The organism is Arenimonas composti TR7-09 = DSM 18010, from assembly GCF_000426365.1.
Classification (GTDB): Bacteria; Pseudomonadota; Gammaproteobacteria; order Xanthomonadales; family Xanthomonadaceae; genus Arenimonas; species Arenimonas composti.
In genome coordinates this window covers 225718-338507 of record NZ_AUFF01000002.1, presented here as the reverse complement: position 1 = coordinate 338507, position 112790 = coordinate 225718, and the positions used below count along the sequence as shown (strand labels likewise).

The 112790-nt window shown below is 71.2% G+C and carries 105 protein-coding genes and 2 other RNA genes (2 of these 107 only partly in view); 33 read left to right on the top strand and 74 right to left on the bottom strand.

Features of this window, described 5'->3' with window-relative positions:
• From K311_RS0105860 to sucC, 3 genes are all read right to left on the bottom strand, one after another.
• Positions 1–296, bottom strand: partial view of an NAD+ synthase gene (locus K311_RS0105860; protein ID WP_026816541.1) — the 5' end (the start) only. The gene continues 1360 nt to the left of window position 1, outside the view; 296 of the gene's 1656 nt are visible here — the first part of the coding sequence; it begins with the start codon at positions 294–296; its stop codon lies beyond the left edge, outside the window.
• Positions 297–387: 91 nt separating this feature from the next.
• Complete coding sequence (gene sucD, locus K311_RS0105855) at positions 388–1269, bottom strand: succinate--CoA ligase subunit alpha (protein WP_026816540.1); 882 nt, start codon at positions 1267–1269, stop codon at positions 388–390.
• Between the two features lie 80 nt (positions 1270–1349).
• Positions 1350–2516, bottom strand: a complete 1167-nt coding sequence (gene sucC / locus K311_RS0105850; RefSeq protein ID WP_026816539.1) for an ADP-forming succinate--CoA ligase subunit beta — start codon at positions 2514–2516, stop codon at positions 1350–1352.
• Between the two features lie 113 nt (positions 2517–2629).
• Between sucC and K311_RS15605 the strand changes: the two genes are divergently transcribed.
• Both K311_RS15605 and K311_RS0105840 read left to right on the top strand, forming a co-directional pair.
• On the top strand, positions 2630–4258 hold the full coding sequence (locus K311_RS15605) for a sensor histidine kinase (RefSeq protein WP_051239585.1): 1629 nt from the start codon (positions 2630–2632) through the stop codon (positions 4256–4258).
• A gap of 55 nt (positions 4259–4313) precedes the next feature.
• Positions 4314–5684 (top strand): sigma-54-dependent transcriptional regulator, encoded by a 1371-nt coding sequence (locus K311_RS0105840; RefSeq protein ID WP_026816538.1) that lies wholly within the window; start codon positions 4314–4316, stop codon positions 5682–5684.
• A 54-nt stretch (positions 5685–5738) separates the two neighbouring features.
• Here K311_RS0105840 and K311_RS15600 read toward each other — a convergent pair whose 3' ends face one another.
• Positions 5739–8753, bottom strand: a complete 3015-nt coding sequence (locus K311_RS15600; RefSeq protein ID WP_051239583.1) for a spermine/spermidine synthase domain-containing protein — start codon at positions 8751–8753, stop codon at positions 5739–5741.
• Between the two features lie 315 nt (positions 8754–9068).
• On the opposite strand from K311_RS15600, the gene K311_RS0105830 reads away from it, so the two are divergent.
• The 7 genes from K311_RS0105830 (at position 9069) to K311_RS0105800 (ending at position 15848) form a co-directional block, all read left to right on the top strand.
• Complete coding sequence (locus K311_RS0105830) at positions 9069–9479, top strand: pilin (protein WP_026816537.1); 411 nt, start codon at positions 9069–9071, stop codon at positions 9477–9479.
• Positions 9480–9561: 82 nt separating this feature from the next.
• Complete coding sequence (locus K311_RS0105825; protein ID WP_043796979.1) at positions 9562–9966, top strand: pilin; 405 nt, start codon at positions 9562–9564, stop codon at positions 9964–9966.
• A 71-nt stretch (positions 9967–10037) separates the two neighbouring features.
• Positions 10038–11867 (top strand): hypothetical protein, encoded by a 1830-nt coding sequence (locus tag K311_RS15595; protein ID WP_052049129.1) that lies wholly within the window; start codon positions 10038–10040, stop codon positions 11865–11867.
• Position 11868: 1 nt separating this feature from the next.
• Positions 11869–13032, top strand: coding sequence for a DegT/DnrJ/EryC1/StrS family aminotransferase (locus K311_RS0105815; protein WP_026816535.1), 1164 nt, complete (start codon positions 11869–11871; stop codon positions 13030–13032).
• Positions 13033–13084: 52 nt separating this feature from the next.
• Positions 13085–14002 (top strand): hypothetical protein, encoded by a 918-nt coding sequence (locus K311_RS0105810; protein ID WP_026816534.1) that lies wholly within the window; start codon positions 13085–13087, stop codon positions 14000–14002.
• Positions 13999–14733: a class I SAM-dependent methyltransferase gene (locus K311_RS17545; protein WP_081683299.1), complete on the top strand. Its 735-nt coding sequence runs from the start codon at positions 13999–14001 to the stop codon at positions 14731–14733. Before K311_RS0105810 ends, K311_RS17545 begins: the two co-directional genes overlap by 4 nt.
• The gene (locus tag K311_RS0105800) at positions 14733–15848 is read left to right on the top strand and encodes an NAD(P)-binding domain-containing protein (protein ID WP_161627301.1); all 1116 of its coding nucleotides are present in this window, start codon (positions 14733–14735) and stop codon (positions 15846–15848) included. Before K311_RS17545 ends, K311_RS0105800 begins: the two co-directional genes overlap by 1 nt.
• Here K311_RS0105800 and K311_RS0105795 read toward each other — a convergent pair.
• From K311_RS0105795 to K311_RS0105770, 6 genes are read right to left on the bottom strand one after another with little or no spacing between them, the layout of a single operon-like run.
• Positions 15830–16963 (bottom strand): DegT/DnrJ/EryC1/StrS family aminotransferase, encoded by a 1134-nt coding sequence (locus K311_RS0105795; RefSeq protein ID WP_026816532.1) that lies wholly within the window; start codon positions 16961–16963, stop codon positions 15830–15832. The genes K311_RS0105800 and K311_RS0105795 overlap by 19 nt on opposite strands.
• Positions 16960–17937 (bottom strand): GNAT family N-acetyltransferase, encoded by a 978-nt coding sequence (locus K311_RS0105790; RefSeq protein ID WP_026816531.1) that lies wholly within the window; start codon positions 17935–17937, stop codon positions 16960–16962. The genes K311_RS0105795 and K311_RS0105790 overlap by 4 nt, the downstream gene beginning before the upstream one ends.
• Positions 17934–18692, bottom strand: coding sequence for a class I SAM-dependent methyltransferase (locus K311_RS18030; RefSeq protein WP_161627300.1), 759 nt, complete (start codon positions 18690–18692; stop codon positions 17934–17936). Before K311_RS18030 ends, K311_RS0105790 begins: the two co-directional genes overlap by 4 nt.
• On the bottom strand, positions 18685–19803 hold the full coding sequence (locus K311_RS0105780; protein ID WP_161627299.1) for a glycosyltransferase: 1119 nt from the start codon (positions 19801–19803) through the stop codon (positions 18685–18687). Before K311_RS0105780 ends, K311_RS18030 begins: the two co-directional genes overlap by 8 nt.
• 20 nt (positions 19804–19823) lie before the next feature.
• Positions 19824–20528 (bottom strand): class I SAM-dependent methyltransferase, encoded by a 705-nt coding sequence (locus K311_RS17535; RefSeq protein WP_081683297.1) that lies wholly within the window; start codon positions 20526–20528, stop codon positions 19824–19826.
• A complete protein-coding gene (locus K311_RS0105770; protein WP_245570630.1) occupies positions 20525–21373 on the bottom strand; it encodes a glycosyltransferase family 2 protein in 849 nt (282 codons plus the stop codon). Before K311_RS0105770 ends, K311_RS17535 begins: the two co-directional genes overlap by 4 nt.
• A gap of 149 nt (positions 21374–21522) precedes the next feature.
• Between K311_RS0105770 and pilB the strand changes: the two genes are divergently transcribed.
• From pilB to coaE, 4 genes are all read left to right on the top strand, one after another.
• The gene (gene pilB, locus K311_RS0105765; RefSeq protein WP_026816528.1) at positions 21523–23250 is read left to right on the top strand and encodes a type IV-A pilus assembly ATPase PilB; all 1728 of its coding nucleotides are present in this window, start codon (positions 21523–21525) and stop codon (positions 23248–23250) included.
• A gap of 102 nt (positions 23251–23352) precedes the next feature.
• A complete protein-coding gene (locus tag K311_RS0105760; protein ID WP_245570634.1) occupies positions 23353–24510 on the top strand; it encodes a type II secretion system F family protein in 1158 nt (385 codons plus the stop codon).
• Between the two features lie 13 nt (positions 24511–24523).
• Positions 24524–25390, top strand: a complete 867-nt coding sequence (locus K311_RS0105755) for a prepilin peptidase (RefSeq protein ID WP_425476571.1) — start codon at positions 24524–24526, stop codon at positions 25388–25390.
• A gap of 8 nt (positions 25391–25398) precedes the next feature.
• Positions 25399–26022 carry a dephospho-CoA kinase gene (coaE, locus tag K311_RS0105750; protein WP_026816525.1) on the top strand — a complete coding sequence of 208 codons (624 nt, stop codon included), beginning with the start codon at positions 25399–25401 and terminating at the stop codon, positions 26020–26022.
• A gap of 36 nt (positions 26023–26058) precedes the next feature.
• Here the strand turns inward: coaE and K311_RS0105745 are convergent, their stop codons facing one another.
• The 3 genes from K311_RS0105745 to K311_RS15575 all read right to left on the bottom strand — a co-directional run bounded on the left by K311_RS0105745 (position 26059) and on the right by K311_RS15575 (position 30767).
• Positions 26059–27006 (bottom strand): Nudix family hydrolase, encoded by a 948-nt coding sequence (locus K311_RS0105745; RefSeq protein WP_026816524.1) that lies wholly within the window; start codon positions 27004–27006, stop codon positions 26059–26061.
• Positions 27007–27038: 32 nt separating this feature from the next.
• Positions 27039–29783 carry a preprotein translocase subunit SecA gene (gene secA / locus K311_RS0105740; RefSeq protein ID WP_026816523.1) on the bottom strand — a complete coding sequence of 915 codons (2745 nt, stop codon included), beginning with the start codon at positions 29781–29783 and terminating at the stop codon, positions 27039–27041.
• A gap of 138 nt (positions 29784–29921) precedes the next feature.
• The gene (locus tag K311_RS15575) at positions 29922–30767 is read right to left on the bottom strand and encodes a M23 family metallopeptidase (RefSeq protein WP_043797021.1); all 846 of its coding nucleotides are present in this window, start codon (positions 30765–30767) and stop codon (positions 29922–29924) included.
• Positions 30768–30819: 52 nt separating this feature from the next.
• Here K311_RS15575 and K311_RS15570 point away from each other — a divergent pair, with 52 nt between their 5' ends.
• Positions 30820–31323 carry a DciA family protein gene (locus K311_RS15570; RefSeq protein ID WP_081683295.1) on the top strand — a complete coding sequence of 168 codons (504 nt, stop codon included), beginning with the start codon at positions 30820–30822 and terminating at the stop codon, positions 31321–31323.
• Positions 31324–31520: 197 nt separating this feature from the next.
• Here K311_RS15570 and lpxC read toward each other — a convergent pair whose 3' ends face one another.
• The 17 genes from lpxC to rsmI form a co-directional block, all read right to left on the bottom strand.
• Positions 31521–32432: a UDP-3-O-acyl-N-acetylglucosamine deacetylase gene (gene lpxC / locus K311_RS0105725; protein WP_026816522.1), complete on the bottom strand. Its 912-nt coding sequence runs from the start codon at positions 32430–32432 to the stop codon at positions 31521–31523.
• 244 nt (positions 32433–32676) lie between these two features.
• Positions 32677–33915, bottom strand: coding sequence for a cell division protein FtsZ (ftsZ, locus tag K311_RS0105720; RefSeq protein ID WP_026816521.1), 1239 nt, complete (start codon positions 33913–33915; stop codon positions 32677–32679).
• 88 nt (positions 33916–34003) lie between these two features.
• The gene (gene ftsA, locus K311_RS0105715; protein ID WP_026816520.1) at positions 34004–35239 is read right to left on the bottom strand and encodes a cell division protein FtsA; all 1236 of its coding nucleotides are present in this window, start codon (positions 35237–35239) and stop codon (positions 34004–34006) included.
• Positions 35236–35961, bottom strand: coding sequence for a cell division protein FtsQ/DivIB (locus tag K311_RS15565; RefSeq protein ID WP_051239569.1), 726 nt, complete (start codon positions 35959–35961; stop codon positions 35236–35238). Before K311_RS15565 ends, ftsA begins: the two co-directional genes overlap by 4 nt.
• On the bottom strand, positions 35958–36920 hold the full coding sequence (locus K311_RS0105705) for a D-alanine--D-alanine ligase (RefSeq protein WP_026816519.1): 963 nt from the start codon (positions 36918–36920) through the stop codon (positions 35958–35960). The genes K311_RS15565 and K311_RS0105705 overlap by 4 nt, the downstream gene beginning before the upstream one ends.
• Positions 36917–38356 carry a UDP-N-acetylmuramate--L-alanine ligase gene (gene murC, locus K311_RS0105700; RefSeq protein ID WP_026816518.1) on the bottom strand — a complete coding sequence of 480 codons (1440 nt, stop codon included), beginning with the start codon at positions 38354–38356 and terminating at the stop codon, positions 36917–36919. Before murC ends, K311_RS0105705 begins: the two co-directional genes overlap by 4 nt.
• On the bottom strand, positions 38353–39429 hold the full coding sequence (gene murG / locus K311_RS0105695; protein ID WP_026816517.1) for an undecaprenyldiphospho-muramoylpentapeptide beta-N-acetylglucosaminyltransferase: 1077 nt from the start codon (positions 39427–39429) through the stop codon (positions 38353–38355). The genes murC and murG overlap by 4 nt, the downstream gene beginning before the upstream one ends.
• The gene (ftsW, locus tag K311_RS15560; RefSeq protein WP_051239567.1) at positions 39426–40736 is read right to left on the bottom strand and encodes a putative lipid II flippase FtsW; all 1311 of its coding nucleotides are present in this window, start codon (positions 40734–40736) and stop codon (positions 39426–39428) included. Before ftsW ends, murG begins: the two co-directional genes overlap by 4 nt.
• Complete coding sequence (mraY, locus tag K311_RS0105685) at positions 40736–41818, bottom strand: phospho-N-acetylmuramoyl-pentapeptide-transferase (RefSeq protein ID WP_026816516.1); 1083 nt, start codon at positions 41816–41818, stop codon at positions 40736–40738. Before mraY ends, ftsW begins: the two co-directional genes overlap by 1 nt.
• On the bottom strand, positions 41808–43190 hold the full coding sequence (locus K311_RS0105680) for a UDP-N-acetylmuramoyl-tripeptide--D-alanyl-D-alanine ligase (protein ID WP_026816515.1): 1383 nt from the start codon (positions 43188–43190) through the stop codon (positions 41808–41810). Before K311_RS0105680 ends, mraY begins: the two co-directional genes overlap by 11 nt.
• Complete coding sequence (locus K311_RS0105675) at positions 43187–44677, bottom strand: UDP-N-acetylmuramoyl-L-alanyl-D-glutamate--2,6-diaminopimelate ligase (RefSeq protein ID WP_026816514.1); 1491 nt, start codon at positions 44675–44677, stop codon at positions 43187–43189. The genes K311_RS0105680 and K311_RS0105675 overlap by 4 nt, the downstream gene beginning before the upstream one ends.
• Entirely contained in the window at positions 44674–46458 is a 1785-nt protein-coding gene (locus K311_RS15555; protein WP_081683294.1) for a peptidoglycan D,D-transpeptidase FtsI family protein, read from the bottom strand. The genes K311_RS0105675 and K311_RS15555 overlap by 4 nt, the downstream gene beginning before the upstream one ends.
• Positions 46455–46718 (bottom strand): cell division protein FtsL, encoded by a 264-nt coding sequence (gene ftsL, locus K311_RS0105665; RefSeq protein WP_425476570.1) that lies wholly within the window; start codon positions 46716–46718, stop codon positions 46455–46457. The genes K311_RS15555 and ftsL overlap by 4 nt, the downstream gene beginning before the upstream one ends.
• A 2-nt stretch (positions 46719–46720) precedes the next feature.
• On the bottom strand, positions 46721–47659 hold the full coding sequence (gene rsmH, locus K311_RS0105660; protein WP_026816512.1) for a 16S rRNA (cytosine(1402)-N(4))-methyltransferase RsmH: 939 nt from the start codon (positions 47657–47659) through the stop codon (positions 46721–46723).
• Between the two features lie 14 nt (positions 47660–47673).
• Entirely contained in the window at positions 47674–48120 is a 447-nt protein-coding gene (gene mraZ / locus K311_RS0105655) for a division/cell wall cluster transcriptional repressor MraZ (RefSeq protein WP_026816511.1), read from the bottom strand.
• A 422-nt stretch (positions 48121–48542) separates the two neighbouring features.
• Positions 48543–48895, bottom strand: an RNA gene (rnpB, locus tag K311_RS17590) — RNase P RNA component class A.
• Between the two features lie 144 nt (positions 48896–49039).
• A complete protein-coding gene (gene rsmI, locus K311_RS0105650) occupies positions 49040–49873 on the bottom strand; it encodes a 16S rRNA (cytidine(1402)-2'-O)-methyltransferase (RefSeq protein ID WP_026816510.1) in 834 nt (277 codons plus the stop codon).
• Between the two features lie 63 nt (positions 49874–49936).
• Between rsmI and K311_RS15550 the strand changes: the two genes are divergently transcribed.
• The 4 genes from K311_RS15550 to K311_RS0105630 all read left to right on the top strand — a co-directional run bounded on the left by K311_RS15550 (position 49937) and on the right by K311_RS0105630 (position 54364).
• A complete protein-coding gene (locus tag K311_RS15550; protein WP_051239565.1) occupies positions 49937–51685 on the top strand; it encodes a penicillin-binding protein activator in 1749 nt (582 codons plus the stop codon).
• 202 nt (positions 51686–51887) lie between these two features.
• Positions 51888–52280 (top strand): YraN family protein, encoded by a 393-nt coding sequence (locus K311_RS0105640; protein ID WP_043796983.1) that lies wholly within the window; start codon positions 51888–51890, stop codon positions 52278–52280.
• Positions 52281–52349: 69 nt separating this feature from the next.
• Positions 52350–53753 carry an FAD-binding oxidoreductase gene (locus K311_RS0105635; RefSeq protein ID WP_051239562.1) on the top strand — a complete coding sequence of 468 codons (1404 nt, stop codon included), beginning with the start codon at positions 52350–52352 and terminating at the stop codon, positions 53751–53753.
• The gene (locus K311_RS0105630) at positions 53750–54364 is read left to right on the top strand and encodes a uracil-DNA glycosylase family protein (protein ID WP_026816507.1); all 615 of its coding nucleotides are present in this window, start codon (positions 53750–53752) and stop codon (positions 54362–54364) included. The genes K311_RS0105635 and K311_RS0105630 overlap by 4 nt, the downstream gene beginning before the upstream one ends.
• On the opposite strand, the gene K311_RS0105625 is transcribed toward K311_RS0105630, so the two are convergent.
• The 11 genes from K311_RS0105625 to K311_RS0105580 form a co-directional block, all read right to left on the bottom strand.
• A complete protein-coding gene (locus K311_RS0105625; protein ID WP_026816506.1) occupies positions 54352–54870 on the bottom strand; it encodes a hypothetical protein in 519 nt (172 codons plus the stop codon). The genes K311_RS0105630 and K311_RS0105625 overlap by 13 nt on opposite strands.
• Before the next feature lie 54 nt (positions 54871–54924).
• Positions 54925–55146, bottom strand: a complete 222-nt coding sequence (locus tag K311_RS0105620; RefSeq protein WP_026816505.1) for a class IIb bacteriocin, lactobin A/cerein 7B family — start codon at positions 55144–55146, stop codon at positions 54925–54927.
• A 302-nt stretch (positions 55147–55448) separates the two neighbouring features.
• Positions 55449–55913: a phosphatidylglycerophosphatase A family protein gene (locus tag K311_RS0105615; protein ID WP_245570629.1), complete on the bottom strand. Its 465-nt coding sequence runs from the start codon at positions 55911–55913 to the stop codon at positions 55449–55451.
• 113 nt (positions 55914–56026) lie between these two features.
• Positions 56027–57001 carry a thiamine-phosphate kinase gene (gene thiL, locus K311_RS0105610; RefSeq protein ID WP_043796984.1) on the bottom strand — a complete coding sequence of 325 codons (975 nt, stop codon included), beginning with the start codon at positions 56999–57001 and terminating at the stop codon, positions 56027–56029.
• Positions 57001–57462: a transcription antitermination factor NusB gene (nusB, locus tag K311_RS0105605; protein WP_026816502.1), complete on the bottom strand. Its 462-nt coding sequence runs from the start codon at positions 57460–57462 to the stop codon at positions 57001–57003. Before nusB ends, thiL begins: the two co-directional genes overlap by 1 nt.
• Positions 57459–57926 carry a 6,7-dimethyl-8-ribityllumazine synthase gene (gene ribH / locus K311_RS0105600; RefSeq protein WP_026816501.1) on the bottom strand — a complete coding sequence of 156 codons (468 nt, stop codon included), beginning with the start codon at positions 57924–57926 and terminating at the stop codon, positions 57459–57461. Before ribH ends, nusB begins: the two co-directional genes overlap by 4 nt.
• 31 nt (positions 57927–57957) lie before the next feature.
• Positions 57958–60087, bottom strand: a complete 2130-nt coding sequence (locus K311_RS15545; protein WP_051239558.1) for a peptidase domain-containing ABC transporter — start codon at positions 60085–60087, stop codon at positions 57958–57960.
• Between the two features lies 1 nt (position 60088).
• On the bottom strand, positions 60089–61339 hold the full coding sequence (locus K311_RS0105590; RefSeq protein WP_026816500.1) for an HlyD family secretion protein: 1251 nt from the start codon (positions 61337–61339) through the stop codon (positions 60089–60091).
• Positions 61340–61542: 203 nt separating this feature from the next.
• Positions 61543–62643 carry a 3,4-dihydroxy-2-butanone-4-phosphate synthase gene (gene ribB, locus K311_RS15540; RefSeq protein ID WP_043796985.1) on the bottom strand — a complete coding sequence of 367 codons (1101 nt, stop codon included), beginning with the start codon at positions 62641–62643 and terminating at the stop codon, positions 61543–61545.
• A 185-nt stretch (positions 62644–62828) separates the two neighbouring features.
• Positions 62829–63155 carry a hypothetical protein gene (locus K311_RS18615; protein WP_161627298.1) on the bottom strand — a complete coding sequence of 109 codons (327 nt, stop codon included), beginning with the start codon at positions 63153–63155 and terminating at the stop codon, positions 62829–62831.
• 279 nt (positions 63156–63434) lie between these two features.
• A complete protein-coding gene (locus tag K311_RS0105580; RefSeq protein ID WP_026816499.1) occupies positions 63435–64034 on the bottom strand; it encodes a riboflavin synthase in 600 nt (199 codons plus the stop codon).
• Positions 64035–64097: 63 nt separating this feature from the next.
• On the opposite strand from K311_RS0105580, the gene K311_RS0105575 reads away from it, so the two are divergent.
• Together K311_RS0105575 and K311_RS0105570 are read left to right on the top strand one after the other, a co-directional pair.
• Complete coding sequence (locus K311_RS0105575; protein WP_026816498.1) at positions 64098–65978, top strand: glycosyltransferase family 39 protein; 1881 nt, start codon at positions 64098–64100, stop codon at positions 65976–65978.
• Positions 65975–67840 carry a glycosyltransferase family 39 protein gene (locus K311_RS0105570; RefSeq protein ID WP_026816497.1) on the top strand — a complete coding sequence of 622 codons (1866 nt, stop codon included), beginning with the start codon at positions 65975–65977 and terminating at the stop codon, positions 67838–67840. The genes K311_RS0105575 and K311_RS0105570 overlap by 4 nt, the downstream gene beginning before the upstream one ends.
• Before the next feature lie 28 nt (positions 67841–67868).
• On the opposite strand, the gene ribD is transcribed toward K311_RS0105570, so the two are convergent.
• From ribD to creD, 5 genes are all read right to left on the bottom strand, one after another.
• On the bottom strand, positions 67869–69002 hold the full coding sequence (ribD, locus tag K311_RS0105565) for a bifunctional diaminohydroxyphosphoribosylaminopyrimidine deaminase/5-amino-6-(5-phosphoribosylamino)uracil reductase RibD (protein WP_051239557.1): 1134 nt from the start codon (positions 69000–69002) through the stop codon (positions 67869–67871).
• 50 nt (positions 69003–69052) lie between these two features.
• A complete protein-coding gene (locus K311_RS0105560; RefSeq protein WP_026816495.1) occupies positions 69053–69532 on the bottom strand; it encodes a GNAT family N-acetyltransferase in 480 nt (159 codons plus the stop codon).
• A gap of 6 nt (positions 69533–69538) precedes the next feature.
• On the bottom strand, positions 69539–70057 hold the full coding sequence (nrdR, locus tag K311_RS0105555) for a transcriptional regulator NrdR (protein ID WP_026816494.1): 519 nt from the start codon (positions 70055–70057) through the stop codon (positions 69539–69541).
• 169 nt (positions 70058–70226) lie between these two features.
• Entirely contained in the window at positions 70227–71477 is a 1251-nt protein-coding gene (glyA, locus tag K311_RS0105550; RefSeq protein ID WP_026816493.1) for a serine hydroxymethyltransferase, read from the bottom strand.
• Positions 71478–71664: 187 nt separating this feature from the next.
• Positions 71665–73068, bottom strand: coding sequence for a cell envelope integrity protein CreD (gene creD, locus K311_RS15535; RefSeq protein ID WP_051239555.1), 1404 nt, complete (start codon positions 73066–73068; stop codon positions 71665–71667).
• A gap of 214 nt (positions 73069–73282) precedes the next feature.
• Between creD and ettA the strand changes: the two genes are divergently transcribed.
• Positions 73283–74947, top strand: a complete 1665-nt coding sequence (ettA, locus tag K311_RS0105540) for an energy-dependent translational throttle protein EttA (protein WP_026816492.1) — start codon at positions 73283–73285, stop codon at positions 74945–74947.
• Between the two features lie 87 nt (positions 74948–75034).
• Positions 75035–75550 carry a cytochrome c oxidase assembly factor Coa1 family protein gene (locus K311_RS15530; RefSeq protein WP_051239553.1) on the top strand — a complete coding sequence of 172 codons (516 nt, stop codon included), beginning with the start codon at positions 75035–75037 and terminating at the stop codon, positions 75548–75550.
• A 212-nt stretch (positions 75551–75762) separates the two neighbouring features.
• On the opposite strand, the gene K311_RS0105530 is transcribed toward K311_RS15530, so the two are convergent.
• The 19 genes from K311_RS0105530 to K311_RS0105440 form a co-directional block, all read right to left on the bottom strand.
• A complete protein-coding gene (locus K311_RS0105530) occupies positions 75763–76713 on the bottom strand; it encodes a radical SAM/SPASM domain-containing protein (protein WP_026816491.1) in 951 nt (316 codons plus the stop codon).
• Entirely contained in the window at positions 76710–77585 is an 876-nt protein-coding gene (locus K311_RS0105525) for a glycosyltransferase family 2 protein (protein ID WP_026816490.1), read from the bottom strand. Before K311_RS0105525 ends, K311_RS0105530 begins: the two co-directional genes overlap by 4 nt.
• Positions 77586–77629: 44 nt before the next feature.
• Complete coding sequence (locus K311_RS17530) at positions 77630–78553, bottom strand: class I SAM-dependent methyltransferase (protein ID WP_051239551.1); 924 nt, start codon at positions 78551–78553, stop codon at positions 77630–77632.
• 9 nt (positions 78554–78562) lie between these two features.
• Positions 78563–79417, bottom strand: a complete 855-nt coding sequence (locus K311_RS0105515; RefSeq protein ID WP_026816489.1) for a glycosyltransferase family 2 protein — start codon at positions 79415–79417, stop codon at positions 78563–78565.
• The gene (locus K311_RS0105510) at positions 79414–80595 is read right to left on the bottom strand and encodes an ABC transporter ATP-binding protein (RefSeq protein ID WP_026816488.1); all 1182 of its coding nucleotides are present in this window, start codon (positions 80593–80595) and stop codon (positions 79414–79416) included. Before K311_RS0105510 ends, K311_RS0105515 begins: the two co-directional genes overlap by 4 nt.
• A complete protein-coding gene (locus tag K311_RS0105505; protein ID WP_026816487.1) occupies positions 80592–81365 on the bottom strand; it encodes an ABC transporter permease in 774 nt (257 codons plus the stop codon). The genes K311_RS0105510 and K311_RS0105505 overlap by 4 nt, the downstream gene beginning before the upstream one ends.
• Before the next feature lies 1 nt (position 81366).
• Complete coding sequence (gene gspD / locus K311_RS0105500; protein WP_051239549.1) at positions 81367–83556, bottom strand: type II secretion system secretin GspD; 2190 nt, start codon at positions 83554–83556, stop codon at positions 81367–81369.
• Positions 83557–83565: 9 nt separating this feature from the next.
• Complete coding sequence (locus K311_RS0105495) at positions 83566–84330, bottom strand: hypothetical protein (RefSeq protein ID WP_026816485.1); 765 nt, start codon at positions 84328–84330, stop codon at positions 83566–83568.
• Complete coding sequence (gspM, locus tag K311_RS15520; protein ID WP_043796986.1) at positions 84327–84926, bottom strand: type II secretion system protein GspM; 600 nt, start codon at positions 84924–84926, stop codon at positions 84327–84329. The genes K311_RS0105495 and gspM overlap by 4 nt, the downstream gene beginning before the upstream one ends.
• Complete coding sequence (locus K311_RS15515; RefSeq protein WP_051239547.1) at positions 84923–86050, bottom strand: PilN domain-containing protein; 1128 nt, start codon at positions 86048–86050, stop codon at positions 84923–84925. Before K311_RS15515 ends, gspM begins: the two co-directional genes overlap by 4 nt.
• Positions 86050–86943, bottom strand: coding sequence for a type II secretion system minor pseudopilin (locus K311_RS15510; protein WP_245570628.1), 894 nt, complete (start codon positions 86941–86943; stop codon positions 86050–86052). The genes K311_RS15515 and K311_RS15510 overlap by 1 nt, the downstream gene beginning before the upstream one ends.
• A complete protein-coding gene (locus K311_RS15505) occupies positions 86940–87605 on the bottom strand; it encodes a prepilin-type N-terminal cleavage/methylation domain-containing protein (RefSeq protein ID WP_051239543.1) in 666 nt (221 codons plus the stop codon). The genes K311_RS15510 and K311_RS15505 overlap by 4 nt, the downstream gene beginning before the upstream one ends.
• Entirely contained in the window at positions 87602–88060 is a 459-nt protein-coding gene (locus K311_RS15500) for a prepilin-type N-terminal cleavage/methylation domain-containing protein (RefSeq protein WP_043796987.1), read from the bottom strand. The genes K311_RS15505 and K311_RS15500 overlap by 4 nt, the downstream gene beginning before the upstream one ends.
• Positions 88057–88509, bottom strand: a complete 453-nt coding sequence (xpsH, locus tag K311_RS0105465) for a type II secretion system protein XpsH (protein WP_043796988.1) — start codon at positions 88507–88509, stop codon at positions 88057–88059. Before xpsH ends, K311_RS15500 begins: the two co-directional genes overlap by 4 nt.
• A 22-nt stretch (positions 88510–88531) precedes the next feature.
• On the bottom strand, positions 88532–88936 hold the full coding sequence (gene gspG, locus K311_RS0105460) for a type II secretion system major pseudopilin GspG (protein ID WP_425476569.1): 405 nt from the start codon (positions 88934–88936) through the stop codon (positions 88532–88534).
• A 65-nt stretch (positions 88937–89001) separates the two neighbouring features.
• Complete coding sequence (locus K311_RS0105455) at positions 89002–90213, bottom strand: type II secretion system F family protein (protein ID WP_026816482.1); 1212 nt, start codon at positions 90211–90213, stop codon at positions 89002–89004.
• 4 nt (positions 90214–90217) lie between these two features.
• Positions 90218–91936, bottom strand: a complete 1719-nt coding sequence (gene gspE / locus K311_RS0105450; protein WP_051239541.1) for a type II secretion system ATPase GspE — start codon at positions 91934–91936, stop codon at positions 90218–90220.
• A gap of 281 nt (positions 91937–92217) precedes the next feature.
• Positions 92218–92580, bottom strand: a complete 363-nt coding sequence (locus K311_RS0105445) for a hypothetical protein (protein WP_026816480.1) — start codon at positions 92578–92580, stop codon at positions 92218–92220.
• Between the two features lie 61 nt (positions 92581–92641).
• A complete protein-coding gene (locus K311_RS0105440; protein WP_161627297.1) occupies positions 92642–93175 on the bottom strand; it encodes a tetratricopeptide repeat protein in 534 nt (177 codons plus the stop codon).
• Between the two features lie 237 nt (positions 93176–93412).
• Between K311_RS0105440 and ahr the strand changes: the two genes are divergently transcribed.
• Entirely contained in the window at positions 93413–94429 is a 1017-nt protein-coding gene (gene ahr, locus K311_RS0105435) for an NADPH-dependent aldehyde reductase Ahr (protein ID WP_026816478.1), read from the top strand.
• Positions 94430–94478: 49 nt separating this feature from the next.
• Here ahr and K311_RS18610 read toward each other — a convergent pair whose 3' ends face one another.
• The 5 genes from K311_RS18610 to xerD all read right to left on the bottom strand — a co-directional run bounded on the left by K311_RS18610 (position 94479) and on the right by xerD (position 101357).
• A complete protein-coding gene (locus K311_RS18610; protein WP_026816477.1) occupies positions 94479–94712 on the bottom strand; it encodes a hypothetical protein in 234 nt (77 codons plus the stop codon).
• On the bottom strand, positions 94709–95209 hold the full coding sequence (locus K311_RS0105425) for a HEAT repeat domain-containing protein (protein ID WP_026816476.1): 501 nt from the start codon (positions 95207–95209) through the stop codon (positions 94709–94711). The genes K311_RS18610 and K311_RS0105425 overlap by 4 nt, the downstream gene beginning before the upstream one ends.
• A gap of 152 nt (positions 95210–95361) precedes the next feature.
• Positions 95362–99225, bottom strand: coding sequence for a phosphoribosylformylglycinamidine synthase (gene purL / locus K311_RS0105420; protein ID WP_026816475.1), 3864 nt, complete (start codon positions 99223–99225; stop codon positions 95362–95364).
• Between the two features lie 121 nt (positions 99226–99346).
• Positions 99347–100135 carry a thioredoxin fold domain-containing protein gene (locus tag K311_RS0105415; protein ID WP_026816474.1) on the bottom strand — a complete coding sequence of 263 codons (789 nt, stop codon included), beginning with the start codon at positions 100133–100135 and terminating at the stop codon, positions 99347–99349.
• Positions 100136–100358: 223 nt separating this feature from the next.
• Positions 100359–101357: a site-specific tyrosine recombinase XerD gene (gene xerD, locus K311_RS15495; protein WP_051239539.1), complete on the bottom strand. Its 999-nt coding sequence runs from the start codon at positions 101355–101357 to the stop codon at positions 100359–100361.
• A 37-nt stretch (positions 101358–101394) separates the two neighbouring features.
• On the opposite strand from xerD, the gene K311_RS0105405 reads away from it, so the two are divergent.
• Positions 101395–101859 (top strand): RDD family protein, encoded by a 465-nt coding sequence (locus tag K311_RS0105405; protein WP_026816473.1) that lies wholly within the window; start codon positions 101395–101397, stop codon positions 101857–101859.
• Positions 101860–102002: 143 nt separating this feature from the next.
• On the opposite strand, the gene lptG is transcribed toward K311_RS0105405, so the two are convergent.
• A complete protein-coding gene (gene lptG / locus K311_RS0105400) occupies positions 102003–103097 on the bottom strand; it encodes an LPS export ABC transporter permease LptG (protein ID WP_026816472.1) in 1095 nt (364 codons plus the stop codon).
• Positions 103094–104191 carry an LPS export ABC transporter permease LptF gene (lptF, locus tag K311_RS0105395; RefSeq protein ID WP_026816471.1) on the bottom strand — a complete coding sequence of 366 codons (1098 nt, stop codon included), beginning with the start codon at positions 104189–104191 and terminating at the stop codon, positions 103094–103096. Before lptF ends, lptG begins: the two co-directional genes overlap by 4 nt.
• 118 nt (positions 104192–104309) lie before the next feature.
• Between lptF and K311_RS0105390 the strand changes: the two genes are divergently transcribed.
• The gene (locus K311_RS0105390; RefSeq protein WP_026816470.1) at positions 104310–105800 is read left to right on the top strand and encodes a leucyl aminopeptidase; all 1491 of its coding nucleotides are present in this window, start codon (positions 104310–104312) and stop codon (positions 105798–105800) included.
• Positions 105797–106225 carry a DNA polymerase III subunit chi gene (locus K311_RS0105385; RefSeq protein WP_026816469.1) on the top strand — a complete coding sequence of 143 codons (429 nt, stop codon included), beginning with the start codon at positions 105797–105799 and terminating at the stop codon, positions 106223–106225. Before K311_RS0105390 ends, K311_RS0105385 begins: the two co-directional genes overlap by 4 nt.
• Before the next feature lie 205 nt (positions 106226–106430).
• Here K311_RS0105385 and K311_RS0105380 read toward each other — a convergent pair whose 3' ends face one another.
• Together K311_RS0105380 and K311_RS0105375 are read right to left on the bottom strand one after the other, a co-directional pair.
• Positions 106431–107750, bottom strand: a complete 1320-nt coding sequence (locus K311_RS0105380; RefSeq protein WP_026816468.1) for an aminopeptidase P N-terminal domain-containing protein — start codon at positions 107748–107750, stop codon at positions 106431–106433.
• Positions 107750–108301 (bottom strand): UPF0149 family protein, encoded by a 552-nt coding sequence (locus K311_RS0105375; protein WP_026816467.1) that lies wholly within the window; start codon positions 108299–108301, stop codon positions 107750–107752. The genes K311_RS0105380 and K311_RS0105375 overlap by 1 nt, the downstream gene beginning before the upstream one ends.
• 125 nt (positions 108302–108426) lie before the next feature.
• On the opposite strand from K311_RS0105375, the gene K311_RS0105370 reads away from it, so the two are divergent.
• From K311_RS0105370 to rpiA, 7 genes are all read left to right on the top strand, one after another.
• On the top strand, positions 108427–110721 hold the full coding sequence (locus K311_RS0105370) for a putative bifunctional diguanylate cyclase/phosphodiesterase (protein ID WP_081683292.1): 2295 nt from the start codon (positions 108427–108429) through the stop codon (positions 110719–110721).
• 56 nt (positions 110722–110777) lie between these two features.
• Positions 110778–110999, top strand: coding sequence for a TIGR02449 family protein (locus K311_RS0105365; RefSeq protein WP_026816465.1), 222 nt, complete (start codon positions 110778–110780; stop codon positions 110997–110999).
• On the top strand, positions 110996–111289 hold the full coding sequence (locus K311_RS0105360) for a cell division protein ZapA (protein WP_026816464.1): 294 nt from the start codon (positions 110996–110998) through the stop codon (positions 111287–111289). Before K311_RS0105365 ends, K311_RS0105360 begins: the two co-directional genes overlap by 4 nt.
• A gap of 46 nt (positions 111290–111335) precedes the next feature.
• A non-coding RNA gene (gene ssrS, locus K311_RS18025) (6S RNA) lies at positions 111336–111520 on the top strand.
• 3 nt (positions 111521–111523) lie between these two features.
• The gene (locus K311_RS0105355; RefSeq protein WP_026816463.1) at positions 111524–112099 is read left to right on the top strand and encodes a 5-formyltetrahydrofolate cyclo-ligase; all 576 of its coding nucleotides are present in this window, start codon (positions 111524–111526) and stop codon (positions 112097–112099) included.
• An 8-nt stretch (positions 112100–112107) separates the two neighbouring features.
• The gene (locus tag K311_RS0105350; protein WP_043796995.1) at positions 112108–112563 is read left to right on the top strand and encodes an EVE domain-containing protein; all 456 of its coding nucleotides are present in this window, start codon (positions 112108–112110) and stop codon (positions 112561–112563) included.
• Between the two features lie 46 nt (positions 112564–112609).
• Positions 112610–112790, top strand: partial view of a ribose-5-phosphate isomerase RpiA gene (rpiA, locus tag K311_RS0105345; RefSeq protein ID WP_026816461.1) — the start only. The gene runs 485 nt beyond the window's last position; the window shows 181 of its 666 coding nt (coding positions 1–181); its start codon is at positions 112610–112612; its stop codon lies beyond the right edge, outside the window.

The following is a 112790-nucleotide window of genomic DNA, read 5'->3' as shown; positions in this document are numbered from 1 at the left end:
GCGTTGTAGACCACCGGCCCGGCGGCCTGCGGCCAGCCCACCACCGCGACGATGCCGCCGGTGCAGGCCGCGGCGACCTCGTGCAGCGCACGCTCGCAGGCGGCGAGGAAGGCCGGACGCTGCAGCAGGTCCTCCGGCGGGTAGCCGCTGAGCGCCAGTTCCGGGAACAGCACCAGGTCGGCGCCGTGCTCGTCGCGGGCTTCGGCGATCAGCGCGGCGATGCGGCGCGCGTTCGCCTCCACGGCGCCGACCGGGAAGTCGAACTGGGCCATCGCGATGCGCAGGCGTGCTTGCATGACCGATCCTTCTCTCACGGAACTCATCTTCGCGAAATGAAAAGGGCCGCGCGAGGCGGCCCTTACCGTGCTGCGTGACGGCGGGCGTCGCTCAGCGCGCGGCAGCCAGCCGCTCGGCGATCGCGCGACCGAGGTCGCCCGGCGACTTCACCGTGGTGACGCCGGCCTTCTCCAGCGCCTCGAACTTGCCGGCGGCGGTGCCCTTCCCGCCGGAAGCGATCGCACCGGCGTGACCCATGCGCTTGCCGGCCGGCGCGGAGGCACCGGCGATGAAACCGACGACCGGCTTGGTGACGTAGTGGGCGATGAACTCGGCCGCTTCTTCCTCGGCGGTACCGCCGATCTCGCCGACCATGATGATGCCCTCGGTCTGCGGATCGTCCTGGAACAGCTTCAGCGCGTCGATGAAGTTGGTGCCGTTGATCGGGTCGCCGCCGATGCCGATGCAGGTCGACTGGCCGAGGCCGGCGTCGGTGGTCTGCTTCACGGCCTCGTAGGTCAGCGTGCCGGAGCGCGACACGATGCCGATCTTGCCCGGCATGTGGATGTGGCCCGGCATGATGCCGATCTTGCACTCGCCAGGGGTGATCACGCCGGGGCAGTTCGGGCCGACCAGCACGACGTCGTCGTAGCCGGCCAGCACGTTCTTGACCCTCAGCATGTCGAGCACCGGGATGCCTTCGGTGATGCAGACGATGACGCGGATGCCGGCGTCGGCGGCCTCGAGGATCGCGTCGGCCGCGAACGGCGGCGGCACGTAGATCACCGAGGCGTCGGCGCCGGTGGCCTCGACCGCGTCGCGCATCGTGTTGAAGACCGGCAGGCCGAGGTGGGTCGTGCCGCCCTTGCCCGGGGTGACGCCGCCGACGACCTGGGTGCCGTACTCGAGCATCTGCTCGGCGTGGAAGGTGCCCTGCTGGCCGGTGAAGCCCTGGACCAGCACCTTGGTGTTCTTGTCGATCAGAACGGACATGTATTCGCTTCCTTATTCGTAGGAGCGCCTTCAGGCGCGATTGCTGTCGCGCCTGAAGGCGCTCCTACAGCGGGTCTGGGTCAGGCGGCCTTGGCGGCGGCGACGGCCTTCTTCGCGCCGTCGTTGATGTCGTCGGCGGGGGTGATCGCGAGGCCGGAGTTCTTCAGCAGTTCCTTGCCCTTCTCGACGTTCGTGCCCTCGAGGCGGACGATCACCGGCACCTTGACGTCGACTTCCTTGACCGCCGCGATGATGCCCTCGGCGATCATGTCGCAGCGGACGATGCCGCCGAAGATGTTGACGAAGATCGCCTTCACGTCGGGCGAGCGCAGGATCAGCTTGAAGGCCTCGGTGACGCGCTCCTTGGTGGCGCCGCCGCCGACGTCGAGGAAGTTCGCCGGCTCGCCGCCCTCGAGCTTGATCACGTCCATGGTCGCCATCGCCAGGCCGGCACCGTTGACCATGCAGCCGATGTTGCCGTCCATCGTGACGTAGTTGAGGTCGTGCTGGCTGGCCAGCACCTCGGTCTCGTCTTCCTGGCGGATGTCGCGCATCGCCGTCAGTTCCGCGTGGCGGAACGCGGCGTTGTCGTCGGAATTGATCTTGCCGTCGAGCACGGCCAGGCTGCCGTCGGTGAGGACCGCCAGCGGGTTGAGCTCGACCAGCGCCAGGTCCTTCTCGTTGAACAGCTTGTACAGGCCCAGCATGATCTTCGACAGCTGGTTGACCTGCTTCGCGTTCAGGCCCAGCGCGAAGCCGAGGTCGCGGCACTGGTAGGGCTGCAGGCCCTGGACGAAGTTCACGTGCAGGGTCTTGATCGCGTCGGGATTCTCGACGGCGGTCTTCTCGATCTCGACGCCGCCGTCGCTGGAGGCGATGAAGGTGACCGTGCGGGTACCGCGGTCGACCAGCACCGACAGGTACAGCTCCTTGGCGATGTCGGTGGCCTGGGTGACCAGCACCGAATCGACCGGCAGCGCGACGCCGGCGGTCTGGTAGGTCTCCATCTTCGTGCCGAGCATGCCCTTGGCGTAGGCGCGGACGTCGTCGAGGGTCTTGGCCAGCTTGACGCCGCCGGCCTTGCCGCGGCCGCCGGCATGGATCTGCGCCTTCACGACCCAGAAATCGCCGCCGATGGCCTTCGCGGCGTCGACCGCCTCTTCGGGCGTACGGGCGACCCGGCCCGCCGGAACGGCGATGCCGTACTCGCCGAAAAGCTGCTTGGCCTGGTACTCGTGGAAGTTCATCCGGCTGCCTTTGGTCGCGAAACGGGGGCGGTATTGTCGCCGGTTCGCCGGGGCAAGGCAAAACGCCGGCTTCCCCCGGGCCGGACCCGCGGCCGCCGGTGCATACTTCCGGCATGCCGGCTGCCCCCAGAAAAAAGACCATCAGTCCGCAGCGCCGGGAGCTGTACTTCTTCTCCCTGTACCGCCTGCTCGAGGCCTGTCTGCTGGCCCTGGTGGCCTTCAGCCCGGTCGGCGAGATGCTGGTCAGGCTGCGCGAACCGACCCTGCTGCAGGGGATGGTCGTGCTCTACATGATCGCCGCGGTGGCCCTGCTGGTCGCCGGCTACCGCAGCCGGCTGCCGCCGCCGACCCAGGCGGCGATCGGCCTGGCGATCGACATCCTGGTCGCCGCCGGCACCCTCGGCACGACCACCGGCAGCCAGGGCGGCATCGCCCTGCTGCTGCTGTTCAACGTCGGTGCCGGTGCGCTGATCCTGCCGCAGCGGGCCGGCATCGGCTTCGCCCTGACCGCGGCGCTGGTGATGCTCGGCGACAGCCTGCTGCTGCGCACCTTCGACCTCGAGAACGCCCGTCCGCTGGCCGAGTCGGTGATGTTCGCGGTGACCTACCTGGCCACGGCGGTGCTGTGCGAGCTGCTCAGCCGGCAGGTGCTGGAATCGCAGGCGCTGGCGGAACAGCGCGGCGAGGAACTGGCCAGCCAGGCCGAGATCAACGAACTCGTCATCCGGCGCATGAAGACGGGGATCCTGGTCGTCGACGGCGAACACCGGATCAAGGTCTGCAACGAGGCCGCCTGGGCCCTGCTCGGCAAGCCTTCGCCGGACCGGCGCGAACTCGCCGACGTCGCCAACGGCCTGCACCGCAGCCTGATGGCCTGGCGGCGTGGCCGCGGCGAGATCCCCAAGGCCATGACCCTGGCCGACGGCGCCCCCGAGGTGCTGCCGCGCTTCGTCTCGCTGAGCCTGACCGACAACCTGTTCCTGATCTTCCTCGACGACAGCCGGATGTATTCCGACCGCGCCGAGGAGCTGACGCTGGCGACCCTCGGCCGGCTGTCGGCGAGCATCGCCCACGAGATCCGCAACCCGCTGGCGGCGATCAACTACTCGGTGCAACTGCTCGAGGAGGCCAACGAGCTGCAGGATGCCGACCGCCGCCTGCTGGAGATCATCCACACCCAGTGCCAGCGCATGGACGGCATCGTGCGCGACATCCTCGGCCTGGCCCGGCGCGAGCGGTCGCAGCCGGAGACGATCGACGTCGGCCAGTTCGCCCGCCGCTTCGTCGACGAATACCGCGCCAGCCATCCGCTGGAAACCGACATCCTGCAGGCCGTCGCCGAGCGCAGCACGCTGGCGATGGCCGACCCCCGCCACCTGCACCAGGTGCTGACGATCCTGGTGCAGAACGCCCTCACCTACGGCCGCATGCCCGGCGAGCCGGCGCGGGTGACGGTGGCGGTACGCACCGCGCCGCCGGGCTCGCCGCCGGAACTCGACGTCATCGACCGCGGGCCCGGCATCCCGGCGGCGGTGGCCAGCCAGATCTTCACGCCGTTCTTCACCACCAGCGAACACGGCACCGGCCTGGGCCTCTACATCGCCCAGCAGCTGTGCGAGGCGAACCAGTGCACGCTGAGCTATCAACCGGTCCCCGGAGGCGGCAGCTGCTTCCGGATCGTGCTCCCGCAGGGCATGACGCTGGTGCAGGACGCGCCGTCGGGACACATGAATATGGCCTGATCCGGATGCCTCGGCTAAGGTATGGGGCGCCTTCCAAGGTATTCCGCGAACACGCATGGCCACCCCCCGCAGCGCCCTCGTCGTCGACGACGAGCGCGACATCCGCGAACTGCTGGTACTGACCCTGGGACGGATGGGCCTGCGCGTCGATACCGCCGCCGACCTGGCGTCGGCGCGTGCGCAGCTCGCCAACGGCAGCTACGACCTCTGCCTCACCGACATGCGCCTGCCGGACGGCAGCGGCCAGCAGTTGATCGAGCACATCGCGCAGCGCTACCCGGACACGCCGGTGGCGATGATCACCGCGTACGGCAATGTCGAGGCGGCGGTGAGCGCGCTGAAGTCCGGTGCCTTCGACTTCGTGACCAAGCCGGTCGACCTGGCGGTGCTGCGGCGGCTGGTGCAGCACGCGCTCGACCTCAACGAACAGCGGCGCGCCACGCCGTCGGCCGGCAGCCGCCTGCTCGGCGAGTCGCCTAAGATGCAGGCGCTGCGGCAAACGATCGCCCGCGTCGCCCGCAGCCAGGCGCCGGTGTACATCAGCGGCGAATCGGGCGTCGGCAAGGAACTGGTCGCGCGGCTGATCCACGAGCAGGGCTCGCGCACGACCGGGCCGTTCGTGCCGGTGAACTGCGGCGCGATTCCGTCGGAACTGATGGAGAGCGAGCTGTTCGGCCACCGCAAGGGCAGCTTCACCGGCGCCCACGCCGACAAGGACGGCCTGTTCCAGGCCGCCCAGGGCGGCACCCTGTTCCTCGACGAAGTCGCCGAGCTGCCGCTGCACATGCAGGTCAAGCTGCTGCGCGTGATCCAGGAGAAGACCGTGCGGCCGATCGGCGCGCCGGCCGAACTCCCGGTCGACGTGCGCATCCTGTCGGCGACGCACAAGAACCTGGCGCGGCTGATCGAGGACGGGCGCTTCCGCCACGACCTCTACTACCGCATCAACGTCATCGAGCTGCAGGTGCCGCCGCTGCGCCAGCGGCGCGAGGACATCCCGCTGATCGCCGCCGCGATCCTGCAGCGCCTGGCCGGCGGCGACCCGGTGCCGGCGCTGTCGGAAGAGGCGGAAGCGGCGCTGGTCGCCTACCCCTTCCCCGGCAACGTGCGCGAACTCGAGAACGTGCTCGAACGCGCGGTCGCGCTCAGCGACGGCCAGCGCATCGAGGTCGCCGACCTCTACCTGCCGCAGGTCGACAGCCTGATCGGCCAGGAAGCGGACGTGCCGCTGCGCGCCGTCACCAGCGCGCCGATGCCGACGTCGGCGGAAGGCACCGCCCTGCCCGATGCGATCGAGCAGATGGAACGCGAGACGATCCAGAAGGCCCTCGAGGCCAACCGCTACAACAAGACCAAGACCGCGGTGCAGCTCGGCATCACCTTCCGGGCGCTGCGCTACAAGCTGAAGAAGCTCGGTATCGAGTAGCGCCGGCCGGCGGCCATTGGCCGCCCCCGGGTATCGCCGGGGGCGGCTGGGCCATCAGCGCCGCGGGCGGTCGGCCCAGGCCAGCAACCACGAACGGATGAAGCCGTAGTTGCTGTCGCGGCCGACGGGAATGCCGCGGCCTTCCTCGCGGTCGAGGCGCAGCGCCTCCGCCGGCTGGTCCGAAGCCAGGGCGCCGAGCATCGCGATCACCAGCAGGTGCTCGCGCAGCAACGGCGGCGCGTCGGGACCGACCACCGGCAGGGCGGCGCGGCCGGCGGCGAGCATCGCCGGGGCGTCGCGGCGCGCGGTCGCGTCGTAGGCCGCCATCACTGCGCGAACGTCCTCGGGCTGCCCGTCGAGGTCGATCCACGTCGGCTCGATCCACACGCCCACCTGGTCCTCGCGCGCGATGTGGGCGATGGTGAATTCGGCGACGACGGCGGCGGCCTGCAACCAGTCCCCGATATCCGCGGACTCGACCGGTGCCGCCGACAGTGCGCGCAGCCGCTCGAGTTCCCGCGCGAGTTCCTCGAGTTCCATCGCGACCCCGGGCATCGTGCCCTGGCGCATCGCGATACCGGTGTCGTAGGCGACGCGCGGCAACTGCATCATCTCGTCGGGCATGCCGCGGCCCTGCATCACGTCCTCGTTCGGGCGCAGGGGCACGCGGCCATCGGTCATTTCCAGCACCGGCATGCCCGTCGAGATCAGATTGGTGATCCAGAACGACCCCACCCTGCGGAAGCGCGCGCTCGGCGCCTGCAGCGAGACGGTCGGGTAGAAGTCGTCGTGGATGTCGACGCCGGCGATGCGCACGAAGTTCTCGATCATCGCCTGGGTGCCGACGCGACGCATCGCGAGGTCGCTCACCGAGCCCAGTCCGACCCGGCGCAGCTCCGCATGCAGCGGCGACCCCGGCTCAGCGGCCTCGTGCAGCGGCGGCAGCGGCTTCCGGCTGGCGACCACGGCGACGTCACCGTCGTTCGGCCGGTACAGGTCGATGTAGGGGAACTCGGAGGCCAGCGCCGCCAGCATCGTCGCCAGCAGCGGATCGTCGATTTCGTAGGCCTGCACCCATTGCACCAGGATCCCGTCGTCCTCCAGATGGCGGCCGAGGAAGCCGTAGAACTGGCGGGTGAACAGGCTGGCGACGCCACTGACCCACGGATTCGACGGCTCCGAGACGATCACGTCGTACCGGCGGTTGCCGGTGGAGAAGAAGGTGCGCGCGTCATCGATGTGCACCCGCGAGCGTGGATCGGTGTACGCGCGGGTGACGCGTCGTCCGAAGTGCATCGCGCCGTCGTACATCGCCCGCTCGATCTCGATCGAGTCGACGACCTCGGGCTTGTCGCTGCCGAGCAGCGTGTGGGTGGTCATTCCCGAGCCCCAGCCGATCACCGCGATCCGGCGGGGGTCGGGATGCAGTGCCAGTGGCAGCACGCCGACGCTGATCATCGTGCTTTCGTCGCCCGACGGCGGCATGTTCACGTCGAGGACCAGTCCGGCGTCGGGCTTGCCGTTCGTGGCGATCACCGCGGTGCCTTCGCGACCGAACACCGCGACGGTCGCGGTCTTGCCGTCGCGCAGGAACACGAACTCGGTGTCGTCGGTGAGTGCGGCGACGCCGGTGCGGAACACACCCGATGCCAGCGCTTCGGGCGGCGTGCGACCCAGCAGCAGGCTCATCGGAAGCACCACGAGACAGAGGATCGCGCTGGCGAAGTAGGCACGCTGGGTCACGTTCTCGGCGTAGCGCTTGAGCAGCAGGAAGCCCAAGGCGATGTCGACCAGCGCCGCGAGCGTGACCGCCAGGTGCAGGCCGAGCGCCGGAATCAGCACGTGCACCGCGAGCACGACACCGGCGATCGCGCCGAGGGTGTTCGCGGCATAGATGCGGCCGATGCTGGCCTCGCCGGCACCACGCCGCAGCAGGGCCATCGTGAACAGCGGCAGGGTCAGGCCGGCGAAGAAGGCTGCCGGGAACATCACCGCGAGGGCGATGCCGGCGCTACCGAGGCTGAAGAGCGCATAGCCGGCTTCGGTCCGTGGCAGCACGCCGAGCATCGCGCCGACCCAGCGGAAGCTCTGGGCGAACACCGGCAGCGACAGCAGCGCGGCGACGCCCATGAGCACTTGCGCGTAGCCGGCTACCGCGACCGCATCGCCGATGCGGGCGGCGCGGCGACGCACCCACAGGCCACCGAAGGCGAGGCCGAGGATGAAGGCGGCCAGCATCAGTTCGAACGAGTGCACGGTGGTGCCGAGCGCCTGGTTGAGCATCCGCACCCAGCCGATCTCGTACACGAACGAGGTCGCGCCGGTGATCGCCGCGGCGACGACCATCATCCGGAAATACGGGACGTCGTCGGCGGCTGCCGGTTTCACCGGAGCGGCAGCGGTCGCTACCGGTGCCCCGTCGGTCCAGCCACCGTCGTCCACCCGACGGGCCACGACCCAGGCCAGGGCACCCACCGCCAGGTTGACGACGCCGGCCGTGGCGACGGTTCCCGGCATGCCGATCCAGGGCAGCAGCACGAAGGTCGCGAACAGCGCGCCGAAGGCGGCACCGAGGCTGTTGCTGAAGTACAGGCCGCCGAGGATCTCGCCGTCGGCCGCCGGCGCCACGCGCAGGTAGCCGCCGCTCATCAGCGGGAAGGTCATGCCGAGCAGCACGCACTGCGGCAGGATCATCAGCGCGGCACTTCCCCACTGCCAAGCACGCACCGCCGCGATCGAGTCCAGCGCCGGATAGACGGTGTCCTGCGACAGGTCGGTATAGCCCAGGAAGAGCGGGTGGAACGCCAGGCCGGCCACGCCGATCACGATCTCGACGACGGCGTAGGTCAGGATCAGCCGCTTCCAGCGCACCCCGTAGCGGCTGACGATCCAGGCGCCCAGCGCCATGCCGCCCATGAAGATCGCCAGCACGAGGGTCTGCGCATACGCGGCATGACCGAGCGACAACCCCAGGTAATGCGACCAGATCGCCTGATAGATCAGTCCGGCGAAGCCGGACGCCACGAACAGCCCGAGCAGCGCCCGCTCGAGCGCGATTGGTTTCGACATTACTTCCCCCGACAGGGCAAATCCCCGGCGGGAGCATATCCCAGGGCCGCCACTTGTCGACCTCAACCGGGCTGTCGTCACAAAGTGACGCAGGCGGTCACTTTGTGACGTCCTTGTGGCCGCCTGTGACCTGACACACCGGCCGCGGTCAGCTAGCGTTTTGGTCCCTGAACGCCTATCTTCCAGCCGTGCCAGCGCTGGAACGCTCTGGCACGGAAGTTGCTCGGGATCACAGTCTGCCGAAATCCAGGTCGACCACGGAACGGAAGACGGACCGAAGCAGGCAAAACCAACATCCACCTAGGGGATTCACCCATGAAGAAGATCCAGAAAGGCTTCACCCTGATCGAGCTGATGATCGTGGTTGCGATCATCGCGATCCTGGCCGCCATCGCGCTGCCGGCGTATCAGGACTACATCGCCCGTTCGCAGGTCGCGGCCGGTCTGGCCGACATCCGTGGCGGCGTGACCGCGTTCGAAGAGAAGATCAACCGCGGTTCGACCACGTTCAACACCCAGGCCAGCATCGGCCTGGCCACGGCGACCACCCGCTGCTCGGCCATCGCCGTCGCGGGCAGCGCCACCGGCACGATCAAGTGCACCCTGGCGGGCAACCCGCGCGTCGTGGGCAAGGTCATCCAGCTGCAGCGCAACTCGGCCACCGGCAACTACGACTGCACGATCACCGGCCTGGACGCCAAGTACCTGCCGACCGGTTGCACCTGATACATGCTTCATCCGGCCGGAGGGGAGCGATCCCCTCCGGCTTTCCTCTCGTTCGCGTGGGGCCATTCACAGGGGGATGGTCATGAACCGGCAACGTGGCTTCACCCTCATCGAGCTGATGATCGTCGTCGCGATCATCGCCATCCTCGCAGCCATCGCGCTGCCCGCCTACCAGGACTACAACATCCGCGCCCAGGCCGCCGCCGGCCTCGCGGAGATCTCGTCCGGACGTAGCGCCTTCGAATCCAAGATGGTCGCCGAAGGGGTTTCCACCTTCGACGCCACCGACATCGGCCTCTCCGCCTCCACCGCGCGCTGCAGCGTCACCGTGACCGGCGGCGAGGAAGGCACGATCAGCTGCCAGCTCAACGGCAACCCGGCGATCAACGGCAAGCACATCACGCTGCAGCGGACTTCCGCCGGCACCTGGAGCTGCGTCACCGACATCGCCCTGCCGAAGCACTGGCCGGAAGGTTGCAGCTCCTGAAGCCACGCACCCCGCCTGCGCCGGCACGGATCGCCACGGGCATATCGAGCGGTTTCCGGATCCTGCTGCTGTTGTTGCTGACCACCGCCGCCTACTGGCCTGGCCTGGGCGGCGGTTTCCTGTTCGACGACTTCCCGAACATCGTCCACCAGGACGCGGTGCACGCGACCGCGCTGGACCCCGAATCACTGCGCCGCGCCGCCGGCGCCTATCGGGAGATCTACGGCAGGCCACTGGCGACCGCGACCTTCGCGATCAACCACGTCTACGGCGGCCTCGATCCCTGGGGCTACAAGGCCGCCAACCTCGCGGTACACGTCGTCAACGCCCTGCTCGTCCTGCTGTTGCTGGTACGACTGCGTGACCGCGACGGCGTCCCCCTGCTCGCCCCCGCCGCCGCCTTCGTGCTGGCGGCGCTCTGGGCCCTGCACCCGCTGCAGGTGTCGACGGTGCTGTACGTCGTTCAGCGCATGGAATCGCTGAGCATCGTCTTCGTGCTGCTGGCGCTGCTGGCCTACGTGCACGGCCGCCGGCGCCAACTCGACGGTCACCGCGGATGGCCGTGGCTGGGCGTCAGCGCACTGATCGCCGCGGTCGGCCTGCTGGCGAAGGAAACGGCGGTGCTGTTCCCGGTTTTCGCGCTCGGCCTGGAACTCGCGCTCTTCCGGTTCGAACTCGCCGGCGGCCGCCGCAGCCGCTGGCTGGTCGGCCTGTATGGATTCGGCCTGGCGGCGGCGACCTGCGTGTTCCTCGTCTGGATCGCCCCGCGTTATTTCACCGCCGAGGCCTATGCGCTGCGCGACTACAGCGCCGGCGAACGGCTGTTGACGCAGCTGCGGGTGCTGCCGATGTACCTGGGCTGGATCGTGCTGCCGCGACCGGACGCCTACGTCTTCTATTACGACCACCTGCAGGCCTCGCAGTCGCTGCTGGAGCCGGCGACCACCCTGGCCGGCGGCCTGCTGCTGCTGGCGCTGGCGGTTTCGGCGCTGCTGCTGCGTCGGCGGATGCCGCTCTATTTCCTCGGCATCTTCTGGTTCTTCGCCGCGCACCTGCTGACCAGCAACGTGTTCGCGCTCGAGCTGGCCTTCGAGCACCGCAACTACTTCGCCCTGCTCGGCGTGTTGCTGGCCGCCTACGCGTTGCTGGCCCCGCTGCTGCCGAAGCTCGGCGTCGGCGCCCGCAGGCTGGTCGGCGCGGCACTGATCGGCGGCCTGTTCGCGATGTGCCTGGTCCGGAGTTCGGTATGGGGCGACCCGCTGGCGCTGGCGATGCAGATGGCAGGCGGCAATCCCGCCTCGTCGCGCGCGAGCACCGACCTAGGCGAGCAGTACATGGTGCTCAGTGGCTACGACCCGGAATCGTTCATGTACGCGATGGCGCAGGCGGAGTTCGAGCGCGGCTCGCGCATCGAGAACGCCTCGCTGATGCCGGAGCAGGGGCTGCTCGTGCTGGCCGCCAACGCCGGCGTCTCCTCGCGGCCGGAATGGTGGGACCGCGTCGAGCACAAGCTGCGGACGCGGGCGGTCGGCCCGCAGGAGATGGCGGTGATGATGGGCCTGCTGCGTTCGCGGCGGGACATCGAGGTATTCGACGACCGCCGTTTCGCCGCCGCCTACGCGCTGCTGCGCGAGCGCGCGCTGCTGAGCGCGGGGCAGAACTTCGAGTTCGGCATGCACGCGCTGGAATACGCCGGCGACGAGGCCCTCGCCGCCGACTTCTTCCTGCGCAGCGGCCTCGCCGCGCGCAACGACCCGCGCTTCGTTGCCGGTATCATCCTGACGCTCGCCGACGCCGGGTACCGGCAGCAGGCGGAGGCACTGGCGGCCGAAATGCGCGAACGCGGCATCGCCGAAGTGTCGCTGGACGCGGCCGAGCCGGCCCCCGGAACGGAAGAATGAAATGACGGCCCCGTACATCGTTTTCGCGGCACCCGACATCCAGGACGCGGAAATCGCCGAGGTCGAGGCCTGCCTGCGCTCCGGCTGGCTCGGCACCGGCCCCCGGGTCGCCCGCTTCGAATCGGACTTCGGCGCCTGGCTGGGCCTGCCGCCGTCGCAGGTCGCCGGTGTCAATTCCTGCACCGCGGCGCTGCACGTCAGCCTGATCGCGGCCGGGCTCGAGCCGGGGTCGGAGGTGATCACCACCCCGCTGACCTTCTGCGCGACGGTGAACGCGATCCTGCACGCCGGCCTGGTGCCGGTGCTCGCCGATGTCGACCCGGTGACGCAGAACATCGACCCCGATGCGATCGAGGCGGCGATCACCCCGCGCACGCGGGCGATCCTGCCGGTGCACTTCGCCGGCCGCCCCTGCGACATGGACCGGATCATGGCGATCGCCGCGAAGCATGAGCTCGTGGTCATCGAGGACTGCGCGCACGCGATCGAAACGCTCTGGAAAGGGCGCCACGCCGGCACCTTCGGCCAGTTCGGCTGCTTCAGCTTCTACGTCACCAAGAACGTCGTCACCGGCGAGGGTGGCATGATCGTCGGGCGCGATGCCGAGGCGATCGCACGGGCGCGGGTGCTGGCGCTGCACGGCATGAGCAAGGATGCCTGGCACCGCTTCGGCGACAGTGGCTTCAAGCACTACCAGGTCGTGGAGTGCGGATTCAAGTACAACATGATGGACATGCAGGCGGCCATCGGGATTCACCAGCTCGCGCGCGTCGAGACGGCATGGCGGCGACGCGAGGCGATCTGGTCGACCTACATCGACGCATTCGCCGATTCGCCACTCGGATTGCCCGCCGACGTGGAACCGCAGACCCGCCACGCGTACCACCTGTTCACGATCGACATCGATCCGGTCCGCGCCGGGATCAGTCGCGATGATTTCCTGCAGGCGATGCACGTCCGCGGCATCGGCACCGGTGTGCACTACCTGTCGGTCGCCGAACATCCCTACTACCGCGAACGATTCCGCTGGGACCCGGCGCAATGGCCGCATGCGCAGCGCATCGGACGCGGCACCATGAGCCTGCCGCTCAGCCCCAAGCTGAGCGATGACGATGTGGAGCGGGTCGTCGCCGCGGTGCGAGCCGTCCTGAATGGGAACGCCTGAACCCGGGCCGGCCCCTGACCGGACCGCGCGGAAGGACGCGAATGGCTTCCCGTTGCGCAGGCTGCTGCAATGGCTGCTGCTCGCCGCCGCGATTGCCTATCTCGGCTACTACCTGCGCGACCAGTGGTTGGCCCTGCGGGCCGACGTCACGCTGCTGGAGCCGTGGCTGCTGCTCGCCGGCAGCTTGGCGGTCGCGGGCATGCTCGCCCTGAAGTCGCTGTACCACCTTGTGGTCCTGCGTCGACTCGGTCACTCGGGCCCACCCGCCCCGGCTGCCATCGTCAGCGCATATGCCCTTTCGCAGGTCGTTCGCTACCTGCCGGGCAAGGTACTCGGCGTCATCTTCGAGGCCGAGCGGCTGGCTCCGCACATACCGGCACATCGCGTCGTCGCCGCGAACATCATCCAGTCGCTCTACACGATGGCGCTCACGTTCGGCGTGCTGGGGGCCGCGGCCGTCTGGCTGTTCGACGGCGGTCCATGGCTCGCGTGGCTCGCGTGTGTGTCGTTGGTGGTTGCGACGTGGTCGGCACACCGTCTTCACCTGGTCGAACGCGCCATGTTCCGGCTCGCCAGCCGGATCCCGCGGCTGCGCGAGTACGCGACGCTGCCCGCCACTTCCAGCCGCTGGTCGCTTCGCGCCGCCCTGATCCTCCTCTGCGAATGGCTGCCGTACTTCCTGTTCTGGGCGCTGCTGCTTCCTGCCGACGAGGACCCGTTCCGAACGGCGATCCTGCTCGGCAGCTGCTATGCGGGCGCGTCCCTCGCGGCGAACTTCGCGGTCATCGCTCCCTCGGGGCTGTTCGTGCGTGAGGCGATATTCCTGTGGATGGGGAGCCAGCTGGCAGTGGCACCGTCGACGGTGATTCTTCTCGGCATGGCCGCGCGGCTCGCTTTCACCATGGCTGACCTGCTTTTCGCGGCGCTCGCCTGGGGAGCCGAAGCAATAACGCGAAGGGGCGTCGCATGAATCTCCAGCGAGAGCACTGGGACAAGCTGTCGAGCTTTCCACCCGACGCATCGGTGATCGATCCCCGAGACGCCCGTGGACACAAGAACCGCTACATCACCAGCCTGCGCAATCACGCATTGCTGGAAGCGCTCGGCAACCTCGGCCTGGACTCGCCGGTACTCGACTTCGGCTGCGGCACCGGAGGCATCAGCGCCGCACTGGTCGCCACTGGACGGAAGGTTATCGGCGCCGACATCTCGCCAGGGCTGCTCGCTTGCGCCCGTGATCGCCAGCTCGGCGACGACGCGCTGTTCTTCCTGTTCGACGGTCGCGGGCTACCTCTGGCGTCGGCCAGCGTCGATGCCGTGCTGACGTACGTGGTCCTGAACCACCTGATGGACGATCACGAACTGCAGGCGATGCTCGGCGAAATCCACCGGGTTCTGCGCCCTGGCGGCCGGGTCGTCGCGATCGAACAGGTGCGACGCAAGGCGACCATCGACCCGGCGGTATGGCAGCACCGGCGAACGCGTGCCGGGTTCGAACAGCTGTTCGCCGCTGCCGGATTCCAGATCGAGCAGGTGGACATCCTGCGCTACGGCAGGATCCCGACCATTCATGCGGTTCGCTTCGGGCTCTGGCCGGAACGAATGTTCCCGGCTCTCCGGAGCGCCGAACGCCTGATCGGCCGACTCGTCGGCGTGCTGCCCTGGGACTACTGCGACGTGCGCTTCGTGCTGGGCAAGTGATGACGACTTCCGACCCTGGATTTTCCCTCCCGGCGCGGACCGGCGTGCTGATCGTGGGTGCCGGCCCTGCCGGTCTGGCACTGGCGCGGCAGTTGCGTCGTCGGCGGATCGATCACTGCATCGTCGACCAGGACGACGCCGGTGCGTCGTGGCGCTCGATGCCGCCGGCATTGCGCCTGGTGAGTCCCTGGTGGACCAATGCACTGTGCTGGCGTGACGTCTTTCGTCATCCACCGTTCGCTCTGGTCGACGCGCCGCAGTTCGCCGCCTACCTCGACGAGTTCCGCACCCGCGAGGACATCCGCGTCGTACCGGGCTGCAAGGTCACGGCGATCGCGGCGCACGGCGAGGGGCATGTCGTCACGACCTCACGCGGCCAGGTCCGGTCACGTTTCGTCGTGGTCTGCACCGGCTATTTTCCACATCCAGTGGGCCCTGATCCGGCGGCGGACGACGATGGATCGATCCCGGTCGTCCATGCGGCCGCCTACCCCGGTCCCGAGAAAGTGCGGCGCCTTGCAGGCGGTCGTCCCGTGATCGTCGTCGGCCGACGCGTCAGCGCCGGCCAGATCATGGTCGAACTGGCGGACGCCGGCATCGAAGTCGCGCTGTCCACCCGCGCCCCGGTGGAATTCCGACGCGACGGTCGGCTCGGCGCGCTCAAGGACGCGCTGTACTACTTCTACGAGGAACTTCTCGTGGTGTTGCGCCCGAGACTTCGCCTGCCGTCCTTTCCAGTGATGGATGGCGGCCGCTCCCGCGAACTGTTCGAAGCCGGGCGGATACCCCGTTATCCACCGATCCGCGCCTTGCGGGAGGGTGTCGTCGAGTTCGAAGACGGCAGTACGCTGGAAGCCGGGATGGTCGTGCACGCGACCGGTTACCGCCCTGGACTCCCGGAGTTGCCCATCGATACGGATGCCGACGGCCTGCCGCGTTGCTACGACTGGGAATCAACCCGGACCCCTGGCGTGTTCTTCCTGGGTCTCGACAACCGCCGCAACTACCGCAGCCGCACGCTGCGCGGAATCCGCTCCGACTGCCGGGCGCTCGCCCGCACGCTGCAGGCGCGCATCGACGCAGCCGGAGGGAATTCTCAACCCGTCGAGGCGTGAGCGGCCAGCGCCGCACGCACCGCGGCAGCGCTCGCATCGATGCCCGGATCCATCGGCAGCAACAGGATGCGCGACGACACCGAACGCGCGCCCGGGAAATCGCCGTCGGCGCCGGCGAGCTCCGCGGCTACGTAATCGAAATAGCGCGCGGTGTGCACGCCGACGGCACGCAGCCGATCGGCCAGTTCGTCGCGTTCCGCGACCAGCAGCGGCAGGTGCGGGAAACACGGTCGCACTGCAGGGCCGATGCGCGGCACGCCCACGCGTGCCGAACCCAGCGCGGCCACGAAAGCGTGCCAGTCGGCGCTCCGTAGCCGGCGCGCCTCCAGCTCCGCCGCCCGGTGCGGCGCAGCCAGGAACCTGGCGAGCATGTGGCCGGCGTCGACCGACCACCCGGCGGGAGCGTAATCGCCGGCGCCCTGAACGGGTCGGTTCCCGCGCAGGATCCCCTTCAGCGCTTCCTGGGCCGCATAGCGGAGGTCGCCGACGACCCCGACGCGGCTCGCCCAGACGAGCATCGCCCGCCATACCGCCCGTGGCGCATCTGCCTCCCGCTCGCGTTCCGCGGGGACCAGCGCGCCACCGGCGCCGAAACTGCAGACCTTGCCCAGGCCGAAACTGAAGATCGATGCATCCCCGACGGCTCCGACCGGCGAACCATCCGCAGCGAGGGCACCCTGCGCCATCGCGCAATCTTCGACGAGCGACGCGTTGCCGTGGTCCGCGAGCCTGCGCAGATCAGCCAACGGCGACGGCAACCCGTGCAGATGGGTGGCGAGAATCGCCTTCGGAACCGGCACCCGGTCCAGAATCGCACGCACCGCAGTCCCGTCCACCGCCAGCGTTTCATGGTCGATGTCGACGAAGTGAGGCGTCCATCCGGCGGTCTCGATCGCCTCCACGATGCGGATGCAGGTGTAAGCGGGAACGACGATGTGACCGGTCGTCCCATTCCGCCGAAGCCAGCTGCACAGGGCATCCGACGCGGAGGCGAACCAGGCGGGAGGATGGTCGGGAAGGCCGGCGAAATCCCCGCGCGGTCCCGGCGAATGCCGCTGCCGGAACGACGCAATCAACTCGCCGATGCCGAGCGGGGACCGGTAGCGGGGAATCATCGCGCAGCCGTTCCCGCGTTCTCGACCGCGAGCCGGCGATCGCCACGGCCCTTGTGCCGAAGCCAGCCGCAGGCGAGCCGTCCGACGACACTCGCGGCCAGGTCGTGGGTCACGGCGAAACCACGCCGGTCGCTCCACTTCTCCTTGAACGCCGACAGGCCCGGCTGGTCCCACGGCGAGGCCATCAGGCTGAAACGTCGGCAGCCTGAATCACGTGTGGCGACGAGCATCGCTTCAAGCAGGAGGTCGCTGACCCCTGCCCGCCGGCCCTCGGGGCTGGCACCGCCATGCAGGTAGTAGGCGACGCGGCCATGGAAGGCCAGTACCGCGAATCCGAGCAGCCCGCCACCCGCGTCGGTGACCGACAAACACCGCAGCGCGGCGGACTCGCGCGCCAGATCCTGCAACGCAACGAAATAGGCGGGCGTGTAGCGACGGTTGCCGGCGTGGCGATCGACCGTCGCGGCGTAAAGCGCGAATGCCGCGGACGGGTCGAGTCCTTCGCTCAGCTGCGCGCGGCCGGCGGTCGCACGACGCGCGAACGCGAGGTCCTTGCGCCGGCGCCTGCTGGCGTCGTCCCGCCATTCTGCGAGGTCGTCTATCCAGAACTCCATTCTCGCTCCGGAGGCGCGATTGTCGACGCTCGTGAGCATGGATCGGTTGAGACGCAGAAGGTCGAGCTTCGCCGCCGCACAGAGGCTTTCCGCCTGCGTCTTCGCTTCGGTGTCCGACATCGCGTCCCAGCGCGGTCCGGCCACCGGGTGGCCACAGATCCCGAGGCGGAAGGGCCCGCGACGCATGCAAGCGACCAGAACACCCGATTCCAGCGTCGCGCTCCAGGCGAACAATGGCTGCGCACCGATCGCCGCCAGCGCGCGCGTCCACCCGGGCTCGGCGAAGGCGTGGTGGCGGGCACTCACCCATTGCAGATAGGCCTCACCAGGTTTCGTCGAGATCTCCCAGGCCGAGGTCATCCGTGCCCCTCCGGAACCAGCGGCTTGCGCAGGACATAAATGAAACCGGGCGATATCGGCTCGAGCAGGGCGAACAGCCACGAAGGCAGCCGCGCGATTCCGGCGGCCATACGAGGACGGCCACGCACGTCGAATTCGGCGGCAAGGCGTTCCCGGAGCACCCACCGCCGCTCGAACCGGTGTTCGCGGAACCAGCGCCGAAGTGTCAGCCAGTCACGCGACCATGCGTCGAGCTCCCCTGCGCGTGACGAACCGAGCGCTCGCATGCAAGCCTGCGCCGCCCGCCGCGGCAGCCAATGCACGAACGGCCAGAAGACGTGCGGTTCGACCGGCCACAGCAGGTTCGGGCCGGCGAAATAGCAGCGCCCCCCGGGACGGAGCACACGCGCGATGTTCGCAACCAGTCGGGCGGGATCAGCGTCGTGTTCATAAACCTGGTTGCAGACGACGACGTCGGCCGACTCGGCCGGAACCGGCAACGCCTCGCCGTCGAAAGCGCCCTGGACGAGTCGCAGCCCGGGATGGGCGGCCATTGCATCCGCCCATGACGGCCACGGCTCGGGGTCGACCCCGGTGACGACGATGCCCCGCTCCGCCAGCGCAGTTGCGATGCCGCCACTGCCGCAGCCCACGTCCAGCCAGTGACTCCGCGGCGGATCCGATCCGCAGACCCGACGCAGCGTTTCGTGGAGCGCGGCGGCCTTGCGGTCGCGTCCGGCGTTGCCCCAGCGGGGTTGCCCCAGAGGCTCAGTCACCGGGGACCTCCCGGATTCGACTGGCGATTCGCGAAAGATCGAACCGGCCCGCGCGATCCCGGGTACCAGCGACGTACGCTGCGGTGCCGGCACGTACCGCGGCTGCGATTTCCGCAGCGAAGGCTGCCGGTTCGACCGCCGTCGCCACCCGGCCACAGGCCGGGGGTTGGGCGGTCAGTCCCGGCAGGTCGCCGACCGGGGTCGTCACGATCGGCAGGCCGAGCTTCACCGCGTCGGAGAAGACGACGGGGATGCTTTCGATCCGCGAAGGAATCAGCAGCCAGTCGGCCGCCAGCATTGCTGCCTCCGCGTCGGGCTTGGCGAGAAAGCCGCGCATACGCACCGGTCTGCCTGCTGCGGCCAGCGCCGCGACGCCATCGGCGACGCATTCCTGCAGCGGACCGCCGCCGCAGATATCGACGAGTTCGATCCGCCGCCAAGTGTCGTCGTCGAGTTGCCGCAGCGCGTCGATCAGCAGGTCGACACCCTTGTTGCGATGCCAGCGGCCGAGGAACAGCAACCGGTATGGCGGCTCGTCGCGCGGCGGAATATCGCGTTGCGCTTCGGTCCTGCGCGTGCTGGGCAGGAACTCCACCGGGCGCCCCGCGATCGACCGGGTGTCTTCGGCGAGCTGCAGTCCATCGGAATAACACCTGCTCGCCTCCGCGAGCACCTTCTTCAGTCGGGCGCGGACACCCGGTAGGCGGGCGAGCGACCAGATGTCACTGCCGAGGGTCCAGACCGAGTAGCCGATACGGGCGTCGAGAGCGGCACGCCTCGCCCAGTCACCGGACGGGAGCGCCCAGAGTGCCAGTACGTGCGCGGTCGGCCCGGCGGCGGCGACCGCACGTCGGGTCACTGCCGCGCCGTCGCGCAGCACACGCCAGATGTCACGGGCCTCGGCAGGGCGCCATGGGCGAAGCGTGGACAGCGGCCGGGTCGGCGCCGGATAGCGGAACACCTGCAGAGCGCCGTGCGCCTCCGTGCGCGCGTTGTCCCCCGGCGCGACGACCCGGACCGGACCGTGCAGGGCCAGCTCCGCGGCAAGGTCAGCGACGAAGCCCCCCGCCGCCTCGCTGCCGTCACCGGCGCGCGGATACGAAGTGGTCACCAGGACGATCGCCCGGGCACTCATTCCCTGCGGGCCCGCACTTCATAGCCGATTCCCAGATGTCCCCAGTCGGGCCACATCCGGCCCAACACCGCGGCGGTGACATTGACCAGCAGGACAAGCGCCGCCGCCGGCGCCGCCAGCAGGGTCACCCCGATCCCGCGGCGGTCGCGAAGCGGGCCAGCGATCGCCAGGCTCGCCAGCAGTCCGGCGGTGGCGATCGCCGAAAGCGTTCGTTTCATCGCCACGACACCCAGACCCGCGCGCCCGAGATCCCGGCGCAGGCCGAACTCGGTATAGCGCTGGTAGTCGTGCGGCGCGTCGTGCAGGGGATAGAGGAACGGCATGGAAATCCAAGCGTCGCCGCCGGGACGCAGCACGCGGGCGATCTCGGCGACGACGCGAGCCGGATCGGCGACGTGCTCGAGGACTTCCAGGCAGATCACGCCGTCGACACTGGCGTCGGCGAAAGGCAGTGCCGCCCCGTCGGCGAACACGTCGGGGCGCGCGCCGTAGAGGTCGCGACCAGTGACCGGATAGTCCAGCGCGACGTAGTGCACGCCCTCGGGCAGGTACGCGCGGACCCAGCGATCGGCAGCGCCGATGTCGACCACCACGCCGCACGCGTCCTGCAAGCCATCCGGCGGACGTCGAAGCCCCATCAGCCATTGCGGGTGAAGCGGCGTCCGCGCCAGCAGCCGCGCCAAAGCCTGCAGGCGACTCATTCCCGACCCGGGCGGTTATAGGTCAGCGAGGTGATCTGCTCCGACACCAGCCCGATCAGGAACACGATCACCGCCGCGCTGAAGAGCAGCGTCGACATGTTCGTGAACCGCCCCATCGTCGTGAAGGTCCAGGCGTAGTAGCCGGCGCCGAGCAGGAAGAAGCCCGTCCCGACGGGCAGGAACAGCTTCAACGGCGAATACAGCGTCGCGATCTTGAAGATGATCAGCAGGAAGCGCAGGCCGTCGGCGAGCGGGCGGATGTGGCTGGCCTGGCCAACCCGGCGGTCGACCCGGACCGGCACGTAGGCCACCGGGTAGGCGCTGCGGAAGAAGGCCATCGTGCTGGTGGTCGGGTAGCTGAAGCCGTTCGGCAGCAGGTGCAGGAATTCGCGGAAGCGGTCGGCGCGCACCACCCGGAAGCCGGAGGTCAGGTCGAGGATCCGGTGACCGGTCATCCAGCTGGAAAGGCGGTTGTAGAAGCGGTTCGCCAGGCTGCGGCCGACGCTGGCCTGGCCGTGGCCGTCGCGGGCGCCGACGACCATGTCGTAGCCCTCGTCGAGCCGGGCGAGCAGTTCGCGGATCTGCCCGGGATCGTGCTGGCCGTCGGCGTCCATGAAGACCAGGACGTCGCCGGTCGCGGCGCGGGCACCGCGTTTGATCGCGGCGCCGTTGCCCATCGAATACGGCGAGGCCAGCACCTTCGCCCCGGCCGCCGCGGCGATTTCGGCCGTCGCGTCGGTCGAACCGTCGTCGACGACGATGACCTCGGCCTCCGGCAGGGCTGCCGCCAGGGCCGGCAGGGTCCGGCGCAGGCCCTCCGCCTCGTTCTTGGCTGGCAGAATCACGCTGACTTTCACTCGGGCTTCCCCTCCGATGCGGGCGACAGCTTACCGCATCGGACCGGTGGACCAACCGGAGGAAAGTCCGCTAAGAGGCTGGCGAATCGCCGTTTTTGGGTTATTGTTGGGGTCGCGCCGCGGCCTGGGGAGGATCAGTGAACGCCAACGCGACTGCCAATCTGGTCGGCATCACCGGCATTGCCCGGCGCCTCGTGCTGGACGGTGCCCTGTCGGAAGCGGACGCTCGCAAGGCCCTCGACGAGGCCGGCAAGCAGAAGCGCCCGATCCATCTGTACCTGCTCGAGAAGAAGCTGGCGACGTCGGCGCAGATCGCCGGCGCCAACGCCGTCGAGTTCGGCATGCCGCTGTTCGACGCCGGCGCGCTGGACCTCAATCAGGCCGCCACGAAGCTGGTCAGCGAGGAACTGATCAACAAGCACCAGGCGCTGCCGCTGTTCAAGCGCGGCAACCGCCTGTTCGTCGGCATCGCCGACCCCACGAACACCCGCGCCCTCGACGAGATCAAGTTCGCCGCCAACCTGTCGGTCGAACCGATCCTCGTCGACGAGGACAAGTTGCGCCGGACCATCGAGCTGGCCCTGTCGGCCTCCGACTCGATGGACACGGACATGGGCGACGACGAGGGTCTCGAGAACCTCGAGGCCACCGGCGGCGACGACGACGGTCCCGCCGACAACCTCGCCGACGCCAAGGGCGGCGACGACACCCCGGTGGTGCGTTTCGTCAACAAGGTGCTGCTCGATTCGATCAAGCGCGGCGCCTCGGACATCCACTTCGAGCCCTACGAGAACGAATTCCGCGTCCGGCTGCGCATGGACGGCATCCTGCGCAGCGTCGCCAAGGCCCCGGTGAAGCTGCATCCGCGCATCACCGCCCGCCTGAAGGTCATGGCCCAGCTCGACATCGCCGAGCGCCGCCTGCCGCAGGACGGCCGCATCAAGCTCAACATCAGCAAGACCAAGCAGATGGACTTCCGCGTGTCCACCTGCCCCACGCTGTTCGGCGAGAAGGTCGTGCTGCGTCTGCTCGACGGCAGCGCCGCCAAGCTCGGCATCGACAAGCTGGGCTACGACGACGACCAGAAGCAGCTCTACCTGGACGCGCTGGCCAAGCCCTACGGCATGATCCTGGTCACCGGCCCGACCGGTTCGGGCAAGACCGTGTCGCTGTACACCGGCCTGAACATCCTCAACACCGAGGAGCGCAACATCTCCACTGCCGAGGACCCGGTCGAAATCCGCGTCCCGGGCATCAACCAGGTGCAGATGAACGTCAAGAAGGGCATGACCTTCGCGGCCGCCCTGCGCAGCTTCCTGCGCCAGGACCCGGACGTGATCATGGTCGGCGAGATCCGCGACCTGGAGACCGCGGAGATCGCGGTCAAGGCCGCGCAGACCGGTCACCTGGTGCTGTCGACCCTGCACACGAACGACGCGCCGCAGACTGTGTCGCGACTGATGAACATGGGCATCGCGCCCTACAACATCACCTCGTCGGTGACCCTGATCATCGCCCAGCGCCTGGCCCGCCGCCTGCACGACTGCAAGAAGGCGGTGTCGCTGCCGGAGAACGCGCTGCTCGCCGAGGGCTACACGCACGAAGAGATCAAGACCGGTTTCACCGTCTACGAGCCGGGCGGCTGCGAGGACTGCAACGACGGCTACAAGGGCCGCGTCGGCATCTACCAGGTCATGCCGATGGCCGAGAACATCCAGAAGATCATCCTCGAAGGTGGCAACGCACTGCAGATCGCCGAGGCCGCCCAGGCCGCCGGTGTCCGCGACCTGCGCCAGTCCGCCCTCCTCAAGGTCAGGCAGGGCGTCACCAGCCTCGCCGAAATCAACCGCGTGACGAAGGATTAAGCCATGGCGACCGTTGCTGCCCGCAAAGCCCCCGCGCCCCAGGCCCGCACCAATGAACTGGTGCAGTTCACCTGGGAGGGAACCGACAAGCGCGGCGTCAAGATGAAGGGTGAGACGGCGTCGAAGAACGCCAACCTGCTGCGCGCGGAACTGCGCAAGCAGGGCATCAACCCGACGGTCGTCAAGCCGAAGGGCAAGCCGCTGTTCGGCGCCTCGGGCTCGGCGATCACCGCCCAGGAAATCGCCGTCTTCAGCCGCCAGATCGCGACGATGCTGCAGGCCGGCGTGCCGATGGTGCAGAGCTTCGAGATCCTGGCCTCGGGCCAGAAGAACCCGCGCATGCGCGACATGCTGACCGACATCCGCGACAGCATCGCCGGCGGCAGCTCGCTGAGCGAGGCGATGGCGCGGCATCCGGTGCAGTTCGACCTGCTCTACCGCAACCTGACCCGCGCCGGCGAATCCGCCGGTGTGCTCGACATCGTCCTCGACACGGTCGCGACCTACAAGGAACGCACCGAGGCGATCAAGGGCAAGATCAAGAAGGCGCTGTTCTACCCCGCCGCGGTCATCGCGGTCGCGATCATCGTCAGCGCGATCCTGCTGCTGTACGTGGTGCCGCAGTTCGAGGATGTGTTCAAGGGCTTCGGCGCCGACCTGCCGGCCTTCACCCAGATGATCGTCAATGCCTCGCGCTTCCTGCAGGCGTGGTGGTGGGCGATCCTGCTCACGATCGCCGGCGGCGTGGTCGGCTTCATGTTCGCCTACAAGCGCTCGCCGTCGCTGGAGCGCAACGTCGACCGCCTGATGCTGAAGCTGCCGGTGGTCGGGCAGATCCTGCACCAGTCGGCGATCGCCCGTTTCGCCCGCACCCTGGCGCTGACCTTCAAGGCCGGCGTGCCGCTGGTCGAGGCGCTGGACACCGTCGGCGGCGCCACCGGCAGCATCGTCTACAACGACGCGGTGAACCGCATCCGCGAGGACGTCGCGGTCGGTTACCAGCTCAACGTCGCGATGAAGCAGGTCAACCTGTTCCCGCACATGGTCGTGCAGATGACCGCGATCGGCGAAGAGGCCGGTGCGCTCGACACGATGCTGCTGAAGGTCGCCGAGTTCTACGAGCAGGAAGTGAACAACTCGGTCGACGCGCTGGCCAGCCTGATCGAGCCCTTCATCATGGTGATCATCGGCGTTCTCGTCGGCGGCATGGTCATCGGCATGTACCTGCCGATCTTCAAGCTGGCCGCGACGATCGGCTGAGCCACACCCCATGCTGGAACTCCTGCAGGGCTCGCCCGGCCTGCTGGCCGGGCTCGTCTTCGCATTCGGCCTGCTCGTCGGCAGCTTCCTCAACGTCGTCATCCTGCGCCTGCCGCCGAAGCTCGAGTACGGCTGGCGCCGCGACGCCCGCGAACACCTCGAACTCCCGCTCGACGCCGAACCCGAACCGCCGGGCATCGTCGTGCGTCCCTCCGGCTGTCCGAACTGTGGGCACCGGCTGGCGCCGTGGGAGAACATCCCGCTGCTGAGCTTCGCGCTGCTGCGTGGCCGCTGCCGCGGCTGCGGGCAGCCCATCTCCTGGCAGTACCCGGCGGTCGAACTGCTCACCGGCCTGCTCTTCCTGGCCTGCGCACTGCGTTTCGGCGCGACCCCGCAATGCCTCGCGGCGCTGGCCTTCACCGGCACCCTGGTGGCGCTGGCCGGCATCGACGTCCGTACCCAGCTGCTGCCCGATGCGATCACCCTGCCCCTGCTCTGGCTGGGTCTGCTGCTGGCGGCCACCGGCGTCGGTTTCGTCGACCCGGTCGCCGCGATCGCCGGCGCCGTGGCCGGCTACCTCAGCCTGTGGCTCGTCTACCAGGGCTTCCGGCTGATCACCGGCAAGGAAGGCATGGGCTTCGGCGACTTCAAGCTGCTGGCGGCACTGGGCGCCTGGTGCGGCGGCTGGGCGATCCTGCCGATCGTGCTGATGTCGTCGTTCATCGGCGCGATCGTGGGCGGCGCACTGATGGCCCTGCAGGGCCAGGACCGCGACGTGCACATCCCGTTCGGCCCGTATCTGGCGACGGCGGGCTGGGTGCAGCTGCTGTGGGGCGAATCGCTGCTGCAGTGGTACCGCAACCTGTCCGGGCTGGGCTGAGGCAGGGAATGGCCGATCTGGTCGTCGCGCTGACCGGCGGCGTCGCCTCCGGCAAATCCGAGGCCAGCCGCGCCTTCGAAGCGCTCGGCATCGCCGTCGCCGACGCCGATGTCGCCGCCCGCGCGGTGGTCGAGCCGGGGGAGCCGGCGCTCGCGGAAATCGTCGCGCACTTCGGTCCGGAGGTGCTGGACGCCGACGGCCGCCTCGACCGCCCGGCGATGCGTCGGCGCGTGTTCGCCGATGCGCATGCGCGCGCAGCGCTGGAAGTGATCCTGCATCCGCGCATCCGCACCTGGCTGCGGGCCGCCGCAGAAGCCGCTCCCGGGCCGTATGCCGTGGTCGCGATCCCGCTGCTGACCGAAGCCGGCGGCCGCGCTTCCTACCCGTGGCTGCGCCGGATCGTCGTGGTGGACGTGTCGACCGGCACCCAGACCCGGCGACTGCTCGCCCGCGACGGCGTCGACGCCGACCTGGCGGCCCGGATGATCGCCGCGCAGGCACCACGCCGGCAGCGGCTGGCGCTGGCCGACGACCTGCTGATCAACGACGGCAGCCGTGAGGATCTGGCGGCGGCGGTGGCCCGCCTCGATGCCCGTTACCGCGCGATGGCCGAAGCCGGCAGCGTGGCCTGAGCCCGGCATCGCCCGGGGCGCGACCCCGCGGGGACCTCAGCGCGGCCAGACCCCGCCGATGCCGGCGACACCCTGGGCGCCGTGCCGGCGCGCGAGTGCGACGTCGGCCGCCTTCATCCCGCCGAGCGCGTAGATCGGCAGCGACACCGTCTCGCGCAGCCGCGAAAACCCGTCCCAGCCGAGCGGCTTCGCTGCCGGATGGCTCGCCGTCGCACGCACCGGCCCCAGCACCACGAAGTCCAGCCCGAGGCGTTCGGCCTGCGCCAGCTCGGCCGCGTCGTGGCAGGAAGCTGCGACGGTCAGCCCGGCGGGCAATGGCCGCGCCGACGCCGCCATCAGCTGCGACGCCTTGAGGTGCACGCCGATGCCGAGCTCGGCCGCGAGCTCGGGTTCGCCGTTGAGCAGCAGCTCGGCGCCGCGGGCACGGCAGTGGATCGCGGCGTCGGTCGCCAGCGTGCGCAGGGCCGCGACGGGCATGCCGGGCACGCGCAGCTGCACCCGCCGCACGCCCGCGAGCAGGGCACGGTCCAGGCGGGAGAGGAAGCCGGCGCGTTCGCTGTCCGGCGGCGTGATCAGGTAGCGGTCGCCGGCGGTCAGCGCCGCGACCACCGGGCGGTCGGCCGGCGGCATCGGATAACTGGCGAGCTGTTCGAGCGGCGACCACGCCAGGGCCTGACGCTCGCGACCGCGCGGCTGTCCCTCCCACGCCGTCACCTCGAACACGTCCAGGACGATGCGTTTGTCCGGATAGGCCTGCGGCACCGCGATCAGCGGCTCGGCGGCGAGCACGCGGATGCCGAGTTCTTCCTCGATCTCGCGAACCAGCGCCTGGGCCGGCGTCTCGCCGGGCTCGACCTTGCCACCGGGGAATTCCCAGAGCCCGGCCAGGTCACGCCCGGCGGTGCGCCGGGCCAGCAGGATGCGGCCGCGGACGTCCCGCAGCACCGCGGCGGCGACGTGGACGGCGCGCGTCCGCTCCGGCATCGGTCAGTGCGGCAGGATCGTCCGGCCCCGGCTCAGTCGAGCCGGCCGTGGCACTGCTTGTACTTCTTGCCGCTGCCGCAGGGGCAGGGATCGTTGCGGCCGACCTTCGGCGCGTCGCGCACGACCGGCTGCACCAGCACGCCCTGCCCGTCCGCGGCGAGCGCCTGCGCTTGTTCGGCTTCCTCGTCGGCGCCGTAGCCGCCGGTTTCCGGATGCTGGAACTGCATGCCGCGCGCCTTCTGCTCCATGCGCGCGCGTTCGGCGGCTTCCATCTGCGCGACCTCGGCCTCGTCGCGAACGCGCACGCGCGCCAGCAGGGTCACGACCTGCTGCTTGACCTTGTCGAGCATCTCCGCGAACAGCTCGAAGCTCTCGCGCTTGTACTCCTGCTTCGGCTGCTTCTGCGCGTAGCCGCGCAGGTGGATGCCCTGGCGCAGGTAGTCCATGCGCGCCAGGTGTTCCTTCCAGCTCTGGTCGAGCACGTGCAGCATCAGGGTGCGCTCGAGGTGGCGCATCATCTCCGGGCCGAGCTGCGCTTCCTTGTCGGCGAACAGCTTGGCGACGGCTTCCTGCGCGATCGCCATGATCCGCTCGGCGTCGACCGCTTCCTCGGTCTTCGCGGGACCCTGCAGGTCGACCTCCAGCGCGAACTCGTCGGCGAGGCGACGTTCCAGGCCCGGCAGGTCCCACTGCTCGTCGATCGAATCCGGCGGCACGTGCCGGTGCACCATCTCGGCGACGACGTCCTCGCGGATCGCGGCGACGGTCTCCTGCACGGACTCGGCTTCCAGCAGTTCGTTGCGCTGCTGGTAGATCACCTTGCGCTGGTCGTTGGCGACGTCGTCGTAGTCGAGCAGGTTCTTGCGGATGTCGAAGTTGTGCGCCTCGACCTTCTTCTGGGCGTTCTGGATCTGCCGGGTCACGAGGCCCGACTCGATCACGTCGTTCTCCTTCATGCCCATGCCGCGCATCGCCTTCTGCACCCAGTCGGCGGCGAAGATGCGCATCAGGTTGTCTTCGAGCGACAGGTAGAAGCGCGAGGAACCCGGGTCGCCCTGACGGCCGGAGCGGCCGCGCAGCTGGTTGTCGATGCGCCGGCTCTCGTGGCGCTCGGTACCGATGATGTGCAGGCCGCCGAGCGCCTTGACCTCGTCGTGGCGCTGCTGCCATTCGGCCTTGATCCGCGCCTTGTCGGCGTCGGTGGCGTCCTCGCCGAGCGCGTGCAGCTCGGCCTCGAGCGAGCCGCCGAGCACGATGTCGGTACCGCGGCCGGCCATGTTGGTGGCGATGGTCACCGCCTTCGGGCGGCCGGCGTTGGCGACGATCTGCGCCTCGCGCTCGTGCTGCTTGGCGTTGAGCACCTCGTGCGGGATGCCGGTCTTGCGCAGCGCATTCGCCAGCAGCTCGGAGGTCTCGATCGAGGTCGTGCCGACGAGCACCGGCTGGCCGCGGCCGTAGCAGTCGCGGATGTCCTCGATGACGGCGTCGAACTTCGCCTTCCGGCCGAGGTAGACCAGGTCCGGATGGTCCTTGCGGATCATCGGCCGGTGGGTCGGGATCACCACGACTTCCAGCCCGTAGATGCTCTGGAACTCGTAGGCCTCGGTGTCCGCGGTGCCGGTCATGCCCGAGAGCTTGCCGTACATGCGGAAGTAGTTCTGGAAGGTGATCGAGGCCAGCGTCTGGTTCTCGCGCTGGATCGGCACGCCTTCCTTCGCCTCGATCGCCTGGTGCAGGCCGTCGGACCAGCGCCGGCCGGCCAGCGTGCGGCCGGTGAACTCGTCGACGATCACCACCTCGCCGTCGCGCACCAGGTAGTCGACGTCGCGCTGGAACAGCGCATGCGCGCGCATCGCCGCATTCATGTGGTGCACGACCGCGAGATTGTTGCCGGAGTACAGGCCGTCGTCCGCGCCGATGATGCCGGCCTGGCGCAGCAGCTCCTCGGCGTGCTCCATGCCCTGCTCGGAGAGGTGCACCTGCTTGCCCTTCTCGTCGACCCAGTAGTCGCCTTCGCCGTCTTCCTTCTCCTGGCGAACCAGCTTCGGGACGATGCGGTTGACCTTGACGTACAGCTCCGGCGACTCGTCGGCCTGGCCGGAGATGATCAGCGGCGTGCGCGCCTCGTCGATCAGGATCGAGTCGACCTCGTCGACGATCGCGAAGAACTGGCCGCGCTGGAACCGGTCCTCCTTCGCCAGCGCCATGTTGTCGCGCAGGTAGTCGAAGCCGAACTCGTTGTTGGTGCCGTAGGTGATGTCGGCGCCGTAGGCACCCTTCTTGTCGGAATGCGGCATGCCCGGGTAGACCACGCCGACCGACAGGCCGAGCCAGTTGTAGAGGCGGCCCATCCACGCCGAGTCGCGCTTCGCGAGGTAGTCGTTGACGGTGACCACGTGCACGCCCTTGCCGGCGAGCGCGTTCAGGTAGGTCGGCAGGGTCGCGACCAGGGTCTTGCCCTCGCCGGTGCGCATCTCGGCGATGCGGCCGGAGTGCAGCACCATGCCGCCGATCATCTGCACGTCGTAGTGGCGCATGCCGAGCACGCGGCGCGCCGCTTCGCGGCAGACCGCGAAGGCTTCCGGCAGCAGCGCGTCCAGCGTCTCGCCCTTGCCCAGCCGCTCGCGGAACTCGACCGTCTTGTGCTGCAGCGCCGTGTCGTCGAGGGCCTGCATCGCCGGCTCGAGTGCGTTGATCTTCGCGACGTCCCTCTGGAACTGGCGCAGCAGGCGTTCATTGCGGCTGCCGAAGATGCGGGTGAGCAGGCTGTTGAGCATTGGCGGGAAGGACCGTGGGAAAGGGAATGCGGGCGCGGGGCGCGAAAACGAAGCGGCCGCGGCAGCCCGAGGGGGGCGTCGCGGCCGGCTAGTTTAACTTGGGGAGCCGGGCCGGACTATCAAGCCCGGCGGCGCGACTCAACCGCGCGCCTTCTGCAGGAACTGGCGCGGGTTGACCTGGCGACCGTTGAGCTTGACCTCGAAGTGCAGGTGCGAGCCGGTCGAGCGGCCGGTGGAACCGACCCGGGCGATCTGCTGGTCGGCGCGAACGACGTCGCCTGCGCGGACCAGGTTCTGCGAGTTGTGCGCGTACAGCGTGGTGTAGCCGTTGCCGTGGTCGATCTCGACGACGTTGCCGTAGCCGTTGCGCACGCCGGAGAAGCTGACGACGCCGCCGGCCGCGGCGGTCACCGGATCGCCGGTATTGGCGTCGATGTCGATGCCCATGTGGTGGGCGCGGCCGCGGCCGAAGGGATCGTTGCGGCCGCCGTAGCCGGAAGAGATGTAGCCCGGGGCCGGCATGCCGGCCGGCACCGCATCGGCCTCGAGCGACTGGTCGAACAGCAGTGCCTCGAGCACCGACAGCTGGTTGCCGCTGTGGTCGAACTGCGCCTCCAGCGCGTCCAGGCTCGCCAGCAGTTCGCGCGACGGCATGTCGCCGGCGCCCTCGGCGCCACCCTGGCCCGGCAGTTCGCCGAAGTTGAACTCGCCGTCCTTGAGCTTGCCGACCCGGGTCAGGCGCTCGCCGAGGGCGTTGAGGCGGTTGGCCTGCGCCTGCAGTTCGCCGACGCGCGCGGCGATCGCGTTCACTTCCATCTGCGCCTCGCTGCGCGCGGCGTCGAGCGCGACCCGCTGCGCGTCGAGTTCGGTGCGCAGCTTCTGCATTTCCGCCAGCGCGGCGCCGTCGGCACCGCGGATCATCCAGCCCAGGCCGAACGTCGCCGCCAGCACGAGCGCGACCGCGCCGAGGGCGAGGGAGGCCACCTTCGGTTCGTCGAAAGAGAGCTTCTTCGGCGAACGAAGGAATTTTGCTGCGATGATCACATTCATCATGTCCAACCCATTCAAGCCAGGTGCCCGCAGTGCCGCGTCGGCCCGCCCGCCCCGCCAGCCCCTGGAGGCGCTCGCGGGATCGGGGTTGGCCAACCTGGTGGATCGCGTCCGATGGCTGGACGCGCTCGACCGGGTACTGCGCCAGAGTCTCCCCGCCACCTTGGCCGGCCAGTGCCGACTGGCCAACGTGGATGAAAACAGCATGGTGTTCCTCGTCAGCGCCCCGGTCTGGAAAGCCAGCCTGCGGTTGCACGCCGACGTCCTGCGGGACGCGGCGGCCGCGGCCGGGATCCCGGCGAGGACGCTGGTGGTGAAAGTGGCGCCGCCCGAGCCCGTCGTCCCCACGGGACCCGACCGTTCGAAACCGCTTTCCGAGGCAGTTCGCGATTCACTGCGAGCCACCGCCCACTCGGTCTCCGATCCCGGCCTCCGGGCCCAGCTGCTGAAGCTGGCGGCGGCGTCGGGGAAGTCGACCGACGACGCATGATGCCGATGTGAAACCCCCGTGTCGTTAATCGGGGGTTAAAAAAGCGTGAATTGACGTGATTCGATCCGCAAACCGGACACGGGGTTCAGGCCCCGGGGGGCGGCGATTCAGCGGGGTGAGGAAGAAAACCGGGGTCGGAGTACTTTTCCCGAAAGCTCCCCCGCTCACGAGGGGGCCCCGGAGGAAAGCACCCGGTTTCAGACCGCCTGGGCGGGGTGCGCGTAGGAGATCGGCGCCAGCGCCGGGTCCTGGAACGTGACTTCTTCCCAGGCCGTGGTGTCGGCCAGCAGGGCGCGCAGCAGCTGGTTGTTGAGCGCGTGGCCGGACTTGTAGCCGTAGAACGCGCCGATCAGCGAGTGGCCGAGCAGGTACAGGTCGCCGATCGCGTCGAGGATCTTGTGCTTGACGAACTCGTCCTCGTAACGGAGGCCGTCCTCGTTCAGCACGCGGTAGTCGTCGAGCACGATCGCGTTGTCCATCGAGCCGCCCAGCGCCAGGTTGCGCTCGCGCAGGAACTCGATGTCCTTCATGAAGCCGAAGGTGCGGGCCCGGCTGACCTCCTTCACGAAGGAAGTGGTCGAGAAGTCGATCTCGGTGCTCGAGGTCGCCTTGTTGAAGATGGGGTGCGCGAAATCGATCGTGAAGCCGACCTTGAAGCCGTCGAACGGCTCGAAGCGGGCCCACTTGTCGCCGTCGGCGACGGTGATCGGGCGCTTGATGCGGATGAAGCGCTTGGCCTTTTCCTGTTCCTCGATGCCCGCCGACTGCAGCAGGAAGACGAACGGACCGGCGGAGCCGTCCATGATCGGCACTTCCGCGGTCGACAGGTCGACATAGGCGTTGTCGATGCCCAGACCGGCCATCGCCGACAGCAGGTGCTCGATGGTCATCACCCGCACGTCGCCCTGCACCAGGGCGGTGCACAGGCTGGTGTCGCCCACCTTCTCGGCCTTCGCATGGATCTCGACCGGCTGGTCGAAGTCCACCCGACGGAACACGATCCCGGTGTCCGGGGCGGCCGGGCGCAGGGTCATGTAGACCTTTTCGCCACTGTGGAGGCCGACGCCGGTAGCGCGAATGACGTTCTTGAGGGTTCGCTGTCTGATCATTTTCGAGGCGTTCTCCGGTGCGGAGCGCGCAAACCGCTGGGCACCATAGCACAGCGCGGTTTGAACGAAAACATAACAGATGGGCGGAAAACGGCCCGCCGGATGCCGGCGGGCCAAACTTCCTAACCCCCTGGGGACTGCTCCCCCCGCCGTCCTGGCGGGAGGCCCTGCCCGGGACGGCGTCCCGCCGCCCCGCTGGAACGTCCCGGCCAGGCCCGGAGGAGGCCGGCGCGGGAAAACGACCTCAGTCGGCCTGGCGGCGCAGGAAGGCCGGGATGTCCAGGTAGTCGTGGCCCTCGCCGAGGGCGGTCGCCGCCGCGGACACCGGCTCGTGCGACCGGCTGCGCAGGCCCAGGCCGACGCCGGCCGGCACGTGGCTGCTGCCATGGCCGCGCTCGGCCACCGTGGCGGCCGCACCGACCGCCTCGTAGTCGACCTGGCCGGTGGTGGCGTTGCGGACCAGCTTCACCGGCGCCCGTCCCACCTCCTTCTCCGGGGTCCGCACCGGCTGGCGCACCGCGCCGCGGTTCAGGCCGGTGGCGACGACCGTGACCCGCACCTCGTCCTGCATCTCCGGGTCGAGCGAGGTGCCGATGACGACGGTGGCGTCCTCGGAGGCGAAGTCCTCGATCGTGCGGCCGATCTCGTCGAACTCGGCCATCGTGAAGTCCGGACCGGCGGTGATGTTGACCAGCACGCCGTTGGCGCCGGACAGGTTGACCTCGTCCAGCAGCGGGTTGCTGATCGCCGCCTCGGCCGCCGCCTGGGCGCGGTCGTCGCCGCGGGCGATGCCGGTGCCCATCATCGCCAGGCCCATCTCGGACATGACGGTGCGGACGTCGGCGAAGTCGACGTTGATCAGGCCCGGGCTGACGATCAGGTCGGCGATGCCCTTCACGGCGCCGAGCAGCACGTCGTTGGCGGCGCGGAAGGCCTGCACCATCGTCGCCTGGCGGCCGAGCACGGTGATCAGCTTCTCGTTCGGGATGGTGATCAGCGAATCGCAGTGGTGGCCGAGCTCCTCGATGCCCTTCAGCGCGACCTGCATGCGCCGGCGGCCCTCGAACGGGAAGGGCTTGGTGATGACGGCGACCGTCAGGATGCCCATCTCCTTCGCCAGCTGGGCGACGACCGGTGCCGCACCGGTGCCGGTGCCGCCGCCCATGCCGGCGGTGATGAACACCATGTCGGCGCCTTCCAGCGCCTCGACGATGCGCTCGCGGTCCTCGAGCGCGGCCTGGCGGCCGACCTCGGGATTGGCACCGGCGCCCAGGCCCTTGGTGACGTTCGCGCCGAGCTGCAGCTGCAGCTTCGCGCCGCACTGCTTGATCGCCTGCGCGTCGGTGTTGGCGGTGATGAACTCCACGCCCTCCACGCCCGCATTGACCATGTGCGCGACCGCGTTGCCGCCGCCGCCGCCGACGCCGACCACCTTGATCACCGCATTCGGTGCCAGCTTCTCGATCAGTTCGAAATGTGCCATGTCCTCGTCCTCCGTGATTCGATCCAGGGTGTTCTTTCAGTTCTTGTCGTTATTCGTTGCTCGTACCGCGTGCCGCGCGGACGAAGATTCAGAACTCACCGCGATACCAGTTCCTGAACTTCGTCCAGATCGTTCCCGCCTTGCCGGCCGACAGCGCCGGCCGGCGCGGGTGTTCCAGCTGGGTGCCCCAGAGCAGCAGGCCGACGCCGGTGGCGTGCACCGGGTTGCCGACCACCTCGCCGAGCCCGGCGACGTGCTGCGGAATGCCGACGCGAACCGGCATGTGCAGCATTTCCTCCGCCAGCTCGACCACGCCCTCCATCCGCGAGGCGCCGCCGGTCAGCACCAGGCCGGCGCGCACCAGCTCCTCGAAACCGGAGCGGCGCAGTTCCGCCTGCACCATCTCGAAGATCTCCTCGTAGCGGTTCTGCACCGCCTCTGCGAGCGCCTGCCGGGCCAGGCGCCGCGGCGGCCGGTCGCCGACGCTCGGCACCTGGATGGATTCCTCGGCGGTCGCCAGCTGCGCCAGCGCGCAGGCGTAGCGGACCTTGATCTGCTCGGCTTCCGGGGTCGGCGTGCGCAGCAGGTGGGCGATGTCGTTGGTGACCTGGTCGCCGGCGATCGGCAGCGAGGCGCTGTGGCGGATCGCGCCCTGCACGAACACCGCGATGTCGGTGGTGCCGGCGCCGATGTCGACCAGCACGACGCCCAGTTCCTTCTCGTCGCTGGTCAGCACCGCCGCGCTCGACGCCAGCGCGCTCAGCACCAGGTCGTCGACGTGCAGGCCGCAGCGCTGCACGCACTTGCTGACGTTGCTCGCCGCCGACTGCGCGCCGGTGACCAGGTGCGCGCGCACCTCGAGCCGCACGCCGCTCATGCCGACCGGATTGCGGATGCCTTCCTGCGAGTTGTCGACGATGTACTCCTGCGGGATCGCGTGCAGGATCCGCTGGTCGGCCGGCACCGCCACCGCCTTCGCCGCCTCGAGCACGCGCTCGAGGTCGGCATAGGTCACCTCGCCACCGGCGACCGGGACGATGCCCGGCGAATTGCGGCACTGGGTGTGGCTGCCGGTGATCGAGGCGTAGACGCTGCGGATCTCGCAGCCGGCCATCAGCTCGGCTTCCTCGATCGCGCGCTGGATCGACTGCACCGTCGACTCGATGTCGACGACGACGCCGCGCTTCATGCCGCGCGATTCGTGGCTGCCGATGCCGATGACCTCGATCTCCTGCCCCGGCGCGTATTCGCCGACGAGCGCGGTGATCTTCGAGGTGCCGATGTCGAGGCCGACGATCAGCGACTTGTCGCCCTTGCGGTTCATGCGTTTCCTTCTTGCGTGGCCGGCGCCGCGACGTCCGCCCAGACGATCGCGAAGCCGTTGGTGTAACGGAGGTCGGCGCGCGCGATACGGCGCGTGGGATCGGCGTGCAGCTGCGGCAGCATCCGCGCGAAGCGCGCGAGCCTGGCGCGCGGGTCGCCGCGGCCGGCCTCGACGACGGTGCCGTCGGACAGCACCAGGCTCCAGCTGCCGCGGGCGCTCAGCTCGACCGTGTGCACGCGCAGGCCGAGCGGCAGGAACAGCGGCCGCGCGATCGCGTGGAAGGCCATCAGCTCCGATGCGCGCGATTCCGGCCCCATGAACAGCGGCAGCTCGGCGCCGGCGCCGGGCGGGGCCGCGAACAGCAGGCCGTCCTCGGACAACATCCGGTCCTCGCCCCAGCGCGCCACCGGCGTGTGCTCGCTGAGGGCGATCTCGAGCCGGTCCGGCCAGCGCTTGCGCACTTCGACCCGCTCGACCCACGGCAGCGCCGCGACCGCGTCGCGCACCGCGTCCAGGTCGACCGCGAAGAAGCCGCGGCGCACCAGCGGCAGCACCGCCTCGCGCACGGACTGTTCGTCGACCTGGCGGAACTCGCCGGTCACCGCCAGCACCCGCATCGGCCAGCGCTCGCCGGCGATCCAGCCCTCGAACACGGCGACGACCGGCGCCGCGACCAGGGCCAGTGCCAGCGTCCATGCGAGCAGCCGCACCAGCGCGCTCATGCCGCGCCTCCGTCGGCGAGGCTGGTCTCGAGCACGCGCCAGCACAGCTCCTCGAAGCCGATGCCGAGCTCGCGCGCCGCCTTCGGCACCAGCGAATGGCTGGTCATGCCGGGGGCGGTGTTCACCTCGAGCAGATGGTTGTTGCCGTCGCGGTCGCGCATCACGTCGACGCGGCCCCAGCCGCTGCAGCCGAGCGCGCGGAAGGCCGCCAGCGCCAGCGCGCGCATCTCCACCTCGGCGCCGGCGTCGTCCAGGCCCGGGCACAGGTACTGCGTGTCCTCGGCCTGGTACTTGGCGTGGTAGTCGTAGTACTCGCCGGCCGGAACGATGCGGATCGTCGGCAGCGCGAGATCGCCGAGGATGCCGACGGTGTATTCGCCGCCGACCACCAGCTGCTCCATCAGCAGCTCGCCGGGATAGCGCGAGGCCAGTTCCACCGCCCCGGCGAGACCGGCGTCGTCGAACACCCGCGAAACGCCGACGCTCGAGCCCTCGCAGGCCGGCTTCACGATCACCGGCAGGCCCAGCGCATGCGCGGCCGCCTGCACGTCGTCGCCCTTCGCGAGGCGGGCGTAGCGCGGCGTCGGCAGGCCGAGCGCCAGCCACACCTGCTTGCTGCGGATCTTGTCCATCGCCAGCGCGCTGCCGAGCACGCGCGAGCCGGTATAGGGCACGCCGAGCGCCTCGAGCAGTCCCTGCAGGGTGCCGTCCTCGCCGCCGCCCTTGTTGCCGTGCAGGATGTTGAAGACGCGATCGAAGCGGCGCTCGCGCAATCCTTCGATCAGCGCCGGGATGCCGTCGACCGGCTGTGCGTCGATGCCGCGGGCGCGCAGCGCCTCGAGCACGTTGCGGCCGGAATCCAGCGACACCTCGCGCTCGGCGCTGCTGCCGCCGAGCAGCACGGCGACGCAGCCGAAGGCGCGCGGATCGGAAAGGCGCGGGGGCGCGACGGCGGTCATGCGAGCACGGCTCCGTTGATGGCGAGGGTCCCGAGGTCGGCGGCGACCTGGCCGATGTCGCCGGCGCCGACGACCAGCAGCAGGTCGCCGTCGGCGAGCATGTCGGCGAGCACGTTCGGCAGGTCGCGGGCGCGGCCCGCGAGCACGGGATCGACGCGGCCGCGGGCACGGATCGCGCGCGCCAGCGACTTCGCGTCGGCACCGGCGACCGGCGCCTCGCCGGCCGGATACACGTCGGCCAGCACCACGGCGTCGGCGCTCGACAGCACCGCGGCGAAGTCGTCGAACAGGTCGCGCGTGCGGCTGTAGCGGTGCGGCTGGAACGCGACGACGAGCCGGCGCTCCGGCCAGCCGCCGCGCGCCGCCGCGAACACCGCTTCCAGCTCGCGCGGGTGGTGCCCGTAGTCGTCGACCAGCAGGGCGCTGCCGCCACCGGCCAGGCGCAGTTCGCCGAGCAGGTTGAAGCGGCGGCCGATGCCCTGGAACTTCGCCAGCGCGGCGACGATCGCCTCCGGCGTGACGCCGAGCTCCCAACCCACCGCCGCGGCGGCCAGCGCGTTGAGCACGTTGTGCCGGCCCGGCAGGTTCAGCAGCACGTCCTGCGGCGCGGTGTCCGGCAGGTGCAGGGTGAAACGCATCGCCGGGCCTTCCTGGCGCACGTCGCTGGCACGCACGTCGGCTTCCTCGGCGGCGATGCCGTAGCGGATCAGGTGGCGCGGCGCCCCGGCCGCCAGCGCCGCGGTCTCCGGATCGTCGACGCAGAGCACGGCCAGGCCGTAGAACGGCAGCCGGTGCAGGAACTCGTCGAACGCGGCGCGCATGCGCGCGTAGTCGCCGCCGTAGTTCTCGAGATGGTCGGCGTCGATGTTGGTGACCACCGCGACCAGCGGGTTCAGGCGCAGGAAGCTGCCGTCGCTCTCGTCGGCCTCCGCGACCAGCCACTGGCCGCCGCCGAGACGGGCGTTGGCGCCGGCCGACAACAGCTGGCCACCGATCACGAAGGTCGGGTCGAGCCCGCCTTCGCTGAGCACGCTGGCGACCAGCGAGGTCGTCGTGGTCTTGCCGTGGGTGCCGGCGATCGCGATGCCGCGCTTGAAGCGCATCAGCTCGGCGAGCATCTCCGCGCGCGGCACGATCGGGATGCGGCGGGCACGCGCCTCGGCGAGTTCGGGGTTGTCGGCCTTGATCGCGCTCGAGATCACCACGACGTCGGCGCCCTCGACCTGCGCCGCGGCGTGGCCGCGGAACACCGTCGCGCCCATGTCGACGAGGCGGCGGGTGGCGCGGCTGTCGTTCTGGTCGGAGCCGGAGACCTGGTAGCCGAGCGTGACCATCACCTCGGCGATGCCGCTCATGCCGACACCGCCGATACCGATGAAGTGCACGCGCGGGAAGGCGCGGGCGAGGTCGCCGCTGTGCTGGAGCCGCCGGATCATGCGCCGGCCTCCGCGAGCACCGCGTCCGCGACCTTCGCCGCTGCCTCGGGCAGCGCCGCCGCACGCGCCGCTTCCGCCATCGCCCGGCGCGCACCGGCGTCGGCGAGCAGCGGCTGCAGCGCCTCGAGCAGGCGTTCCGGGAAACCGGAGCCCTCCGGTACCAGGCGGGCGGCGCCGCGTTCGGCGAGGTATTCGCCGTTGCGGGTCTGGTGGTCGTCGACCGCCCCCGGGAACGGCACCAGCAGCGCACCGACGCCGGCCGCCGACAGCTCGGCGATCGTCAGCGCGCCGGCGCGGCAGACCACGAGGTCGGCCCAGCCGTAGGCGCCGGCCATGTCGGCGATGAAGGGTTCGACCGAGGCCTCGACACCGGCGTCGGCATAGACCTCGCGCGACTTCGCCGCATGCCGTTCGCCGCACTGGTGGCGCACCTGCGGCCGGGCGTCGGCCGGCAGTCGCGCGAGCACCTGCGGCAGCACCACGTTCAGCGCATGCGCACCCTGGCTGCCGCCGAGCACGAGCAGGCGCGGCGCCCCGGCGCGGCCGGCGAAGCGTTCGGCCGGCGGCGGCAGCGCGGCGATCTCGGCGCGAACCGGATTGCCGACGGTTTCCGCGCGGCCTTCCGGGAAGCTGCCCGGGAAGCCCTGCAGCACCCGCCGGGCCAGCTTCGCCAGCACGCGGTTGGTCAGACCCGGCGCGCGGTTCTGTTCGTGCACCAGCAGCGGCCGGCGCAGCGACCACGCGACCAGGCCGCCGGGGCCGGCGGCGTAACCGCCGAAGCTCAGCACCGCCCGCGGCCGATGCCGGCGCAGCACCGCCCGCGCCTGCCACAGCGCGCGCAGCAGCGTGAACGGCGCCGACAGCAGGGTCGCGATGCCCTTGCCGCGCAGGCCACCGATCGCGATGGTCTCCAGCGGCACGCCGGCCGCCGGCACGAGCCGGGTTTCCATCGCGCCCGCGGCGCCGAGCCAGACCACCGGCACCGCGCGCTCGCGCAGCGCCTGCGCCACGGCCAGGCCGGGAAAGATGTGGCCGCCGGTGCCGCCGGCGAGGATCAGCACGGGGCCGCTCATTGCACCAGCCCCAGCTTCGGCTCGATGCGGCGGCCGCCGCGCAGCGGCTGCGGCGCCGGCACCGCGACCGGCTCCGGACGCAGTACCGGTTCGGACGCGACCGGACCACCGGAAGGCGCGGTTTCGCGCACGCGCGCCACCTGCCGCGCGGCACGGTCGAGCTCGTAGCTCACACGCAGCAGCACGCCGATCGCCGCGCAGGTCATCAGCACGCTCGAGCCGCCGGAAGAGATCAGCGGCAGGGTCAGCCCCTTGGTCGGCAGCAGGCCGAGGTTGACGCCGATCGACACGAACGACTGCAGGCCCAGCCACAGACCCACACCGAAGGCGCAGTAGGCCGAGAACCAGCGACGCATCTCGAACGCCCGCAGGCCGATCCAGAACGTGCGTCCCGCGAAGGCCGCGAACAGCGCGATCAGGCCGGCGGCGCCGACGAAGCCCAGCTCCTCGGCGGTCACCGAGAAGATGAAGTCGGTATGCGCCTCCGGCAGGTAGAACAGCTTCTGCACGCTGCCGCCGAGCCCGACGCCGAACCATTCGCCGCGGCCGATCGCGATCAGCGCCTGGGTCAGCTGGAAGCCGTCGTTGAACGGATCCGCCCACGGATCCTGGAAGGACACCAGGCGGCGCACGCGGTAGGGCTCGGCGATCGCGACCGCGACCAGGGCCGGCAGCGCCACCGCGGCCATCACCAGCAGGTGACGGATGCGCGCGCCGCCCAGCCAGACCATGCCGCCGGTGACCGCGATGATCAGTGCCGCCGAACCGAAGTCCGGCTGCAGCAGCAGGAAGGCGACCAGCAGCCCGGCCACGCCCAGCGGCTTCAGCAGCGCCGCCCAGCTGTTGCCGATCTCGTCGCGGTAGCGCACGAGGTAGGACGCCAGCCAGACGATCAGCAGCAGCTTGACCGCCTCCACCGCCTGGAAGTTGGAGACACCAAGGTTCACCCAGCGGCGGGCACCGTTGACCGTGTGGCCGATGCCCGGCACGAACACCGCCAGCAGCAGCGCGAAGCAGGCCAGCAGCATCAGGTGGCTGTACTTCTCGAGCGTCTTGAGCTCGGTGCGCACCATCATCAGCGCCAGCGCCGCGCCGAGCGCGAGGAAGATCGCGTGGCGCACGAGGAAATGGAACGGGCCGACGTTCAGGCCCTCGGCGATCGCGATCGAGCTGGAGGCGACCATCACCAGGCCGAAGCCGGCCATTACCAGCGCCAGGCCGAGCAGCCACGGGTCGATGCGGCCGCGGATCGCGTCGAGGCGGGTGGCCTGGCCGGCGGGCATCGGGATGTCGTCGAGGCCGGCCATCAGCGCACCTTCAACGTCGCCAGGCCCACCAGCACGAGCATCACCGAGATGATCCAGAAGCGCACGATCACGCGCGGCTCCGGCCAGCCCTTGAGCTCGAAGTGGTGGTGGATCGGGGCCATGCGGAATACCCGCCGGCCGGTGAGCTTGAACGAGGCGACCTGGATCATCACCGACAGCGTCTCGATCACGAACACGCCGCCCATCACGACCAGGATCGCTTCCTGGCGCACGATCACCGCGATCGTGCCGAGCGCGGCGCCGAGCGCCAGCGCGCCGATGTCGCCCATGAACACCATCGCCGGATAGGTGTTGAACCACAGGAAGCCGAGGCCGGCGCCGGCGATCGCCGCGCAGAAGATCGTGATCTCGCCGGCACCGGGCACCGCCGGGATCTGCAGGTATTCCGAGAACACCGCATTGCCCGAGGCATAGGCGAACACGCCGAGCGCCGAGGCCACCAGCACCGTCGGCATGATCGCCAGGCCGTCGAGGCCGTCGGTGAGGTTCACCGCGTTCGAGAAGCCGACGATCCAGAAGTACGCGACGACGATGAAGCCGGCGCCCAGCGGCCAGGCGACGTCCTTCAGCAGCGGCAGGTAGAGCGTGGTCGCCGCCGGCGTGTCGGCGCTCATGAACAGGAACACCGCCGCGGCGAGCCCGAACAGCGACTGCAGCGCGTACTTGTAGCGGGACTTCAGGCCGTTCGGATCGCGGCGGACGATCTTGATCCAGTCGTCGAGCCAGCCGATCAGGCCGAAGGCGACCAGCACCGCCAGCAGCACCCAGACGTAGCGGTTGCGCAGGTCGGCCCACAGCAGGGTCGACAGCGTGATCGTCACCAGGATCAGCGAGCCGCCCATCGTCGGCGTGCCGGCCTTGGAGAAATGCGACTGCGGGCCGTCGGTGCGGATCGGCTGGCCGCCCTTGAGCCGCTTCAGGCGGGCGATCGCGTACGGGCCGAGCCACAGCGACAGCAGCAGGGCGGTGAGCGCACCGAGGATGCCGCGGAAGGTGATGTAGCCGAACAGCGGCGGCATCCATCCCATCGCGTACAGCCAGCGGGCCAGTTCAAGCAGCATCGTCGGAAGTCCCTTTCCGGTCGCCGGCCAGCACGGCCGCGACGATCCGATCCATCGCGCTCGCGCGCGATCCCTTCACCAGGCAGCGCACGCCGGCGCCGGCGGCCTGCAGCGCCGGCAGCAGCGACGCCAGCAGTTCGTCGTGGTCGCGGCAGTGCCGCGCGCCCTCGCCGAAACCGCGGGCGATCTCGGCGCCGAGGTCGCCGGTGGTCCACAGCCGGCGCACCCCGGCGGCCTTCGCCTGCGCGCCGACGCCGTAGTGCAGCGCGGCCTCGTCGGCGCCCAGTTCCTTCATCTCGCCGAGCACCAGCCAGGCCTCGCCGCCGGCCGCGGCCAGCGCCGCGATCGCCGCGCCGACCGAACCGGGGTTGGCGTTGTAGCTGTCGTCGACCAGCACCGCGCCGTTGCCGAGCGTGTGCGCGACCTGCCGACCCGGCACCGGCCGCGCCGCGTGCAGGCCGGCGACGACGTCGGCCAGGCCGGCGCCGGCGCCCAGCGCCAGGCCGGTCGCCGCGAGCGCGTTGAGCACGTTGTGCCGGCCCGGCAGCGGCAGCGCGATGTCGTCGCTGCCGGCCGGTGTATGCAAACGGAAGCAGGCCCGGCCGTCCTCGAGGCGCAGCGCGGTGGCGCGGATCTCGGCGTCGTTCTCGAGTGCGAAGCGCAGCGTCGGCCGGCGGCCGATGCGCTGCTGGAACCACGGCGCGAAGGCGTCGTCGGCGTTGACCACCGCGATACCGTCGTCGGGCAAGGCCTCGTAGATCGCGCCCTTGGTCTCGGCGATGCCGAGCAGGCTGCCCATGCGCTCCATGTGCGCCGGCATCACGTTGTTCACCAGCGCCACCTGCGGCGGCGCGATCGAGGCCAGGTAGGCGATGTCGCCGGGCTGGCCGGCGCCCATCTCGTAGACGGCGAACTGCGCGTCCTCGGGGGCGTCGAGCACCGCCAGCGGCAGGCCGATCTCGTTGTTGCGGTTGCCGGGATTGCCGTAGGTGCGGCCGGCGCGCTCGAGGATCGACAGCGCCAGCATCTTCACCGAGGTCTTGCCGTTGCTGCCGGTCAGCGCGACGACCACCGCCGGCCGCCCCTGCTGCACGCCGGCGGCGAGTTCGCCGAGGGCGTCGCGGGTGTCGGCGCAGCGCACCTGCGGCAGGTCGCTGTCGACTTCGCGCTGCACCAGCAGCGCCGCGGCGCCGCGCTCGGCCGCCTGGGCGACGTGTGCGTGGCCGTCGTGGTTGTCGCCGCGCAGCGCGACGAACAGCGCGCCCGGCGTCAGCGTGCGCGAGTCGATCGACACCGAATCGACCGCCACGTCGGCGCCGTCGTGGCGGCCTTCGACCCAGCGCGCGACCTGCGACAGCGGCAGCGGCCTCATGCCCCCACCTCCGCCGCCCCGGCGAGCAGGGCCGCGGCGACCTGCAGGTCGTCGAACGGCTGCTTCACGCCGGCGGCTTCCTGGTAGGGCTCGTGGCCCTTGCCGGCCACCAGCACGACGTCGCCGGCGCCGGCCTCGCGCAGCGCCAGCGCGATCGCGGCGGCACGGTCACGTTCGACCTGGGCGGCGCCGGCGTGGGTGAAGCCGGCGACGATGTCGGCGACGATGCGGTCGCCGTCCTCGCCGCGCGGGTTGTCGTCGGTGACGATCACGCGGTCGGCGCCGGCCTGGGCGATCGCCGCCATCAGCGGCCGCTTGCCGGCATCGCGTTCGCCGCCGCAGCCGAACACGCAGAACAGGCGGCCGCGGGTGTGTTCGCGCAGGCTGGCCAGCGCCTGCTGCAGCGCGTCCGGCGTATGCGCGTAATCGACGACGACCAGCGGTCGGCCGGCCTTGCCGCCGACCCGGCTCATGCGGCCGTCCACCGGCTGCAGGCGCGGCAGCATCGCCGCGACCCGCTCCAGCGGCCAGCCGAGCGCGCGCAGGCAGCCGGCGACCGCGAGCAGGTTGTCGACGTTGAAGCGGCCGAGCAGCGGAGATGCCACCGGCAGCGCGCGGCCTTCCTCGACCAGCTCGAAGCGGATGCCGTCGCCGCCGAGCGCGACGGCCTCGGCGCGCAGGCGGGCGCCGATGGCACCGCGCGCGCTCAGGCCCCAGCGCTGCGCATCGGCGCGGGCGCCGGCGAGCATCGCGGGACCGGCGGGATCGTCGAGATTGACCACGACGGCGGCCAGGGTCGGCCAGTCGAACAGCTTCGCCTTCGCGGCGCCGTAGGCCTGCATCGTGCCGTGGAAGTCGAGGTGGTCGCGGGTGAGGTTGGTGAACGCGGCGATGCGGAAGGCGACACCGTCGACGCGGCCCTGCGCCAGCGCGTGCGAGCTGACTTCCATCGCCACGTGGGTCGCGCCCTGCGCGCGCATCGCCGCGAGTTCGCGGTGCACGCTGAGCACGTCGGGGGTGGTGCGTTCGCCGGCGCGCAGCGCGCCGTGCAGGCCGGCGCCGAGGGTGCCGATGCTGCCGGCCACCGCGCCGTCGAGCGTCAGCGCCTGCGCGAGCAGCTGCACGGTCGAGGTCTTGCCGTTGGTGCCGGTCACGCCGACCACCGCCATCGCCTGCGACGGCGCGCCGTGGAAGCGGTCGGCGAGTTCGCCCTGGCGGGCGCGCAGGCGCGGCACCGCGACCGCATTCGCCGGCAGCGCGACATCGGCCGGCGCCGGCGGTTCGAACAGCACGGCCGCCAGCTGCGGCGCCAGCGCCGGGTCGAGGTGCTTCAGCGCATGCGTGCTGGCGCCGGCGAGCGCGACGAAGGCGTCGCCCGGGCGCAGCGCGCGGCTGTCGCCGACGAGGCCCTGCACCCGCGGGTCGAAACCCGGCGGCAGCGGCGGATCGCCGGCCAGCAGCAGCGACAGCGGCAGCGCGCGGCTCATCGCCGGCCTCCGGCCGGTGCGTTCGTGGCGGCCGGCGGCGCCGGCGCGGCGGCCGGGCGCAGGGGGACGGGACGCGCCGGCCGCGCCGCGGCCTGCGCCGCGAGGTACTGCTCGATGTTGTCCGGCGTCACGTCCATCAGCCGCAGGGTGCCGTCCATGACGCGCTGGAATACCGGCGCCGACACCGCACCACCGCCGTATTCGGCGCCCTGCGGTTCCTGGATCACCACCGCGGTCGCGAAGCGCGGCCGGCTCGCCGGCACCAGGCCGACGAAGACCGAGGCGTAGCGCCGCTGCGCGTAGCCACCGGCGGCGGCGATGCGCGAGGTGCCGGTCTTGCCGGCGACGCGGTAGCCGAGGATCGCGGCGCGGCGGGCGGTACCGTCGCTGCCGGTGACGGTTTCCATCATCGCCATCAGCTGGTCGGCGATCACCGGGTCGATGATCTGCACGCCCTCGTCGTCGCGGCCCTTGACGAAGGTGGCCTCGTGCAGGCGGCCGCGGTTGCCGATCGCGGCGTAGGCGCGCGCGAGCTGCAGCGGCGTCACCGACAGGCCGTAGCCGTAGCTGATCGTCGCCTTCTCGGTCGGGCCCCACTCGTTCGGGCCGCGCAGCAGGCCGGCCGACTCGCCGATGAAGCCGCTGCCGGTCAGCTGGCCGAGGCCGAAGCGCCGGTACATGTCGTACTGGTGCGAGTTGTCGAGCTGGGCGGCGATGCGGGCGGCGCCGATGTTCGAGCTCTTCGTCAGCACGCCGGTCAGGGTCAGGGTGCCGTAGTTGCGGAAGTCGCGGATCGTGTAACCGCCGGGCAGCCCCATGTAGCCCGGCGACACGTCGATCGGCGTGTCCGGGCGGAAGCGGCCGCTCTCGAGCGCCGCCGCCAGCGTCAGCGTCTTCATCACCGAACCCGGCTCGACCAGGTCGGTGACGGCGCGGTTGCGGGTCGTGCCGGGGGTGGCGGCGCCGCGCGCGTTCGGGTTGTACGAGGGCTGGTTGACCATCGCCAGGATCTCGCCGGTGGCGACGTCCAGCACGACGATCGAGCCGCTGCTGGCGCCGTGCTCGACCAGCGCCGCCTTCAGTTCGCGATAGGCCAGGTACTGGATGCGGCGGTCGATCGACAGCACCAGGTCGTTGCCGGGCTGCGCCGGCCGCACCAGGTCGACGTTCTCGACCACGCGGCCGCGGCGGTCGCGGATCACCCGCTGCACGCCGGCGGTGCCGCGCAGCCAGTCCTCGAAGGCCAGCTCCAGGCCTTCCTGGCCGGCGTCGTCGATGTTGGTGAAGCCCAGCACGTGCGCCATCACCTCGCCGTCCGGATAGAAGCGGCGGAACTCGCGCTGGCTGAAGACACCCGGGATGTCGAGCGCCATCACCGCCTCGGCGACGTCCGGGTTCAGGTGCCGGCGCAGGTAGACGAATTCCTTGTCGGCGCGGTCGCGCAGGCGCTGCTCGAGGGTGGCGACCGGGATCTGCAGGCCGGCGGCGAGTTCGCTCAGGCGTTCCGGATGCAGCAGCAGTTCCTGCGGATTGGCCCAGATCGACTCCACCGGCGACGAGATCGCCAGCGGCTCGCCGTTGCGGTCGGTGATCATCCCGCGCGAGGTCGGGATCGGCACGTCGCGCAGGAAACGCGCATCGCCCTGCCGCTGCAGGAACTCCGGCGCCACCAGCTGCAGCTGCGCGGCGCGGCCGACCAGCACCGCGGCGCAGACACCGAGCACGGCGCCGAGGACGCCGAGCCGCTGCCGCAGGTTGAACTGGCGGGCGCGCAGCTTCATGGCTGCAGCACCACGATGTCGGCGGTTTCCGGGAACTTCATGCCGAGGCGCGCGGCGGCGACCTGCTCGACGCGGTTGGCCTCGGACCAGGTCGCCTGTTCGAGCTGCAGCCGGCCGAATTCGATGTTCAGCTCGTCGCGGGCGTGCTCGAGCTGGCTCAGTTCGATATAGGCCTGGCGGTGCAGGTGCCGCGCCCAGACGACGCCGATGGCGCCGGCGAGCACGGCGACGGACAGCAGCAGGGTCAGCAGCGCGCGCAGGCTCATGCAGCCTCCGCGAGCTTTTCGGCGATCCGCAGTACGGCGCTGCGGGCGCGCGGATTGGTGGCGGTCTCGGCGGCGTCGGCGCGCACCGCGCCGGCGAGGTCGCGCAGGCTCGGGCTGAAGGCGACCGCGACCGGCATGCGGCGGTTACCGGCCGGCGCCTTCGCGCGGGCGGCGATGAAGCGCTTGACGATACGGTCCTCGAGCGAGTGGAAGCTGATCACCACCAGCCGGCCGCCGGGCTTCAGGCGCGCATGCGCCGCGGCGAGCCCCGCCTCGAGGTCCTCGAGCTCGCGGTTCACGAAGATGCGGATGGCCTGGAAGCTGCGGGTCGCCGGATGGATGCGCTGGTCACCGCGGCCGACCACCGAGGCGATCAGCTCGGCCAGTTCGCCGGTACGGCGCAGCGGCGCCTCGCCACGACGGGCGACGAGGGTGCGGGCGATCTTGCGCGACAGCTTCTCCTCGCCGTAGTGCCAGAGCACGTCGGCGATCTCGCGCTCGTCGGCGCGCGCCAGCCAGTCGGCCGCGGATTCGCCGGACGTCGGGTCCATGCGCATGTCGAGCGGGCCGTCCTTGCCGAAGCTGAAGCCGCGCTCGGCGACGTCGAGCTGCGGCGACGACACCCCGAGGTCGAGCAGCACGCCGTCGAGACCGCCGGCGGTGGCGTCCCAGTCGGCGAGCGTGGCGAACGAGGCGTGGCGGACGGCGACGCGCGCATCCGCGGCGGCCAGCGCGCGGGCTTCGGCGATCGCTTCGGGGTCCTTGTCCATCACCAGCAGCCTTCCGTCCGGCCCCAGCCGGTCCAGCACCCCGCGCGCGTGTCCGCCGCGCCCGAAGGTGCCATCGAGATACGTGCCATCCGTGGCCACCCGCAGGGCGTCCAGCGCCTGCGCCCACATCACCGGGAGGTGGCTGGGCTGCGCGTCCTGCCGCATCCCGGCCAGGTCCGTCACAGGTCGAGCTCGAGCATTTCCGGGCTCAGCTCGTCCGGCGCGATCGTCCGGCGGATCTGCGCCAGGTGGGCCTGCTCGCTCCAGAGTTCGAACTTCTCGCCCATCCCCAGCAGCACCGCCTTCTTTTCGAGGTTGCAGGCGGTGCGCATGCTCGCCGGCACCAGCACGCGGCCGTGCGCGTCGGGCTCCACGACCGCGGCGGCGCCGACCAGCAGGCGCTGCGCGCGGCGGTTGGAGTCGTGGACGCTGCTGAGCTTGAGCACCTTGTCGCGCACCCGCTCCCAGACCGCGTGCGGGAACAGCCACACGCCGCCGGCGTCGTAGGGGTTGTAGGTGAAGACGAGGCGGTTGCCGCACTCACGCGCGACGACATCCCGGTAGGCGGTCGGCACCGCCATCCGGCCCTTGTCGTCGATCGTGATCGCCGTTTCGCCCTGGAACATCACCTGAGCGCTACCCCTCGTCCACCAAAAACCACAGAAAACCCCGATTTCCCTCGGTTGCCCACGTTAGTCCTCAGGTGGACAGCAAGTCAACAGGGAAATCCAGGAATTTCACTTGGCGGATCAACGCCTTGCGCGACTCTTGAGAGACTGGTTCAAGATGTCCCGCGTAACCGTTGTTTACTAACAACTAGTTCGTAGTTGGTTGGATGTAGTTGGCAGGGGATGGCGGGGCGGGTGGCCGCGGCGGCGGGTCTTCGGGGGGAAGTTTTTTCACGCCTCGAGCACGCCGCTGCGCGGCCGGCCGGCGGCGGTGGGGAGAAGTGGGGTTGCCGGTGAACCCACGGCCATGACGACAACGAACTACCTCATACGAACTACCCACTCCCCCGCCGCCGGGCTCAGTGGGTCGAAAAAGGAAGTGGCGGAGCCGGCCGATAAGCCGGGTTCTGTCGTGGACAGTCATTCCTCTGGGACCTGCGTCACCGCAGGCCTCGAGCGTCCAACCCGGGTGCGGCACGAGCCATGCCATCGCACCCCTATTTGGACTTGCTCCGGGTGGGGTTTGCCGTGCCCCGAGGCGTTGTCCCCTCGGGCGGTGGGCTCTTACCCCACCGTTTCGCCCTTACCACGCACCCTTGCGGGCCGTTCGGCGGTTTGTTTTCTGTTGCACTTTCCGTCGGCTCACGCCGCCCAGGCGTTACCTGGCACCCTGCTCTATGGAGCCCGGACTTTCCTCGGCGCATTGCTGCGACGCGACTGTCTGGCCGGCTCCGCCGCGGCCATTCTCGCACGCCCGCCCCTGTAGGAGCGGCTTCAGCCGCGATGCCTGTAGGAGCGGCTTCAGCCGCGATGCTTTTCGCGCTGCGCGCGAAAGCGGGAAGCATCGCGGCTGAAGCCGCTCCTACAAACGCGGTCCTTAAGGGTCCGGGTCGCCGCCGTAGAGCGCCTTGCGCGGCGCCCCGCTCAGCTCCGCCGCCAGTTTCGCGGCGACCGAGGGTTTCAGGTGCTCGCAGAGCTTCGTGTACAGGCGGCGGCCTTCGCGCAGCCTGGCGTCGGCGTCGTCGTGATTGCCGCGCACGACCAGCACGAATTCGCCGCGACGCTGGTCGGGGTCGGCGGCGACGCGCGCGGCGAGCTCGGCCAGGCTGTCGCCGAGCACGGTCTCGAAGAGCTTGGTCAGCTCGCGCGCCAGCACCGCCTCGCGTTCGCCGCCGAAGACCGCGATCAGATCGGCCAGCGCCTCCCCGATCCGGTGCGCGCTCTCGTAGAAAACCAGCGTGCGCGGCTCGCCGACCAGCGCGGCGAGGCGCTCGCGCCGGGCCGCCGCCTTCGCCGGCAGGAAGCCCTCGAAGCAGAAGCGGTCGGACGGCAGCCCGGCCACCGACAGCGCGGCGATCGCCGCGCAGGCGCCCGGCAGCGGCGACACCTTCATCCCGGCAGCGCGGGCCGCGCGCACGAAGCGGTAGCCGGGATCGCTGACCAGCGGCGTGCCGGCGTCCGACACCAGCGCCAGCCGCTCGCCGGCGCGCAGGCGCTCGACCAGCTTCGCCGCGGCGGCGTCCTCGTTGTGCTCGTGCAGGGCGACCAGCGGTCGGTCGATGCCGAGCGCCTGCAGCAGCTGGCGCGTGTGGCGGGTGTCCTCGGCGCAGATCGCGTCGACCCCGGCCAGCACCTCGCGCGCACGCGCGCTGATGTCGGCGAGATTGCCGATCGGCGTCGCCACCACGTAGAGGGTTCCCGCCGTCGTCACCATGATCCGCCGTCCATTCCGTCGCGGGTATCATCCTACCCGCCCGCACCTCGGACCCTGCCCATGTCGCGTTTCGCCCCGTTGCTGCTCGTCCTGGCCCTGGCCGGCTGCGCCAGTGTTTCCGTGCAGCGCGCGCCGGTCGTCGTCGAGCCCGATGCCGCACGCAAGTACGCTGCCGCCGGCGACCATGCGCAGGCCGCGCGCGCCTGGAGCGAAACCGCCCTCGCCGCCCGCGGCGCCGCCCGCGACCATGCCTGGCTGCGCGCCGCCGAGCAGTACTGGCTGGCCGGCGAAACCGGCGCCGCCCGCGCCGCCTGGGCCGAGACCAGCCGCCGCCGCCTCGACGCCGGCGACCTCGCCCTGCACGCCTTCCTCGAAGCGGCCTTCCTCAGCGCCGACGGCGATGACGCCCGGGCGCTGGGCCTGCTCTCGCGTCCGGGCGCCGAAGTGCCGGCGAACCTGCGCGTCCGCTGGCTGGGCCTGCGCGCGGACATCGCCGAACGCGCCGGTCGCCCGTTCGACGCCGCCGCCGACCTGGCGGTGCTCGCCGACGGCGCCGAGCGCAGCCAGCGCGGCGAACTGCTGCGCCGCATCGACCGCCTGCTCGCCGGCCTGAACGACGACGCCCTCGCCGCCGGCGCCGCCGCGCTGCCGGCCGGCCACCCGCTGTACCCGCAGGCCGCCCGCCAGCTGCAGCGCCGCGGCCTGCCGCTGCCGCGGCCGCTCGAGCGCGGTACCGGCCTGGCGCTCGACGACGCGGTGCCGCCGGCGGCCGCCGACGGCTACCGGCCGCCGCTGCGCATCGCCGTGCTGCTGCCACTGTCCGGGCCGCTGGCGGCGGCCGGCAGCAGTGTCCGCGACGGCATCCTCGCCGCCTATTACGGCGAGAACCGCCGGCGCCCGGAGATTCGTTTCCACGACACCGGCGGCAATGTCGCCGGCCTGCAGGGCGCGCTGATCCGCGCCCGCGAGGAAGGCGCCCAGCTGCTCGTCGGTCCGCTGACCCGCGACGAGGTCGACGCGCTGTTCGGCATGGCCGACCTCGACCTGCCGGTGCTGGCGCTCAACCGCGGCCAGCTGCCGCCGCCGCCCGGTAGCGCGACCTTCGCGCTGACCCCGGAAGAGGAAGGCGCCGCCGCCGCCGAGCGCCTGCTCGACCGCGGCCTGCGCCGCGTGCTGGTCGTGACGCAGGCCGACGACAACGCCCGCCGCGCCCTCGGCGCATTCCGCGAGCGCCTGCGCGAGCGCGGTGGCGAGATCGTCGGCGAGGCTGTGGTCGCCGAAACCGAGCCGGACTTCATCCCGACCCTGCAGGCGGCGATGGGGGCGAACCGCCCCGACGCGCTGTTCCTGGCGCTGCGCGCGGCGCCGGCACGGCTGCTCGCCAGCCAGATGGAAACCGCCGGCCTCAGCGGCGTGCCGAAGGTCGCGACCTCGCTGATCCAGGCCGGGGGCAACCTGCGCCTGGACACCGAACTCGACGGCATCGAGTTCCCCGAACTGCCCTGGCTGATCGGCCGCAGCGCGATCGGCCTGCCCGACGCCGACACGATCGGCAACACCCTGCCGAGCGCCCGCGGCGGCGGCGCCCGCCTGTTCGCCTTCGGTGCCGACGCCTGGCGCCTGGCGGCCTGGCTCGACCACCTGCTCGCGCAGCCCGGCGCCAGCGTCCAGGGTGCGACCGGCGAACTGCAGCTCGACCCGCTCGGCGTCGTCCAGCGCGTGCCGGCCTGGGCCGTGTTCAGCGGTGGCCGCGCCCGCCCGGCGCTGGATGGGGCCCTGTTGCCGGCGCCCGTGGAAGCGAGCGACTGACGCGGGAACGGGGAACAGGAGCGAGAAGCGAGGAACGAGGAACGAGTGGGAGGCCGCGCCTTGGCGCGGGCGCGCTTTACGCGAGTGAGAGTGATCGCGGCTGAAGCCGCTCCTACGGCTCGTTACTCGTTTCTGGCTTTCGCACGCACGGACGCGCGGTTCTCCGACAGCCGCCGCGCTCCTTCTGCGCGACGCTGCCGCCATGGACATCCGCCGCCGCGACCACCGCAATCGTCGCCCGCTCGGCTTCCACGCCGAGAGCGTCGCCGCCGAAATGCTCGAGGCGCAGGGCTGCGCGGTGCTCGACCGCAATCCGAACTTCCGCGTCGGCGAGCTCGACCTCGTGCTGCTCGACCAGGGCACGATCGTGTTCTGCGAAGTCCGCTACCGGCGCATCGGCCGCTACGGCTGTGGCGCGACCTCGGTGACCCGCCGCAAGCGCCGCCGCATCGCCCTCGCCGCCCGCGCCTGGCTGGCGCGCCGGCCCTGGCTGGCGCAATGGCCCTGCCGCTTCGACGTCGCCTCGGTCTGGGACGACGGCGCCTGCCTGATGGTCGATGTGTGGCGGGATGCGTTCACCCTCGACGACTGCTGACAAGGCGACGAACAGCCTGTAGGAGGCTTCAGCCGCGATCCCTCCCCCCTCGCGGCCTACAATCCCGCCATGCCCCCGCCCGACCCCGCCTCGCTTCCCGCGCCCCTGCTCGCCGAACTGGTCGCCGCGCTCGGGCCGTCCGGCCTTCTCACCGACCCGGGCGAGCGCCTCGGCTACGGCTACGACAACTCGCGGCGGCAGGGACTACCGGCGGCGGTGGCGCTGCCTTCGGACGCGGCGCAGGTGCAGGCGATCGTGCGCGCGTGTCGCACCCACCGGGTGCCGATCGTCGCGCGCGGCCGCGGCACCAACACCACCGGCGCCAGCGTGCCGGGCGACGGCGCGCTGGTGGTGTCGTTCGAGCGCATGGACCGGATCCTGGCGATCCGCCCCGGCGACCGCGTCGCCGTCGTGCAGCCGGGCCTGCTCAACGGCGACCTGCAGGCGGCGCTGGCACCGCACGGCCTGTTCTGGCCGCCGGATCCGACCAGCGCCGGCTACTGCAGCGTCGGTGGCAACCTCGCCTGCGGCGCCGGCGGTCCGCGCGCGGTGAAGTACGGCGCCACCCGCGACAACGTGCTGGCGCTGGCCGCGGTCACCGGCACCGGCGAGCTGGTGCGCTTCGGCGCCGCGACGACGAAAGGCGCCAGCGGCTACGACCTGTCGCGGCTGCTGATCGGCAGCGAAGGCACGCTGGCGCTGATCGTCGAGGCGACCCTGCGCCTCACCCCCGCACCGAAGGCCCGCCGCGTGCTGCGTGCGCTCTTCGCCGATGTCGAGGCAGCCGCCGCCGCGGTCGCGCGGCTGATGGCGCAGCCGGTGACGCCGTCGATGCTCGAGTTCATGGACGGCGAATGCGTGCGCCTCGCGCGCGAAGTCGGCGGCGCCACGGGCCTGCCCGCCGCCGGCGCCCTGCTGATGCTCGAAGCCGACGGCGACGAGGCGGTGCTGGCGTCGGCGGTCGCAGCGATCGCCGCCGCCGCCGACGGCCCCGGCTGCCTCGAGGTGCGCACCGCCGCCGACGCCGCCGACGCCGCCGCGCTCTGGGCCGCGCGCAAGGCGCTGAGCCCGGCGCTGCGCACGATCGCGGCGGGCAAGATCAACGAGGACGTCGTCGTGCCGGTGTCGCGCATCCCCGACCTCGTCGCGGCGGTGCGCGCGGCGGCGGCGACGCATGCGTTGCCGATCGTCGTGTTCGGCCACGCCGGCAACGGCAACCTGCACGTGAACATCCTCTACGATCCCGCGGACACCGCGCAGGCGGCGCGTGCCGATGCGGCGCTCGAGGACGTGTTCGCGGCCGTCATCGCCCTCGACGGCCTGGTCAGCGGCGAACACGGCATCGGCCTGGTCAAGCGCGAGCTGCTCGGCCGCTCGCTCGACCCCGGCGCGCTGGCGCTGATGCGCGCGATCAAGCGCGACTTCGACCCGGACGGCATCCTCAATCCCGGCAAGGTGCTGCCCGACGCATGAGCCAGCCACGCTCCCGCTCACCGCTGGAACAACTGCTCGCCGAAGCGCGGGCCTGCCGGCTGTGCGAGGCCGCGCTGCCGCTCGGCCCGCGCCCGGTGCTGCGCGCCAGCACGACCGCGCGCCTGCTGATCGCCGGTCAGGCACCGGGCGCGCTCGTGCACGGCAGCGGCGTGCCCTTCGACGACGCCAGCGGCGTGCGCCTGCGCGAGTGGCTGCGCATCGACAAGGCGACCTTCTACGACGAGTCGCGGGTGGCGATCGTGCCGATGGGTTTCTGCTATCCCGGCCGCGGCCTCAGTGGCGACCTGCCACCACGACCGGAATGCGCCGCCACCTGGCATCCGCGGCTGCTGCCGCTGCTGCCGCAGGTGCGGCTGGTCCTGGCGATCGGAAGCTGGGCGCAGGCGCACCACCTCGGCGCGCGCCGGAAGAAGACGCTTACCGACACGGTGATGGCGTGGCGCGAGTACACCGACACCCCGGTTTTCCCCCTGCCGCACCCGAGTCCGCGCAACCAGGGCTGGTTCAAGCTCAACCCGTGGTTCGAGGCGGAAGTGATTCCGGCGCTGCGCGAGCGTGTGGCCGCGCTGTTCGCCGATCAGCCAGGCTGAGCCCCAGGCACGTACTTCGCGGGGTCGCGCAGGTAGCCGATCACTCCGGCGAAGATTCCGCCCGGCACCAGTACCGCGGCCGTCCAGGCAACGAGGTCGCCCAGGTTGAGCGCCTTTCCGCCGTTGCCATGAACCAGCCCGAACCAGTCGGTGACCTTGCCGGTGAGCAGGGCCTCGGCGGTGTTCAGCATCAGCACGCCAGCCATCGCCGCGACCGCGAAGCGCGCGAGCCGGTAGCCGGCGTAATCGCGATGGGCGACGTGGCTGCACAGGCGCACGCCGCCGTACATCAGTACCACCACGACCGCGGCGATGCCGAACCACTCGAGACTGTCGAGGCCAAACGCGCGCTTCTCGACACGGTGGTGCACGTTTGCGAGGAAGAAGCGTCCGAACAGGCGGCCGCCGGACGGTGGCCACGTCGCCGCGGCGAGCGCGCGGAAAATCACGTCGGACAGGCCGAGCAGCAGACCGGCGGTTTCAGGATGTCGGAGAAGACGACGCATGGGCTTTCCTCCGGTGGGCGCCGGCTGCGCGGACGCAGCCGACGCCAGGGCGGCTCAGCCGCCGGGGCAGGTGGCGGTGGGGTCGGGGTTGCCGCTGCAGTCGATCTCGAACGACATGCCGTCGACGCCGACCTCGAAGCTGACGTCGCATTCGTTCGCCACCGCGTACGCGGCCACCGCCACGCCGGCGAGCACGATGATTCCGATGATCACCGGCACCAGCGCCGCATTGCCGCCCTCCACCATCTCCAGTTCCATCTGGGTGAGTTCACGCATGACACCACTCCCTGGTGTGCACCCGCGGTATTGCGGGCAGGGTCAGCAGACCCTGATTACCCGGGTCGGAATCAAGGGGTGCTCGCGGGGTCGCGGCGATTTCCTACAACGCCGCGCGGAACGCGCGTAGGAGCGGCTTCAGCCGCGATCCCTCCCCACTCGCGCGAAGCGCGCCCGCGCCCCGGCGCGGGCCCTCACTCGTTCCTCGTTCCTCGTTCCTCGTCCCTCGTTTCTCGTTCCTCGTTTCTCGCTCATCGCGGCTGAAGCCGCTCCCACAAGAAGCGGGGGGGCTGAAGCCGCTCCTACGAGAAGCGGGAGAGGAGCCAGGCGCCGAGTTGCAGCAGGGCCAGCGCCCAGAGGCCGGCGAAGGCGTCGTCGAGCATCGCGCCGAAGCCGCCGTGCAGCTTCGAATCGGCCCAGCTCACCGGCCACGGCTTCCAGATGTCGAACAGCCGGAACAGCGCGAACGCCGCGACCACCCAGGGCCAGCCGGCGGGCAGCAGGATCAGCGCGATCCACATGCCGACGTATTCGTCCCAGACGACGACCGACGGGTCCTCGATGCCGGTCCTGCGGATCGTCCAGTGCGCCGCCCAGCAGCCGAGGACGAACGTCGCCACCAGCACCGCCAGATACACCGGCAGCGACAGGTCGCGCAGCAGGAACCACCACGGAACGAGCGCCGCGAGACTGCCGACCGTCCCCGGCGCCCACGGCGAAAACCCCGCCCCGAACCCGGCGGCGATCCAGCCCAGCGGATGCCTCATCAGCTTCCGCCGCGTCCCCGTCGGCATCAGCGCCATGCGTCGCGCTCCGAACCGAAAGCTCTATCCGTGTTCATCCGGGCTCGTCCGTGTTCATCCGTGGCAAAGAATTCGAACTACGCCCGCCCGAAATGTTCGTATCCCGCGGCCCCGGGCACCCAGGCCTCGCCCTCCGGCGTGGTCAGGCGGATACCGGGCTCGGCGGTGATCCGCCCGATCACCGCGGCGCCGCAGCCGGCGGCGTCGAGCGCCATCTCGATCGCCAGCGCGTCGGCCGGCGCGGCGGTGAAGCACAGTTCGTAGTCGTCGCCGCCGGAAAGCTGCAGCGGCCAGCGCGCCCGCTCGTCGGCGAAGTGGTCGGCGAGCGTGCGCGAGGTCGGCAGCCGGCCGAGCTCGAGCGCGGCGCCGAGGCCGCCGCTGGCGGCGAGCACGTGGCCGAGGTCGGCGAGCAGGCCGTCGCTGACGTCGACCGCAGCGCGGGCGAGGCCGCGCAGCGCGGCGGCGACCGCCAGGCGCGGCGTCGGCCGGTCCAGCCGGTAGCGCAGCTTGGCCGAGAACGGCCCGCGCGCCCGCCACTGCGCCAGCGCGCCGGCGGCGTCGCCGAGGGTGCCGGTGACCCACACGTCGTCGCCGGGGCGGGCGGCGTCGCGGTGCAGCGCCGCGCCCGGCGCCACCAGCCCGTGCGCGGTCACGGTGACGGCCAGCGGGCCGGACGTCGTGTCGCCGCCGACCAGCGCGACGTCGTGTTCGTCGGCGAGCTCGCAGAAGCCGTCGAGGAAACCGTCGACGAAAGCGCTGCGTTCCTCCGCGCTCGCGAACGGCAGCGTCAGCGCCAGCGTCACCCAGGCCGGCGTGGCGGCCATCGCCGCGAGATCGCTGAGGTTCACCGCCAGCGCCTTCCAGCCGATGTCGGCGGGGGCGGTGCCGTCCGGCCAGTGCACGCCGGCGACGAGGGTGTCGGTGGTGACGACGAGCTGCTGGCCGGGCGGTACCGCCAGCAGGGCGGCATCGTCGCCGATGCCGAGCACGACGTCGGCGCGGGAGCGGGCGCGCGCGCGGATCCGGTCGATCAGCGCGAACTCGCCGGCCATCAGCGCTGGCGGGCGGCCTGTGCCTCGGCGGCGCGCCACTGCGCCGCGGCGTGGTCGAGCACGCCGTTGACGTAGGTGTGGCCGTGCTCGCTGCCGAAGCGCTTGGTGGTTTCGATCGCCTCGTTGATCACCACCCGGTAGGGCACGTCGGGGCGGTGCAGCAGTTCGTAGGCGGCGATGCGCAGCACCGCGCGCTCGATCGGATCGACCTGGGCGATGTCGCGGTCGACGAAACCGGCCAGCTTCGCGTCCAGTTCCCCGAGGTTCGCCTCGACGCCGCGCACCAGGTCCTCGAAATACTCGAGGTCGGCCACTTCCATGTCCTGCTCGCTGCGGAACTGCTCGATGACCTTGGCGATCGCGGCGCCGGACAGCTGCCAGGCGTAGATCGCCTGCAGGGCGCGGCGGCGGGCGCGGGAACGGGCGTGCGGGTCGATGCCGTCGGGGCGGGCGTGCTTCATGCGAGTTTTCCGATCAGGTTCGCCATCTCGACGATGGCCAGGGCGCATTCCTCGCCCTTGTTGCCGTGGGCGCCACCGGCGCGGGCGACGGCGTCCTCGTGGCGCTCGACCGCGAGCACGCCGTTGGCGACCGGCACGCCGGTGTCCAGGGCGACGCGCATCAGGCCGCGGGCGCATTCGTCGGCGACGTGTTCGTAGTGGCGGGTGTCGCCGCGGACCACGCAGCCGAGGGCGACGATGCCGGCGTACTGGCCGCGGTCGACCGCGTGCGCGGCCGCCATCGGCAGCTCCCAGGCGCCGGGCACCCGGATCAGGTCGACGGCGTCGGCAGCCACGCCGTTGCCGGCGAAGGCACGGCGGGCGCCGTCGACGAGGGCGTCGACGATGCGCGGGTTCCAGCGGCTGGCGACGATGGCGTAGCGGGCCCCGTCGGGGCTGCGGACATCGCCTGCGTAGTCGGTCATCGGGGTGGGCGGGGACGAAGGGGCCGCAAGTTTACCCCGTGGGGACCGGGCTCGCGGCTTCCGGGGCGGCGCGGGCCGGCGGCCCCGGCGGCAGCCCGGGCCGGGCTTCCTGCACGATCCGGCCGCCGTGCAGCACCAGCACCCGGTCGGCGGCGGCGATGGTTTCCGGGCGGTGGGCGACGATCAGCTTGCCGATCCGCAGCTGCCGGATCGCCGCGTTGACCCGCTGCTCGTTGCCGACGTCGAGGTGGCTGGTGGCCTCGTCGAGCACCAGCAGCCGCGGCTGCCGGTACAGCGCCCGCGCCAGGATCACCCGCTGCTTCTGGCCGCCGCTGAGGGCGCTGCCCATGTCGCCGATCAGGCTGTGGTAGCCCATCGGCATCGCCGCGATCTCGTCGTGCACCGCGGCGGCGCGGGCAGCGGCCTCGACCCGGACCATGTCGACGCGGTCGTCGCCGAGGGCGATGTTGTCGGCGATCGAACCGGCGAACAGCTGGTCGTCCTGCATCACCACGCCGACCTGGGCGCGGAAGTTGCGGGCGCCCAGCCGGCGCAGGTCGCGGCCGCCGACCAGGACCCGCCCCTCCTCCGGCGACAGCAGGCCGAGCACGAGCTTCAGCAGCGTCGTCTTGCCGCCACCGGAGGCACCGACGATCGCCACCGTCTCGCCCTCGTCGACATGGAAGCTGCAGCCGCGCAGCACCCAGGGTTCGCCGTCGGCGTAGCGGAAGCCGAGCTCCCGCACCTCGATGCGCAGCGACGCCGGCGCCTGCTCGAAATCCGACGCCGGGTCGTGCTCGGGTTCCGCGAGCACGATGTCGGCCAGGCGCTCGCCGTGCAGGCGCAGCATGCGCAGTTCCACCAGGCGGTCGACCAGGGTCGCGGTGCGCGCCGCGAACTGGTCCTTCCACGCCAGGTACGCGAGCAGCATGCCGACCGAGAAGCCGCCGTCGAGCACCAGGCCGGCGCCGAGCCAGATCACCAGCACGCGTTCGCCGCCGAACAGCAGCTGCTGGCCGGAGGAGAAGCCGAGCCCGAAGGTCGCCAGCCGCAGTTCGCGGTTGAGGGTGTCGACGACCAGGCTGCGGTACTGCGCCGCGCGTGCCGGCTCCTGGCCGGCGACCTTCAGGCTCTGGATGCCGCGCAGCGATTCGAGCAGGTGGCCCTGCTGGCTCGCCGCCGCCTCGAGCTGGCGTTCGTTGGCCTCGCGCAGGTGCGGGAAGGCCGTCATCCGCGCCGCCAGGTAGAGCGCGACGGCGAGGAAGCCTATCGCCGCGAGTTTCGGGCTGTAGAGCAGCATCATCGTCGCCGTCGCCACGGCCAGCACGCCGTCCACGAGTGCCTCGACGAAGCCGGTGGTGAGCGTGCGCTGGATCGCCTGCACCGCGCCGAGCCGCGACACGACGTCACCGAGATGGCGTTTCTGGAAGAAGTCGAGCGGCAGCCGCAGCGCATGCGCGAGCACGTTGCCGGTCCACTGCCGGCCCAGCGCCGCCGCCAGCGCGACCAGGGTCCAGCCGCGCAACAGGCCGACGCCGACCTGCAGCGCCAGCAGCAGCGCGAAACCGAGCGCGATCACCGCCAGCAGTTCGCGGTCGGCGGCGACCAGGGCGTGGTCGACGATCCACTGCAGCTGCATCGGCGCCAGCAGAACGAACACCTGCAGCGCCAGCGACAGCGCCAGCAGCAGGCCGAGCGCGCGCAGGCCGCCGGCGACGCGGCCGAGCAGCTGGCGCAGGCGCAGCGGCGGCGGCGCGGCGCGCGGCGCGAAGGCGGCGGCCGGCGTGAGTTCGAGCGCGACGCCGGTGAAGCGGCGCGCGACTTCGTCGGCATCCACGTGCCGGCGCCCGAGCGCCGGATCGAGGATGCGCAGCCCCCGCCGCCCGACCTTCTCGAGCACGACGTAATGGTCGAGGTTCCAGTGCAGCACGCATGGCAGCTTCAGCTCGCGCAGCTGCGCCGGCTCGAGCCGCAGCGCCCGCGCCTGCAGCCCGAGGGCGCCGGCGATCGCCACCAGCCGCGCCAGCGAGGCGCCTTTCAGCGACAGCGGGAAGCGCTGGCGCAGCGCCGGCAGGCCGATGCGGTGGCCATGGTGTTCCGCGACCATCGCCAGGCAGGCCAGGCCGCATTCGCCGACCGCGGATTGCCGGATCGCTTCCACGTCAGCCCCGCCCGTGCTCGCGCACGGCACCGTCGAGCGCCTGCAGCGGTTCGAGCAGCCATTCCCAGAGGCGCCGGCGCTCGCCGAGCAGGTCGGCTTCGAGTCGCATGCCGGGGCGCAGCGGTTCGCCGCGGCCGAAGGCGACGACCTCGGCCCGCGCCGGCGCCACCACTACCCGGTACAGCGGCTCGCCATCGCCGCCCTCGCCCACCGAAGCACTGCGCGAGACGCGCAGCACGGTGCCCGGATGCTGGCCGAACTTCTGGTACGGGAAGGCGTCGTAACGCAGCAGCACGCGGTCGCCGGGGGCCACGAAGCCGACCGCGCGGCTCGGCACCGCCAGATGCGCCTCGAGGGTCGCATCGGCCGGCAGCAGCGCCAGCAGCGGCTGCCCGGCCAGCACCGCCTGTCCCGGTTCCACCAGGCGCGTGGCGATGCTGCCGTCGGCGGCGGCGACGATCACCGCCTCGGCGCGGGCGGCGGTGTCGGCGGCTTCCTGCGCCAGCGCCGCGAGTTCGCGCTGCTGCGCCGCGTCAAGGGCCGCCAGCCGCGCCGGCATCTCGTCGCGCGCCTGCGTGAGCTGCGACTGCTGCCGGCGCAGCGCCGCGTGCTGGCGTGCGGCCGCCTGTGCGAGCGCGCGCTGTTCCAGCGCCGCGGCCTCGCGCTGCTGCAGCTCGAGCGCGGTGACGAAGCGGCGCGCGTGCAGCTCGCGATAGCGGTCGAGGGCCGCTTCGGCGAGTTCCTGCTGGCGGGCGCGGGTCAGGCGTTCGGCGTCGACCTGGACGAGTTCGAGTGCCAGCGCCTGCAGCTGGGCGGTGACGCCGTCGCGCTGCGCCTCGAGCTGGGCGCGCTGCGCGGCGTAACCGGCGACCAGCGCGCTGCGACGTTCGGCGAGGGCGGTTTCGGCGACGCGCGCGGTGTCGCCGTCGCGGCGGGTGACCCGGCTGGTGGCGACGATCGCGAGCACGTCGCCGGCGCGCACGGCGTCGCCTTCGCGCACGCGCAGCGACAGCACGGTGCCGGCGACCGGCGACACCGCGCTGGCGAGGCCGTCGCGCGGCACCAGCTGGCCGGCGACGCGGGTGCGGCGGCTGTAGTCGGCGGTGGCGAGGAAAACCACGACCGCCGCCGTCGCCAGCAGCGCGAACGCGGCGAGCAGCCAGCGCGACAGCGGCTGCCCGAGCGCGATCGTGCCGAGCCCGGTTTCGGCTTTCGCTTCCAGCACCTGCGGGCGGAACAGCGGCGCGTCCATGCGGCGATCCAGTGCGCGGTGAACCTGGATCGACGATGCCTCGTCGCCGCGCGCGGCGCCTCCGCCACGGGCTCGCCGCGGCGTAGGAATTCGGCGTGGACGTGAACCGGAAAACTACTCCGGCACCGGAACCCGCGGCATTGGAACCCGGGAATGTACTCCGACCCCGGTTTTCGACCCGGGTTTTCGGCCCGGTTTTCGGCTCAGCGCACGTACTCGACGACCTCGAGTCCGAAGCCTGCCAGGCCGACCTGCCGCCGCGGCGTGCCGAGCACGCGCAGCTTGCCGAGCCCGACGTCAGCCAGGATCTGCGCGCCGGCGCCGTTGCGGCGCCATTCGCGCACCTTCGGGCCCTTGCCGGAGGCCGCCGCCGCGTCGTCGGCCTCGGTGATGCGCGCCAGCAGCTCGTCGGCGCCGTGCGGTTCAGCCAGCACCACCACCACGCCCTCGCCGGCCGCGGCCACCGCCGCCATCGCCTCGTGCACGCCGATGCCGAAATCGGCGCGCCGCCACTGCAGCACGTCGCTCAGCGGGTTCTGCACGTGCACGCGCACCAGCGTCGGCGTGTCGGCGCGCGGCGTGCCGTGCACCAGCGCGAAATGCAGCTCGCGGCTGACGCGGTCGCGGTAGGTCAGCAGGCGGAATCCGCCGTGCGCGGTGTCGATGCCGCGCTCGTCGATCCGCTCGACGGTGTGTTCGGTCTCCAGGCGGTGCCGGATCAGTGCCTCGATCGAGCCGATCTTCAGCCCGTGCTCGCGGGCGAAGGCCTCGAGCTCCGGCCGCCGTGCCATCGAGCCGTCGGGGTTCAGGATCTCGACCAGCACACCGGCCGGTTCCAGCCCCGCGAGCCGCGCCAGGTCGGCGGCGGCTTCGGTGTGGCCGGCGCGGGTCAGCACGCCGCCGGGCTGCGCCATCAGCGGGAAGATGTGGCCGGGCATCACCAGATCGTCAGCGCTCGCGTCGGGGCGCACCGCGGTGCGGATCGTGTGGGCGCGGTCGTAGGCGCTGATGCCGGTGGTGACGCCCTCGGCCGCCTCGATCGAGACGGTGAAGTTGGTATGGTAGGGCGAGGCGTTGTCGCGGACCATCGGCCCCAGCCCGAGCTGGCGGCAGCGCTCGCGCGTCAGCGACAGGCAGACCAGCCCGCGCGCGTGCGTCACCATGAAATTGATGTCCGAGGGCTTCACCAGCTCGGCGGCCATGATCAGGTCGCCCTCGTTCTCGCGGTCCTCGTCGTCGACGATCACGACCATGCGGCCGGCGCGCAGTTCTTCCAGCAGTTCGGGGACGGGGGCGAAGGGCATGCGGATAGCCGGCAGAGAAATCAGGCGCCAATTCTAGGCCACCCGGGACCGGGGACCGGCCCGGATGGATGCAACGCAGGGGTGCGGTTCAGGGCTCGTAATCGCGCAGCGCCAACCGTCCCCGGCGTCACGGTCTCCGCGACCTCCCAAATGCAAGTCGCACGTGGGCGAAACTCAACAAGCTGCTACGGGCAGAAGTATGGATTGACTGCCAATACGAGATCGCGAGGTTCCATGTTGCGCACGAACTCCGCATCACCGAATGCGTCATAAGAAATGGAGCCTGCGAGCTCACCGCCCGCTTCGATCCGGTGCGGTTCGCACGGTCCGACACACGAGCCGAAATCTGCATCCATCGCGACCAGCCGAATCCTGTCGCCATTCAGGACCGCTCGCGTGCCGATACTGACGTAGCCTCCCGCGTTCGGCCACTGATCCGACGACACGCAAATTGGTCGCTTCTCCGTCGAAACGAGCGAGATCTCGAATGTTCTCTTCTCAGGCAAGTCCACGACGCGCAGTCGATACGACGTTGGAACGCTTGTTGTCTCTCGTGGGGTAGACACGCAGCCGGCCAGAGCGGTCATGAGCAAGAGTGCCTGCGCCGCCAGAAGTCTTCTCATCGCTCTATGTACTCCATCAAGTGGTCTGGATTGCTGAGGCGTAAGGCATCTGGAAGCTCGTTGAAGCTTCTTTGCTGCTCTGGTGTGCCCGTACGGTATGGCTTCGCCGAAATTCCCCGTGAGATGGTGAATGGGAAGTCGATCATCCGAAGCGTCAGGTGAGCCGTTTCATGACTCGGCGCCCGCCAGCAACCGCTCGACATACCGCGCGACGGTGTCGGCCTCGAGGTTCACCGCATCGCCCACCTTCGTCGCCACGAACGCCGTATGCGCGATCGTGTGCGGCACCAGGTTCACTTCGAAACCTTCGTCGTCGACGGCATTGACGGTGAGGCTGACGCCGTCGACGGCGATCGAGCCCTTCACCGCGACGTAGCGCAGCAGCGACGCCGGCGCGTGGAAACGCCAGCGCTGCGAGCGGCCGTCGTCGTGCACCGCGGCGACGTGGCCGACGGCGTCGACATGGCCGGCGACCAGATGCCCGCCGAGGCGATCGCTGGCGCGCAGCGCGCGTTCGAAGTTGACCGGAGCGCCGATCGGCAGCGCGCCGAGCGTGGTCAGCGCCAGGGTCTCGTTGCTGAGGTCGGCTGACCAGCCTTCGTCGTCCCAGGCGACGACGGTGAGGCAGCAGCCGTTGACGGCGATCGATTCGCCGAGGGCGATGTCGTCATGCGCCAGGCCACCCCAGGCATAGGTCTGGCGCTGGTCGCCGCCGCGGTGCTCGCGGGCCGCCAGGCGGCCGACGGACTGGATGATGCCGGTGAACATGCGGGTCGTCGCTCGATCGGGGCCGCCAGTCTAAGCGCGTCGCGGCCGTTACCATGCCGGGCCATGTCCGCCGCCGCCCCGCCATCGCCGAACACCGCAGCCACGACCGGCGAACGCCTGCTGCAGGTGCTGCTGGTGGTGGCGGCGCTGCTGCAGGTCGCGGCCTTCGCCTGGTTCGTGCCGGGCAACGACTGGGCGCGCGACCTGGTCGCCGCGGACGCGATCGTGCGCGGCGAGGGCTGGCCGCTGCGCGGGCCGATCGTGCGCAGCAGCTTCCATCTCGGCCCGCTGTGGTACTGGCTGCTGGCGCTGCCGGTCGGGATCGGCGCCGGGCTCGCCGGCAGCGCCGTGTTCGTCGGTGCGCTGGCGACGCTGAAGGTGGCGCTGGCGTGGCGGCTCGGCGCGCGCCTCGGCGGGCGTGCGCTGGCGCTGCCGCTGGCGGCCTTCGCGCTGCTGCCGGGCTGGAACCTGCTGACGGCGCTGCAGCTCACCCACACGGCGGTGCTGGAGACGCTGCTGTACGCGGCGCTGCTGCCGCTGCTGACGCTGGCCCGCGATGGCCGCGCGCGCGCCTGGCTCGGCTTCGGCGCGCTCGCCGGGCTGGCGGTGCAGGCGCATCCGGTCGCCGGCTTCCTGGTGTTCCCTGCCGCGGCGGTGCTGTGGCGGCGGCGTTCGCGGCTGCGCGGCGAGCTGCCCTGGCTGCTCGCCGGCGTGCTCGTGGCGCTGCTGCCGTGGCTGCCGGCGCTGGTCGCGGAAATGCGCGAAGGCTGGCCGGTGCTGGCGCGGCTGGCGCAGCCCGAGGGCAGGGCCGCGGGGCCCGGCTTGCTGCCGGGCCTACTGGGGTTGCTCGCCGCCTCGACCGGCGGCGCCGCAGCGGCGGTACGCGACTTCCTGCCGGCGACGACGCACGCGGCGGTGGTGGGCGGCTTCGTGCTGGTGTTCGCGCCGGCGCTGGCGACGCTGCCGGCGCTGCACCGCGACGGCGCCCTCGCGCAGGCCTGGCGTGCGGCGTTCGCCGCGTGGCTGCTCGCGGCGGTGCTGCTGGTCGCGGTGCGGGCGACGGTGCCCTTCTACATGGCGGCGCTGCTGCTACCGGCGCAGGCGCTGCTGCTGGCGCTGCCGCTGGCGGCGGCGTGGCGGACGGGCTGGCGCTGGGCCGCCGGCGCACGCGCGACCGCGGTGGCGGCGGCACTGGGCCTGGCGATCGCCGGCAATCTCGGCGTGATCGCGACGATGCGCAGCGGCCATGCCGCGTTGCCGCTGGCGAACATCCACGACATCCGCGCCGATGCCCCGCGCGTTCCGCTGGCGCTGCTGCCGATGAACGGGTTCGAGCGTCTCGCGACGCAGACCTGCGCGCAGTCCGGCGACGGGGCGCGCGGCGCGGATGCGGCCGACGCGGTGCTGCGCGTGCATGGCGAGCTCGCGGCCCTGGTCGACTTCTACCAGAGTCTGCCGTTCGCGTGGCGCTGCCCGCGGCTGCGGGTCGAACTGTCCGGCGGCGACGACGGCCGCGCGCGGCACTGGGCCGGGGCGACGCCGCATACGCTGCGCGTGCTCGGTTTCGCCGATGCCGGCTGGGATGCGGCCTTCGCGCTGCAGCCGGTGCGGATCATCGCCGCCGACGCGCCGGTGCCGCTGGTCGAAGGACCGGCGTACCCGCATCGTGCGTTCGCGGACGGCGAGGCGATCGCGCACGTCTTCGCGTTCGACGGCGCTGCGGACGAAGCGGTCGCCGCGTACGCGCCGCTGTTCGTGTTCGACGGCGGGCACGTCGTCGGCGCGACCTGTGATGGCGATGCGGTCGTGCCGGCAAGCAGCACCAACAGCGGCGCACTGTTCCTGCCGCCGCCGGGCCGCGGCTGCCGCTGGCGGCTCGAAATCGCGTCGCGGCGGCCGCAGCAGTTCGATGTCGTGATGCTGCCGATGGGTCGCGGGCGGTGAACCGTGCCGACACGCCGGTGCCGGGCACGGCCGCGCCCGCGGAACCGCCCGCACCGCCGCGGCTGCTGGTCGTCGCGGTGGTCGCGGTCGCGCTGCTGCACGTGGCGTGCTTCGCCTGGTACGTGCCGAACAATGACTTCATCCGCGACCTCGTCCATGCCGGCGCGCTCGCCCACGGCGAGGCGTTGCCGCTGCGCGGCCCGACCCTCAACGAGGCCTTCGACCTCGGGCCGCTGTGGTTCTGGCTGCTGGCGCTGCCGCTGGCGCTCGGCGCCGGTTTCGCCGGCACGGGCGTGTTCGTCGGGGTGCTGTCGACGCTGAAGCTGGTGTTCGGCTGGCGCCTGGGCACGCGCCTCGGCGGACCGTGGCTGGCACTGGCGGTGGCGGCGCTGCTGCTCGCGCCGGGCTGGGACCTGATGCACAAGCTGCAGCTGACCCACACCGTGGTGCTGGAAACGCTGCTGCTTGCCGCCTGGCTGCCGCTGCTGACGCTGTGGCGCGGCGGCGGCGGGCGGCAGTGGGCACTGTTCGGCGGTGTCGCCGGGCTCGCCGGGCAGGCGCATCCGGTGGCGATGCTGCTGGCGCTGCCGGCGGCAGTGGTGCTTTGGAGAAGGCGCACGCGCTGGCGCGGCGACATCGGGTGGCTGGCGTCCGGCCTCGTGCTGGCGCTGCTGCCGCTGGCACCGATGCTCGTCGCCGAATGGCGCGAGGGCTGGCCGATGCTCGCGAGCATCGAAACGCGCTGGACGGCGCCGCCGGACCGGCCGCCCACGACCCCGCCGCAGCTCGGGTGGGCGGTCACCGGCGGGGTGTGGACGCTGCTGCGGGCGCTGCTCCCGGCGGGTTACGCGGCGGTCGCCGGGTGCGCGCTGCTGGTCTGCGTCGGGATCGCGGCGGCGGGCCTGCCCACGTTGCGCGGGGCGCCGCGGCTGCGCCGGGTCGCGATTCCGGCACTGCTGCTGGCGATCGTCGCGATCGTGCTGGTAGCGCTGCTGCGCGAGCGCACGCCCTCGTACATGGCCGTGGTGCTGTCGCCGCCGCTGCTGTTCGTGCTGGCGGCGCCGCTGGCGGCACTGGCGGCGCGTGGCCGCGGCGGGCTTTTCGCGGCGACGTTCGGGCTGCTGGCGGCACTGGTCGCCGGCGCCGCCGGTTCGTTCGGCTGGATCGCGGCGACCACCTCCGGACATCTGGTGCTGCCGCTGCAGGCGATCGGCGACGTGCGCCATGTCGATCGGCCCGGGACCGCGCTGGCGGGCACGCCGCTGCATGCGCTCGACGCGATCGCCGCGGCGCAGTGCGATGCCGGCGTCCTGCGCGTGCACGGCGAACTGGCGGCGCTGGTCGACTACTACCACGCGCTGATGTTCCGCCTGCCCTGCCCCGGGCTCGATCTCGCGCTGATGGGCGACGACGCCGGCGCCCGCCACTGGGCGGCGATGACGCCGCATGCGCTGCACGTGCTCGGTTTCGCCGAGGCCGGCTGGGCGGACGCGGCGGCGCTGCAGCCACGCCGCGTGATCGCGCCGGCCAGCGGCGTGCGGGTGGCCGAGGTCTACGACCATGCCTTCCCGGCGGTCGCGCCGGGCGCCGAGGTCGAGCGCGTGCTGGCCTTCGATGCGGCCGGCGACGAGGCGGTGGCGGTGTATTCGCCGCTGTTCCTGAGCGATGCCGCTCACGGCACCGCGGCGAGCTGCGATGGCGAGCCGGTCGCGCCAGCGGTGCGGACGAATGCGGGCGCGCTGTTCCTGCCGCCGGGCGGCCGCGGCTGCCGGTGGGAAGTGCGGGCCTGGAGCCGCGTGCCCGACCAGCTCGACGTGATCACGTTGGGGACGTACCCCGTTAAGCGGGACGTACACCGTTAAGCGGACCGCTTAACGGTGTACGTCCCGCTTAACGGGGTACGTCCCCGGGTACGAGGTGCAGGCGCAGGTCGGGGCCGATGTGGGCGGTCTCGACGATGCGCAGGCCGATCCGCTCCGCCATCGTCGCCGGGTCCAGGCCCGCGAACAGCGGACGTCCGCGCTCGCCGAGCAGCACCGGCGCGATGTAGAGCAGCACTTCGTCGACCAGGCCCGCGCGCAGGAAGGCGCCGGCCAGCGTCGCGCCGGCCTCCACCTGCACCTCGCCGATGCCGCGCTGCGCCAGCTGCGCGAGCACCGCGGCGAGGTCGAGGCCGCCGCCGTCGAGGCGGCGCACCGAGAACGCCGGCAGCTCGTCGGAGTAATCCGGCACCACGTCGTCGCCGTGCACGGCCAGCGTCGGCGCGGCGCCGTCGGTCAGCAGCCGGCAGCCATGCGGCAGGCGCCCGCGTTCGTCGAGCACGATGCGCACCGGCGGCACGAAGGCGACGTCGTCGGGAAGCCGCACCGTGAGACGCGGATCGTCGGCGAGCACCGTGGCGATGCCGGTCAGCAGGCCGCCGGCACGCGCGCGCCAGTGCATCACGTCGGCACGCGAGGCCTCGGAGCTGATCCATTTCGATTCGCCGTCGTGCAGCGCCGTGCGCCCGTCCAGGCTCATCGCCAGCTTGACCCGCAGCCACGGCCGGCCGCGCTCGATGCGACTGAAGAAGCCGCGATTGAGTGCCCGCGCCTGCGCCTCCATCAGCCCGGATTCGACGGTGATGCCGGCGGCCTGCAACTTCGCGAAGCCCTGCCCGGCCACCTGGTAGAACGGGTCGCGTACCGCCGCGACGACGCGGGTGACGCCGGCCGCGACCAGGGCATCTGCGCACGGCGGCGTGCGCCCGAAGTGGGCGCAGGGCTCGAGGGTCACGTAGGCGGTGGCGCCGCGGGCGGCGGCACCGGCCTCGGCGAGCGCGTTCGCCTCGGCATGCGGCTCGCCGGCGCGGGCGTGCCAGCCCTCGCCGACCACGCGGGCGCCGTCGGCGATCACGCAGCCGACGACCGGATTCGGGCGGGTCGTGTAGGCGCCGCGCGCGGCGAGCGTCAGCGCCCGCGCCATGTGCGCATGGTCGACCGCGCTGAACGGGAATCTGGGACGTACACCGTTAAGCGGCGGCATCGCGGTCCGGCTCCATCACGGTGAACAGGCTTCCTGCGGGGCGCATCAGCTTACCCGTCCGCACCGGGCGCGAGCGCCAGGCTCATCACCTCGACCGGCGTGCCGTTCAGCGCGAACGGCCCGAGCCGCTGCCAGCCGAGCCGCGCGTAGAAGTTCGCGTGCTCCGGCGTGAACAGCCACAGCCGCGGAATCCCGAGCGCGGCCGCATGCGCGACCAGCGCCCGCACCAGCGCCGCGCCGAGGCCTTCGCCGCGCCGTTCCGGCCGCACGTACAGGCTGGCCAGCCAGGCATCGCCGGTGGCGGCGAGCTCGGGCGCGTCCTCGTCCACGAGGCTGACGGAGCCGGCCAGGCCGCCGGCGTCATCGATCGCCACGAGGGTCGTCGGCCGCGTGTGCCGGGTCGCGTGGTCGTGCAACTCGGCGGCGCAGTCCGCCAGCGTCCAGTCGGTGTAGAGCGCCCCCCACTGCGCGTGGTGCCAGCGCGCGAGCGTGTCCACGTGCCGCGGCTGGTCGGCGAGGAAGGCGATCACGGCGCCTCAGCGCCGGCGCGGGCTGCCGGCGGCCTCGTCGAGCAGCGGCAGCTGCAGGCCCTCGAGCCCGGGCAGGTCGCGTTCCAGGCGTTCGATCTCCTCACGGAAGGCCTGCACGTCCTCGAACTTGCGGTACACCGAGGCGAAGCGCACGTAAGCCACCTGGTCGAGCTTCTTCAGCTCCGCCATCACGAACTCGCCGACGCGCAGGCTCGGCAGCTCGCGCTCGCCGCTGGTGCGCAGCGCGTGCATCACCGCCCGCACCGCGTCCTCGATCTGCTCGCTGCCGACCGGCCGCTTCTGCAGCGCACGCTCGAAACTGGTGCGCAGCTTGCGCTCGTCGAAGGTCTCGCGGCGACCGTCGCTCTTCACGATCGCCGGCATCTTCAGCTCGGCCGTCTCGAAGGTGTTGAACCGCTCCGCGCAGCGCTCGCACTCCCGCCGCCGCCGGATCGTCGTGCCGTCCTCCGACACGCGCGAGTCGATGACCTTGGTGTCTTCGTGGTGGCAGAAGGGGCAATGCATACGGCCAGAAACTAGAAACGAGAAACGAGGAACGAGAAACGAGTGAAGGCCCGCGCTGCGCGCGGAGGGCGGGAGAAGGGCGCACTCGTTCCTCGCGCGAACGCGCGCGCTTCCACTCGTTGCTCGTTACTCGTTGCTCGTTCCTCGAACGCCATGGCCATGTCGCGCGTCAGCCGTAGACCGGGAACGCCCGACACTGCCGCGTCACGTTGTCGCGCACCCCCGCGATCACGTTCTCGTCCGTCGGCGCGTCCAGCACATCGCAGATCCACTCGGCCAGCGCGACGCAATCCGGCTCCTTGTAACCACGCGTGGTGACGGCCGGGGTGCCGATGCGCAGGCCGGAGGTGACGAAGGGCGAGCGCGGGTCGTTCGGCACCGAGTTCTTGTTCACCGTGATGTGGGCGGCGCCGAGCGCGGCTTCCGCATCCTTGCCGGTGACGTCGCGGCCGATCAGGTCGATCAGCATCAGGTGGTTCCGGGTGCCGCCGCTGACCACCTTGTAGCCGCGGCCCATCAACGTCTTCGCCATCGCCTGCGCGTTCTTCACGACCTGCTGCTGGTAGGCCTTGAACTCCGGCTCCAGCGCTTCCTTGAAGGCGACGGCCTTGGCGGCGATCACGTGCATCAGCGGGCCGCCCTGGGTGCCCGGGAAGACCATCGAGTTGAGCTTCTTCTCGATGTCCTCGTTCGGGCGCGCCAGGATGATGCCGCCGCGCGGGCCGCGCAGGGTCTTGTGGGTGGTCGAGGTCACGACGTCGGCGTGCGGCACCGGATTCGGATACACGCCGGCGGCGACCAGGCCGGCGACATGCGCCATGTCGACGAAGAACAGCGCGCCGACCGACGCCGCGATCTCCGCCATCCGCTCCCAGTCGACCACCTGCGAATAGGCGCTGAAACCGGCGACCAGCATCTTCGGGTGGTGTTCGTTCGCCAGCCGCTGCACCTCGTCGTAGTCGATCAGGCCGTGCTCGTTCACGCCGTACTGCACGGCGTTGAACAGCTTGCCGCTGAAGTTGACCTTGGCGCCGTGCGTCAGGTGGCCGCCGTGCGCCAGCGACATGCCGAGGATGGTGTCGCCGGGCTTGAGCAGGGCGAGATACACCGCGGCATTGGCCTGCGAGCCGCTGTGCGGCTGCACGTTGGCGTACCAGGCGCCGAACAGTTCCTTGGCGCGCTCGATCGCCAGGCGCTCGGCGATGTCGACGTATTCGCAGCCGCCGTAATAGCGCTTGCCCGGGTAGCCCTCGGCGTACTTGTTGGTCAGCACGGTGCCCTGCGCCTCGAGCACGCGCGGGCTGGCGTAGTTCTCCGAGGCGATCAGTTCGACGTGGTCTTCCTGCCGCTGGCGTTCCTGGGCGATCGCCCGGGCCAGTTCCTCGTCGTACCCCTCGATCCGCATCTCCCTGCCGAACATCGCCCGCTCCTGGCTACCGGAAAGCCGGAATTGTAGCCCGGGCGGTCGCCGGGGCAGTGTCGGCGGGCGCCGTTGGGGATTCGTCGGCGGGCGGCGCCGGCGGCCACCGCCCCGGAGACCGGCCGTTTTACGGGCCGTCAGGCAGCAACGTATCGCCGTGGGTCGGCGAGGTGCCAACACGGACGATTCACGGCGTGTCCGGACCACGACCCGCGGCCGCTTCGCCGGCCGGCGAAGCGAAGCCCGGCGCCGGAACGCGGAACGCGGGGGGCGTGGGGAGGCCGACGTTCGCCCAGTCGAGGCGGCGGGTGAGGGTCATGACGGTGGCGAGGAGGACGAAGAGCAGGAGGCTGCCGACCAGCAGCGCGTAGTCCTCGGAGCGCAGCAGCAGGAAGAGCACCCCGTAGAGCCCGAGCAGGCCGAGGCCGAAAGCGGCGCCGCGGCGGACGCCGCCGAGCACGCCGGCGAGGTAATGGGCGACCAGACCGGCGCAGGCGGTGGCGGCGATCGCGTAGGCGGGGCCGAAGCCGAGGTGTTCGCTGAGCGAGAGCAGCAGCAGGTAGAACATCGCCAGCGCCAGCCCGGTCAGGCCGTAGGCGACGAAGTGCACGGGCCGCGCCGCCAGCGCCTCGACCAGGAACACGGCGCCGAACACCAGCACCAGGAACAGCAGGGCGTACTTCATCGCGCGGTCGGTCATCAGGTAGCGGTCGACCGGTTCGACCAGGCGCAGGCCGAAGCCGGCTTCGTCGAGGGCGGCGCAGTGGCCGCCGGCGACGTTGCAGCGGGTCAGCGCCTGCGGCACCCGGCTCGACAGGCGGGACACCGACCAGGCGGCGGTGAAGCCGTCCTCGCGGACCTCCGGCGCCTGCGGCAGGTGGCGGCCATCGAAGCTCGGGTGCGGCCAGTCGCCGCGGGTCTCGACGGTGGTTTCGCCGGCCACCGGCAGCCAGCCGAGCCAGCCGGTGCCGCTGAGCTGCAGCGACCAGTCGAAGGCGAGCGGACGGTCGAGCGCGGCGACGTCCACCGGCACGTGCAGGCCGGCGCTCAGCCACTCGACGCGGGTGCCGGGCTCGGCGCTGGCGGCGGCGCCGTTCACCTTCAGATCCAGGCCGCGCAGGCCGCGGTTGTCGCCGAGGCCGAGCACCAGCCAGGCGCGCTGCGGGCGCAGGGTGGTGCCGGACTCCGTGGCCGGCACGGTGTGGGTGACGCGGCCCTGCAGGCGCATCGCGTCGTGGTAGAGCAGCACCTGGAACAGGCTGCGGCCGCGGCGCTCGGTGCGCAGGTCGTTGTGAATGTGCAGGGTGTCGGGGCTCACCAGGTACTGGACGGTGGTGCGCTCCTGTTCGAGCTCCTCGCCGATCACGCCGTCGCGGGTGACCAGGCGCTTGGGCTCGGTGACCTGCTCGGCTTCGACCAGCAGCAGCGGGCCGACCACGGTCTGGTTGCCGGCGGTCGCCTGGGCGATCTCGGCGGCGACCTCGGCGCCGCGCTGCTGCCGCTCGGCGACCAGGCCGTAGAGCATCAGCAGCGGGATCATCAGCAGCAGCAACAGGACGCCGACGAGGGCGAGTTTCAGGGCCAGGCGCATGCGCGGGTCTCCGGTGGGGTCGGGACCAGCGTCGGCGGTTTGCGTGAAGGGACGATGGGGCGGCGGTGAACTTAACAACCGGGGTCAGATTCCCGGGTTAAGCGCGCTTAACCCGGGAATCTGACCCCGGTTGTTAAGCCGCTATAATTGCGGGCCCTTCGATCCCACCCCTGCCCGGCCGCGCCAGACGCCGCCGGCTTCCCCGGGAGCACGCATGTCGCAGTACATCTACACCATGATCGGCGTCAGCAAGACGGTGCCGCCGAAGCGCCAGATCATCAAGGACATCTCGCTGTCGTTCTATCCGGGCGCGAAGATCGGCCTGCTCGGCCTCAACGGCGCCGGCAAGTCGACCGTGCTGCGGATCATGGCCGGCGTCGATACCGACTTCACCGGCGAGGCACGTCCGCAGCCGGGCATCAAGGTCGGCTACCTCGAGCAGGAGCCGAAGCTCAATCCCGAGCACACCGTGCGCCAGGCGGTCGAGGAAGGCGTCGGCGACCTGCTGAACGCCCAGGCCGCGCTCGACGCCGTCTACGCCGCCTACGCCGAGCCGGACGCCGACTTCGACAAGCTCGCCGCCGAGCAGCAGCGCCTCGAGGCGATCCTCGCCACCGGCGACGCCGCCACCCTCGAGCTGCAGCTGGAAATCGCCGCCGACGCGCTGCGCCTGCCGCCGTGGGACGCGAAGATCGGCCCGCTGTCGGGTGGCGAGAAGCGCCGCGTCGCGCTGTGCCGCCTGCTGCTGAGCAAGCCCGACATGCTGCTGCTCGACGAACCGACCAACCACCTCGACGCCGAATCCGTCGAGTGGCTGGAGCAGTTCCTGCAGCGCTACCCGGGTACCGTCGTCGCGGTCACCCACGACCGCTACTTCCTCGACAACGCCGCCGAGTGGATCCTCGAACTCGACCGCGGCCGCGGCATTCCGTGGAAGGGCAACTACAGCGAGTGGCTGCAGCAGAAGTCCGAGCGCCTGAAGCAGGAAGAGGCGCAGGAAAAGGGCCGCCAGAAGGCGCTGCAGAAGGAACTCGAGTGGGCCCGGCAGAACGCCAAGGGCGGCCGCAGCAAGGGCAAGGCGCGCCTGCAGCGCCTCGAGGACCTGCAGTCGGTCGAGTACCAGAAGCGCAACGAGACCAACGAGATCTTCATCCCGCCGGGCGAGCGCCTCGGCGACAAGGTGATCGAATTCAAGAACGTCTCGAAGAGCTTCGGCGACCGCCTGCTGATCGACGACCTGAACATCACGATCCCGCCCGGCGCGATCGTCGGCATCATCGGCCCGAACGGCGCCGGCAAGTCGACGCTGTTCAAGATGATCACCGGCGCCGAGAAGCCGGACAAGGGCGAGGTGATCATCGGCCACACGGTGAAGATCGCCTACGTCGACCAGAGCCGCGACGCGCTGGAAGCCGACAAGAACGTCTGGCAGGCGGTGTCCGGCGGCAGCGACATCATCACGATCGGCAAGGTCGAGATCCAGTCGCGCGCCTACATCGGCCGCTTCAACTTCAAGGGCAGCGACCAGCAGAAGCTCGTCGGCACGCTGTCGGGCGGTGAGCGCGGTCGCCTGCACATGGCCAAGACCCTGCTGCAGGGCGGCAACGTGCTGCTGCTCGACGAACCCTCGAACGACCTCGACATCGAAACGCTGCGCGCGCTCGAGGACGCGCTGCTCGAATTCCCGGGCTGCGCGCTGGTGATCTCGCACGACCGCTGGTTCCTCGACCGCATCGCCACCCACATCCTCGCCTTCGAGGGCGACTCGCACGTCGAGTTCTACCAGGGCAACTACCGCGAGTACGAAGAGGACAAGAAGCGCCGCCTCGGCGAGGAAGGCTCGAAGCCGCACCGCCTGCGCTTCAAGGCGCTGAAGTGACTTAGGGGTGGGCGAGTTCGTACGAAGTACCTCCTCGCCGCTGGGGAGGTAGTAACCTAGGCAGCGGGACATCGCCGGGGAACGAGCATGCACGACCGACCGCAACGCAGCTGGTGGGGCCGCCACTGGAAATGGGCCGCGCCCGGCGGCTGCCTGCTGCTCGTCCTGCTGGCGATCGGCAGCTGCGCGGCGCTGTTCGGCGGCATCCTCGGGGTGATGAAGAGCTCGGGCGCCTACGGCCAGGGGGTCGAGCGCGCGCAGCAGCATCCGGCGGCGATCGCCGCGCTCGGCGCGCCGATCACCGCCGGCTGGATGCTGCAGGGCCAGTTCAACGACAGCGGTGACAGCGGCAACGCGAACTACACGTTGCCGCTGACCGGGCCGAAAGGCGCGGGCACGCTGCACGTGCGGGCGGTGAAGCTCGAGGGCGTCTGGTACTTCCGGAGGCTCGAACTGCGACCGGAGGGCGGTGACCGCATCGAGCTGCTCAGCCCGGAGGAAATCGCCGTCGCCAAGGGCCTCGAGGCGCGTTCCGGCGCGCTGGAAGCGGACGACGACGATCTCCCGGCGGTCGAAGCCGAAGACGGCGGCGATCGCATCTGATGCCACCGCGCCGTCATGAACGCGAGGCGTCGGGCCTCGCCGACCGTCTCGTGTCCGCCGCTTTCGGCGGCCTGGGACTGCTGCTGGGCCCGCGCGCCGCGGACCTTCTCGGCGGCGCGATCGCGGCGATCTGGTCCGCGGAGGCGTACATGTCGGCCTCGTCTTCCTGGCGCGCAGCGCGGCGGCGAAGGGCTGGTTGCGCTGACCCGACTTCAGGTATCCAGCGCCGCCTGTTGCGGGGCGCCGGGCGCCCGCGCCGGCCCGACCTCGCACTGGCTGCAGATGCGCAGCTGGTCGCGGCGGAACGCGAGGTCGTCGAGGAATCCCGCGCGCGCGGCGCCGGCGAGCACGTCGTTGTAGGTCTGCGTGCGCAGGTTGCCGAGCACCGCCGCCTGCGGGTGCACGCAGCAGGGCACGACGGTGCCGTCGGCGTCGCAGTAGAGCTGGTGGATCTGGCCGTCCCAGGGATGCTCGGTGAACTCGGACGGGTCGGCCATGAACAGGCAGACGCCCTCGCCCGCCGCCGGGTCGCGGCCGGTCATGTTGCGCTTCGAATCCGGCAGCCACATCCAGCGGCGGAAGCGCGGGGTGAAGCCGCGCGGCTCGAGGAAGGCGCGCCAGCGCTCGCGCGCGGCCTCGTCCTCGCAGACGGTCATCGTCATCAGCTCGAGATGCGGGCAGTGGCGATCGCGCAGTTCCTTCGTGCGCTCGAGGAACTCCACCAGCCGGTCCCACTTCGACGGCGGCCGCAGGCGCTCGTAGTCGGCCGGGGTGCCGTCGCCGTCGCAGCTGACGATCAGCCGGGTCAGCACGCCGGTGGCCAGGGCCGCCTCGAAATCGTCCCAGTAGACCTTCTGCGCATTCGTGGACAGCTCGACCTGTTCGGCGGTCCAGCGCTGCGCGCGGATGTGCGGCAGCAGCGTCGACAGGCCGCGGTGCAGCAGCGGCTCGCCGAAATTGAACAGGCGCAGCAGGTGGATGCGGTCGACGTCGATGTTGCGCAGGATCGCCGCGAAGGCGTCCTCGGCGATCTGCGACACCTTCGGCTGCAGGATCGAGTTCGGGCAGCCGACGCAGCGCAGCTGGCAGCCGTGCACGATGTCCAGATGCGCCAGGTAGATGCTGTCCGCACGGCGCGGCGCCGGCGGCGTCGCCGGCGTCACGGCGCCGCCCCGCGCTGCGCACGCTCGCGGCGGGCGCGCCAGAGCAGGCCGGGCGCGCCGAGCAGGAAATGCAGCCACAGCGCCACCCACACCGCCGGCGCGGTCCAGGAACGCCCGCGCGGCGCCTCGAACTTGCGGAAATAGCGCCACATGCCGCGGTGCTTGTGCCAGGACACCCGCAGCGGGCGGCGGCGGCTGGAGACGCCGTTGACGTGCACGACGCGCAGGTCGTTGGCGACCAGCACCTCGTAGCCGCCGTCGCGCACGCGCCGGCACAGGTCGAGGTCCTCGACGTGCAGGCGGTAACCCTCGTCGAAGCCGCCCAGGCGCAGGAACAGCCCGGTCGGCAGCAGCATCAGCGCGCCCGACACCGCGTCGACGAGCTGCAGCGCCAGGGCCGGATCGCGGCCGAGGTAGAGGTCGTCGCGGCGGCCGAAGCGCAGCAGCAGGTCGGCCAGCGACGGATCGCTGCGGCGCGAGTTCGGGTCGACGACGCCGGCCTCGTCGACCATCTCGACGCCGAGCAGGCCGGCGCCGGGGCGCTCGCGCGCATGCCGCACGAGCCGCGACAGGGTGTCGCGCTCGACGTAGCAGTCGGGGTTCACGAAGGCGATCCACGGCTGCGCGAACGCGGTCGCACCCTGGTTGCAGGCGGCGGCGAAGCCGACGTTGTCGGCGTTCACGACCAGGCTCAGGCGTTCGTCGCGCGCGCAGAGTTCGCGGACGATGGCGACGGTGGCGTCGCTCGATGCATTGTCGATGACGACGATGCGGAAGACGTCGCGCGCGGCGAGCAGGCGCTGCAGGCATTCGCCGATCGTGCCGGCGCTCTCGTGGCTGACGACGACGACGCCGATGTCGTTGGCACCGATGCCGACCGCGCCGGGCGACGTCAGCAGCTCGCCGGTGCCTGCGCTCACGGCGCGCCGCCGCGCAGGCGCGCCAGTTCGGCCTCGAGGTGGGCGATGTGGGCGGCGGCGGCGCGGTTGCGCCGGACCTCGTCGCGGTAGTCGGCGTAGACGCTCTCGGCGGCGTCGCCGTACAGCGACAGCGGCGGCAGCGTCGCGAGTGCGGCGGCTTCGTGCGCGCAGGCCGCCAGGTAGTACATCGGCGGGTAGGCGAGGCCGGGATGGAAGGCCGCGCCGTCATGCGTCACCAACTGCGCCTGTGCACCGACCCCCGCCCCCGTAGGAGCGCCTTCAGGCGCGATCCCAATGCGCATTGGGATCGCGCCTGAAGGCGCTCCTACGGGGGCGGGGGGGAGGTCCCACAGCACCGACTGGAACAACAGCTTCTGCGCATACAGCCGCCGCGCCGGGAATGCGTCCGCCAGCAGCGCCTCGAACTCCTCCCGGTAAAGCTCCCGCACGTGATGCGGATTGCTCTCCCCGGTCGCGTCGCTGTACTGGCGCTTGTCCGGTGTCGAGACCAGCAGGATCCCGCCCGGCGCCAGCAGCCGCGCGAAGCCCGCCAGCAGGGCTTCCTGGGCCTGCAGGTGCTCGAGCGTCTCGAAGCTGGTGATCAGGTCGAAACCGGCGTCCGGCAGCGCGTCGAGCGCGGCGGCGTCGGCGACCTCGAAACGCAGGTTGGCGGCGTCGCCGTAGCGGCCACGGGCATGTTCGACGGTGGCACCGTCGAGGTCGACGCCGAGGACCGACCTGGCCCCGGCCGCGGCCAGCAGGGCGCTGCCGTAACCCTCGCCGCAGGCCGCGTCGAGCACCCGGCGGCCGGCGGCCAGCGGCCGGGCGAAGGCGTAGCGGTGCCAGTGCTCGTGAGCGATCTCGCGCACGCACTCGGGCGTGAAGCGCTCGCCGGTGAACGGCAGGACGGAAACGGACATGCGCGAATGCTAGCCGAACAGGTCCCGCTGCGGCCCGCTGCGGGCCAGATGCTCGATGCGCTCGTTCAGGCGCTGGCGCAGCAGCGCCAGCGGGTCGGCGAGGATGAAGCGGGCGACGCGCTCGTTGTAGTCCGGCCAGCGCGCCAGCAGCCGCGCCAGGTTGTCGCCGTTCGGGGCCAGCCCGAGCGGCCCGAACGAGGCGCCGCCGAGGTGCACCACGTAGGCCTGCGGGCACAGCACATTGCGCCAGCCCATCGCCGCCGCGCGCAGGCAGAAGTCGTTCTCCTCGCCGTAGCCGCGGCCGAAGGTGGCGGCGTCGAAGCCGCCGAGCGCGCGCAGTGCCGCCCGCCGCACGACCATGCAGAAGCCGACCGCGGTCGGCAGCTCGACCGCGGCGGCGTCGAGGCCGGCGGCGGCTTCGGCGATGGCCTCCGGATCGTCCGGCGGCGGATTGTCCTCGCAGAAGCGCGGGAACGAGCAGATCTCGGCGTTGTTCGACCACGGCGTCACGGTCGCGATCCGCGGGTCCGCCGCCGCGCAGGCGGCCAGGCGCTGCAGCCACCCGGTCGTCACCACGGTGTCGCTGTTGAGCAGCACGAGGTCGGCGTCTCCGGTCTCGGCGAATGCGGCATTGCAGTTGCCCGGGAAGCCGAGGTTGCGCGCGCGCGTCACCACCCGCACCGCCAGCCGGCTGCGCGCCGCGAAACCCGCCAGCAGCGGCGCGATGCGCGGATCGGAACTGGCGTCGTCGGCGAGGAGGACGTTCGTGCCGGCCGGCAGCGTACGCTCGAGCGCGGCCAGGCAGCCGTCGAGCGCGTCCAGCCCGTTGAACACCGGCACGACGACGGTCGGCAGGCCGCTCATGGATTCCACCGATGCGGCAGACGCACCACGCCGAACTCGCGTGACTCCCCGCGCACGGTGATCTCCCGCTCGCGCTGGTCGAACAGGCGCAGGCCTTCCGCATCCAGCGCGAAACTCCGCAACCGGTAGTTCCCCGGCAGCAGCGGCAGCGCCGGGAATTCGACGACGAAGCGGAAGCGGCCGTCGCCGAGCGCCTCGCCCGGCACGCCGTCGATTTCGCTGCTGACGCCGTAGACCGGCGTGCCGTCCGCGCGCAGCCAACCGAACATCGCCACCGGCGCGCGGCCGTCGCGCACCGCCAGCACCAGTTCGTGGCGCAGCGTCGCGCCGGGTTCGAGCAGCAGCGGCGTGGCGCTTTCGTCGCCGTTGCTGCGCGCCGACTCGATGACGACATCGCCACCGCGGGCCGCCGCCGGCGCCGCCTCGGCCGCCGGCTGCTTCGCTTCCTGCGCCGCGAGATAGGCCTGGCTGACGTCGAACACGTCCCCCGCCATCGCCACACGCCCGGCGTCGAGCCACAGCGCGCGCCGGCACAGCTTCTGCACGTGGTACATCGAATGCGACACCAGCAGCAGGGTGCCGCCGCCGGCGAGGTAGCCGTCGATCCAGCGGATGCACTTGCGCTGGAAGTTCTCGTCGCCGACCGCCAGCACCTCGTCGGTCACCAGCAGTTCCGGGCGCACCGCGGCGATCACCGCGAAGCCCAGGCGCACCACCATGCCCGAGGAGTAATGCTTCACCGGCTCGTCGATATAGGCGCCGATGTCGGCGAAGGCCTCGATCTCCGGCAGCTTCGCCGCCAGCATGCGCGGCTCGAGCCCGTACAGCGCCGCCGCCAGGCGCACGTTGTCGCGGCCGCTGAGTTCGGGATGGAAGCCGGCGCCGAGTTCGAGCAGGGCGCCGATGCGGCCGCGCGCCGAAACCGTGCCGCTGCTCGGCGTCAGCACGCCGGTCACCAGCTTGAGCAGGGTCGACTTGCCGGCGCCGTTCTCGCCGATCACCGCCAGCGATTCACCGGGCCGCACGGCGAAGGACACGTCCTCGAGCACCTGGGTGTAGCGTCGCGCCGGCCGCCCGCGCAGCACGTCCCACAGCGCCGCGACGCGGTCGCCGCGGTGGCCGAGCACCGGATAGCGCTTGCCCAGGCCGACGGCCTCGACCAGTGGCGCGGCGCTCACAGGAAATCCTCCAGATGGCTGCGCGCCGCGCGCAGGAAACGCGCCGACAGCCACACCGCGAGCAGCGCCGCGGCCGCATTGCCGGCCAGCGCGGGCCAGTTCACGGCCGCGTCCGGCAGCAGCGCCGCGCGCACCGCCTCGATCGGCACCGTCGCCGGATTCAGCACCAGCCCGTCGGCGAGCGCCGGCGGCAGCGCCGCGCGGTCGTACAGCACCGGCGCCAGGAAGAAACCGAGCGACAGCAGCGCGACGATCACCGCGCCGATGTCGCGCAGGAACACCTGCAGCACCGCCAGCGTGCGCGCCAGCGCCAGCGCCCACAGCGCCACCGTCGCCAGCGCCGGCAGCAGCGCCGGCGCCCCGCTCCACTGCAGCGACACCCCGAACAGCGGCAGCGCGACCAGCACGACGACGAAGCCGGCGATCTCGAGCAGCACCGCACCGGCGACCCGGCTGTCGACGTAGAGGCGGTGCGGCACCGCGACCTTGCCGATCAGCGCGGCGTTGTCGGTGAGCGCGGTGACGCCGCGGTTGGCGGCGTTGGCGAGCAGGTTCCATGGCCACAGCCCGAGCGCGAGGAAAGCCGCGTAAGGCAGCGCCCCGCCGGCCGCGCGCGCCGGCAGCACGCTGCCGAACACCCAGGCCAGCACCGCCAGCTGCAGCAGCGGCAGCAGCAGCAGCCAGGCGGCGCCGAGCAGGCTGCCGCGCCAGCGTTCCTCGAGTTCGCGGCGCAACAGCTCGCGGAAGACGGCGCGGGTCGCCGGGATCATCTCAGCGGCGTTCGGCGTCCGGCGCGCGCAGCGGATCGAGGGCGCGAAAACGCTCGCCGTACTCGTCGGTCAGGCGACGGGCCTCGTTCGGATCACGGATCACCGTCGGCGTCACCAGGATGATCACCTCGGTGCGCGTGCGGTTGTTGATCTGGCGCCCGAACAGGCCGCCGATCACCGGCAGCCGCGACAGCCCCGGAATACCGTCGGAGCCGCGCAGGCCGTTCTCCTGGATCAGACCGCCAAGCATCACCGTTTCGCCGCTCTTGATCGCCGCCTCGGTGGTCATCGAGCGGCTGCTGATCGGCACGTTGCCGTTGGCGTCCGGGGTGTCGCCGGGCGAGCTGACTTCCTGCTCGATCTCCATGAACACGGTGCCGTCGCGGCTGATGCGCGGCTTCACGGTCAGGATCACGCCGGTGTCGAGGTACTGCACGTTCGTGTACGTGCCGTCGTTGCCGCCGGTGATCGGATTGAAGCTGGTGCTGTTGACCGGGATCTTGTCGCCGACGTCGAGGCGGGCCTCGGCGTTGTTGCGCACCACCACCGACGGCGTCGACAGGATGCGGATGTCGGAATAGCGGTCGAGCGCGCTGATCACCGCCGCCGCGTTCGGGCCGCGGAAGCTCCAGCCGAGGCCGGTGTCGCCGACACCGCCGGCGACGTCGCCCCAGACCCGGCCGACACCGTTCGCGCCGGGGAAGTCGTCGGGGATCGCGTTCTCGAAGAACCAGTTGACGCCGTAGCTGAGCTGGTCGCGCAGCACGACCTCGACCACCTGCGCCTCGATGTGCACCTGCAGCGGCATCGTGTCCAGGCGCTCGATCGTGCGCCGGATCGACTCCCACTGCACCGGCGTCGCCCGCACCAGCAGCGCATTGGATTCCTCGACCGCGCTGATCGAAACGTCGTCGGAACTGCCCAGGGCGATGCCGCCGCCGCGCTCGCCACCGCGGGCCGCGGCCTCGCGGCGGGCGTTCTCGGCGCGGGCGCCGGGGTCGGCGGCGTCCGGCGCCGGGGTGTCGATCGTGCGCATCCGCACCGGATCCAGGCCCGGCATGATCGACGGCGGACCGCCGGCGTCGACGCGGCCACCGCCGGCGCCACTGCCCCCGCCGAAGACCTGGCCCAGCTGCTCGGCCAGGTCGACCGCCTTCATGTACAGCACTTCGTAGGTGTACAGCCGCGGCGCCTCGCCGCCACCGGCGTCCAGGCGCTCGATCCACGTGCCGATCTCGCGCAGGTAGCGCGGCTGCGGGGTGATCACCATCACCGCGTTCTGCCCGGCCAGCGGCATGAAGCGGACCATGCCGGCGAGCGGGGTCGCGCCCTCGGCGCCGAACACGCCCTCGAGGCTGTCGACCACTGCCTCGGCCTCGCCGGACATCAGCGGGAACACGCCGACCGACATGCCGGCCAGCCAGTCGACGTCGAAGATCTCGACCGTGCGCAGGTAGTTCGTGAGCTCGGCGCGGGTGCCGGCGAGCACGATCAGGTTGCGCGCGTTGTCGACGCTGACGATCGCCTGCGGCCGCGCGTAGGGCTCCAGGATCTTCTTCATCTCGCTGGCCGAGATGTACTGCAGCGGCACCGCCCGCACCTCGTAGCCGCGGGCGCTGGCCGGACCGCCGGTGCGCGGCGCCAGATTGCCCGGCAGCGCCTGGTCGGCCGGGACGATGTTGTAGCGGCCGTCGGACCAGATCATCCGCGCGTTGTTCCAGGCCAGCGCGTTCTCCAGCAGGCTCAGGGCCTGGGCGCCGTTGACCGGCCGCGGCGTCGCCAGCGTCACCTGGCCCTGCACGCCCGGCGCGATCACGTAGTTCTGCTGCAGCAGGTCGCCGAGGATCGCCTTCACCACCGCGTGCAGCGACTGGCCCTCGAAGTTGAACGTGGCCTCGCCGACGCCGTCGAGCGAGGGCGCCGGCTGCGCGGCGAGTTCCTGGTTGATCACGCGGCCGGTGCCGGGCACCAGCACCGCGCCGGGACCGCCCGTCGCGGCCACGGCGCCGGCATCGGCCGGGCCGGCGTCGACGGGGACGTCCGCCGGGGGCGGCAGCACCACCGCGGCATCGGCACGGGCGAGCGGGTCGGCGCCGCGCTGGATCACCGGCGGCGAGGTCGTCGCGCAGCCGGCGAGGAATACGAGCAGGGCCAGGCCCAGGACGATCGCCGGGGTCGGAATCTTCTTCATCGGATCACTCTACCTGTTGTCCCCTGCCTGGGCCGCGCGTTCGCGGGCGTTCTCCTGGGCCCGCATCGCCCGCCGCGCCTCGATGCGGCGGCGGATCGCCTCGACCTGCTGTTCCGGCGTCAGTTCCTCGGCCGCGCCGGGATTCGCCGGTGCCGCCACGTTGGCGCCGTCGCTGGCCGGGGCCGGCACCGGGGCGGCGGCATCGGCAGCCGGCGAAGGCGGCGCGGCGGCGTTCGCGGGGGCCGGCGGCGTCGGCGCGGCCAGCGGCGGTGGCATCGGCGCGCCGGTGCCGTCGAATACCCGCAGCGCCAGTTCGCGCCGGCCCTGCGGCCCGTCGAACACCGCCAACCGCGGCTGCAGTTCGACCAGGCGCCAGCCGGTGCCTGGCACGCCCTCGCCGATCCGCACGCGGTAGGCGGTCGGGTCGTCCGGGCGCTCGACGATCGCCAGCTTCACGTCGCCGACCAGCAGCACGCTGGTCAGCACGACGTCGAGTGGGGCGTCCTCGGCGCCGGCGCTCGCGGCGACCGGCGCCGGCCGGCGGTCGGCATTGAGCAGCGGCCGTTCGGCGACTTCGGCATACATCGACAGCGGGCCGAGGCGGTTTTCCATCTCGACCAGGCTCACCGCCGGCAGCGGCGGCGCCAGCGCGGGATTCTCCGGATGCGGGCCGACGGTGCCGCCGAGCCCGAGCAGGGCGAGCACCAGCAGGCCGAGGCCCCAGAAGGCGGTCGCGGCGAGCAGGCCGGTCGTGGCCGGTACGCGGGCGATCATCCGCCCTCCCCGGCCGTCGCCGGCGTCTTCAGGTAGCCGTACAGGTCGAAGCTGACCTCGAGCGCACCGCCCTCGCGGGCATTGCCGAGGAAGCTGCGCCGCGACAGCAGGTCGAGGTTGTCGATGAACAGCTGCGGGCTGCCGCTCTCGAGCGCGTGCAGGATCGCCGCCAGCTCGCCCATGCCGCAGCGCAGCGTCACCTTCACGGTGGCGCGCACGAAGGGTTCCTCGACCCGCGATTCCGACGGCGTGCGCGCGGTGATCCGGCAGCTGGCGGCGCCACCGGTGGTGCCTTCGACCACCGCCTCGAGCCGCTGCACCAGGGCCGCGGTCGCGAGCTGGCGGTTGCTCTCGGGCAGGAAGCCGGGATTGCCCTCCTCGAAGGCGCGCACCCCGGCCAGCGCCAGTTCCAGCTGCGGCTTCTGCGCGATCTCGGCGCGCAGCAGCTGCTGCTGGTCGCGCAGTTCCTGGATGCGGTCGCCCATCGCCAGCATCGGCACGGTGAACCACCAGTGCACGAACACGAAATAGGCCAGCACCGCGACCACCGCCAGCCCCGCGAGTACGCCGGCGCGCCGCTTCATCACCGGATTCATTCGACCTCCGGCGCGGCGGCGGGCGCCGCGACGATCGTCGCGGTCAGCGTGAAGCGGTCGCGGCCGCTGCGCGGGTCGGCCTGCACGGCGCCGGCCAGCGCCGGTTCGCGCAGCAGCGGCGATTCCTGCAGCAGCGCGACCAGCGCCGGCGCCGCCCGGCTCTGGCCGACGATCACCAGGCGGTCGCCGGTGACCGCGAGCTTGTCGAGGGCGGTGTCGTCGGGGATGCGCCGGGTCAGGTCGGCGAGCACTTCCAGCATCGTCGGCCGCGCGGCGCGGGCGTTGGCGAGGAAGTTCGCGGCGTTCGCCGACACCTGCAGCTGGTTACGCAGGCGGCGCGCCTCGCGCGCCTCGTCGTTCGCGGCGGCGACGGCGGCCTCGAATTCGGCGAGCTTGCGCGCGCGGTTGTCGAGCACCAGCCAGCCGGCCAGCACGATCGAGAACACCGCCGCGGCGGCCAGCATCAGGTTCAGCCGCCGCACCGGGTGGCTGCGGCTTTCGCGGCGGCCGGCGGGCAGCAGGTTGACGCCGAGGCGGCGGCCGTCGGCGGCGACCGCGTCGACGCCGGCGATGCCGGCGGCGAGCGGCCCGATCGCCTTCAGCGCCGCATCGAGGCTGTTCTTCGGCAGCACCAGCAGTTCGACCTGCAGGTGCTGGCCACCGGCGTCGCGGCCGAGCACGCGGCCCTCGAAGCAGACCTGGTCGGCGGCGAACGGCGTCTGCCGGTCGATCTCGAAGCCGAGCACCTCGCGCAGCCGCGGCTCGGCGGCGGCAGGCAGGCTCAGCACGCGCCGCAGCACGGTCGAGGCCGGCAACAGCAGCCAGCGCGGGGCGCCGGCCTGGTCGAGACGGCGGCCGATCTCGGCGAGGTCGGCGGCATCGTCGCCGGCGACGGCGCCGAGGTGGCGGTCGCCCTGGCGGTCGCTGGCGAACAGTTGAATGCCGTCGGCGCCCGGCTGCAGGAACAGGCGCTGGGCGCCGTCCTCGAACAGCGCCCGCCAGCGCCGCGGCAGCAGCGCGCGCAGGGCCTCGCCGGCCTCGGCCAGCCAGCCCGGGAACGGGCTGCGGGCGACGCGCAGCGACAGGTTTTCCAGCAGGGCGGGCAGGCGGTCGGCGGCAGGCATCAGTCGGGTTCTCCCACCCGCCACGCCAGCGGCGCGTAGGTCTGTCCGAAGCCGGCGCCGGCGCCGATGCGGATGACGGCGGTGATCCGGACCTCGGTGCCGTCCGGGCGGGTGGCGCGGCTGGCGACACTATACGTACCCGATCCGACCACGGCGAGGGCGCTGCCGTCGGGCAGCAGCGGCAACGGCAGGCCCGGCTCCCAGGCGGCGCGTTGCGCCAGCAGCGTCGCCACCAGGTCCGGCGCCAGGCCCATCGCCAGCAGCACCGGACCGGGCGCGAAGGCCGCGTCGGGCTCGGGGCGCGAGGTGAAGACGGTCAGATAGGGCTCGAGCAGGCGATAGGTCTCCAGGTCCATGCCGAGCACCTGCTGCAGCTCGCTCAGGCTGACGAAGGGCGCGTCCTTGGCGCCGTAGGGCAGGCCGGCGGCTTCGTAGTCGCGGTCCTCGGCGCCGCCTTCGATCGCCAGCAGGTCGTCCGGGTCGCGGAAGTCCTGGATCGCGCCGGCCAGGGCGCGGGCACGGGCGTCGTCCATGCCGAGGGCGCGCATCAGTTCGGCCAGCTGCGGCGACTCGACGACGTTGAGGTCGAACTTGCCGGCCTCGTCCTGCACCGCGACGGTCAGGGTCCAGCCCTCGAACTCGAAGGTGTTGTCACGACCGTCGGCCATCCAGCGCGCGTTCGGGTCGCTGGCGGCGAGCCGGTAGGCGGCCATCTCGACGCCGGCCTCGGCCATGTGCCGGCCGACCGCCTGCTGGCGCAGCGCAGTGCCCTGCAGCGCCTCGGTGCGCGCGGTCAGCGCGAACACCGCGACCAGGCCCGACAGCAGCAGCACGATCCACAGCACGATCAGCAGCGCGGCGCCGCGCGCGTGCGCACGCATCGGCCGGCTCATTCCTCGTCCTCCCGCGGCACCCCGGGGGTGTCGCCGCTGGCCACCGGCGGCGCGTTCTGGCCCAGCCGCGGCGCCACCACCAGGGTCGGCCAGTCGCCGGCACCGTCCTGCATGCGCAGGCGCAGGCGCACCAGGCGCGGGATCTCGTCCGGGTTCTTCCAGCGGGAGGTCCAGCCGCCGGCGTTGCCGCGCTCGTCGAAACGCCGGGTCTCGAAGCGGCCCTCGGCGATGCCGTCGAGCAGCACCTCGGGTTCGCGCTCGGGCTCGGCCGGGCCGTCGAGGGTCAGCAGGCGGTGTTCGAACTCCAGGCGCAGGCCGCCGCGGTCCGGCACCAGCCGGAAGGTCTGCAGGTAGGGGCCGCCGCGCGACAGGTAGCCTGGCATCGGCGCGACGAAGCTGAGCTCGTCGCCGGCGGCCAGGAAGACTTCCGGGGCGTCGTCGGCGTCCACCGGCGCCATCGGCAGCGGCATCGCCGCCGCCAGTTGCCGGCGCAGGAAGCCCTGCACCGCGCGCAGCCGCTCCTGCCGCTGCGCGGTCTCCTCGGCGCGCTCGGTGGCCTGGGTGGCGTTGCGCAGCGTCGCGAAGCCGAGCGCCAGCGCCGCCGCCAGCAGGGTCACCACCAGCATCATCTCGACGAGGGTGAAGCCGCGCGCGCGCTTCATGGCCCGATCGCCTCCGGCGCCGGGAAGCGCGACCGCAGCGTCACGAACTGCAGGCTGCGCGCCCAGTCGTCCTCGCCCCAGTGCACATCGAGCTGCACGCGGTAGAGGATCGGTTCGCCGAGACGGCGGCCGACGCGTTCGACCGGCGACTGGTCCAGCGACGGCAGCGGTGGCGGCACCGGGTCCTCGACCTGCTCGATCCGCAGCTCCCAGCGGTAGCGGCCGCCGTCGAACTCGCCGTGGTGTTCGCCCGGCTCCAACGGGCCCATCACCCCGAGCTGTTCGAGCAGCGACTGCGCGTGCAGGGCGGCGCCGGTGGCGTCGCCGGATTGCCGCACCTGGGTCAGGCCGCCACCGAGGATCGCCACCAGCAGGCCGAGCCCGACCGTGAGCAACAGGAAGGACAGCAGCAGTTCCAGCAGGGTGAAACCGTGCTGGCGAGCCGGCGTGCTCACGGCTCGCCCCGGCCGCGCGCCAGCTTCACCTCGCCGGTGAGCCAGCCGATGTCGATGCGCCAGGCGGCGTCGCGGTACTGCAGCACGATGCGGCCGCCGGTGGCGGCGCCGTCGGGGAAGAAGCGCACGACCGCGACCTCGCGCTGCGGGCGCGGGTCGCGGGCGGTGGTGACGATCAGTTCGAAGTCCTCGGGCACGCGGCCGCTGCGGCCGCCGGCGCCGCGCCACGCGCGGCTGCCGAGGTCGAGTTCGAACACCTGCTCGCGGCCGCTGGCGATCGCCTGTGCGCGGGTGAAGCGCAGCTGGGTCGCCAGCTCGCGGGCGCTGCCGCGCAGTTGCTGCCCGGGCATCGCCCGGCCGATCGTCGCCGCGGCGATGCCGGCGAGCATCGCGATCAGGGCGATGACGACGACGATCTCGAGCAGCGAGAAGCCGCGCTGGCGCTTCATCGTCGTCGCCGGCGCGGATGGCTCAGGGCTTGCGGATGTCGGCGTTGAAGCTGTCGCCGCCCGGGGCACCGTCGGCGCCGAGGCTGACGAGCTCGAACGGCCCGTTGCTGCCCGGGCGACGGTATTCGATCGGCGTGCCGAACGGATCGACGAGTTCCTTCGCCTGCGCGTAGGGGCCGAGCCAGCCCTGCAGGCCCGGCGAGGTCACCAGCTGTTCGAGCGAATCCGGCAACCGGCCGGTGTCGCTGCGGAACTGGTCGACCTTGCCGGCGAGGGTGTCGAGCTGCACCTGCGCGAGGCGGTAGTCGCCCTGCGCCTTCGAGTTCATCACGCGGTTCGCGACCAGCGCGACGATGCCGCCGATCAGCACGATCACGATCATGATTTCGACCAGGCTGAAACCACCCTGGCGGCTGTGGATCTTCATATTCCTGCGCATCATCCCTTCACTCTCGTTCCCGACCACCGTAGGAGCGCCTTCAGGCGCGATGTCTAAATCGCCGAAGTCAGATCGTAAATCGGCAGCAGCACCGACAGCATGATGCCCCCGACCAGCGCCGTCATCAGCAGCGTGAGCAGCGGCACCAGCGCCGCGAGCACGCGGTCGAGCGCATTGCTGGTTTCCTGGTCGAAAGTGTCAGCAACTTTGAGCAGCATGCCGTCGAGTTCGCCCGACTCCTCGCCGACCTGGATCATCTGCACCGCGAGGCGCGGGAACAGTTTCTGCCGCCCCAGCGCGTAACCGAGGCCGCTACCGGTCTTCACCTCCTCGGCCGCGGCTTCCACCGCCTCGGCCAGCACCCGGTTCGACAACACCGGTCGGGAAATGTTCAGCGCGGTCAGCAGCGGCACGCCGTTGCGCACCAGGGTGCCGAGGGTGCGCGCCAGCCGCGCGGTGTCGAGCTTGGCGACGAGGTCGCCGACGTGGCGGACACGCAGCAGGCGCACGTCGATCGCCCGCCGCGCCGCCGGCCGCCGCAGCGCCCACACCGCCCACACGCCGAGCGCGACGACCGCCGGCAGCAGCAGCCACCACCACGCGCGCAGGAACAGGCTGATGTCGAGGATCGCCTGCGAATACCACGGCAGCTCGGCATCGAGGCTCTCGAACAGGGTCTGGAACTGCGGCACCACCGTCGTCAGCAGGAACACCACCGACAGCACGACCAGGGTGACCAGGATCGCCGGGTAGATCAGCGCATTGATCACCCGCGAGCGCAGTGCGCCGCTGCGTTCGAGGTAGTCGGCGAGCCGGCGCAGGCTCTCGTGCAGCGAACCGCCGGCCTCGCCGGCGCGCACCAGGCTCACGTACAGGCGCGGGAACAGGCCGTGCTGCTGTTCCAGCGCCGTCGACAGCGGGGCGCCGCCGCGCACCGCATCGCGGATGCGCTCGATGACGCGGCGGCTCTCGGCGCTTTCCGGCAGCTCCAGCAGGATGCCGAGCGCGCGGTCGAGCGGCTGCCCGGCGCCGAGCAGGGTCGCCAGCTGCTGGGTGAATTCCAGCACCTGCTTGCCGTCGAATTCGCTGCGCCGGAACAGGCCGGCGAAGCTCGCGGTTTCGCCGGCATCGGCGCGCCGCGCCTCGACCGGCAGGTGGCCCTGTTCCTGCAGGCGGAACGCCACTTCCTCGGCGCTGGCGGCCTCCATCTGCCCGTCGAGGGTCTCGCCGGTCGCCGACAGCGCGCGGTAGCGGAACAGCGGCATGGCCTCAGGCTTCCTGGGTCACGCGCAGCACTTCCTCGATCGTGGTCAGGCCCTGCATCGCCTTCACCAGCCCATCCTCGTACATCGTGCGCATGCCGCGGGCGCGCGCCGCCTCCTCGAGCTCGCCCATGCCGGCGTGCTGCATCACCAGCCGGCGCAGGCTGTCGTCCATCACCAGGAATTCCATGATCGTGGTGCGGCCGAGGTAGCCGGTCGGCGTGAGCGCCGACGGTTTCGGCCGGGTCAGGAAGATCGGGCCCTCGGGCTGGAAGCGGCGCAGGCCGAATTCCTCGATCACCTCCGGCAGCGCTTCATATTTTTCCGCGTGCGTCGGTTCGATCCGGCGCACCAGGCGCTGGGCGAGGATGCCGTTGACGGTGGACGTGAGCAGGTAGTCCTCGACGCCCATGTCGAGCATGCGCGTGATGCCGCCGGCGGCGTTGTTGGTGTGCAGCGTGCTCAGCACCAGGTGACCGGTCAGCGCCGACTGGATGGCGATGCGCGCGGTCTCGAGGTCGCGCATCTCGCCGATCATGATGATGTCCGGGTCCTGGCGGACGATGCTGCGCAGCGCATGCGCGAAATCCAGGCCGATCTGCGGCCTGGCCTGGATCTGGTTGATGCCCTCGATCTGGTATTCGACCGGGTCCTCGACGGTGATGATCTTCACGTCGGGGGTATTGAGCTGGTTCAGCGCCGCGTACAGCGTGGTCGTCTTGCCGGAGCCGGTCGGGCCGGTCACGAGCAGGATGCCGTGCGGCTGCTCGAGCACCTTCACGAACTGGCCGAGGAATTCGTCGGTGAAGCCCAGCGCCCTGAAGTCGAGCACGACCGACTCGCGGTCGAGCAGGCGCATCACCACGCTCTCGCCGTGCGCGGTCGGCACCGTGCTCACGCGCAGGTCGAGTTCCTTGCCCTGCACCCGCACCATGATGCGGCCGTCCTGCGGCAGCCGGCGCTCGGCGATGTTGAGCTTGGCCATGATCTTGATGCGCGAGATCACCGCCGCGGTGAGGTTCGCCGGCGGCGATTCCGCTTCCTCGAGCACGCCGTCGACGCGGTAGCGCACCTTCAGGCGGTTCTCGAACGGCTCGATGTGAATGTCGGAGGCGCGCAGCTCGACCGCGCGCTGGATGATCAGGTTCACCAGGCGGATCACCGGCGCCTCGGACGCGAGGTCGCGCAGCTGCTCGACGTCGGCCTCCTCGCCCCCGGCCTCGTCGCCGAGGTTCTCGACGATCGTGCCCATCGCGCTGCGGCCGGAGCCGTAATACCGCTCGATCAGATCGGCGATCTCGGCACGCAGGCCGACCTTGACCCGCACCGCGCGGCCGGTCGCCAGCGCCACCGCCTCGGCGGCATAGGGGTCCTGCGGTTCGGCGACCAGCAGGTCCAGCCCGTGCGCGTCCTCGCCGATCGGGCACACCGCCAGCTGCTTCAGGAAGCGCAGGCTCAGCTGCACCCCCGGCGGCGGCGCGTCCGGGCAGTCCTTCGCCGAGACCAGCGGCAGGCCGAGGGTCTCGGCCGCGGTCTCGGCCATGTCGCGCTCGGACACCATGCCCAGCCGCACCAGCAGCGCGGTCAGCGCGCCACCTGACTCGGCGTGCAGGCGTTGGGCACGCACCAGGTCGGCCTCCTTCAGCCGGCCGCGGGCGGTCAGCGCGGCGGCGATGCGGGTGTCGGCGGTGTCGGGGGCGTCGATCATCGGGGCGGGGCTGGGCATCGGGACCCGAAATCTATCAGGTCGCGCTTTTTCGATCGCGGCGGGGGTAACGCAGCTGCGGCGCCCCGCTGCGCGAGGGGCCGCTCCGGGATTCATCGGCCGCGATCGAAAAGGGCCCGTCGCGTTTTCGGATTCGTCAGCAGCCCTCGCTCACGACAGCGATCCTTGACCAGGACGAGCGCTTACTCGACACGATCTGCTTCGCGCTGACTCCGAGACACGGTGACCGAATCAACGAGGGCGATCCACTGGGCATCCGCCCGAAGGAATTCCTGACGACTTCATCGGATATTCAGCGCGCCGTACGGGCCGCCCACGATGATCCAATGCCCCGCTCGCGAGCGCTCGAGGAACAGGATATAGCGCCCGGGATCGCATGCTTCCGGACTGCCTTCGGGCACGTTGGTGCGACATTGCACCACGATCTCGCCATCCTGCACTTCGCCCTTGAGGCTGTTGCGCACTCGAAAGGTCGCCATATATCTCCCGTCCGCGCACCAGCGCCCACTGTCTTCTGGACAGCTTGCGGGGGCGACGAAATCGGCGACGACCACCAACTCCGACTCGACAACCCGCTCTTCGAGCGGCATCTCGCGGAATGAGTTTGCGGCGGCCATCGACCCCACGAGCAGCATCCCGACCATCGGCAGAAATCTCGATCTAATTGCCATCAGCGGATCTCCCTGTGGCTTTCCTGGGGCACGGTCACTGCCGCTCCCCGGGCAAGTCCCGTCGCGATCGGGCTGTCCCGCGCGACCGCAATCTCGCGAGCGCTTCGTTGCGCCCGCAGGCGGTCTTGAGCTCGGGCGCGGCACGCTTCGCCGCGCGGCGATAGAGGCCGATCGCCGTCGCGAATTCTCCGGAGTCGAACCATGCGTTGCCGAGGTTGTAGAGCAGCGCCGGATTTCCCGGCGCGAGCCGGAGCGCCTGCGTCAGGTAGTGCCTGCTCCAGCGCGGGTTCCCGAGTTCGGAGTGGCAGTTGGCGAGTGCCATCATCGCGTCGTCGTCGGCCGGATCGCTCGCGAGCGCGCGCCGGAACGCGCGGATCGCCTCGTGGAATTCCCGCCGCCGGTAGCGGCCGTCGCCGACCAGGTACCAGGCGTGGTTGCGGTCGACTTCGAATCGCCGCTGCAGTCTGCCCGCGTCGTCGAGAAGCAGGCGCAGGGCGCTCGCGACGCGGCCCCGGCGAAGGGCGCGGTGCACCGGCGCGAAGATGTCGCCCTCGGACCGGCGGTTCATCGCCGCCGAAGCCGTCGAGCGCGGAGCCGCTTCGTCATGCGACTTCATCGACTTGCGGCGGATCCAGCAGTGATTTCAGCTCCGACAGTGCTTCATCCTTCATCGTGACCTCTGCATCGACTGTCCGACCTGTCCGCGCGCTTCATGCCCAGGGAAACTACCGCAAATCGCAACCGGGGCGGGACGTAGTGCCGGCACCGGGCGTATCGTCGGCATCCAGCCGCAGGGGAAATCACCATGAGCACGATCCGCGCCCTCGCCGCCAGCCAGCCCGGCGGTCCGCTCGAGCCCTTCCACTTCGACTCCGGTCCGCTCGGCGACGAGGAGGTGGAGATCGCGGTCGATCACTGCGGGCTCTGCCATTCCGACCTGTCGATGCTCGACAACGAATGGGGCTTCAGCCGCTATCCCTTCGTGCCCGGGCACGAGGTGATCGGGCGGGTGGTCGCGCTCGGTGCGCAGGCGAAGGGGCTGGCGCTCGGCCAGCGTGTCGGCCTGGGCTGGTCGGCCTGGAGCTGCATGAGTTGCGAACAGTGCCTCGCCGGCCGGCACAACCTCTGCCCCCGGGTCCGCCCGACGATCGCCGGCCGCCACGGCGGTTTCGCCGAACGCGTGCGCGCGCACTGGGTCTGGGTGGTGCCGGTGCCGGAAGCATTGCCGGCAGCCGAGGCCGGGCCGCTGCTCTGCGGCGGCATCACCGTGTTCACCCCGCTCTACGAATTCGGCATCCGCCCGACCGCGAAGGTCGGCGTGGTCGGCATCGGCGGCCTCGGCCACATGGCGCTGAAGTTCTGCCGCGCCTGGGGCTGCGAGGTCACCGCCTTCACCAGCAGCCGCTCGAAGGAAGAGGAGGCGCGCGCGTTCGGTGCCCACCACGTCGTCGCCACCGGCGATGCCGACGCGCTGAAGGCGCTGGCCGGCCACTTCGACCTGATCCTCGACACCGTCAACGTCAGCCTCGACTGGAACGGCCTGCTCGGCGCGCTGGCGCCGAACGGCCGCCTGCACGTCGTCGGCGCCGTGCTCGACGGGATCCAGGTCTCCGTCTTTCCGCTGATGATGGGCCAGCGTTCGCTGTCGGCTTCGCCGACCGGTTCGCGCGTCGCCATCGACACGATGCTCGGCTTCGCGGCGCGGCATGCGATCGCGCCGAAGACCGAGCACTTCCCGATGAGCCGGGCGAACGAGGCCCTCGACCACCTCCGCGCCGGCAAAGCCCGCTACCGCATCGTCCTCGACGCCGATTTCTCCTGACCGCGGCCGGGCGGGTTCGTCGCCGGGGCCGCCGCCCCAGATGCGCGCACTACGACCTCATTCGGCGCCGAGCCGCAAGGCGTCTGGCGACGAACGCCAAGAGGACGCCGACGACGAAACCGAGGGCGAGCACAGCCAACGCCGTCCACACGTAGACGTCCCCGCCGAGAGTGTCCCGCAGTCGCCTGAGCGGAACCGAGACGACGTAGATCGACGCTATCCAGATGAAGAGGCGGATTGCATAGATCCATCTCTCCAGACGTTGCCCGCTTTCAGCGCTCATCGGGCCTCCGGATCGGCGCATACAGGACCACTGTCCGGTGGTGCGGTGCCACTGCGGATCCGGAGCATCGCCGACCCGATCACGGCCATCGTGCTGCCTGGTCCGATGAGTGTGCCCACTGGCAACAATTCGAACTCGCGGTCGTAGGCTTCCTGCAGCGCCACGAGCGCGCTCCGTGCCGCAGGACCCATCTTCCCGAGCGCCGTGGCGGCGTCGCGGCGCACCGCCTCGTCCGGGTGGCGAAGCAGGCCGGCCAACAGGTCGGCGACGGCCTGCGCGTCCGACAGCGCTATGCGGCGCGAAGGATCCACGTCCGCCGATGCGGTAGCGGGCGCGTCGGTGCGCAACGCGGCCCGATCCATGTCGAGCTCCGCGGCCGACGCCACGCGAACCGCCGGCAGGGCGAGCGCAAGCGCGACCAGCCCCCCGTGGATCATGCCGGCCCCGCTCCCGATCGTCGCCCGCGCCATACCCGTCTCCCGCAGTTGCGCGGTCATCGTGCGCCCTGTTCCACCAGCCTACCGGATGCCGCCGACTTCCGAGAAACGAGAAACGAGGAACGAGAAACGAGTGAAGAAGCCCCGCTTCGCGCGAAGCGCGCGCCTTCACTCGTTTCTCGTTCCTCGTTTCTCGTTTCTCGCTCCCCGGATCACCCGACCCACGCACGAGCGTTGCGGAAGAGTCGGAGCCACGGCGAGTCCTCGCCCCACTCCGCCGGATGCCAGCTCATCTGCAGCGTCCGGAAGACGCGTTCGGGGTGCGGCATCATCAGCGTCGCGCGGCCGTCGGTGCTGGTGAGCGCGGTGATGCCGCCGGGTGAGCCGTTCGGGTTCGCCGGGTAGTTCTCGGCATCGGCGATGGCGCCGCGGCCGTCGACGTAGCGCGCGACGACCTTGGCGAGGCCGGCGTGTTCCGGGGCGTCGAACGCCGCCCGGCCCTCGCCGTGCGAGACGACGATCGGAAGTCGCGAGCCGGCCATTCCGGCGAACAGCAGCGACGGCGAGTCGAGGATCTCGACCTGCGCCAGGCGCGCCTCGTACTGTTCGCTGCGATTGCGCAGGAAGCGCGGCCAGTGTTCGGCGCCGGGTACGAGGCCCTTGAGTTGCGCGAGGAACTGGCAGCCGTTGCAGACACCGAGGGTGAAGGTGTCGGGGCGGGCGAAATACGCGGCGAACATCTCGCGCATCGCCGGCGATTCCAGGATCGACACCGCCCAGCCGCGGCCGGCGCCGAGCACGTCGCCGTAGCTGAAGCCACCGCAGGCGGCCAGGCCCTTGAACCCACCCAGTTCGAGCCGCCCGGAAATCAGATCGCTCATGTGCACGTCGACCGCGGTGAAGCCGGCGCGGTCGAAGGCCGCCGCCATCTCGATCTGGCCGTTGACGCCCTGCTCGCGCAGGATCGCGACCTTCGGCCGCACGCCGCGGGCGATGTACGGCGCGGCGATGTCCTCGGCCGGGTCGAAGGCCAGCACCGGGTTCAGGCCCGGATCGGCGAAATCGAGCCGCGCGGCGCGCTCGGCGTCGGCGCCGGCGGGTTCGTCGCGCTGCTGCTGGATCGCGTGGGTGGTTTCCCACCACGCGCCGAACAGTTCCTGCCAGCTCCACTCGGCGAAGACCTTGCGGCCGGCGTGCACGCGGATCGCCGGCGCGGTGGTGACGCGGCCGATGCGCTGGGCGCAGTGGGTGAGCTCGTAGCGGTCGACGAGGTCGGCGAAGGCGGCGCGGTCCTCGGCGGCGATCTGCACGACCGCGCCGAGCTCCTCGTTGAACAGCGCGGCGATCGTCTCGTCGTCGCTCCAGCCGTCGAGGTTGATGTCGAGGCCGCAGTGGCCGGCGAAGGCCATCTCGCACAGCGCCGCGAAAACGCCGCCGTCGCTGCGGTCGTGGTAGGCCAGCAGCAGGCCGTCGGCGCGCGCGGCCTGGATCAGGTCGAAGAAGGCGCGCAGGCGCGCGGGATCCTCGAGGTCCGGGCACGGACCGGCGAAGGCGCCGTAGACCTGGGCCAGGATCGAGCCGCCGAGGCGGCGCTGGCCGGCGCCGAGGCCGATCAGCCACAGCTCGGCGTCGGCATCGCGCACCGGCACCGGGGTCAGCGTCGCGCCGGCCTCGGCGACGCGGGCGAAGGCGGACACCACCAGCGACACCGGCGACACCACCTTCTGTGGGCCTTCCGGCGCCGACCACTGCGCCTGCATCGACAGCGAGTCCTTGCCGACCGGGATGCTCAGGTCGAGCGCGGGGCACAGTTCCATGCCGACCGCCTTCACCGCCGCGAACAGTTTCGCGTCCTCGCCGGGGAAACCGGCGGCGGCCATCCAGTTCGCCGACAGTTTCACTTCCGCGAGTCCGGCGACCGGCGCCGCGGCGAGGTTGGTGATCGCCTCGCCGATCGCCATGCGCGCGGCGGCGGCGGCGTCGATCAGCGCCAGCGGGGTGCGTTCGCCGACCGCCATCGCCTCGCCGGCGGTGCCGGTGAAGCCGGTCAGCGTCACCGCGACGTCGGCCAGCGGCAGCTGCCAGCGGCCGACCATCTGGTCGCGCGCGCACAGGCCGCCGACCGTGCGGTCACCGATCGTCACCAGGAAGTTCTTCGCCGCCACCGTCGGGTGCGCGAGCACGCGCAGGCCGGCCTCGCGCAGGTCGACCGTGTCGGCGTCCAGCCGCGGCCAGCGCGACGCGGCTTCGGTACGGGTGTCGCGGTGCAGGCGCGGCGAGTTGCCGAACAGCACGTCCATCGGCAGGTCGATCGGGCGGCTGCCGTCCGGCGCCTGCAGCACCAGCCGCTCCTCGGCGGTGGCGTGGCCGACGACCGCGAACACCGCGCGCTCGCGGGCGCAGATCGCCGCGAACTCGTCGACGCGGTCGGCGGCGACGCCGAGCACGTAGCGTTCCTGCGCCTCGTTGCTCCACAGCTGCATCGGGCTCAGCGAGGGATCGTCGCTGGGGATCTTCGCCAGCTCGATCACACCGCCGACGTTCGAGTCGTGCAGCAGTTCGGGGATCGCGTTCGACAGCCCGCCGGCGCCGACGTCGTGCGCGGTCAGCACCGGGTTGTCCTCGCCGCGGGCGTAGCAGCGGTCGATGACTTCCTGGCAGCGCCGCTGCATTTCCGGGTTGTCGCGCTGCACCGAGGCGAAATCGAGGTCCTCGCTGCTCTGCCCCGAGGCCACCGACGAGGCGGCGCCGCCGCCGAGGCCGATCAGCATCGCCGGACCGCCGAGCACGACCACCGCATCGCCCGGACGCAGGTCGAGCTTGCGCACCATGCCGCGGTCGATCGCGCCGAGGCCGCCGGCGAGCATGATCGGCTTGTCGTAGCCGCGCACCAGGCCGGGTTCGTCGGTGGCCAGTTCGAAGCTGCGGAAATAGCCCGCGAGCGCCGGCCGGCCGAATTCGTTGTTGAACGCGGCGGCGCCGATCGGGCCGTCGGTCATGATCTCGAGCGCGCTGGCCATGCGCGGGTTCAGCGGCCGCGGCTGTTCCCACGGCCGTTCCAGTCCCGGAATGCGCAGATGCGACACCGAGAAGCCGGTGAGGCCGGCCTTCGGCTTGCCGCCACGGCCGGTCGCGCCCTCGTCGCGGATCTCGCCGCCGGCGCCGGTGGCGGCACCCGCGAACGGCGAGATCGCGGTCGGGTGGTTGTGGGTCTCGACCTTGATCGCGAACGCCGAGTCGAGCAGCGGCCCGTGCGCGTATTCGCCGCTGTCGGGATCCGGGCGGAAGCGCGTGCCCGGGAAGCCCTCGATCACCGCCGCGTTGTCCTTGTAGGCGCTGAGCGTGAGCTGCGGCGACTTCGCGTGGGTGTTGCGGATCATCGCGAACAGCGACTTCGGCTGCGGCTCGCCGTCGATGGTCCAGTCGGCATTGAAGATCTTGTGCCGGCAGTGCTCGGAATTGGCCTGCGCGAACATCATCAGCTCGGCGTCGGTCGGGTCGCGGCCGAGTTCGCCGTAGCGGCGCTGCAGGTAGTCGATCTCGTCGGCGGACAGGGCCAGGCCGAGGCGGGCGTTGGCGTCGGCGAGGCCGGTGAGCGGAATGGTTTCGAGGGCGCCGGCGGCCGGCGTCGCGAACAGCGCCGCGGCGCCCTCGCGGTCGGCCAGCAGCGACTGCGTCATCGGGTCGTGCAGCACCCGCGCCAGCGCAGCCCAGCGCGGATCGCCGGCCGGCGGCAGGCCGGCGAGGTCCAGGCGCAGCCCGCGCTCGACCCGGCGTACCGGCTGGCCGGCGCCGCGCACGATGTCGGTGGCCTTGCTCGACCACGGCGAGCGCGTGCCCAGCCGCGGCACGACGTAGCGCGAGGCGGCCCCGGCGGCGACCGGGGTGCTGCCGCGGCAGGCCTCGAGCAGGCGGCCGAGGGTGTCGGTGTCGGGGGTCGCGCCGGCCTCGGGTTCGACGAAGTAGACGAACCAGGCACCTTCGAGGCGCAGGGTTTCGACGATGGCCTGCAGCCGGGCCTGGAGACGGTCGCGCCGGAAGGGCGACAGGGCCGGCAGGCCCTCGAGGACGATCATGTCCGGACTATCCGTGGAAACGGGCCGGCAATTGTAGCCGAAGCCCGGCCCGGGCCCGCCGGAAGCGGTTGCCGGGACGCTGCGGCGCCCCGGATTCCTGGCGGGCCGCGGCGGCCCTGGCTCAGCGCGCCTGCGCGGCCATTTCCTCGAGCCGGGCGAGCATTTCGGACGGCGCCAGGTAACCGCCGATCTCGACCCCGTTCTCGGCATAGATCGCCGGCGTGCCCGTGACGCCGACCTTCTGGCCGAGTTCGTAGTCCGCGCGCACCGGGTTGTCGCAGTTCGCCGGCGGCAGCACCAGGCCGCCCTTGGCGGCGGTCAGCGCACCGGTACGGTTGTGCGAGCACCACACCGCCACCGCCTGCTCGAAGGACTCCGAGCCGATGCCGGCGCGCGGGTAGAACAGGTATTCGACGGTGATGCCGAGGCGGTTGTAGTCGGCGATCTGCTGATGCAGCTGCCGGCAGTAGCCGCAGTCGATGTCGGTGAAGACGGTGACGCGGTGCTTCTGCTCGGCGGCCGGGAAGATGATCCGGCGCTCGGCCGGCACCGCATCGAGCAGATCGCGGCGCAGCGAACCCTCGCTGAGGCGGGTCAGGTTCACCTTGCCGGGCACGTCGATCAAGGAGCCCTCGACCAGCAGGTAGCGGCCGTCGTTGGAGATGTACAGGACCCGCCCGCGCACCGCGACCTCGGCCAGGCCCGGCAGCGGCGACGGCCCGATCCGCTCGATCGGCGTACCCGGCAGCAGCTGTCCCATCGCCGCGGTGATCGCCGCCTCGTCCGCCTGCGCCGGCAACGCCGCCGCCGGCGCCGCGGCCGTCGCCCCGCCCGCCCGCCCGGGTGGCTCGGCCGCACAGGCACCGAGGGCGGCCGTCAGGCCGAGGGCGAGGATGAGGTTGCGAAGCATGAGGAATCCGGATCTGCGAAGGGTGGCGTGGATTCTCGCATGGTGCGGCGGGGAAACGAGAAACCGTCAACGACCACCGACCAACGACTGTAGGAGCGGCTTCAGCCGCAATACCGTCTGTAGGAGCGGCTTCAGCCGCGATAGCGCCGAAGGCGCGTGCCTTCCGGTAGGGGAAGGAGTGAGGAGCGGATCGCGGCTGAAGCCGCTCCTGCAAGTCGCCGCGCTATGCGCGGGGGTGGTGGGCGGCATGCAGCCGCTTCAGCCCCTCCCGCGCGACATACGTGTAGATCTGCGTCGTCGACAGCGAGCTGTGGCCGAGCAGCATTTGCAGGGCGCGCAGGTCGGCGCCGTGGTTGAGCAGGTGGGTCGCGAAGCTGTGGCGCAGGCCATGCGGGCTGACCCGGTCGGGGTCGATGCCGGCGACGGCGGCAAGCTTCTTCACGACCGTCCAGAACTGCTGCCGGCTCGGCGGTTCGCCGCCCGAAGTCAGGAACAGCGCGGGCAGCGGGCGGCCGCCGGCGAGCGCCGGGCGGGCGTCGCGCAGATAGGTCTCGAGCCAGTGCTGGGCTTCCTCGCCCATCGGCACCAGACGTTCCCGGCTGCCCTTGCCGCGCACGCGCAGCACGCCCTGGCGCAGGTTCACCGCCGCCGCGTCGAGGTTTACCAGCTCGCTGACGCGCAGGCCGGTGGCGTACATCAGCTCGAGCATCGCGCGGTCGCGCAGGCCGGTCGGGGTGTCGATCGCCGGCGCCTGCAGCAACGCCTCGACCTCGGATTCCGACAGCGCCTTCGGCAGCGAGCGGCCGAGCTTCGGCGGCGCCAGCAGCGCGGTCGGATCGTCGGGGCGGAGACCGAGGCGCACGCGCTGGCCGTAGAACGCGCGCAGCGCCGACAGCAGGCGGGCATTGCTGCGGGCGGCGTAGCCGTGGCGGCCGCGCCATTCGAGGTAGTCGAACAGGTCGCCGCGCTGCAGCGTCGCCAGTTCGCCGCCGCGGGTCGCCAGCCAGCGCGCGAGGCCGTCGAGGTCGCGGCGGTAGCTGTCCAGGCTCGCCCGCGACAGCCCGGACTCGGCCCACAGGCGGTCGAGGAACCCAGCGATCGCGGCGGCGTCGCCCGCGCTCGCCGGCGGCAACGCCAGCACGCGCGACCGGCGTTCGGCGGCGGCCTCGCCGCGGCGGCGCGGCGGCGCGGCCTTCTTGCTGGAGGGGGTTTCGCCGGACATCGGCCGATTACAGCATCGCCGCCGCTAGAATTCGCCGATGACTTCTTCCGCCCCGCCGGCCGCGCGCCCGGCCCATCTCGGCTGGCGCCTGCTGGCGCTGGTCTACGACGCGCTGCCGAACATCGCCCTGTGGTTCCTGATCAGCGCGGTCTCGCTGCTGCTGCGCCCGAGCCACGAGGCCTTCGCGCCGTGGAGCGCCGGCGCCCTCGCCGTCTGGCTGGCCTGCTGGCTGGTCAGCGGCAGCTATGCGGTGCTCGCCTGGCGCCGGGGCGGCCAGACCCTGGGCATGAAACCGTGGCGGCTGAAGGTCGTGGCGGCCGATGGCCGCCCGGCCGAGGTGCGGGCGCTGTGGCTGCGGTATGCGGTGGCGACGGTGTCGCTGGCGGCCTGTGGGCTGGGCTTCCTGTGGTGCCTGGTCGATCGGGAACGGCGGGCTTTGCATGATGTCGTGGCCGGCACGGTGCTCGTGAGGACCGGGAAGGCGATGGCTCTCGAGGGCTGAAAAGGCAAGTAGTGGATAGGAAGTAGGAAATAGCAGGCGGAAGACGGCGGGTAGTGGATGGGAAACCGGAGAGCGGGCAGCAGAGGGACCCCACGCTCGCGCCGAACCCATTACTTGTTATTTCTATCCTTCATTTTCCGTCGCTATTCACGCCTGCCGAACAGCCCCCACGACAAGGCCAGCAGCAGCACCGGCGGCACCGCATACGCCACCCGCGCATCGAACCGGTACACATCCGCCAGGTTCACCGCCAGCCGCTGCACCAGCAGATAGCCGAGGCCGATCACGATCGCGACGAACAGGCGCTTGCCGAAGCCGCCGGAGCGCAGCGAGCCGAAGGCGAACGGCAGCGCCGCCAGGCACAGCACGATCACGTTCAGCGGGTAGAACCAGCGGCCCCAGTAGGCGTTCTCGAACTGGCGGGCGTCGAGGCCGTTGCGTTCGAGGTATTCGATGTTGCGGCTGAGCTCGTCGCTGCTCAGGTAGCGCGGGCGCGAGGCGGCGGCGGCCAGCGCCTGCTGGTCGAGACCGGTTTCCCAGCGTTCCTCGGCGTGCTCCTCGGCGACGACGGCGCGGTCGCGGAACACGTTGCGGCGGACGTCGCGCAGCACCCAGCCGTCGGGGCGGTGCACGGCGGTGCGCGCCTCGGCCAGCGACAGCAGCTTGCCCTGCGGGTCGAACTCGAACACGCGCACGCCGCGCAGTTCGGTCACCGGCACGCCGTCGTCGATACGGCTGGCGCCGTCGGTGGCGTTGATGAAGACGTCGCCCTCGCGCGCCCACAGGCCGGAGACGCGGGCGACGACGACGTCGCCGGTGCGCGCCGAATTCACCACCGCCTGCGCGCTCTGCTCGCCGAAGGGCGCGACGGTCTCGGCGTTGACGATCATCAGCAGCGCGACCAGCGCCAGGCCCGACAGCGCACCGGCGCCGATGCGCAGCCGCGACATGCCGATCGCGCGCATCGCCGTCAGTTCGGAGCGCGCGGCGAGACCGCCGAGGCCGAGCACGCAGCCGATCATCGCCACCGTCGGGTAGGCCTCGTACAGCCGCCGCGGCACGGTGTAGGCGACGTACAGGAAGGCGTGGCTCAACGTGTAGCCGCCCTCGATGTCCTCGAGTTCCTTCACGAGGGCGCCGAGCAGGTCGAAACCGACGATCACCACCGCGGCGCCGAGCGTCGCCAGCAGCACGGTGCGCGCCAGGTAGAGGTCGACGAGGTGCGGGCGCAGGTTCATGCCGCCGCCACCTTCGCCACGACGGGCCTGCGCCGGCGCATTCGGCCGTCGATCGCGAACAGCCAGACCGCCAGCAGGCCCATTGGCACCAGCAACCACCACAGGCCCGCCGAGGCCGGGATCACGCCGTCGCCGAGCCAGGTCTTGCCGAACATCAGCAGCACCATCGCATTGCCGTAGATCATCAGCGCCGCGAACACGCGGCCGTAGCGCGCCTGGCGCACTTCGCCGCGGCCGAGCGGCAGCGCCAGCAGGCCGAGCGCGACGGTCAGCAACGGCGTCGCGAGGCGCCAGTGAAGTTCGCCGATCGCCGCCGGCTCGTCCATCTCCAGCAGGCGCGACGTCGTCACGCCGGCCATCTCGTCGTCGTCGGGGTCGGCCTCGCGGTCGGGCACCTGGATCTCGTTGACCGCGAAGCGCATCAGCCGGAAATCGAGCCGCGACGGATCGCCTTCGACCCGGAAGCCGTCGTGCAGGCGCAGGAAACGGGCGGTCTCGCCTTCGAAGAACAGTTCGCCCCGGGCGGCGGTGATCACGTCGAGGCGGCCGTCGCGTTCGGTCTGCACGAACATGCGCCCGAATTTCGTGCCGTCGGGGTCGATCTCGCCGACGTAGATCACGCCCTCGCGGCCCGGCAGTTCCATGAAGCGGCCGGCGTCGAGGCCGGCGATCAGGAATGAGCGCTCCGCGTCCTCGATCATCCGGCGTGCCTGGTCGGCCCCGAGCGGCGCCAGCCACAGCGAGGCGACCCCGACCACGCACGCGACCGGCAGCACGATGATCGCCAGCGGTTTCCACAACTGGCGCGGACCGATGCCGACCGAGGCGAGCACCGCCATCTCGCTTTCCGCGTACAGGCGGCCGACCGCGAGCAGCAGGCCGACGAACAGCGCCAGCGGCAGCAGCAGCGGCAGCACCTGGATCGAGCGCAGGCCGAGCTGTGAAAGCAGCAGGGTCGCCGGCACCTTGCCGCGGGCGATCTCGCTCATCAGGTCGACCAGCAGCCCACCGAGCCCGACCAGCACCAGCACGAGCGCGACCGCCCCGACGCTGGCGGCGAACTGGCGCAGGACATGGCGTTCTATCAGCAACATTCGGTGCGCGCAGGGGCCGGGAGCAGGGGGTGGGATAGAATCGTCGGGCATCGACGGTGCGCGCCGCGTCGCGGTCCGCCGTCCCTCCGATTCGCAACGATTGTACGGAACAACATCGATGGCCCTCGAATTCCGCCTGAACCCCGCCGAACCGGCGGTGACCGAAACCGACTGCGTCGTCGTCGGCCTGTTCGCCGACGGCAGCCTGCCGGCGGCCACCGCCGCGCTCGATCGCGCCAGCGGCGGCCGCATCGCCGCCCTCGCCGCCCGCGGCGACCTGTCCGGAAAAACGGGTCGCACCCAACTGCTGCACGACCTGCCCGGCATCACCGCGCCGCGCGTGTTGGTCGTCGGCCTCGGCGACGCCGCCAAGTTCGCGGTTCCGCAGTACCTGAAATCGGTGGGCGACGCGGTGCGTGCGCTGAAAGCCGGCCCGGCGACGGGCGCGCTGCTGACCCTCAACACCATCGCCGTCGCCGGCCGCGACGCCGGCTGGGCGCTGCGCCAGGCGGTGATCGCCGCCGACCACGCCGCCTACGAATACACCGCCACCCGCAGCCGCAAGAGCGCCGACACCGGCCTGAAGGCGCTGGCGCTCGCCGGCGACGGCGGCCTGCAGCAGGAACTGACGCGCGGCATCGCGATCGCCGCCGGTGTCGAGCTGACCCGCGAACTCGGCAACCTGCCGCCGAACATCTGCAATCCGGCCTACCTCGCCGACACCGCGCGCCGCATCGCCGGCGAGCACGCCGGTGTCGAGGTCGAAGTGCTCGAGCGCGCCGACATGGAGACGCTCGGCATGGGCTCGCTGCTGGCCGTCGCGCGCGGTTCGGCGAATGCGCCGAAGCTCGTCGTGCTGCGCTGGAACGGCGGCGGCGACGCCCGCCCCTACGCGCTGGTCGGCAAGGGCATCACCTTCGACACCGGCGGCATCAACCTGAAGGTCCAGGGCGGCATCGAGGAGATGAAGTTCGACATGTGCGGCGGCGCCAGCGTGTTCGGCGCCTTCCTCGCCACCGTGAAGATGCAGCTGCCGATCAACCTGGTGATGGTGGTGCCGGCGGTCGAGAACATGCCCGATGCCGATGCCTACCGTCCCAGCGACATCATCACCTCGATGTCCGGCAAGACCATCGAGGTCGGCAACACCGACGCCGAGGGCCGCCTGATCCTCTGCGACGCGCTGACCTACGTGCAGCGCTTCGAGCCGCAGGCTACCGTCGACGTCGCCACCCTGACCGGCGCCTGCGTGATCGCGCTCGGCAAGTACGCCACCGGCCTGATGAGCAAACACGACGATCTCGCCGGCGAACTGCTGGCCGCCGGCGAGCAGGTCTTCGACCGCGCCTGGCGCCTGCCGCTCTGGGACGAGTACCAGACCCAGCTCGAATCCGCGTTCGCCGACGTCTACAACATCGGCGGCAAGGGCGCCGGTGCGATCACCGCCGGCTGCTTCCTGGCGCGCTTCACCGAAGGCCAGCGCTGGGCGCACCTGGACATCGCCGGCGTCTCCAACGGCGAGGGCCGCAAGGGCCTGGCCACCGGCCGCCCGGTCGGCCTGCTGGCGCAGTGGCTGCTCGACCAGGCGGAGGCCGCTGCGTCCGCATGAGCGCGCGCGCCGACTTCTACCTGATCGGCAAGCCGCGTTTCCGCGAGCAGCCGCTGCTGCTCGTCTGCGAGCTGGCGCGCAAGGCGCACGACGCCGGCCAGCCGCTGCTGGTGCTGTGCGCGTCGGCGGCGCAGGCGGAAGAACTCGACGACCTGATGTGGGCCTTCGATCCGGACGCCTACCTACCGCACCAGATCGTCGACCCCGACGACGATGGCGCCGACGTGCCGGTGCTGATCGCCGCGCCCGAACACGACGTGCCGCTGCGTCCGCTCGTCCTCAATCTGCGCGACGCCGCGGTCACCGGCGCCTTCGACCGCGTGCTCGAGGTCGTGCCCGCCGATCCTTCCGCGCGCGGCCCACTGCGCGAGCGCTGGAAGGCCTACGCCGCCGCCGGCCTCGCCGTCACCAAACACGACATGTGACCGTCGGTGTCCGTGCATCTGTTTTTTGGACACGGATGAACACGGATCAAAGCGGATGAACACTGATAAGGCAAAGGCATTCTGAGGTCGGGATCGTCGTCGCCGATTGCCGCGAAGCATCCGAACATCAATCGGCTCTTGCTCCATCCGTGTTCATCCGCCTTGATCCGTGTTCATCCGTGTCCAAAAGAAAATGTGGCCGGAGCTAACGTAAGGGCCGGTCCGCGAGCAGCTGCTCGATGGCGTCGACGTCGCGGGGGACGGCGGCGGTGAGGACTTCCGGGGCGTCTTTCGTCACGACGACGTCGTCCTCGATGCGGATGCCGATGCCCTGCCACTTCGCCGGCACGCCCTTGCTGCCGCGCGGGATGTAGATGCCGGGTTCGATCGTGAAGACCATGCCGGGTTCCAGCTCGCGGAACTCGCCGGCGACCTTGTAGTCGCCGACGTCGTGCACGTCGAGGCCGATCCAGTGGCCGGTCTTGTGCATGTAGAAGCGCTTGTAACTGCCGGTCGCGAGCGCGGTCTTCAGCGAACCCTTCAGCAGGCCGAGCGCGAGCAGGCCCTCGGCGATCACCTCGACCGCGGCTTCGTGGCCGGCGATCCAGGACCTGCCCGGGCGCGCCATCGCCATCGCCGCCGCCTGCGCCGCGAGCACGACCTCGTACAGCGCGCGCTGCTCCTTCGAGTAGACGCCGTCGACCGGCCAGGTGCGGGTGATGTCGGAGGCGTAACCGGCGACTTCGGCGCCGGCGTCGCACAGCAGCAGGTCGCCGGCGGCGAGGCGGGCGTCGTTGGCGCGGTAATGCAGCACGCAGGCGTTGTCGCCGGCGCCGACGATCGGCTCGTAGGCGGCGACCGCGTTGTGGCGCCGGTAGGTGTACTGCAGCGCCGCCTCGACCTCGTATTCGAAGCCGCCGGCGCGGGTCGCGCGCATCGCCGCGACCTGGGCCTCGGCGGCGATCGCCGCCGAACGGCGCATCAGCTTCAGCTCGGCCGGGCTCTTGAACAGGCGCAGCTCGTGCAGCAGGTGGCCGAGTTCGAGGAACTCGTGCGGCGGCTGGGCGCCGTGGCGGATCTGCGCACGGACCCGGTTCACCCAGCCGATCAGCTTCAGGTCGAACTCGGTGTCGCGTCCGAAGTGGTAGTACACGCGGGTACGACCTTCGAGCAGCCCGGGCAGGATTTCGTCCAGGTCGGCGATCGGAAAAGCGTCGTCGAAGCCGTAGGCATCCACCGCTCCCTCGGGGCCGGCACGGGGTCCGTCCCAGGCCTCGCGTTCGGGGTCGCGTTCACGGCAGAACAGCAGCGATTCGCCGTGCCGGCGGCCGGGCACCAGCACCAGCACGCCCTCGGGCTCGGGGAAGCCGGACAGGTACCAGAAGTCGCTGTCCTGGCGGTACGGATAGTGGGTGTCGTTGCTGCGCACGCGCTGCGGCGCACTCGGCAGGATCAGGATCGCGTCCTCGTCGGCCATCCGCATCAGCTGGCGGCGGCGACGGGCGAACTCGGCCGGCCTGATCATCAGTTCAGGCGGCGGCGGTGGCGCGGCCCCAGCACGCAGTCGCTGTGCACCAGCATCACCGCGACGCGGACGAATTCGCTGATCTCCGCCAGCGCTTCCTCGTCACCCTCGGTGTCTTCGTAGCTGAGGTCGTTGGCGGCCAGCCGGGCGAGGTCGGCCAGCGCTTCGCCGGCGTCCTCGGACAGCGGCGGCTCGCGGCCGGCGGCGAGGCCGAAACCGCCGAGGAAACCGCGGCCCCAGGCGATCAGCGCGTCGCCGCGTTCGGGCATCGGCCGGTCGTCGGGCGGCAACAGCAGCTCGAAGCCGAAATCCGGCGATTCCAGCTGCAGCGCGCTGGCGACGTGCAGCTGCTCGAGCGCACTCCCCGATTCCGGTGGTGCCAGCTGCGGATCGCTCATCACCGCGGCGAACCAGCCGGCATCGTCGTGGCGGCCGCCGCCGGCGATCCAGCCGCAGAGCGAGCCGTGCAGTTCGGACGGTTCCAGCCCGCTTTCGAGGGCGCGCAGTTCCGCCGCGAGGACGTCGTAATCGGGCAGCGTGACGGAGGACATGGACGGCTCGGCGTGGGTCGGTGGCCATTCTAGCCCCGTGACCGGGGCGCTTGTGGCCGGAAGGTGCCGGCTCCTACACTCCGGCGACGGGTGCGATTCGGTTCGGATCGGGGGAATTCCGGCCAATGACGCGACAGCCACATCGCTGGTGGACGGCACCCCTCGCGGGGTTCCTCGCGGTCGCCAGCGCGGGCGTGCAGGCGCGCCCGGTCGGCGCCGGTCTCGGCGGCTGGATCACCCAGGCGGTGCTGCTCGCGATCGCCCTGTTCCTGAGCTGGCTGCTCTGGCGCGTCTGGAGCCATCGCCGTCGCCAGGAGAAGGCGCTGACCGCCGAGATCCGCGAACGCGAGGAACGCCTGAACCTGGCGCTTTGGGGCTCCGGCGACGAGTTCTGGGACTGGAACATCCGCGAGAACACCCTCTACCGCCTCGGCGCCAACCACCTGCTCGGCCAGGGCAGCCGCGACGAGCTGAGCACCGACGACTGGCGCACCCAGTCGGTGCACCCCGAGGACCTGCCGCGGGTGCAGAAGCTGCTGCAGGAACACATCGTCGGCCACACCGAGGTGTTCGAGTCCGAGCACCGGATCAGGAACGGCCGCGGCGAATGGGTGTGGGTGCGATCGCGCGGCAAGGTCGTCGAGCGCGACAGCGCCGGCAGCCCGCTGCGCATGGCCGGCACTGCCCGCGACATCACGATGAGCCGGCGCGCCGAACGCGAACGCCGGGTCGCCCTCGAGGTGCTGCGCAGCATGAGCGAGGCGGTCGCGGTGATCGACCTCGAGTTCCGCTTCATCTCGGTCAACCCGGCCTTCTCGCGCATCACCGGTTACAGCGAGGAGGAAGTGATCGGGCAGAACGGCAAGCTGCTCGATTCGAGCCAGCACAGCGCCGAGTTCTACCGGCGCGTGCGCGACGTGCTCGAGCGCACCGGCCACTGGGCCGGCGAGATGTGGCAGAAGCGCAAGGACGGCGAGGAATTCCTCGGCTGGATCGAGATGAGCGAGGTGCGCGACGCGATGGCGGTGCGCAGCCACTTCGTCGCGGTGGTCAACGACATCACCGACAAGAAGCGCGCCGAGCAGGAACTGCGCTACCTGGCCAATTACGACACCCTGACCGGGCTGCCGAACCGCGCCCTGCTCAGCGAACGCCTCGGCCGCGCGATCGTGCGCGCGCGCCGCCAGGAAACCCGGGTCGCGGTGCTGTTCCTCGACCTCGACCGCTTCAAGGACATCAACGACTCGCTCGGCCATGCCGCCGGCGACCGCCTGCTGAAGGCGGCGGCGACCCGGCTGCAGGCCACGGTCGGCGCCTCCGACACCGTCGCCCGCCTCGGCGGCGACGAGTTCACGGTGGTGCTCGAGGACGTCGAGTCGGTGCCGGCCGTCGAGCGCATGGCGCGCGAGATCCTCACCGCGTTCTCGATGCCGCTGGAGGTCGACGAGCGCCACGACGTGTCGATCACGCCCTCGCTCGGCATCAGCCTCTACCCCGACCACGCGCTGGTGCCGACCGACCTGCTGAAGTTCGCCGACACCGCGATGTACCAGGCCAAGGCCGAGGGTCGGAACACCTACCAGATCTACAACGAGACGATGGACGCCGAGTCGCGCCGGCGCGCGACCGTGCTCGCCTCGCTGCGCAAGGCGATGGACCGCGGCGAGTTCCGCCTGGTCTACCAGCCGCGCATGGCGCTGGCCGACGGCCGCATCACCGGCGCCGAGGCCCTGCTGCGCTGGCACAGCAGCGAACTCGGCGAGATCAGCCCGCAGGTCTTCATCCCGCTGGCCGAGGAATCGGGCCTGATCCTGCAGATCGGCGAATGGGTGCTCGGCGAGGCGCTCGCGACCCTGAAGCGCTGGCGCAGCCACGGCCTGACCGAGACCTCGGTGGCGGTGAACGTGTCGGTGCTGCAGCTGCTGCGCAGCAACCTGCCCGACGTGCTGCGCAACCTGATCCAGGACCTCGGGGTACCCGCGAACCGCATCGAGCTCGAGGTCACCGAGTCGATGGTGATGCAGAACGCCGAGCAGACCACGCACGTGCTCAACGAGCTGCGCAAGCTCGGCATCACGCTGGCGATCGACGATTTCGGCACCGGTTATTCGTCGCTCGTGTACCTGAAGCGGCTGCCGATCGACACCCTGAAGATCGACAAGGAATTCATCGGCGACCTGACCCGCGACCCCGACGACGAGGCGATCACCGCGACGGTGATCACGATGGGCCATTCGCTCGGCCTGAACGTCATCGCCGAAGGCGTCGAGAGCGAGCAGCAGCTGAGCTACCTGCGCGAGCAGGGCTGCGACGAGATCCAGGGCTTCTGGCTGTCGCCGCCGCTGGACGCCCACCGCTGCCTGGCCTTCATCCGCACCTGGCAGCCGGGGGCGGTCGCGGCGATCCCCGCCCCCTACTGAGCGGCCGCCGCGGCGACAGTTGACGGCTGCCGGCCGGCCGCCCACGATGCCGGTCGATGAGCACTCCCGACCCGATCGAACAGCTGCAGGCGCTGGCCGAACGTTTCGACCGGCTCGCCGACCAGTACCGGCGCCTGCTGGAGGAGAACCGCAGCCTGCGCCAGGGCCAGGAACAGCTGGTCGCCGAGCGCGCGCAGCTGCTGAACAAGAACGAGCAGGCCCGCTCGCGGGTGGAGGCGATGATCGCCCGCCTGAAATCGCTGGAGCACAACGCGTGAGCGAACCGGTCAACGTCAGGATCCTCGACCGCGAGTTCACCGTCGGCGTCGTTCCCGAAGAGCGCGACAGCCTGATGGCGGCGGCGACCCTGCTCGACGCACGCATGCGCGAAATCCGCGGCGGCAACCGCATGGCCGGCCTCGACCGGGTCGCGGTGCTGGCGGCGCTGAACCTCGCGCACGAACTGCTGCAGTTGCGTGGCCAGAGCGAGCAGCGCGACGCGGCCCTGAACCGCACGCTGACGGACCTCAATCGCAAGCTCGACGGCCTGTTCGACGCCGCGCGCTGAACATCCGGTTCACTAAATCTTTCGTTCGCCGCGCTATGCTTCGTCGCGTCCTCTGCCGTGTTCGACAGCGTGCCTAACATTCGCCTTGTCCCATAAACACGACCCGGGAATCCGTACCTTCCGCGGTGCGCATGTCCGCCCTGTTGCGGAAAGCCTGAAGCGGTGGTTCGGGTACCCACTTGATCCTCGGGATCAAGGTCGTTTCGTACGCATCGGCATGGTGGAGGAACTCTTCTGAGCGACCGTCGCGAACTTCGCCGCGAACTGCGCGAACGCCGGCGGCGCCTGAGCGCCGGGGAGCGGCTCGCCGCGGCCGACGCGGTCGCCCGTCATCTGGCCGCCGTGCCGGCGCTGCGCGCGCCCGGCTACGTCGCCGGTTACTGGGCGGTCGACGGCGAACTGCCGTTGCATGCGGTGCAGCTGCGGCTGGCGCCCGGCCAGGTCTGGTGCCTGCCGCGGGTGCAGGACGACAGCACGCTGCGCTTCGCCCCGTGGCGCGCCGGCGATCCGCTGGTGCCGAACCGCTACGGCATTCCCGAACCCGAGCTCGAGCCCGCCGCGACCCTCGCCGCCGGCGATCTCGCGGTCGTGCTGCTGCCCCTCCTCGGCTTCGATGCCCGCGGCCACCGGCTCGGCATGGGCGGCGGTTATTACGACCGGACGCTGGCGCCGTTGCGCGACGCCCCGGCGCCGCTGCGGATCGGCGTCGGCTTCGCCTGCCAGGAGCTGCCGGAATTCGCCGCGGAAGCCTGGGACGTCGGTCTCGACGGCGTACTGACGGAACACGGCTGGCGCGCGTTCGGGCGATAATGCCGGCCATGAAACACTGGCTGATGAAGTCCGAGCCGGACGCATTCTCGATCGTCGACCTCGAGCGTGTCGGCACCGAGCCCTGGACCGGCGTGCGCAACTACCAGGCGCGCAACTACATGAAGCAGATGCGCGTCGGCGACGGCGTGCTGTTCTACCACTCCAGCTGCGCGGTGCCGGGCGTGGTCGGGATCGCCGAAGTGGCCACCGAGGCCTTCCCGGACCCGACCCAGTTCCAGAAGAAGTCGCCCTACTTCGATCCGAAGTCGACGCCGGAGGAACCGCGCTGGTGGTGCGTCGACGTGCGCTTCGTGCGTCGTTTCGCCGAGCCGGTGACGCTGGCGGCCCTGCGCGGCGAGGACCGGCTCGAAGGCCTGGCCCTGCTGCAGCGCGGTTCGCGGCTGTCGGTGATCCCGGTCGCCAATGGCCACTGGAAGACCATCCTCGCGCTCGCCGGCGGCTGAGCGCGCCCTGCCGCGCTCCTGCGGCGCCCCTCCGACGGAGTTCCGCATGTCCCGCGATCAACTGAAGCAGCAGGCCGCCGAGAAGGCGCTCGGGTTCGTCGAGGAGGGCAGCGTCGTCGGTGTCGGCACCGGTTCGACGGTGGCCTTCTTCATCGACGGTCTGGCGAAGATGAAGGCGCGCATCGACGGCGCGGTCTCGAGTTCCGAGCAGAGCACGCGCCAGCTGC

Bases quoted from the DNA above. Each gene is read 5' to 3' on its own strand.
- K311_RS17535 (WP_081683297.1), bottom strand. From the start codon at position 20,528: ATGAGTCGCCTGCAGGCTTTGGCGCGGCTGCTGGCGCGGACGCCGCTT.
- K311_RS0105800 (WP_161627301.1), top strand. From the start codon at position 14,733: ATGACGACTTCCGACCCTGGATTTTCCCTCCCGGCGCGGACCGGCGTG.
- K311_RS15565 (WP_051239569.1), bottom strand. From the start codon at position 35,961: ATGAGCGCGCTGGTGCGGCTGCTCGCATGGACGCTGGCACTGGCCCTG.
- K311_RS0105825 (WP_043796979.1), top strand. From the start codon at position 9,562: ATGAACCGGCAACGTGGCTTCACCCTCATCGAGCTGATGATCGTCGTC.
- K311_RS0105705 (WP_026816519.1), bottom strand. From the start codon at position 36,920: ATGACCGCCGTCGCGCCCCCGCGCCTTTCCGATCCGCGCGCCTTCGGC.
- K311_RS15550 (WP_051239565.1), top strand. From the start codon at position 49,937: ATGTCGCGTTTCGCCCCGTTGCTGCTCGTCCTGGCCCTGGCCGGCTGC.
- K311_RS15510 (WP_245570628.1), bottom strand. From the start codon at position 86,943: ATGAGCCGGCCGATGCGTGCGCACGCGCGCGGCGCCGCGCTGCTGATC.
- ftsZ (WP_026816521.1), bottom strand. From the start codon at position 33,915: ATGGCACATTTCGAACTGATCGAGAAGCTGGCACCGAATGCGGTGATC.
- gspD (WP_051239549.1), bottom strand. From the start codon at position 83,556: ATGAAGAAGATTCCGACCCCGGCGATCGTCCTGGGCCTGGCCCTGCTC.
- sucC (WP_026816539.1), bottom strand. From the start codon at position 2,516: ATGAACTTCCACGAGTACCAGGCCAAGCAGCTTTTCGGCGAGTACGGC.
- ftsW (WP_051239567.1), bottom strand. From the start codon at position 40,736: ATGGCCGGCCTCGACGACATCCCGATGCCCGCCGGCCAGGCCACCCGC.
- sucD (WP_026816540.1), bottom strand. From the start codon at position 1,269: ATGTCCGTTCTGATCGACAAGAACACCAAGGTGCTGGTCCAGGGCTTC.
- K311_RS0105830 (WP_026816537.1), top strand. From the start codon at position 9,069: ATGAAGAAGATCCAGAAAGGCTTCACCCTGATCGAGCTGATGATCGTG.
- gspE (WP_051239541.1), bottom strand. From the start codon at position 91,936: ATGCCCAGCCCCGCCCCGATGATCGACGCCCCCGACACCGCCGACACC.
- creD (WP_051239555.1), bottom strand. From the start codon at position 73,068: ATGCGCCTGGCCCTGAAACTCGCCCTCGTCGGCGTCCTGTTGCTGCTG.
- rsmH (WP_026816512.1), bottom strand. From the start codon at position 47,659: ATGCGGCAGGACGCGCAGCCCAGCCACCTCCCGGTGATGTGGGCGCAG.
- K311_RS0105590 (WP_026816500.1), bottom strand. From the start codon at position 61,339: ATGGACGCGCCGCTGTTCCGCCCGCAGGTGCTGGAAGCGAAAGCCGAA.
- mraY (WP_026816516.1), bottom strand. From the start codon at position 41,818: ATGCTGCTTGAACTGGCCCGCTGGCTGTACGCGATGGGATGGATGCCG.
- K311_RS0105760 (WP_245570634.1), top strand. From the start codon at position 23,353: ATGAAGGGTGAGACGGCGTCGAAGAACGCCAACCTGCTGCGCGCGGAA.
- K311_RS15605 (WP_051239585.1), top strand. From the start codon at position 2,630: ATGCCGGCTGCCCCCAGAAAAAAGACCATCAGTCCGCAGCGCCGGGAG.
- K311_RS0105815 (WP_026816535.1), top strand. From the start codon at position 11,869: ATGACGGCCCCGTACATCGTTTTCGCGGCACCCGACATCCAGGACGCG.
- K311_RS0105635 (WP_051239562.1), top strand. From the start codon at position 52,350: ATGCCCCCGCCCGACCCCGCCTCGCTTCCCGCGCCCCTGCTCGCCGAA.
- secA (WP_026816523.1), bottom strand. From the start codon at position 29,783: ATGCTCAACAGCCTGCTCACCCGCATCTTCGGCAGCCGCAATGAACGC.
- K311_RS0105440 (WP_161627297.1), bottom strand. From the start codon at position 93,175: ATGAACCGCCGGTCCGAGGGCGACATCTTCGCGCCGGTGCACCGCGCC.
- K311_RS0105505 (WP_026816487.1), bottom strand. From the start codon at position 81,365: ATGATCCCGGCGACCCGCGCCGTCTTCCGCGAGCTGTTGCGCCGCGAA.
- K311_RS0105415 (WP_026816474.1), bottom strand. From the start codon at position 100,135: ATGCTTCGCAACCTCATCCTCGCCCTCGGCCTGACGGCCGCCCTCGGT.
- K311_RS0105515 (WP_026816489.1), bottom strand. From the start codon at position 79,417: ATGAGCGGCCTGCCGACCGTCGTCGTGCCGGTGTTCAACGGGCTGGAC.
- ettA (WP_026816492.1), top strand. From the start codon at position 73,283: ATGTCGCAGTACATCTACACCATGATCGGCGTCAGCAAGACGGTGCCG.
- purL (WP_026816475.1), bottom strand. From the start codon at position 99,225: ATGATCGTCCTCGAGGGCCTGCCGGCCCTGTCGCCCTTCCGGCGCGAC.
- K311_RS0105580 (WP_026816499.1), bottom strand. From the start codon at position 64,034: ATGTTCACCGGCATCATCCAGTCCGTCGGCCGCCTGGCGGCCCGCGAG.
- ribD (WP_051239557.1), bottom strand. From the start codon at position 69,002: ATGCCGCCGCTTAACGGTGTACGTCCCAGATTCCCGTTCAGCGCGGTC.
- murC (WP_026816518.1), bottom strand. From the start codon at position 38,356: ATGATCCGGCGGCTCCAGCACAGCGGCGACCTCGCCCGCGCCTTCCCG.
- ftsA (WP_026816520.1), bottom strand. From the start codon at position 35,239: ATGAACCGCAAGGGCGACAAGTCGCTGATCGTCGGCCTCGACATCGGC.
- K311_RS0105640 (WP_043796983.1), top strand. From the start codon at position 51,888: ATGGACATCCGCCGCCGCGACCACCGCAATCGTCGCCCGCTCGGCTTC.
- thiL (WP_043796984.1), bottom strand. From the start codon at position 57,001: ATGGCCGGCGAGTTCGCGCTGATCGACCGGATCCGCGCGCGCGCCCGC.
- K311_RS0105575 (WP_026816498.1), top strand. From the start codon at position 64,098: ATGTCCGCCGCCGCCCCGCCATCGCCGAACACCGCAGCCACGACCGGC.
- coaE (WP_026816525.1), top strand. From the start codon at position 25,399: ATGGCCGATCTGGTCGTCGCGCTGACCGGCGGCGTCGCCTCCGGCAAA.
- K311_RS17530 (WP_051239551.1), bottom strand. From the start codon at position 78,553: ATGTCCGTTTCCGTCCTGCCGTTCACCGGCGAGCGCTTCACGCCCGAG.
- K311_RS15515 (WP_051239547.1), bottom strand. From the start codon at position 86,050: ATGCCTGCCGCCGACCGCCTGCCCGCCCTGCTGGAAAACCTGTCGCTG.
- K311_RS15555 (WP_081683294.1), bottom strand. From the start codon at position 46,458: ATGAAGCTGCGCGCCCGCCAGTTCAACCTGCGGCAGCGGCTCGGCGTC.
- ribH (WP_026816501.1), bottom strand. From the start codon at position 57,926: ATGACCGACTACGCAGGCGATGTCCGCAGCCCCGACGGGGCCCGCTAC.
- K311_RS0105795 (WP_026816532.1), bottom strand. From the start codon at position 16,963: ATGATTCCCCGCTACCGGTCCCCGCTCGGCATCGGCGAGTTGATTGCG.
- K311_RS0105390 (WP_026816470.1), top strand. From the start codon at position 104,310: ATGGCCCTCGAATTCCGCCTGAACCCCGCCGAACCGGCGGTGACCGAA.
- mraZ (WP_026816511.1), bottom strand. From the start codon at position 48,120: ATGTTCCAGGGCGAAACGGCGATCACGATCGACGACAAGGGCCGGATG.
- gspG (WP_425476569.1), bottom strand. From the start codon at position 88,936: ATGAAGATCCACAGCCGCCAGGGTGGTTTCAGCCTGGTCGAAATCATG.
- gspM (WP_043796986.1), bottom strand. From the start codon at position 84,926: ATGAATCCGGTGATGAAGCGGCGCGCCGGCGTACTCGCGGGGCTGGCG.
- K311_RS17545 (WP_081683299.1), top strand. From the start codon at position 13,999: ATGAATCTCCAGCGAGAGCACTGGGACAAGCTGTCGAGCTTTCCACCC.
- ribB (WP_043796985.1), bottom strand. From the start codon at position 62,643: ATGCCCTTCGCCCCCGTCCCCGAACTGCTGGAAGAACTGCGCGCCGGC.
- K311_RS0105615 (WP_245570629.1), bottom strand. From the start codon at position 55,913: ATGAGGCATCCGCTGGGCTGGATCGCCGCCGGGTTCGGGGCGGGGTTT.
- K311_RS0105625 (WP_026816506.1), bottom strand. From the start codon at position 54,870: ATGCGTCGTCTTCTCCGACATCCTGAAACCGCCGGTCTGCTGCTCGGC.
- K311_RS0105675 (WP_026816514.1), bottom strand. From the start codon at position 44,677: ATGAGCCGCGCGCTGCCGCTGTCGCTGCTGCTGGCCGGCGATCCGCCG.
- glyA (WP_026816493.1), bottom strand. From the start codon at position 71,477: ATGTTCGGCAGGGAGATGCGGATCGAGGGGTACGACGAGGAACTGGCC.
- K311_RS0105745 (WP_026816524.1), bottom strand. From the start codon at position 27,006: ATGCCGGAGCGGACGCGCGCCGTCCACGTCGCCGCCGCGGTGCTGCGG.
- K311_RS15600 (WP_051239583.1), bottom strand. From the start codon at position 8,753: ATGTCGAAACCAATCGCGCTCGAGCGGGCGCTGCTCGGGCTGTTCGTG.
- K311_RS0105790 (WP_026816531.1), bottom strand. From the start codon at position 17,937: ATGACCTCGGCCTGGGAGATCTCGACGAAACCTGGTGAGGCCTATCTG.
- lptF (WP_026816471.1), bottom strand. From the start codon at position 104,191: ATGTTGCTGATAGAACGCCATGTCCTGCGCCAGTTCGCCGCCAGCGTC.
- lptG (WP_026816472.1), bottom strand. From the start codon at position 103,097: ATGAACCTGCGCCCGCACCTCGTCGACCTCTACCTGGCGCGCACCGTG.
- K311_RS0105370 (WP_081683292.1), top strand. From the start codon at position 108,427: ATGACGCGACAGCCACATCGCTGGTGGACGGCACCCCTCGCGGGGTTC.
- K311_RS0105620 (WP_026816505.1), bottom strand. From the start codon at position 55,146: ATGCGTGAACTCACCCAGATGGAACTGGAGATGGTGGAGGGCGGCAAT.
- xpsH (WP_043796988.1), bottom strand. From the start codon at position 88,509: ATGAAGCGCCAGCGCGGCTTCTCGCTGCTCGAGATCGTCGTCGTCATC.
- K311_RS0105630 (WP_026816507.1), top strand. From the start codon at position 53,750: ATGAGCCAGCCACGCTCCCGCTCACCGCTGGAACAACTGCTCGCCGAA.
- K311_RS0105425 (WP_026816476.1), bottom strand. From the start codon at position 95,209: ATGACCGCGCAACTGCGGGAGACGGGTATGGCGCGGGCGACGATCGGG.
- K311_RS0105405 (WP_026816473.1), top strand. From the start codon at position 101,395: ATGACTTCTTCCGCCCCGCCGGCCGCGCGCCCGGCCCATCTCGGCTGG.
- K311_RS18610 (WP_026816477.1), bottom strand. From the start codon at position 94,712: ATGAGCGCTGAAAGCGGGCAACGTCTGGAGAGATGGATCTATGCAATC.
- ahr (WP_026816478.1), top strand. From the start codon at position 93,413: ATGAGCACGATCCGCGCCCTCGCCGCCAGCCAGCCCGGCGGTCCGCTC.
- K311_RS0105365 (WP_026816465.1), top strand. From the start codon at position 110,778: ATGAGCACTCCCGACCCGATCGAACAGCTGCAGGCGCTGGCCGAACGT.
- K311_RS15505 (WP_051239543.1), bottom strand. From the start codon at position 87,605: ATGAAGCGCGCGCGCGGCTTCACCCTCGTCGAGATGATGCTGGTGGTG.
- K311_RS0105840 (WP_026816538.1), top strand. From the start codon at position 4,314: ATGGCCACCCCCCGCAGCGCCCTCGTCGTCGACGACGAGCGCGACATC.
- K311_RS15530 (WP_051239553.1), top strand. From the start codon at position 75,035: ATGCACGACCGACCGCAACGCAGCTGGTGGGGCCGCCACTGGAAATGG.
- K311_RS15570 (WP_081683295.1), top strand. From the start codon at position 30,820: ATGATCACATTCATCATGTCCAACCCATTCAAGCCAGGTGCCCGCAGT.
- K311_RS0105380 (WP_026816468.1), bottom strand. From the start codon at position 107,750: ATGATCAGGCCGGCCGAGTTCGCCCGTCGCCGCCGCCAGCTGATGCGG.
- nrdR (WP_026816494.1), bottom strand. From the start codon at position 70,057: ATGCATTGCCCCTTCTGCCACCACGAAGACACCAAGGTCATCGACTCG.
- murG (WP_026816517.1), bottom strand. From the start codon at position 39,429: ATGAGCGGCCCCGTGCTGATCCTCGCCGGCGGCACCGGCGGCCACATC.
- nusB (WP_026816502.1), bottom strand. From the start codon at position 57,462: ATGAAGCACGCCCGCCCCGACGGCATCGACCCGCACGCCCGTTCCCGC.
- lpxC (WP_026816522.1), bottom strand. From the start codon at position 32,432: ATGATCAGACAGCGAACCCTCAAGAACGTCATTCGCGCTACCGGCGTC.
- xerD (WP_051239539.1), bottom strand. From the start codon at position 101,357: ATGTCCGGCGAAACCCCCTCCAGCAAGAAGGCCGCGCCGCCGCGCCGC.
- K311_RS0105680 (WP_026816515.1), bottom strand. From the start codon at position 43,190: ATGAGGCCGCTGCCGCTGTCGCAGGTCGCGCGCTGGGTCGAAGGCCGC.
- K311_RS0105385 (WP_026816469.1), top strand. From the start codon at position 105,797: ATGAGCGCGCGCGCCGACTTCTACCTGATCGGCAAGCCGCGTTTCCGC.
- K311_RS0105350 (WP_043796995.1), top strand. From the start codon at position 112,108: ATGAAACACTGGCTGATGAAGTCCGAGCCGGACGCATTCTCGATCGTC.
- K311_RS0105495 (WP_026816485.1), bottom strand. From the start codon at position 84,330: ATGATCGCCCGCGTACCGGCCACGACCGGCCTGCTCGCCGCGACCGCC.
- K311_RS0105375 (WP_026816467.1), bottom strand. From the start codon at position 108,301: ATGTCCTCCGTCACGCTGCCCGATTACGACGTCCTCGCGGCGGAACTG.
- K311_RS0105445 (WP_026816480.1), bottom strand. From the start codon at position 92,580: ATGGTCGGGATGCTGCTCGTGGGGTCGATGGCCGCCGCAAACTCATTC.
- K311_RS0105455 (WP_026816482.1), bottom strand. From the start codon at position 90,213: ATGCCGCTGTTCCGCTACCGCGCGCTGTCGGCGACCGGCGAGACCCTC.